The organism is Nocardioides pacificus (assembly GCF_054775955.1).
The window spans coordinates 416,853-532,195 of sequence record NZ_BAAHCI010000011.1 but is presented as its reverse complement, the minus strand read 5'-3'; the positions used below and the strand labels follow the sequence as shown (position 1 = coordinate 532,195).

101 protein-coding genes and 1 tRNA gene (1 of these 102 only partly in view) are annotated in these 115,343 nt (G+C 71.6%); 28 read left to right on the top strand and 74 right to left on the bottom strand.

The window, feature by feature from the left end:
- The 6 genes in view from ACYU7L_RS16125 to ACYU7L_RS16100 are tightly spaced (at most 51 nt apart) and all read right to left on the bottom strand, a layout consistent with a single transcriptional unit that may run on beyond the window.
- Positions 1-156, bottom strand: the start of a protein-coding gene (locus ACYU7L_RS16125) for a long-chain-fatty-acid--CoA ligase (protein ID WP_460798621.1). 1,353 nt of this gene lie to the left of the window's left edge; only the first 156 of its 1,509 coding nucleotides appear in the window; it begins with the start codon at positions 154-156; its stop codon lies beyond the left edge, outside the window.
- Between the two features lie 51 nt (positions 157-207).
- Complete coding sequence (locus tag ACYU7L_RS16120) at positions 208-1,560, bottom strand: ABC transporter substrate-binding protein (protein WP_460798619.1); 1,353 nt, start codon at positions 1,558-1,560, stop codon at positions 208-210.
- 36 nt (positions 1,561-1,596) lie between these two features.
- The gene (locus tag ACYU7L_RS16115) at positions 1,597-2,706 is read right to left on the bottom strand and encodes a branched-chain amino acid ABC transporter permease (protein ID WP_460798617.1); all 1,110 of its coding nucleotides are present in this window, start codon (positions 2,704-2,706) and stop codon (positions 1,597-1,599) included.
- Position 2,707: 1 nt separating this feature from the next.
- Positions 2,708-3,586 (bottom strand): branched-chain amino acid ABC transporter permease, encoded by an 879-nt coding sequence (locus tag ACYU7L_RS16110; protein ID WP_460798615.1) that lies wholly within the window; start codon positions 3,584-3,586, stop codon positions 2,708-2,710.
- A gap of 12 nt (positions 3,587-3,598) precedes the next feature.
- Entirely contained in the window at positions 3,599-4,309 is a 711-nt protein-coding gene (locus tag ACYU7L_RS16105) for an ABC transporter ATP-binding protein (protein ID WP_460798612.1), read from the bottom strand.
- On the bottom strand, positions 4,306-5,187 hold the full coding sequence (locus ACYU7L_RS16100; RefSeq protein ID WP_460798610.1) for an ABC transporter ATP-binding protein: 882 nt from the start codon (positions 5,185-5,187) through the stop codon (positions 4,306-4,308). The genes ACYU7L_RS16105 and ACYU7L_RS16100 overlap by 4 nt, the downstream gene beginning before the upstream one ends.
- 180 nt (positions 5,188-5,367) lie before the next feature.
- Between ACYU7L_RS16100 and ACYU7L_RS16095 the strand changes: the two genes are divergently transcribed.
- On the top strand, positions 5,368-6,609 hold the full coding sequence (locus tag ACYU7L_RS16095) for a PucR family transcriptional regulator (RefSeq protein WP_460798608.1): 1,242 nt from the start codon (positions 5,368-5,370) through the stop codon (positions 6,607-6,609).
- Between the two features lie 239 nt (positions 6,610-6,848).
- Here the strand turns inward: ACYU7L_RS16095 and rpsA are convergent, their stop codons facing one another.
- Positions 6,849-8,324 (bottom strand): 30S ribosomal protein S1, encoded by a 1,476-nt coding sequence (gene rpsA, locus ACYU7L_RS16090; RefSeq protein ID WP_460798606.1) that lies wholly within the window; start codon positions 8,322-8,324, stop codon positions 6,849-6,851.
- A 219-nt stretch (positions 8,325-8,543) separates the two neighbouring features.
- A complete protein-coding gene (locus ACYU7L_RS16085; RefSeq protein ID WP_460798604.1) occupies positions 8,544-9,491 on the bottom strand; it encodes a phosphotransferase family protein in 948 nt (315 codons plus the stop codon).
- A gap of 52 nt (positions 9,492-9,543) precedes the next feature.
- Here ACYU7L_RS16085 and ACYU7L_RS16080 point away from each other — a divergent pair, with 52 nt between their 5' ends.
- The 4 genes from ACYU7L_RS16080 to ACYU7L_RS16065 are packed head-to-tail and all read left to right on the top strand — an operon-like array spanning position 9,544 to position 12,925.
- Positions 9,544-10,338 (top strand): hypothetical protein, encoded by a 795-nt coding sequence (locus ACYU7L_RS16080; RefSeq protein ID WP_460798602.1) that lies wholly within the window; start codon positions 9,544-9,546, stop codon positions 10,336-10,338.
- Positions 10,339-10,386: 48 nt separating this feature from the next.
- Complete coding sequence (locus ACYU7L_RS16075; RefSeq protein WP_460798600.1) at positions 10,387-11,085, top strand: class I SAM-dependent methyltransferase; 699 nt, start codon at positions 10,387-10,389, stop codon at positions 11,083-11,085.
- Complete coding sequence (locus ACYU7L_RS16070) at positions 11,082-11,915, top strand: class I SAM-dependent methyltransferase (protein ID WP_460798598.1); 834 nt, start codon at positions 11,082-11,084, stop codon at positions 11,913-11,915. The genes ACYU7L_RS16075 and ACYU7L_RS16070 overlap by 4 nt, the downstream gene beginning before the upstream one ends.
- Complete coding sequence (locus ACYU7L_RS16065) at positions 11,912-12,925, top strand: hypothetical protein (protein WP_460798597.1); 1,014 nt, start codon at positions 11,912-11,914, stop codon at positions 12,923-12,925. The genes ACYU7L_RS16070 and ACYU7L_RS16065 overlap by 4 nt, the downstream gene beginning before the upstream one ends.
- Positions 12,926-12,980: 55 nt before the next feature.
- On the opposite strand, the gene ACYU7L_RS16060 is transcribed toward ACYU7L_RS16065, so the two are convergent.
- From ACYU7L_RS16060 to ACYU7L_RS16030, 7 genes are all read right to left on the bottom strand, one after another.
- A complete protein-coding gene (locus ACYU7L_RS16060) occupies positions 12,981-13,958 on the bottom strand; it encodes a PorA family protein (RefSeq protein WP_460798596.1) in 978 nt (325 codons plus the stop codon).
- A gap of 112 nt (positions 13,959-14,070) precedes the next feature.
- Positions 14,071-15,207 carry a glycosyltransferase family 4 protein gene (locus ACYU7L_RS16055; protein ID WP_460798594.1) on the bottom strand — a complete coding sequence of 379 codons (1,137 nt, stop codon included), beginning with the start codon at positions 15,205-15,207 and terminating at the stop codon, positions 14,071-14,073.
- Positions 15,208-15,233: 26 nt separating this feature from the next.
- Entirely contained in the window at positions 15,234-16,010 is a 777-nt protein-coding gene (locus ACYU7L_RS16050; RefSeq protein ID WP_460798591.1) for a glycosyltransferase, read from the bottom strand.
- 92 nt (positions 16,011-16,102) lie between these two features.
- Entirely contained in the window at positions 16,103-16,243 is a 141-nt protein-coding gene (locus ACYU7L_RS16045; RefSeq protein ID WP_460798588.1) for a hypothetical protein, read from the bottom strand.
- Positions 16,244-16,282: 39 nt separating this feature from the next.
- The gene (locus tag ACYU7L_RS16040; RefSeq protein WP_460798586.1) at positions 16,283-17,935 is read right to left on the bottom strand and encodes a hypothetical protein; all 1,653 of its coding nucleotides are present in this window, start codon (positions 17,933-17,935) and stop codon (positions 16,283-16,285) included.
- A 2-nt stretch (positions 17,936-17,937) separates the two neighbouring features.
- The gene (locus ACYU7L_RS16035) at positions 17,938-19,734 is read right to left on the bottom strand and encodes a hypothetical protein (RefSeq protein WP_460798584.1); all 1,797 of its coding nucleotides are present in this window, start codon (positions 19,732-19,734) and stop codon (positions 17,938-17,940) included.
- Positions 19,721-23,926 carry an alpha-(1->3)-arabinofuranosyltransferase domain-containing protein gene (locus ACYU7L_RS16030; RefSeq protein WP_460798581.1) on the bottom strand — a complete coding sequence of 1,402 codons (4,206 nt, stop codon included), beginning with the start codon at positions 23,924-23,926 and terminating at the stop codon, positions 19,721-19,723. The genes ACYU7L_RS16035 and ACYU7L_RS16030 overlap by 14 nt, the downstream gene beginning before the upstream one ends.
- 102 nt (positions 23,927-24,028) lie before the next feature.
- Here ACYU7L_RS16030 and ACYU7L_RS16025 point away from each other — a divergent pair, with 102 nt between their 5' ends.
- Positions 24,029-25,318, top strand: a complete 1,290-nt coding sequence (locus tag ACYU7L_RS16025) for a lipopolysaccharide biosynthesis protein (RefSeq protein ID WP_460798579.1) — start codon at positions 24,029-24,031, stop codon at positions 25,316-25,318.
- Here the strand turns inward: ACYU7L_RS16025 and polA are convergent.
- Entirely contained in the window at positions 25,312-28,026 is a 2,715-nt protein-coding gene (polA, locus tag ACYU7L_RS16020) for a DNA polymerase I (protein ID WP_460798577.1), read from the bottom strand. The genes ACYU7L_RS16025 and polA overlap by 7 nt on opposite strands.
- Before the next feature lie 65 nt (positions 28,027-28,091).
- Between polA and ACYU7L_RS16015 the strand changes: the two genes are divergently transcribed.
- Positions 28,092-28,589, top strand: a complete 498-nt coding sequence (locus ACYU7L_RS16015; protein WP_460798575.1) for a PaaI family thioesterase — start codon at positions 28,092-28,094, stop codon at positions 28,587-28,589.
- Positions 28,590-28,607: 18 nt separating this feature from the next.
- Here ACYU7L_RS16015 and ACYU7L_RS16010 read toward each other — a convergent pair whose 3' ends face one another.
- Positions 28,608-29,183, bottom strand: a complete 576-nt coding sequence (locus ACYU7L_RS16010; protein ID WP_460798572.1) for a GNAT family N-acetyltransferase — start codon at positions 29,181-29,183, stop codon at positions 28,608-28,610.
- A 136-nt stretch (positions 29,184-29,319) separates the two neighbouring features.
- Here ACYU7L_RS16010 and ACYU7L_RS16005 point away from each other — a divergent pair, with 136 nt between their 5' ends.
- The 5 genes from ACYU7L_RS16005 to ACYU7L_RS15985 all read left to right on the top strand — a co-directional run bounded on the left by ACYU7L_RS16005 (position 29,320) and on the right by ACYU7L_RS15985 (position 34,496).
- On the top strand, positions 29,320-30,066 hold the full coding sequence (locus tag ACYU7L_RS16005; protein ID WP_460798569.1) for a DUF554 domain-containing protein: 747 nt from the start codon (positions 29,320-29,322) through the stop codon (positions 30,064-30,066).
- A gap of 225 nt (positions 30,067-30,291) precedes the next feature.
- Positions 30,292-31,665, top strand: coding sequence for a branched-chain amino acid ABC transporter permease (locus tag ACYU7L_RS16000; RefSeq protein WP_460798566.1), 1,374 nt, complete (start codon positions 30,292-30,294; stop codon positions 31,663-31,665).
- A gap of 9 nt (positions 31,666-31,674) precedes the next feature.
- Positions 31,675-32,667 carry a branched-chain amino acid ABC transporter permease gene (locus ACYU7L_RS15995; RefSeq protein WP_460798564.1) on the top strand — a complete coding sequence of 331 codons (993 nt, stop codon included), beginning with the start codon at positions 31,675-31,677 and terminating at the stop codon, positions 32,665-32,667.
- Position 32,668: 1 nt separating this feature from the next.
- Positions 32,669-33,637 carry an ABC transporter ATP-binding protein gene (locus ACYU7L_RS15990; protein WP_460798562.1) on the top strand — a complete coding sequence of 323 codons (969 nt, stop codon included), beginning with the start codon at positions 32,669-32,671 and terminating at the stop codon, positions 33,635-33,637.
- Positions 33,630-34,496, top strand: a complete 867-nt coding sequence (locus ACYU7L_RS15985; RefSeq protein WP_460798559.1) for an ABC transporter ATP-binding protein — start codon at positions 33,630-33,632, stop codon at positions 34,494-34,496. Before ACYU7L_RS15990 ends, ACYU7L_RS15985 begins: the two co-directional genes overlap by 8 nt.
- Positions 34,497-35,076: 580 nt before the next feature.
- On the opposite strand, the gene ACYU7L_RS15980 is transcribed toward ACYU7L_RS15985, so the two are convergent.
- Positions 35,077-36,351 (bottom strand): ABC transporter substrate-binding protein, encoded by a 1,275-nt coding sequence (locus ACYU7L_RS15980; RefSeq protein WP_460798557.1) that lies wholly within the window; start codon positions 36,349-36,351, stop codon positions 35,077-35,079.
- 208 nt (positions 36,352-36,559) lie between these two features.
- The gene (locus ACYU7L_RS15975; RefSeq protein ID WP_460798555.1) at positions 36,560-37,198 is read right to left on the bottom strand and encodes an ANTAR domain-containing response regulator; all 639 of its coding nucleotides are present in this window, start codon (positions 37,196-37,198) and stop codon (positions 36,560-36,562) included.
- 87 nt (positions 37,199-37,285) lie between these two features.
- Here ACYU7L_RS15975 and ACYU7L_RS15970 point away from each other — a divergent pair.
- Positions 37,286-37,358 (top strand) — tRNA-Leu (locus ACYU7L_RS15970).
- A 45-nt stretch (positions 37,359-37,403) separates the two neighbouring features.
- Here the strand turns inward: ACYU7L_RS15970 and pyk are convergent.
- From pyk to trpC, 9 genes are all read right to left on the bottom strand, one after another.
- Positions 37,404-38,849 (bottom strand): pyruvate kinase, encoded by a 1,446-nt coding sequence (gene pyk / locus ACYU7L_RS15965; protein WP_460798553.1) that lies wholly within the window; start codon positions 38,847-38,849, stop codon positions 37,404-37,406.
- Between the two features lie 244 nt (positions 38,850-39,093).
- Positions 39,094-40,560, bottom strand: coding sequence for a glutamate synthase subunit beta (locus tag ACYU7L_RS15960; protein ID WP_460798551.1), 1,467 nt, complete (start codon positions 40,558-40,560; stop codon positions 39,094-39,096).
- Entirely contained in the window at positions 40,553-45,085 is a 4,533-nt protein-coding gene (gltB, locus tag ACYU7L_RS15955) for a glutamate synthase large subunit (protein WP_460798549.1), read from the bottom strand. Before gltB ends, ACYU7L_RS15960 begins: the two co-directional genes overlap by 8 nt.
- Before the next feature lie 189 nt (positions 45,086-45,274).
- Positions 45,275-45,994, bottom strand: a complete 720-nt coding sequence (locus ACYU7L_RS15950) for a VIT1/CCC1 transporter family protein (RefSeq protein ID WP_460798548.1) — start codon at positions 45,992-45,994, stop codon at positions 45,275-45,277.
- Positions 45,995-46,003: 9 nt separating this feature from the next.
- Positions 46,004-46,882, bottom strand: coding sequence for a prolipoprotein diacylglyceryl transferase (lgt, locus tag ACYU7L_RS15945; protein ID WP_460798545.1), 879 nt, complete (start codon positions 46,880-46,882; stop codon positions 46,004-46,006).
- A 14-nt stretch (positions 46,883-46,896) separates the two neighbouring features.
- On the bottom strand, positions 46,897-47,550 hold the full coding sequence (locus tag ACYU7L_RS15940; RefSeq protein ID WP_460798543.1) for an SCO family protein: 654 nt from the start codon (positions 47,548-47,550) through the stop codon (positions 46,897-46,899).
- The gene (trpA, locus tag ACYU7L_RS15935; protein ID WP_460798540.1) at positions 47,543-48,340 is read right to left on the bottom strand and encodes a tryptophan synthase subunit alpha; all 798 of its coding nucleotides are present in this window, start codon (positions 48,338-48,340) and stop codon (positions 47,543-47,545) included. The genes ACYU7L_RS15940 and trpA overlap by 8 nt, the downstream gene beginning before the upstream one ends.
- Positions 48,337-49,623 carry a tryptophan synthase subunit beta gene (trpB, locus tag ACYU7L_RS15930; protein WP_460798538.1) on the bottom strand — a complete coding sequence of 429 codons (1,287 nt, stop codon included), beginning with the start codon at positions 49,621-49,623 and terminating at the stop codon, positions 48,337-48,339. The genes trpA and trpB overlap by 4 nt, the downstream gene beginning before the upstream one ends.
- Entirely contained in the window at positions 49,620-50,447 is an 828-nt protein-coding gene (gene trpC / locus ACYU7L_RS15925; protein ID WP_460798536.1) for an indole-3-glycerol phosphate synthase TrpC, read from the bottom strand. The genes trpB and trpC overlap by 4 nt, the downstream gene beginning before the upstream one ends.
- 172 nt (positions 50,448-50,619) lie before the next feature.
- Here trpC and ACYU7L_RS15920 point away from each other — a divergent pair, with 172 nt between their 5' ends.
- The gene (locus ACYU7L_RS15920) at positions 50,620-50,964 is read left to right on the top strand and encodes a DUF4190 domain-containing protein (RefSeq protein ID WP_460798533.1); all 345 of its coding nucleotides are present in this window, start codon (positions 50,620-50,622) and stop codon (positions 50,962-50,964) included.
- Positions 50,965-51,016: 52 nt separating this feature from the next.
- Here the strand turns inward: ACYU7L_RS15920 and ACYU7L_RS15915 are convergent, their stop codons facing one another.
- The 12 genes from ACYU7L_RS15915 to hisD form a co-directional block, all read right to left on the bottom strand.
- Positions 51,017-51,484 (bottom strand): DUF2752 domain-containing protein, encoded by a 468-nt coding sequence (locus tag ACYU7L_RS15915; protein ID WP_460798531.1) that lies wholly within the window; start codon positions 51,482-51,484, stop codon positions 51,017-51,019.
- A gap of 7 nt (positions 51,485-51,491) precedes the next feature.
- The gene (locus tag ACYU7L_RS15910; protein WP_460798528.1) at positions 51,492-51,692 is read right to left on the bottom strand and encodes an HGxxPAAW family protein; all 201 of its coding nucleotides are present in this window, start codon (positions 51,690-51,692) and stop codon (positions 51,492-51,494) included.
- Between the two features lie 72 nt (positions 51,693-51,764).
- Positions 51,765-52,367, bottom strand: coding sequence for a Trp biosynthesis-associated membrane protein (locus ACYU7L_RS15905; RefSeq protein ID WP_460798525.1), 603 nt, complete (start codon positions 52,365-52,367; stop codon positions 51,765-51,767).
- Positions 52,367-52,714 carry a phosphoribosyl-AMP cyclohydrolase gene (gene hisI / locus ACYU7L_RS15900; RefSeq protein ID WP_460798523.1) on the bottom strand — a complete coding sequence of 116 codons (348 nt, stop codon included), beginning with the start codon at positions 52,712-52,714 and terminating at the stop codon, positions 52,367-52,369. Before hisI ends, ACYU7L_RS15905 begins: the two co-directional genes overlap by 1 nt.
- Positions 52,711-54,546: an ABC transporter ATP-binding protein gene (locus tag ACYU7L_RS15895; RefSeq protein ID WP_460798521.1), complete on the bottom strand. Its 1,836-nt coding sequence runs from the start codon at positions 54,544-54,546 to the stop codon at positions 52,711-52,713. Before ACYU7L_RS15895 ends, hisI begins: the two co-directional genes overlap by 4 nt.
- Positions 54,543-56,327, bottom strand: a complete 1,785-nt coding sequence (locus ACYU7L_RS15890) for an ABC transporter ATP-binding protein (RefSeq protein ID WP_460798518.1) — start codon at positions 56,325-56,327, stop codon at positions 54,543-54,545. Before ACYU7L_RS15890 ends, ACYU7L_RS15895 begins: the two co-directional genes overlap by 4 nt.
- Positions 56,328-56,455: 128 nt before the next feature.
- A complete protein-coding gene (gene hisF, locus ACYU7L_RS15885) occupies positions 56,456-57,217 on the bottom strand; it encodes an imidazole glycerol phosphate synthase subunit HisF (protein ID WP_460798515.1) in 762 nt (253 codons plus the stop codon).
- Complete coding sequence (gene priA / locus ACYU7L_RS15880) at positions 57,214-57,954, bottom strand: bifunctional 1-(5-phosphoribosyl)-5-((5-phosphoribosylamino)methylideneamino)imidazole-4-carboxamide isomerase/phosphoribosylanthranilate isomerase PriA (RefSeq protein ID WP_460798511.1); 741 nt, start codon at positions 57,952-57,954, stop codon at positions 57,214-57,216. The genes hisF and priA overlap by 4 nt, the downstream gene beginning before the upstream one ends.
- Before the next feature lie 61 nt (positions 57,955-58,015).
- On the bottom strand, positions 58,016-58,693 hold the full coding sequence (gene hisH / locus ACYU7L_RS15875; RefSeq protein ID WP_460798838.1) for an imidazole glycerol phosphate synthase subunit HisH: 678 nt from the start codon (positions 58,691-58,693) through the stop codon (positions 58,016-58,018).
- A 17-nt stretch (positions 58,694-58,710) separates the two neighbouring features.
- Positions 58,711-59,310, bottom strand: a complete 600-nt coding sequence (gene hisB / locus ACYU7L_RS15870; RefSeq protein ID WP_460798507.1) for an imidazoleglycerol-phosphate dehydratase HisB — start codon at positions 59,308-59,310, stop codon at positions 58,711-58,713.
- On the bottom strand, positions 59,307-60,413 hold the full coding sequence (locus ACYU7L_RS15865) for a histidinol-phosphate transaminase (protein ID WP_460798505.1): 1,107 nt from the start codon (positions 60,411-60,413) through the stop codon (positions 59,307-59,309). The genes hisB and ACYU7L_RS15865 overlap by 4 nt, the downstream gene beginning before the upstream one ends.
- Positions 60,410-61,720, bottom strand: coding sequence for a histidinol dehydrogenase (gene hisD / locus ACYU7L_RS15860; RefSeq protein WP_460798501.1), 1,311 nt, complete (start codon positions 61,718-61,720; stop codon positions 60,410-60,412). Before hisD ends, ACYU7L_RS15865 begins: the two co-directional genes overlap by 4 nt.
- A 103-nt stretch (positions 61,721-61,823) precedes the next feature.
- Here hisD and ACYU7L_RS15855 point away from each other — a divergent pair, with 103 nt between their 5' ends.
- Together ACYU7L_RS15855 and ybaK are read left to right on the top strand one after the other, a co-directional pair.
- Positions 61,824-62,489, top strand: a complete 666-nt coding sequence (locus tag ACYU7L_RS15855) for an LON peptidase substrate-binding domain-containing protein (protein ID WP_460798499.1) — start codon at positions 61,824-61,826, stop codon at positions 62,487-62,489.
- The gene (gene ybaK, locus ACYU7L_RS15850; protein WP_460798496.1) at positions 62,489-62,977 is read left to right on the top strand and encodes a Cys-tRNA(Pro) deacylase; all 489 of its coding nucleotides are present in this window, start codon (positions 62,489-62,491) and stop codon (positions 62,975-62,977) included. Before ACYU7L_RS15855 ends, ybaK begins: the two co-directional genes overlap by 1 nt.
- A 4-nt stretch (positions 62,978-62,981) precedes the next feature.
- On the opposite strand, the gene ACYU7L_RS15845 is transcribed toward ybaK, so the two are convergent.
- From ACYU7L_RS15845 to mraZ, 25 genes are all read right to left on the bottom strand, one after another.
- Complete coding sequence (locus tag ACYU7L_RS15845) at positions 62,982-63,563, bottom strand: hypothetical protein (RefSeq protein WP_460798493.1); 582 nt, start codon at positions 63,561-63,563, stop codon at positions 62,982-62,984.
- Positions 63,548-67,087 (bottom strand): DNA polymerase III subunit alpha, encoded by a 3,540-nt coding sequence (gene dnaE, locus ACYU7L_RS15840; RefSeq protein ID WP_460798491.1) that lies wholly within the window; start codon positions 67,085-67,087, stop codon positions 63,548-63,550. Before dnaE ends, ACYU7L_RS15845 begins: the two co-directional genes overlap by 16 nt.
- A 110-nt stretch (positions 67,088-67,197) precedes the next feature.
- Entirely contained in the window at positions 67,198-67,731 is a 534-nt protein-coding gene (locus tag ACYU7L_RS15835) for a GNAT family N-acetyltransferase (RefSeq protein ID WP_460798487.1), read from the bottom strand.
- Entirely contained in the window at positions 67,718-68,656 is a 939-nt protein-coding gene (locus ACYU7L_RS15830; RefSeq protein ID WP_460798482.1) for an RluA family pseudouridine synthase, read from the bottom strand. The genes ACYU7L_RS15835 and ACYU7L_RS15830 overlap by 14 nt, the downstream gene beginning before the upstream one ends.
- Complete coding sequence (gene lspA, locus ACYU7L_RS15825) at positions 68,653-69,285, bottom strand: signal peptidase II (protein ID WP_460798478.1); 633 nt, start codon at positions 69,283-69,285, stop codon at positions 68,653-68,655. The genes ACYU7L_RS15830 and lspA overlap by 4 nt, the downstream gene beginning before the upstream one ends.
- On the bottom strand, positions 69,258-69,704 hold the full coding sequence (locus ACYU7L_RS15820) for a TraR/DksA family transcriptional regulator (RefSeq protein ID WP_460798474.1): 447 nt from the start codon (positions 69,702-69,704) through the stop codon (positions 69,258-69,260). The genes lspA and ACYU7L_RS15820 overlap by 28 nt, the downstream gene beginning before the upstream one ends.
- A gap of 260 nt (positions 69,705-69,964) precedes the next feature.
- A complete protein-coding gene (locus ACYU7L_RS15815) occupies positions 69,965-70,729 on the bottom strand; it encodes a DivIVA domain-containing protein (protein ID WP_460798471.1) in 765 nt (254 codons plus the stop codon).
- A 104-nt stretch (positions 70,730-70,833) separates the two neighbouring features.
- Positions 70,834-71,127, bottom strand: a complete 294-nt coding sequence (locus ACYU7L_RS15810; RefSeq protein WP_460798467.1) for a YggT family protein — start codon at positions 71,125-71,127, stop codon at positions 70,834-70,836.
- An 8-nt stretch (positions 71,128-71,135) separates the two neighbouring features.
- Positions 71,136-71,636 (bottom strand): cell division protein SepF, encoded by a 501-nt coding sequence (locus ACYU7L_RS15805; RefSeq protein ID WP_460798463.1) that lies wholly within the window; start codon positions 71,634-71,636, stop codon positions 71,136-71,138.
- Between the two features lie 58 nt (positions 71,637-71,694).
- Entirely contained in the window at positions 71,695-72,393 is a 699-nt protein-coding gene (locus tag ACYU7L_RS15800) for a YggS family pyridoxal phosphate-dependent enzyme (RefSeq protein ID WP_460798461.1), read from the bottom strand.
- Positions 72,390-73,100: a polyphenol oxidase family protein gene (locus ACYU7L_RS15795; protein ID WP_460798459.1), complete on the bottom strand. Its 711-nt coding sequence runs from the start codon at positions 73,098-73,100 to the stop codon at positions 72,390-72,392. The genes ACYU7L_RS15800 and ACYU7L_RS15795 overlap by 4 nt, the downstream gene beginning before the upstream one ends.
- Before the next feature lie 3 nt (positions 73,101-73,103).
- Entirely contained in the window at positions 73,104-74,456 is a 1,353-nt protein-coding gene (gene ftsZ / locus ACYU7L_RS15790) for a cell division protein FtsZ (RefSeq protein ID WP_460798457.1), read from the bottom strand.
- 450 nt (positions 74,457-74,906) lie between these two features.
- Complete coding sequence (locus ACYU7L_RS15785; RefSeq protein WP_460798455.1) at positions 74,907-75,680, bottom strand: cell division protein FtsQ/DivIB; 774 nt, start codon at positions 75,678-75,680, stop codon at positions 74,907-74,909.
- Between the two features lie 13 nt (positions 75,681-75,693).
- On the bottom strand, positions 75,694-77,106 hold the full coding sequence (gene murC / locus ACYU7L_RS15780) for a UDP-N-acetylmuramate--L-alanine ligase (RefSeq protein ID WP_460798453.1): 1,413 nt from the start codon (positions 77,104-77,106) through the stop codon (positions 75,694-75,696).
- Positions 77,103-78,176, bottom strand: coding sequence for an undecaprenyldiphospho-muramoylpentapeptide beta-N-acetylglucosaminyltransferase (gene murG / locus ACYU7L_RS15775; RefSeq protein WP_460798451.1), 1,074 nt, complete (start codon positions 78,174-78,176; stop codon positions 77,103-77,105). Before murG ends, murC begins: the two co-directional genes overlap by 4 nt.
- Before the next feature lie 25 nt (positions 78,177-78,201).
- Positions 78,202-79,518, bottom strand: coding sequence for a putative lipid II flippase FtsW (gene ftsW / locus ACYU7L_RS15770; RefSeq protein ID WP_460798448.1), 1,317 nt, complete (start codon positions 79,516-79,518; stop codon positions 78,202-78,204).
- 121 nt (positions 79,519-79,639) lie between these two features.
- The gene (locus ACYU7L_RS15765; protein ID WP_460798446.1) at positions 79,640-80,635 is read right to left on the bottom strand and encodes a Mur ligase family protein; all 996 of its coding nucleotides are present in this window, start codon (positions 80,633-80,635) and stop codon (positions 79,640-79,642) included.
- Positions 80,632-81,714: a phospho-N-acetylmuramoyl-pentapeptide-transferase gene (mraY, locus tag ACYU7L_RS15760; protein ID WP_460798443.1), complete on the bottom strand. Its 1,083-nt coding sequence runs from the start codon at positions 81,712-81,714 to the stop codon at positions 80,632-80,634. The genes ACYU7L_RS15765 and mraY overlap by 4 nt, the downstream gene beginning before the upstream one ends.
- Positions 81,711-83,150, bottom strand: coding sequence for a UDP-N-acetylmuramoyl-tripeptide--D-alanyl-D-alanine ligase (locus ACYU7L_RS15755; protein WP_460798441.1), 1,440 nt, complete (start codon positions 83,148-83,150; stop codon positions 81,711-81,713). The genes mraY and ACYU7L_RS15755 overlap by 4 nt, the downstream gene beginning before the upstream one ends.
- Positions 83,147-84,745: a UDP-N-acetylmuramoyl-L-alanyl-D-glutamate--2,6-diaminopimelate ligase gene (locus ACYU7L_RS15750; RefSeq protein ID WP_460798439.1), complete on the bottom strand. Its 1,599-nt coding sequence runs from the start codon at positions 84,743-84,745 to the stop codon at positions 83,147-83,149. Before ACYU7L_RS15750 ends, ACYU7L_RS15755 begins: the two co-directional genes overlap by 4 nt.
- Positions 84,746-84,767: 22 nt before the next feature.
- Positions 84,768-86,579, bottom strand: a complete 1,812-nt coding sequence (locus ACYU7L_RS15745; RefSeq protein WP_460798437.1) for a peptidoglycan D,D-transpeptidase FtsI family protein — start codon at positions 86,577-86,579, stop codon at positions 84,768-84,770.
- 94 nt (positions 86,580-86,673) lie between these two features.
- Positions 86,674-87,318 (bottom strand): FtsB/FtsL family cell division protein, encoded by a 645-nt coding sequence (locus tag ACYU7L_RS15740; protein WP_460798435.1) that lies wholly within the window; start codon positions 87,316-87,318, stop codon positions 86,674-86,676.
- A complete protein-coding gene (gene rsmH, locus ACYU7L_RS15735; RefSeq protein ID WP_460798433.1) occupies positions 87,315-88,280 on the bottom strand; it encodes a 16S rRNA (cytosine(1402)-N(4))-methyltransferase RsmH in 966 nt (321 codons plus the stop codon). Before rsmH ends, ACYU7L_RS15740 begins: the two co-directional genes overlap by 4 nt.
- A 9-nt stretch (positions 88,281-88,289) precedes the next feature.
- The gene (locus ACYU7L_RS15730; protein WP_460798431.1) at positions 88,290-88,451 is read right to left on the bottom strand and encodes a hypothetical protein; all 162 of its coding nucleotides are present in this window, start codon (positions 88,449-88,451) and stop codon (positions 88,290-88,292) included.
- Positions 88,452-88,721: 270 nt separating this feature from the next.
- Entirely contained in the window at positions 88,722-89,150 is a 429-nt protein-coding gene (gene mraZ / locus ACYU7L_RS15725; RefSeq protein ID WP_460798429.1) for a division/cell wall cluster transcriptional repressor MraZ, read from the bottom strand.
- 450 nt (positions 89,151-89,600) lie between these two features.
- Here mraZ and ACYU7L_RS15720 point away from each other — a divergent pair, with 450 nt between their 5' ends.
- From ACYU7L_RS15720 to ACYU7L_RS15710, 3 genes are read left to right on the top strand one after another with little or no spacing between them, the layout of a single operon-like run.
- Entirely contained in the window at positions 89,601-90,551 is a 951-nt protein-coding gene (locus ACYU7L_RS15720) for an AAA family ATPase (RefSeq protein WP_460798836.1), read from the top strand.
- A gap of 16 nt (positions 90,552-90,567) precedes the next feature.
- Entirely contained in the window at positions 90,568-91,872 is a 1,305-nt protein-coding gene (locus ACYU7L_RS15715) for a DUF58 domain-containing protein (protein WP_460798427.1), read from the top strand.
- The gene (locus ACYU7L_RS15710) at positions 91,869-94,307 is read left to right on the top strand and encodes a transglutaminase family protein (RefSeq protein WP_460798425.1); all 2,439 of its coding nucleotides are present in this window, start codon (positions 91,869-91,871) and stop codon (positions 94,305-94,307) included. Before ACYU7L_RS15715 ends, ACYU7L_RS15710 begins: the two co-directional genes overlap by 4 nt.
- A 238-nt stretch (positions 94,308-94,545) precedes the next feature.
- Here ACYU7L_RS15710 and ACYU7L_RS15705 read toward each other — a convergent pair whose 3' ends face one another.
- The 7 genes from ACYU7L_RS15705 to ACYU7L_RS15675 all read right to left on the bottom strand — a co-directional run bounded on the left by ACYU7L_RS15705 (position 94,546) and on the right by ACYU7L_RS15675 (position 103,449).
- Positions 94,546-94,992 carry a DUF3040 domain-containing protein gene (locus ACYU7L_RS15705; RefSeq protein ID WP_460798423.1) on the bottom strand — a complete coding sequence of 149 codons (447 nt, stop codon included), beginning with the start codon at positions 94,990-94,992 and terminating at the stop codon, positions 94,546-94,548.
- Between the two features lie 106 nt (positions 94,993-95,098).
- Entirely contained in the window at positions 95,099-96,283 is a 1,185-nt protein-coding gene (dinB, locus tag ACYU7L_RS15700; protein ID WP_460798420.1) for a DNA polymerase IV, read from the bottom strand.
- Positions 96,284-96,415: 132 nt separating this feature from the next.
- Complete coding sequence (locus tag ACYU7L_RS15695) at positions 96,416-97,177, bottom strand: methyltransferase domain-containing protein (protein WP_460798418.1); 762 nt, start codon at positions 97,175-97,177, stop codon at positions 96,416-96,418.
- 19 nt (positions 97,178-97,196) lie between these two features.
- The gene (locus ACYU7L_RS15690) at positions 97,197-101,000 is read right to left on the bottom strand and encodes a DNA polymerase III subunit alpha (RefSeq protein WP_460798415.1); all 3,804 of its coding nucleotides are present in this window, start codon (positions 100,998-101,000) and stop codon (positions 97,197-97,199) included.
- 137 nt (positions 101,001-101,137) lie between these two features.
- Positions 101,138-102,388 (bottom strand): endonuclease, encoded by a 1,251-nt coding sequence (locus ACYU7L_RS15685; protein ID WP_460798413.1) that lies wholly within the window; start codon positions 102,386-102,388, stop codon positions 101,138-101,140.
- 174 nt (positions 102,389-102,562) lie between these two features.
- Complete coding sequence (locus ACYU7L_RS15680; protein ID WP_460798411.1) at positions 102,563-103,015, bottom strand: SAV_6107 family HEPN domain-containing protein; 453 nt, start codon at positions 103,013-103,015, stop codon at positions 102,563-102,565.
- Positions 103,016-103,026: 11 nt separating this feature from the next.
- Entirely contained in the window at positions 103,027-103,449 is a 423-nt protein-coding gene (locus tag ACYU7L_RS15675; protein ID WP_460798408.1) for a DUF6504 family protein, read from the bottom strand.
- A gap of 209 nt (positions 103,450-103,658) precedes the next feature.
- Between ACYU7L_RS15675 and ACYU7L_RS15670 the strand changes: the two genes are divergently transcribed.
- From ACYU7L_RS15670 to ACYU7L_RS15655, 4 genes are read left to right on the top strand one after another with little or no spacing between them, the layout of a single operon-like run.
- A complete protein-coding gene (locus ACYU7L_RS15670; RefSeq protein WP_460798406.1) occupies positions 103,659-104,132 on the top strand; it encodes a YbaK/EbsC family protein in 474 nt (157 codons plus the stop codon).
- Between the two features lie 31 nt (positions 104,133-104,163).
- Positions 104,164-104,577 (top strand): ArsC/Spx/MgsR family protein, encoded by a 414-nt coding sequence (locus ACYU7L_RS15665; RefSeq protein ID WP_460798404.1) that lies wholly within the window; start codon positions 104,164-104,166, stop codon positions 104,575-104,577.
- A gap of 3 nt (positions 104,578-104,580) precedes the next feature.
- A complete protein-coding gene (locus ACYU7L_RS15660; protein WP_460798402.1) occupies positions 104,581-105,174 on the top strand; it encodes a DUF4126 domain-containing protein in 594 nt (197 codons plus the stop codon).
- Positions 105,175-105,184: 10 nt separating this feature from the next.
- Positions 105,185-106,486 (top strand): phytoene desaturase family protein, encoded by a 1,302-nt coding sequence (locus tag ACYU7L_RS15655; protein WP_460798400.1) that lies wholly within the window; start codon positions 105,185-105,187, stop codon positions 106,484-106,486.
- Here ACYU7L_RS15655 and metF read toward each other — a convergent pair whose 3' ends face one another.
- Entirely contained in the window at positions 106,487-107,413 is a 927-nt protein-coding gene (metF, locus tag ACYU7L_RS15650; protein ID WP_460798397.1) for a methylenetetrahydrofolate reductase [NAD(P)H], read from the bottom strand.
- A 63-nt stretch (positions 107,414-107,476) separates the two neighbouring features.
- On the opposite strand from metF, the gene ACYU7L_RS15645 reads away from it, so the two are divergent.
- Positions 107,477-108,568, top strand: coding sequence for a polyprenyl synthetase family protein (locus ACYU7L_RS15645; protein WP_460798395.1), 1,092 nt, complete (start codon positions 107,477-107,479; stop codon positions 108,566-108,568).
- A gap of 29 nt (positions 108,569-108,597) precedes the next feature.
- Here the strand turns inward: ACYU7L_RS15645 and ACYU7L_RS15640 are convergent, their stop codons facing one another.
- Complete coding sequence (locus ACYU7L_RS15640; protein WP_460798393.1) at positions 108,598-108,963, bottom strand: Rv2175c family DNA-binding protein; 366 nt, start codon at positions 108,961-108,963, stop codon at positions 108,598-108,600.
- 173 nt (positions 108,964-109,136) lie between these two features.
- Between ACYU7L_RS15640 and pknB the strand changes: the two genes are divergently transcribed.
- From pknB to aroF, 4 genes are all read left to right on the top strand, one after another.
- Complete coding sequence (gene pknB / locus ACYU7L_RS15635; RefSeq protein WP_460798391.1) at positions 109,137-111,170, top strand: Stk1 family PASTA domain-containing Ser/Thr kinase; 2,034 nt, start codon at positions 109,137-109,139, stop codon at positions 111,168-111,170.
- A 103-nt stretch (positions 111,171-111,273) separates the two neighbouring features.
- Positions 111,274-112,254 (top strand): deoxyribonuclease IV, encoded by a 981-nt coding sequence (locus ACYU7L_RS15630; RefSeq protein WP_460798388.1) that lies wholly within the window; start codon positions 111,274-111,276, stop codon positions 112,252-112,254.
- Complete coding sequence (locus ACYU7L_RS15625; RefSeq protein ID WP_460798386.1) at positions 112,251-113,141, top strand: DMT family transporter; 891 nt, start codon at positions 112,251-112,253, stop codon at positions 113,139-113,141. The genes ACYU7L_RS15630 and ACYU7L_RS15625 overlap by 4 nt, the downstream gene beginning before the upstream one ends.
- 938 nt (positions 113,142-114,079) lie before the next feature.
- Positions 114,080-115,117 carry a 3-deoxy-7-phosphoheptulonate synthase gene (gene aroF / locus ACYU7L_RS15620; protein ID WP_460798384.1) on the top strand — a complete coding sequence of 346 codons (1,038 nt, stop codon included), beginning with the start codon at positions 114,080-114,082 and terminating at the stop codon, positions 115,115-115,117.
- Positions 115,118-115,343: the final 226 nt, after the last annotated feature.

The window sequence follows — 115,343 nt, the reverse complement described above, 5'->3', positions numbered from 1 at the left end:
TCCGACCCCCTGCTCCACCAGCGCAGTCCCGCAGCGCCTGGCCTCCGCCCACAGCGTCGCGTAGTCGACCCGCTGCTCACCTTCCACCACGGCGGTGTGGTGCGGCGTACGGCGGGCGGGCTCGGCGAGGACGGAGGCCAGGCTCAGCAGGGTCATGGTGAGATCCGATGATCGTGAGGGGGCGGGTCGGCTCTTGGTGCGGGTCGACTACTCGGGCAGACCGCTCTCCGGCGGCGCGTCCCCGGCGGCCGACTCGTCCTCGGTGATCTCGGCGTCGCCGATGTCGGTGATCATCACGGGCGTCAGCGGGTCGGCCTTGCCGCCCTTGAGCTCCACGACCGACATGCCGGAGATGCCCAGGTGGCTGTCCTCGGAGTAGCGGAAGGGGGCCAGCGCCGGCCCGACGAAGTCGCTGCCGCCCTCCTCGAGGGCCTCCACGATGCCCTCGCGGGTGAGGTCGTCGCCCGCCTCCTGGAGGGCCTGGACGAACGTGTAGGCCTGTGCCATCCCGTAGATCACGTAGTTGGTGAGCTCACCCTCGCCGTGCTCGTCCCAGACCTTCTGCCACAGCTGGACCCACGGGTCCTCCGGAGCGTCGACGCCGGGCATGTACTCGGTGGTCATCACGCCGTCGAGCAGGCTGGCGCTGTTCTCGACCGCGCCCTCGGAGAAACGCGCGAGCAGGGAGCCGACGAGCGCCGGGTCCGAGCCGACGTTGCTGTAGAACCACTGCGGGGTGAACCCGATCTTCATCGACACCAGCTGGCTCAGTGCGGTGTAGGAGGGGACGTTGAACCCGAGGACCAGGTCGACCCCCGCCGCCTTCAGCTTGGCGATCTGCGGGGCGACGTCGGTGTTGCCCGGGGTGTAGGACACGGTCTCGACGATCTGCTCGTCGATGTACTGGCGCACGCCGGCCTCGCCGTCCTCGCCGAAGTCGTCGTCCTGGAGGAAGAGCCCCACCTTCGCGTCGGGCATGTTCTCGGCGACGTACTGCCCGATGATCTTGCCCTCGCTCTCGTAGTCGGGCTGCCAGCCGAAGCTCCACGGGTACTTGGCCGGGTCGTCGCCCCAGGCCAGGGAGCCGCTCGAGACGAAGAGGTCGGGCACCTCCTCGGCGTTGAGGAAGTCCACCACCGCGCTATGCGTCGGCGTCCCCAGGCCGGCGACCATCCCGAAGATCTCCTCCTGCAGCACCAGCTCGTCGGTGACCGAGGAGGTGTTGGTGGGGTTGTAGGCGTCGTCCTTGACGAGGTACTCGATCTCGCGGCCGTTGATGCCACCGCTGGCGTTGACGAAGTCGTAGTAGGCCTGGTGCCCGGTCGGGATCTCGCTGTAGCCGGGTGCCGCGACGCCGGTCAGCGGGAAGTGCCCGCCGATCTTGATGCTGTCGTCGGTCACGCCGACCGACGAGCCCGCGTCGCTGCCTCCCTCCTCGTCGTCCTCACGTCCACCGGCACCACAGGCCGCGATCAGGGACGTGGCGGTGACCACGGCAGCGAGCTGGACACCGCGGCGGGCCGCGGCTCCACGGTTCCTCGGATTGGGACGACTCTTCATGGGATGGTGCCTTCCTTGGGGTGGTGGGTGCCGAGATCAGTTGCGACGGTGCTGACGGGTCAGCCACGCCATGCGTGCGGTGCCGACGATGCCGGCGGGGGCGAGCAGGATGACGGCGATCATGGTGAGGCCGTAGACCAGGGGCGAGAGCTCCGCGGCGCGGACGTCGGACAGTCCGGCGGCCAGGCCCAGGTCGGTGACGAGGGGCTGCAGGAACGTGATGAGTCCGGCCCCGATCAGGGCGCCCCCCAGGCTCCCCAGGCCACCGAGGACCACGGCGCTGAGCAGCGTGAGCGACAACGTCAGGGTGAACCCGCTCGGGGCGGCGATCCGGACCGCCATCGCCATCACCGCGCCGGCGAGTCCGGCGCATCCGGCACTCGCCAGGAAGGCGAGCACGCGGGCCCTGCCCAGGTGGATGCCGGCGAGCTCCGCCGCGACGTCGTCGTCGCGCACGGCGCGCCAGCTCCGGCCCAGGCGGCTGCGGCTCAGGTTGGCCAGCAGGACGAAGGAGACGATCAGGCTGCCCCAGGCGATGTAGGCGATGTAGCGGGTGCGGTCGACCTCGTGGCCCAGGACGAAGTACGACGCGTCCAGGACCCAGTCCGGGATGGGCGGCACGGCCACGCGCAGGCCCTGCTCACCGCCGAGGTCGTCGAAGTAGAGCGCTGTGGTCGGGACGGCAACGGCGAGGGCGAGCGTCGCCCCGGCCAGGTAGGGGCCGTGCAGCCGGGCCGCCGCCAGGCCGACCACCGCTCCCACGGCCAGCGCCACCACGGTGGCGATGAGGAGCACCCCCACCAGGGGCACGGGCGGCTCGCCGTCCTGGAGCATCAGCGCCGCGGTGTAGGCCCCGATCGCCATGAAGGCGCCGTGCCCCAGGGAGAGCTGACCGTTGAGGCCGGTCAGCACGGTCAGGCCCCCCGCGGCGATCGCGAGATAGGCCATCGAGGTCAGCTGCACGGCACGGAACGGGTCGACGCTCTCGAGGACCGCGATGACGACCAGCAGTCCCAGCCCCGCGATGACGAGGTGGCGGCCGAGCACCCAACGACTCCAGCGGGCGCGGAGCCGGTCGACCCGGCTCGTCTGGGTGGACGAGCGGCCGGAGGGCTTCTCCGTGGACTCCGGGATGGTGGCGGTCACGTCAGACCCTCCGCTCGACGGTGTGGGAGAAGATGCCGCCGGGGCGCACGAGCAGCACCCCGATCAGGATCAGCAGGGCGGCCAGCGGGACCAGCTCGGAGCCGGCGTACCCGCTCACGAAGCTCAGCGAGATCCCCAGCAGGACACCGCCCAGCACCGACCCGAGCGGGCTGTCGAGCCCCCCGAGGACGGCGGCGACGAAGCCGAAGACGACGACCGAGTCCATGTAGGCCGGGTGGACCAGGCTGCCGCCGGCGATGAGCAGGCCGGCCAGCGAGCCGACCACGGCTGCCAGGGCCCAGCCGAGCGTGAGCATCCGGCCGACCCGGACGCCGAGCAGCCGGGCCACCTCGGCGTTGAAGGCCGACGCACGCATCTTCAGCCCCAGGTCGGTGCCCCGGAAGAGCGCGACCAGCAGCCCCATCACGATCGCGACGGCGATGATCGTGAAGACCCCGAAGCCGGTGATGGCCAAGGTGGTGTCCCCGACCTCGAAGCCGCGGATGCCGAAGGGGGCGGGGAAGGAGCGGTAGCGCGAGCCGAAGATGAGGGCCGCCGCCGAGTGCAGCACGATGAAGAGGCCGAGGGTGAGGATGACCGCGTTGATCTCGCTCTTGCCCTCCACCGGCCGGATCAGCACCCGCTCGACGACCGCCCCGAGGACGAGGCCGCAGACCAGGGCCGCGGCGAAGCCCAGCCAGTAGGAGTAGCCGGCATCGATGATGACCAGCGCGACGTACGTCGTGAGCATCGCCATCGGGGCCTGAGCGAAGTTGATGATGCGCGTGGAGCGCCAGATGAGGCACAGGGCCAGGGCGAACGCGGCGTACACCGCGCCCAGCGTGAGGCCGGTGAGGGAGGTGGTGAGGAGCTGTTGCACGAGGTCTCCCGTTCAGAATCCGAGGTAGGCGTGACGCAGCTGCTCGTCACCGGACAGCACCGTCGCGTCGTCCTGGGCCACGACTCGGCCGAGGTTGAGGATGACGCCGCGGTCGGCGATGGACAGCGCGCTGCGCGCGTTCTGCTCGACGAGGACGACCGTGAGGCCCTGGCTCTCGACGAGTGAGCGGACGAGGTCGAAGATCTGGGCCACGATGCGGGGGGCGAGGCCCAGCGAGGGCTCGTCGAGCAGCAGCACGCGGGGGGTGGCCATCATCGCCCGGCCGATCACGAGCATCTGCCGCTCGCCCCCGGAGAGCACGTGTGCCACGGCGTTGCGCCGGTCCCCCAGCACGGGGAACAGCTCGTAGATCCGGTCCACGTCGACCGGCTCCGAGCCGGCTGATCGGTGCAGTCCCCCCAGACGCAGGTTCTCCGCGACGGTGAGCTCCGTGATCACCCCCCGCCCCTCCGGGACGTGGGCGACGCCGAGACCGGTCATCAGCTCGGCCGGCTTGCGGGTGACGTCCGCCCCGTCCACGAGCACCTGGCCGCGCTCGGCGCGCACCAGCCCCGTGACCGTGCGCAGCAGCGTCGTCTTCCCGGCGCCGTTTGCCCCCAGCACTGCGGTGACCTTGCCCGGCGGCGCCTCGAACGAGACGCCGTCGAGCGCGGTCACGGCTCCGTAGCGCGCGGTGAGGTCGCGCACCTCGAACGTGCTCATGCGTCGCCCTTCGTGAGGTTCGAGGTGTCGGGCAGGTCCGGGTCGTGCCCGACCTCGTCGCCCAGGTAGGCGGCCAACACGGCCGGGTCCCGCCGGACCTGCTCGGGGCTGCCCTGTGCGATGACCTTGCCGAAGTCCAGGACCGTGATGTCGTCGCAGACGCTCATCACCAGGTCCATGTGGTGCTCGACGAGCATCACGGACATCCGGTCGGTGAGACCGCGGATCAGCTCGCCCAGCTCGTGCATCTCGTCGTTGGAGAGCCCGCTCGCGGGCTCGTCCAGCAGCAGCAGACGGGGCTCCGCGACCAGGGCCCGGGCCAGGGCCACGCGCTTGCGCACGGGGTAGGGAAGGCTCGTCGGGTAGCGGCGAGCACAGTCCGCGATGCCCAGCTCGTCGAGGACGGCCATGGCTCGTGCCGCGAGCTCGGCGTCCTCACGCGGGCCGCGCCCCACCCCGGCCAGAGCCGACCAGAAGCCGCTGCGCGCGTGTCGCCCGGCTCCGACCATGACGTTCTCGATCACCGGCATCCGGTCGAAGAGGCCCAACCCCTGCAGGGTGCGGGCGATCCCGTGGCCGGCCAGCTGGTGCGGACGCAGGCCGGTGAGGTCCTGACCCTGCCAGGTCAGCCGCCCGGTGTCGGGGCGCACGAAGCCGCACGCCACGTTGAACAGGGTGGTCTTCCCGGCTCCGTTGGGTCCGATGACGCCGAGGACCTGGCGCTCGGCGACCTCGAGCGAGACGCCGGAGAGCGCCTGCACGCCCCCGAAGTTCACCGAGACGTCGCTCATCACGAAGACCGGGGACGTCGACCGGGGCGCGCCGGCCCCTGACGAGTCGATCGGGGCGGGCGTCGCGGGAGTGGGGTTCGCTCCCATCGGTGTGCCTCCTGGGGACATGGATGCACGCGTCGTGCGACGCGTCGAATGTGACGCCCCTCACCTTGGTCTCTGCGCCCATTCATCGAAATGGGCGCAGCGCACAAGATCACTCGTGCGCCTCGCCCCAATCCCCCCTTGGGGGTTGGCCGAATGTGCGCAGCGTGCAATCGTGACGGCATGTCCGTGACGCGTGCCACACCAAGGCCCGAGACGCCCGCGCGCCGCCAGCAGTCCGAGGACGACCTCAAGGCGCGGATCCAGGCCGCGTGGGCCACGCTGCTCGATCGCGCCGACGCCATCGCCGACGACATCACGCTCACCCTCCTGGACAAGGAGAAGGAGTGGTACGCCGACCAGCCCGAGCTGCGTGCCGACATCCGGGCCAACACCCGCGAGCACATCCGGCGCGGGATCCGGACCATGGCCGGACTCGCGGAGCCCGGTGAGGGCGCCGTCCACGTGTGGCGTGACACCGGCCGCCGCCGCGCGGCCCAAGGCGTGCCGATGGAGCACGTGCTGAACGCCTACACCCTCGGCACCCGGGTGCTGTGGGAGGCGCTCGTCGAACAGCGCGACCGTGGTGTCCTCCAGGCGGAGGACAGCGTGCTGCTCATCGCCGGTCAGCGGGTGTGGGCCGCCCTGGACCTCCAGGCCTCCACGCTGATCGACGCCTACAGACGCGAGAGCGCCCGGCTCGAGCGGCAGGACCGCCGCCGTCAGGAGCACCTGCTCGAGCGCCTCATCGAAGGGGGCAGCCACGACGCCGCCTTCCTCGTCGAGGTCCGCGAGGTGCTCGGCTTCGCCCCCGACGAGGCCGTGGCCTGCGTGGTGGGACACTTCGACGGCCAGCTCGACGGTCCTCTCCGGGCCGCCGACGATCGGCTCGAGCGCAGCGGCCTCACGTCGTACTGGCGGGTGCGCGGGGAGATCAACTTCGGTCTGGTCGCCCTCGGCACCCTCTCGATCGCCGATCTCATGGCGCTGCTCGCCCCCGGCGCCACCGGCCGGGTGGGGGTGGCCCAGAGCCCGGACGGGCTGGCCGGCATCCACATCGCCTACCGACTCGCGGAGAAGGCTGCCGGCACCCTCCCCCGCGGCACGAGCCGCGTCGTCTCGGTCACCGAGCGGCTCCCCGAGGTGCTGCTGGGGGCCAGCCCCGACGTCGCCCAACTGCTGGTGGCCGAGACCGTGGGCCCCATCCTGGCCCTCCCCGCGCAGCAGGAGCAGGTGCTGGTGGAGACGCTGGCCGCCCTGCTCGCCCACCACGGCTCCCCCACTCACGCCGCGGAGACGCTCTTCTGCCATCGCAACACCGTGATCTACCGGATGCGCCAGATCGAGGGCCTCACCGGCCGCAGCCTGGGTGACGCCCGTGACCGGCTCCTGCTCGGCCTGGCCCTCACCGCGCTCGGCCGCTGAGCGGGGCCTGGGCCGGGGAACTGCGCCAACCCTGTCGCCGTTTGGTCCCCAACGGCGCAGATTTCGGGCCGAGACATGTCGCCTCTGACCAATCGGCGCCCCCTCCGAAGGCCCTCGGTACGACGCGACCGCGGGCGCGCTGGCCCCGACGACCGAGGGCCCCGCCCACCCGGAGGTGGACGGGGCCCTCGGCCTCGTGCTCAGGTTCGCGTCGTCACGACGCGGACGGTGTCAGCCGATCAGGCCTGACCGCCGGTGAGCTTCTCGCGCAGTGCCTGCAGCGCCTCGTCGGACGCCAGCGAGCCACCGGTCTCGGCCTCGGCGACCTCCTCGGAACCGCTGGAGTACGACGTCGCCTCGCCGGCCTCGGCCTCGGCAACCTTCGCCTCGGCCTGCTGCTTGACGTGCGCCTCCCAGCGGGCGTGAGCCTTGGCGTACTGCTCTTCCCATGCGGCGCGCTGCTCGTCGTAGCCCTCGAGCCACTCGCCGGTCTCCGGGTCGAACCCGTCGGGGTAGATGTAGTTGCCCTGCTCGTCGTACGACGCCGTCATGCCGTAGAGCGTCGGGTCGAAGTCGTCGGAGTCGGCCGCAGCAGCGGTCTCGTTGGCCTGCTTGAGCGACAGCGAGATCCGGCGACGCTCGAGGTCGATGTCGATGATCTTGACCATGACCGAGTCGTTGACCTGCACGACCTGCTCGGGGATCTCGACGTGACGCTCGGCGAGCTCGGAGATGTGCACCAGACCCTCGATGCCCTCCTCGACACGGACGAACGAACCGAAGGGCACCAGCTTGGTGACCTTGCCCGGCACGATCTGGCCGATCTGGTGGGTCCGGGCGAAGTGCTGCCACGGGTCTTCCTGCGTCGCCTTGAGCGACAGGGACACGCGCTCGCGGTCCATGTCGACGTCGAGCACCTCGACGGTGACCTCGTCGCCCACGGCCACGACCTCGGAGGGGTGGTCGATGTGCTTCCAGGACAGCTCGGAGACGTGCACCAGACCGTCGACGCCGCCGAGGTCCACGAACGCACCGAAGTTGACGATCGAGGAGACGACACCCTTGCGGATCTGACCCTTCTGGAGCTGGGTCAGGAAGCCCTGGCGAACCTCGGACTGGGTCTGCTCGAGCCACGCACGACGCGAGAGCACGACGTTGTTGCGGTTCTTGTCGAGCTCGATGATCTTCGCCTCGAGCGTCTGGCCCACGTAGGGCTGCAGGTCGCGGACGCGGCGCATCTCCACCAGCGACGCGGGCAGGAAGCCGCGCAGGCCGATGTCCAGGATGAGGCCGCCCTTGACGACCTCGATGACGGTGCCCTCGACGACGCCGTCCTCCTCCTTGACCTGCTCGATGGTGCCCCAGGCGCGCTCGTACTGGGCGCGCTTCTTGGACAGGATCAGCCGGCCTTCCTTGTCCTCCTTCTGGAGAACGAGAGCCTCGACCTTGTCGCCCACGGAAACGACCTCGGAGGGGTCGACGTCGTGCTTGATCGAGAGCTCACGGGAGGGGATGACACCTTCGGTCTTGTAACCGATGTCGAGGAGGACCTCGTCACGGTCGACCTTAACGATGGTGCCCTCGACGATGTCACCGTCGTTGAAGTACTTGATGGTCGCGTCGATCGCCGCGAGGAAGTCTTCTTCCGACCCGATGTCGTTGATGGCCACCTGGGGCGCATCGTAGTCAGGAAGAATGGAGATGCTGCTCGTCATAAGGGAAGGATTTCCTTGGATGGATGGGGTCGTGCGGGAGCGCGGATGAGGTCCGATTTCACTACCGTGTTGACGCGTCGGGCGCCCCCTCGGGGGCGGCGACGCAGATAGCGAGCGAGGGTCCGCTCCGTCTGGAACCCAGGCAGACCTCGGCGCAGGCTAGAGACTACGCGTGTCGCGGGACCTGCGTCCAACCCGGACGGGCCTGTCGGGGCGGGCTCACGCCTGCTCCGGGCCGGCGTCCAGGTCCCCCGTGCGGGCGATGGCCCGCAGCAGCCCCGAGGCCGCCACCGTCGGGGGCGTCGGCTCACTCGAGGTCGCGAGGCGAAGCAGAGCCGCGAGATCCGCGGCGCGGGCCAGCTCCAGCGTCTCGCGCCGCGCGCCCCCGTGCCGATCGGTCCAGGCCGCCAGCGCCGCGTCGACGTACGACGGGTGGCGGTCGTGGCGCAGCAGGCTGCCCAGGTCGGTGAAGGGATGCCCGGCGTGGGCCAGCTCCCAGTCGATCAGGCCGAGGACCTCTCCGGTGCCCGGATCGACGAGCACGTTGGCCGGCGTCAGGTCGCCGTGCACCAGGCAGGCGCGCTCGGCGGTGTCGAGGAGGGCCTGCGCGTCCTCCGCGACGGCCCGCAGCCCGGCCAGCTCAGCGGCGGTCCAGGCGGCCGACTCCCCGTAGGGCCGCCCGACCAGCGCCTCCTCGCTCGCGTCGACGAGCGAGCCGAGGTCGGCGGGGTGGGATCCCCGCGGACCGATCCGCAGCTCGGCGTCGAGGAACGCGCCCCGGCGCAGCAGCGGCATCGCCGCGAGGGAGGCCGCCAAGCCGCCCAGGGCACGCCCCCGCGTCGCGAGCCCCTCGGCGTCGCCGGCTGCGGCGAGGTCGGCGAGCACCTGCTCACCGCTCTCCCCCGGCAGGTACGTCGTGACGAGCAGCGCGGGCAGCCCCGTGGCGGCATCCGCGCGACGTACCTCCAGCACACGCGGGACCGGCAGCAGCCCACGCACCAGGCCCAGCACCGCGGCGTCGACCTCGTGCGCCACCGCACCGCGCTCGCCGGGTCGCGCATAGATCCGCACGACGCTCCGCTCACCGCCCGCGTCGGCGAGGAACGTCTGACCCGACCAGCCGCCGGGCAGCGGCGCCAGCGAGGCGAAGCTCGACAGAGGGTCCACGGCAACGATGCTGTCATGTTCCTCGACGCGGCCGCGCGGTTAGAGTCCCCGCATGGGACTCCTGGACCTGGCCATCCTCCCCTTCCGGGTCGCGGCATCCGCCACCCACGTGACGCTCGCTCTCGGCACGCTGGTGTCCCCCGACGGCCCGATCCGGCGTCAGGGCGGCTACGCCGATCTGCTGCTCGGCGTCATCGGCGAGCAGGGCTATGCCAAGCAGCTCGTCCTGCTGCTCTCCGACGACACCGGCCCGCTGCGCCTCGCCTCCATGATCGCCGAGCTCACCTCCCCCGACCGGCCGCTGGGTCGGCTGCTGGAGCGCGACGGCGCACTCGACCGGCTCCTGGCCGAGGACGGTCCCCTGCTGCGCCTCGCCCAGCCGGGGGGTGTGCTCGACCGGCTGCTCTCCGAGGAGGGCGCGATCGACCGGCTGCTCGCCGAGGAGGGGGCACTCGAGCGGCTGCTCGCCCCGGGAGGTCCCCTGGACCAGCTCGTCGCGCCGGACGGGGTGCTCGACAGGCTGATGCGCGCGGGTGGGGCCCTTGACCGGTTGACCACTCCCGGTGGCGTCCTGGACCGGCTGCTGATGCCCGAGGGGCTCGTGGACCGCGCCCTGACCGAGGACGGGTTCCTCGAGAAGCTCGTCGCGGACGGAGGCACCCTCGACCAGCTCGTCGCGCTCGGCGACACCCTCGAGTCCCTGCAGCCACGCCTCGGCGATCTCGCCGCCCTGGTGCCGGACCTCTCGCGCAGCGCGGAGGCGTTGGGCCGTGCCGTGGGACCGCTCGGCGAGCTCGCCGGACGGATTCCCCTCAACCGCCGTCGGCCTCCCCTGCCCGGCCAGTAAGGTCTGCGCCAGGACGTCCGCCGCCTGCGGACGCGGCGAAGGAGCACGGTGGACGAGCAGGAGATCAGGAAGTCGGCGTCGCTGGAGGAGCGACACTGGTGGTACGCCGAGCGGCGCGCGCTGGTTCGTCGCCTCGTGGCCCCCCTGTCCCCCGGCCGGGCCCTGGACGTCGGCTGCGGGTCCGGCGGCAACACCGCCGTGCTGCGCGACCTCGGCTGGCAGGTCAGCGGGCTCGAGTACTCCCCCGTCGCAGCCTCCCTGGCCGCTGCGCGCGGTCTGCCCATCGTCCGCGCGGACGCGCGGCGCTTCCCCTTCGCCGACGCGTCGATGGACCTCGTCATGTCGACCGACATGTGGGAGCACGTCGACGACCACGAGGCGGTCGCCCGAGAGACCTTCCGGGTGCTGCGCCCCAGGGGCCGCGCCCTGGTCGCGGTCCCGTGCAGCATGAAGCTGTGGAGCGGTCACGACGTCGCCCTGGGGCACCTGCGCCGCTATGAGAAGGACGACCTCACCGCGCTGATGGAGAGCGTCGGCTTCGACGTGCGCGACGTGATGTCGTGGAACGTCCTGCTGCGACCCGTCGCCCAGCTGCGACGACGCAGCAACACCGGGGACAGCGAGATGGAGGAGGTCCACCCGCTGGTCAACGCCGGACTCCGACTCGCGGTGGCCACGGAGCGCTTCCTCCCCGTGCGCGACCTTCCCGGCATCAGCATCGTGGCCCGCGCCGTGAAGCCGCGATGAGCGACCGCCCGGTGCCCTGGGCCCCTCATCCGCCGGTCCGCGTGGAGCGGGAGCCGGTCAGCGAGGCCGACTCGGTCCGCGCCAACCGGCGCGACTGGGACGCCTATGCCGACGAGTACCAGTCGACCCACGGCGAGTTCCTCGGTGACGTCGGGTTCGTGTGGGGGCCCGAGGGGCTCACCGAGGACGAGGCCGGCTTCCTCGGCCCGCTCGCGGGCAAGGACGTGCTGGAGGTCGGCTCGGGGGCCGGCCAGTGCTCGCGCTGGACGATCGCCCAGGGCGCCTGGGCCGTCGGGCTCGACCTCTCCTTCCGACAGCTGCAGCACGCGCGCCGCATCGACGAGGCCAGCGGGGTCCCGGTCGCGAACATCCACGGCACCGCCACCACGTTGCCGTTCCGCGACGGCTCGTTCGACGTGGTGTTCTCCTCCTTCGGGGCCCTGCAGTTCGTGGCCGAGGCCGACACGGCCGTCAGCGAGGTCGCCCGTGTCCTGCGCCCCGGGGGCCGGTTCAGCTTCTCGATCACCCACCCGACCCGCTGGATGTTCCCCGACGACCCCACCGAGGCGGGGCTGACCGCTGCGCAGTCCTACTGGGACCGCCGCCCCTACGTCGAGGTCGACGCGGAGACCGAGCGGGTGTCGTACGTCGAGCACCACCGCACGATCGGGGACTGGGTCCGCATCCTGCACCGACACGGCTTCGTCCTCGTCGACATCGCCGAGCCCGAGTGGCCCGAGGGCCACGACCGGGTCTGGGGCGGGTGGTCGGGTGTCCGCGGCCGGCTCACGCCAGGCACGGCCGTCTACGTGGCGGACCTCAGGCGATGACGGCGTCCGCCCCCCAGTGGGTCGCGGACCCCACCGTCGTCTGGAACATCGTCCTCGCGGCCCGGCTGACCCGGGCACCGGACCAGGCGCGGCTCAGCGCCCGACTCGCCGACGTGGCCCGAGAGCACGGCTGGTCCGCCCCTGCGCTCACGACTGCCTCCGACCCCGATGACCTGGTGACGCGCTTCAGCGTCGCCCCGGCCGAGCCGCTGCTGGTCGGGACCAGCGGGGACACTGTCGTCGTCGCAGCCCATCACCAGTACGTCGACGGGCTCGGCCTCCTCGGCCTGCTCGGCCGCCTGTGCGACCTCGAGATCACCAGCAGCGCGCGGGGACTCGGCGAGCGCGAGGTCGCCTCCGGCGGGCTCCGCGCGCTGCTGCGCCGGCTCGGCGAGGTCGCGCTCCGGCCTCCGGCCCGGGTGGCCGCCGCTGCCGGCCGTGCGCGAGCGGAGACCGATACCTGCGTGGCCCGCCGCTGCCACAGCACGCCGCGGGTCGCCGACCTCGTCGTCGGCGCCGCCGCCGGAGTCGCGACGTACAACCTGGCCCACGGGAGGCCGGCCCGTCGCGTCGTCGTGGCGGTCGGTGCCTCTCGCCGCGCCGGCGACGACCTCGTTCTCGCCGACCGCAGTGCGCTGCTGCGCCTGCACGAGGTCGAGCGGCTCTCGCTCGACGACGTACGCCGTCAGCTGCGCGAGCTTCCTCCCGAGGCCGAGCCCGGCGGGGGCGGCCACCCGCTCCTGGCGCGGGTCATGCGCGTGGGCCTGCGTCTGCTCTCCGCGCGGCTGGGCTCGACCGTGCTGGTCTCGCACCTCGGTGAGGTCCACGCCGACGGCGTGGAGGACGTGGCGTTCTATCCCGTCACCGGCGGCGGTTCGGGTGTCTCCCTCGGATGTGCCTCGCTGATCGGCGGACCCACGACGGTGACGCTGCGAAGCCGGGGAACGACACACGGCGCCGACGCGCTCGAGGATCTCCTCGAGCGCATCGACGCCGCGCTGCCCAATTGAGAGGGCTCAATCGAGAGGCTGACTGAGAGGTCCCGATGGACCGGTCAGCCCGCCATCACTTGTTGAGCGTGACCGACTCGCCGCGGTGGGCGCTGCTCTCGGCAGCGCCTTCGTCACGACGACGCGCGAGCAGCACGCCGGCGACGATCAGGATCAGGCCCAGCAGCAGGGCGACGATCGGGAAGGTGCCGCGCATGCCGCTCAGCAGGAACGCCTTGCCGCTGTACTCGTCCACGTTCTCCTGAACCTGCTCGTCGGTGTACTCCAGGACGGCCTCGGTCGTCGTCAGGAGCTCACCCTCGTACTCGAGCTGGCTGTGCTGGTCCTCTGTGCGGTCGATGATCGCGCCGGTGACCGGGTCGACCCACATGGTGCGGGTGTTGCGGTAGAGGACGTTGGCCTCGACGGTGGACTCCTCCGAGCCCAGGATCGAGCCCGGGACCCAGCGCGTGCCGACCTCGGTCTCGGGGATCGTCTGCACGAACTTGTAGGTGTCGAGGCCCTTGACCTCCTCCTCACCCTCGTACTTCGCGGGGGCGGAGTCCTTCAGGTCGCCGTCCCAGAAGTCGTAGTCCTCCTTCTGGGTGTTGAAGGGGAACTTGAGGATCTGCCCCTTGCGGGTGACGACCTCAGCCTTGCCCTCCTCGGTCTCCTCGAAGGTGTCGCAGCAGTCGACGCCGGCACCCGAGACCTCGTCGAACGCGATGCGCTCCGCGCTGCGCGTGCGGACGACGCCATCTGCGTCGGTGACCGAGGTGGTCCCGGTGTAGATCAGGACGCCGTCCGGCGCGTCCTTGGTGGCCTCGACGTCACTGACGGTCCGGCTCACGGCAGTCAGGTCGGTGGTGAAGGTCTCCAGGACCTCGGGGTCGCTGTCGAAGACAGTCGCGCCCTCTGCAGCGAGCTTCGTGACGGAGTTCTGGTCGTCCGGGGCCACGGCGAGCGCCGGGTATGCGTAGAACCGCATCAGGGCGGCAGCCACCAGGAGGAAGACACCCAGTCCTACAAGGATGGGGCCGATTTTTCGACGCATGGGGGTGGTTCCCTCTCAGTCATGCGGCACGCGAACCACTCGCGAGCCGTGTGATGTTTCGTTAGTAGTGGTGGAAGTCTGGTGAGGCGGGACGCCGCCGGTGAGTCGATCCTCAGCGGCGGAGGCCGACCTCCTCGTCGACGAGCTGGCGGATCTCGCCGCGCATGCGCTGCCAACTGAAGGTGGAGGCCCACTCCCGGCACGCCTTGAACGTCTGGGCGCGGACCTCGAACTGCTCGAGCTCAGCGAGGGTCGCCCGCAGCTGCTCGGTGAGTCGGGTGGAGACCGAGTCGAGGTCTCCGGGGACGTCGGGGACCAGCCAGCCGGTCTCACCGTCCCTGATGGAGTCACGCAGGCCGGGGACGTCGCGTGCCACGGTCGGCACGCCGTATCCGGCGGCCTCCACAACCACCTGGCCCCATCCCTCGAGGTCGGAGGCGCACACGTGCAGCACGCTGCGGCGCAGCAGAGCCTCCTTCTCCTCCTCGGGGAGGAAGCCATGCAGCGTGACGCGGTCCTCGAGACCGAGCTCGGCGATCAGCGATCGCAGGGACGCCTCCTCGGGGCCACGACCGCAGATGTCGAGGTGCAGCCCCGGCCGCTCCTGGGCCAGTTCGTGGATGGCGCGCACGACCAGTCCGACCCGCTTGTGGGGCACCAGCCGACCAAGCACCAGGACCCGGTCGATGTCCTTGTCCTCGACGCGGACGCCCTCGTCGTCGGGGACCGAGGCGCCGTTGGCGAGGATGCCGATCTCGCCGCGGAAGCCGAGCAGGTCCTGCATCTCGTGTCGCGTCGAGTCCGACACCGCCACCGTGCGTGTGCCTCGATAGACGCGCGGCATCAGCCAGCCCTCGAGGAACTTGCCCAGCAGGGCCAGTGGGCGGGGAAAGTAGGCGTCGAACTGACGTAGGTGCACGTGGTGCACCACCAGCACGACCGCGGTGCGGCGCTGCAGGAAGAGCGGGGAGAATGACGGTATGCCGCACTCGGGGTCGATCACGACGTCGAGGCGCCGTCTGCGGGTGAGGAGGTACCAGACCACCCAGAAGTAGTAGGTGAACTGGCCGCCGCGTCGACGGACCGTGATGCCCTCGACCCGCTCCACCGGACGGTCACCCGGCTCACGTGCGGTGACGAACTCCACCTGGGCGCCCGCCTCGCGCAGAGCGCGGGCAGCCTCCCAGGCGTAGCGCTCGGAGCCCCCGGCGAGGGAGTGTCCGAGATCGCGCCAGTTCAGCACCGCCACGCGTGCGCCTGTGACCACCGCGGGCCTCAGCCTTCGGCCGCCGCCGCCGGGACGGCGACTGCGGGCACGAGCGAGGCCACCCGGGAGCCGGCGCGCACGCTACGCAGCCGCCACGCGATCAGCGCCAGGTCGCGGAAGGACCCGGCTCCGTCGCGGGCCGGTTCGAACGTCGAGCCGGGAACGTCGGTCCAGACGACGGGGAACTCGGTGATGCTGGCGCCGTGGGCCCGGGCCCGGGCGAGCATCTCGACGTCGAAGGAGAAGCCGGTGGTGCGCAGCTCGGCGAAGACCGAACGGGCAAGCTCTCCGTGCATCAGCTTGAAGCCGCACTGCGTGTCGTTGACTCCCGGCACGATCTGCGAGGCGACCCGGCGATAGGCGACGGCGCCCTGCTCGCGCAGCCAGGAGTGCCGCGCCTGCGTCACCGAGCCGGCGACGGCCCGGGAGCCGATCGCGACATCGGCACCCACGGCCAGCAGTCGCCAGGCCTCGTCCAGCGCCTCGAGGGACGTCGCTCCGTCCGCGTCCATGAAGCCGACGAGCTCGGCCTCCGTCGCCGCGACGCCGGCACGCACTGCCGCCCCCTTGCCCGGGATCGGGCAGGAGAGCACGCGCACCGGCAGGGCGAGGCTGTCCGCCTGACGGGCGACCTCAGCGGTCGCGTCCGTGCTGGCGTTGTCGACGACGATGACCTCGATGCGTCCGGGCAGCCTGCTGCGACCCACCACGTAGTGGCGAAGGTCGCGCAGCGTGCGCGGAAGCCGATGTTCCTCGTTGAACGCCGGAATGATCAGCTGCAGCAAGTGACGGCCCTCCCATCTGTTGCAGCGGGTGGACGCGACCGGAGCCGCGTCATGATGCTGACAGGGCCGCAGCCCTCGCCTGATGGGAGCTGTTACTCGTCCGCGTAGGTGTAGAGATCGGACGACGAGACCGGCTCGGTCTCGCTGCTGGACTGGTAGAGGTTGACTCCACCGACCAGCGTGACACTGGCCAGGACGCTGCCGACGACGGCAGCGATGAGGCTGTTGATCACGGGGTTCCTCCCTAGAACATATTTCAGGTGTGGCGCACACTACATCGTGTGACGCACTCGTGTGACCCAAGCCGCACCGACGACCAGACCAGTGAGTAACATAGCGGTCGCGATGCCCGTCCGACCAGTGATTGGGCGATCGGGAGCCACGGTCGCCCCGAGATCCAGCAGCCTGAGCCCCTGCCCCTCGTGGATGATGTCGCCCTCGGGGATGCGGCCGGTGCGATGCCCCTTCTCGACCAGCACCCAGCGGACCCCCTCAGCGCGCAGCGCGGCCGCCTGATCGGGGGCGGCCAGAGCCGCGGTGACCCGCTCCAAGGCCGGGTCCTCGGACGCGATGACGTCCTCGCCCAGGAGCACCCGGTCGTCGATGAGCACCTCGCCGGGGAAGAACCGCGGCGCAGGGTCGAGCACGGCGCGGTGGTCGTTCCACTCGAACCCGCGATAGCTGCCCGTCCAGGGCAGGACCACCGTCCGTGCCGGCCCCTCCTGCTCGAGCAGCGACGCCACGTCGAACCACTCCTGCGGGTAGTCGACCGGCTCCAGCCGGCCGGCCGCTCCCCACGCCAGGCTGGGGAGCAGCAGCACGGGGAGCACGACCACCAGCCCCACGACCGCGAGCAGCGCCTCGCGCCCGGACCCCGCCCGCTCGCGCAGCCAGACGAGGGCGCCGGCCAGCCCGGGGAGCATCACCAGCACGGCCGGAGCGAGGAAGCGGTGCGAATCACGCAGCATCGCCATTCCCGGCAGCACGTCGGCGATCCGGGCCAGCAGGTCCGCTCCCCCGGGTGCCGCGGGGAGCAGCGCCACGGCGAAGGAGACAACGGCCACCACCCCCAGAGCGCGCGTGGTCCCTTGCTGACCGGGCCGATGCGCGGCGGAGCGCAGACCGAGCAGCGCGACGAGCGTGAGGACGCACGAGGCGAGCACGAGCAGGGCGCTGGTCCGCTCATCCGGGTGGATCGAGGACTTCCAGATGCCGCCCAGCGAGAGCAGGCTCGCCACCACCCCGGCCAGGGACTCGCCGCGTGCGGCGAACTCGTCGAACCCGTCCGCGCCCCCCGAGGCCGCGGACACGGCGAGGAGCCCTGGCACGACCCAGGGGAGGTTCGTGAGGATCCACAGAGCCACGGTCAGACCGAGGGCACGCCGGCGACCAGCCACCACGCACACGGCGACCAGCCCCGCCATCAGTCCGGACGACGGGCTGGCGACCGCGCTCAGGGCGAGGATCAGCGTCAGGCCGGTCCACCCACGCCGTACGTCGTCGCGCATGGCCGCCGCCGCCAGGACCACCCACGGGAGGAGGCAGTAGCCCACGACGGTGGCCCACTGCCCGATCAGCAGGCGCTCGGCCACCCACGGGTTCCACACCCAGAGCACGCTGGCACCGAGTCGGGCGAACCAGGGGTACGCCGCCAGCATCCGCTCGACCCCCAGCACCCCTGCCACCAGAGCGCCCCCGAGCAACACACGCTGGACCACCCACCCCGGGACCACCTGGGTGGCTAGAGAGACCAGCGCATCCATCGGGACCGCCCGGGGGACGGACCCGTCGAGCCCGAGCCAGGCGTCCTTCCACGGCTGCTGGGGAGTGAACACCATGTCGCCGCGCAGCGTGTAGCCCGGCAGCAGCAGCACGGGCCCGAGGACGGCCACCGCTAGTCCCAGAGCCGTCAGCCACCTGCGCACGATCAGGACCCCTCGGGATAACCCGCTCGCAGGCCGGTCACGCACACCGTGGCATCCGAGTCGACGAGGCGCATCCGCAAGGAGCGCACCGGCTCCTCGAAGTCGGGAAGCACGAACCACATCTCGCTCGGACCGGGCACCGTCTGGAAGCGCGCCGACCAGTCGCCGGTCGTCACCTCGACCGTGGACTCGCGGTCGGTGAAGTAGCCGACCTCCACGGCCAGGCGTCCACTCACGGGCACCTCCATCGGGATGCTCGTTCCGGGCTCGCGTACGGCGTGCCCACAGCCCTCGGTCCGGCCGGGGCGAGCGTTGATCCAGCCGTCCAGGGTGATCGGCACGAGGTTGCCCGAGTCGGTCAGCCTCCTCAGGCGAGCGGAGGGCCGGTCGAAGAACGGCCGCTCGGGGAGCGGACCGAGCACCTGGGAGGCCAGCGCCTCCCGCCCGAGCAGCGGCAGCAGGATCTCCTCCGGCACGAGCTCGTCGAAGACGACCTGGTCACCGTCGGCGGCGAGGTCTGCCCGCAGGTTCGTCAGCCACTCCCGGTCGTCCTGGTTCTGGAAGTGCGGCACGAGCACGGCGGTGCCCAGCACCGACCCGACGAGGTAGGCGGTCCCCAGGCCCAGCAGGATGGCCGCTCTCCGGTCCGCCCACGGGAGCCCCTGCCCGAGTCTGAGGCGATCCGGCACCCGGTGTCCCCGGATCGCCACGGCCACGCTCAGGACGGCCACGTGGAGGATGTCGGAGGAGTAGCGGGGGTCGAGCGCGATGACCCTCCCGAAGCCGCCTCGGCCCGCCAGGAGCAGCGTGAGGTCCGCGGCGATGTACCCGACGAGCAGCACCAGGGCCCACCAACCGCCGGGTCCCCCGACCCTCAGCAGCAGGACGACAGCGATCACGGTGAGCGCCACCGCCACCCACGGGACCCACACCGCGGGCACCACGGCGCCCCCGTCCACCCCACCGGCCCAGGGCCCGGCGAGCAGACCGGGCAGCACGTTCTCGGCGATGAAGGCCCAGGTGATCGAGAAGGACTCGCGCACCGAGCTGCCACCGCCCTCCACGGTGGTGAGCCGGGAGTGGGCGAACAGGAAGCCGCCCAGCACGAGGGCGTGCCCCAGCCAGAGCGGCCAGTCACGGCGCAGCGCCCGTGGGAGCCGGCGCCACCCGGAGGCGTCGTCGGCCATCGCGACGGCCACGCCGAACACCACCGCGGGGATCAGCACGGCCCGCTCGTGCCACAGCAGCCCTCCGCACAGGGCCAGCAGGCAACCGACCCGGTTGAGCCACCGGGGTCCGGCCCCCTGGCTGCTGCGCAGCCACATCAGCACCGCGAGCACCGAGAAGAAGACGTGCGGCCACAGCGCCATGGCCGCGCTCCACCACAGGGTCGTCGCCAACGTCAGCGGCGACCAGGAGAACACGGCGAGTAGCAGCACCCGCACCCAGCTGCCCGGAAGCATCCTGGTCAGCACGTGCCACAGAGCGACCGTGGTGAGCAGCTGCATCGCGAGCACGAACAGCGCCACCGAGCCCCAGTCGAACGCCGCGACCCGGCTGAGCGTCCAGAAGGCGATCTGCTGGCCGGGGTTGACGTGCCCGGCGGTGTCGCGCAGGAGGTAGTCCCAGCCGAGCTCGCTGGCAGCTCCGCGCGCGGCGAGGTAGTAGTCGTCCTGGTTGAAGAAGGAGTCGCGCAGCAGCACCCCGCGCCAGATCGCGGTCGCCGCCAGCACCGCCAGGGCAGCCATCCCCTGGCGCCCGCCCCACACGGCGCGGCGGGGCCCATCAGCGGCGGTCATGGTTGCTCCTCCTGCCCGGTGCGGCGGTCACGCCGAGGACGAGTCCGGCGACCAGCCCCGTCGCGGAGACGGCGAGCGCATCGGCCACGTCCTTGACCAGACGCGTGTCAGCGACGACGTCCAGGGCGGTGGCGCCCACGACCAGCACGGCGGCGAGCACCAGCACACGAGGCACCAGGTGCGGACGCATCGCGGTCAGCGCGGCGGCGACCAGGAACGCCGTCGCCCCGACCGGACCTGCCAGCGCCAGCATGAGGACGAGGACGACGAGCGTGCGCCCCCAGCCCGCGGCGACCGGGGGCGGCCAAGCCCGCGACCACGCAACGTCGGTGGCCGCGCCGACGGCGGGACGACGAAGCGGCCGCCACACGAGCACCATCAGCCCGGCGAGCAGCAGGAGCCCGCTGACGGCGAGGCTCACCGGGAGCAGCACCGCGTGCAGCGCCTGGGGCTCGTACTCCAGCAGCACCTCGCCCCCGGCCCCGGCCGGCACCACCCACGCCTGCTGCCACCCGTCGACACGCAGCGAGTCCAGAGGACGGCCGTCGAGGGTGGCCACCCAGCCGCGGTTGTAGTTCTCCGGGACGTGGAGGACCGCCTCGGGGCCGGTGGCCACCTGCAGACGTCGTTCGCTGTCGCCCCAGTCCTGCACCTGCACCGACCGGGAGCCCAGGGCGCCCGCGTCGGTCCCGTGCGGCCGGGCGTTGACCCGGACGACCTGGAACTCCTCGGTGGAGGGCGCCCGGAGCCGGTGGTCGCCCGCAGCGAGACTGAGGTCCGCTTCCTCCCCGCGATCGGCGCCCTCGTCTGCGTCGCCTGCAGGCTCACGCTGCGCCTCACGCTCGGGGTCGCACGCCTCGATCCGCAACGGACTGCCGTTGACGAGGTCGGCCATGGTGCCGATCACCCGCGTCGGGAGAAGCTCGCCGTCCATCTCGAGGTTGGGCCCGAGCCCGCAGATGGCGCCGGTGGGGTCGTCGGGGGCGAAGGGACGCGTGATGTCCGCGCCGAGCAGCTCGACCTCCGGCACGCGCACGTGCCGGACCCCCTCGCGGGGCACGAACGTGACCTCGAGACGGCGGGTGCGGATGCGATCGAGCGGCACGGTGACGTCAGCGCCCACCTCGACGGTCTGCGAGCTGTCGCGGGTGGAGACGACGGCCTGGGCCGGCCCGTCGAACGACGACCCGGACGCGATGGAGATGCCGGTGACAGTCCGCTGCCGTTCCCACTCGAAGATCAGAGTGGGCCGGGCGTCCTCGTCGGCCGAGAGCCACACCGTCGACTCGTCCCCGTCGTAGGCGAACCGGCTGGCGACCTTCGGGTCCGAGCCGTACACGGAGGTGGCCCCCACCACCTGCTCGCTGCCCAGCGGCTCGAGGAGACGTGCCGTGGCTGCCGTGCTGCGGGCGACGGCCAGCCCGTCGACGTCGAGGCTCTCGGCCCCGGACATCTGGAAGGTGCGGTCGATCCCGCCGTACTCCTCGCTGCGGCGGATCCGGCGTACGTCGCAGTCGGGCACGCCGGTCGTCGCGCGGCAGGCCCGCTGCTCGGCCTGGCTCCCGAACGACCAGGAGGCACCGGGGTCGACCTGTGCCGGCACCTGGAAGGTCCGGACCGGCTCGAGGTCGTCGACCTGCACCTCACGCAGGCCGACGGAGCCGCGGGTCTGGGCGCTGCGCACCCCGGTGATCCGGACCTCGAGCGAGGACACCTCCTCGCCGGACAGGCGGAACTCGACCGGGGTGCCGGACGGCCCGATCTCCTGCTCCACCCGCTGGTCGCCGGCCACCACCTCGAGCGTGCGGATGGGCAGCATCCCGCGATCCTCGACGACCGGGAGCACCGTCACCTCGCGCACCGAGCGTGGCGACTCGAAGTTCATACGGAGGCTCTGCTCGCGTGGGTTGCTCGCCGGCGAGGTCACCCAGCGCGACTCGCGGTCGCCGTCGACGGCGGCATAGGGACCGGCCTGCGGAGTGACCACCCCGAACGTGTCGGCGTAGCCCTGGGACGACGTGGCGCTCAGCCCGGACAGCCCGTCGTAGACCGCCACGACCTGGGAGGCGTCGGGCACCGTCGGGTAGTCGTGCACGGCACGGCCGGTGCGGTAGGGCTCGTCCTTCGTCATCACCACGGCCAGCGCCTCGTTGACCGCGCCGAAGGCACGCTCGCGCCGTTGGTCGGAGTCCGTGACCACGTCGGGCTGCGCGTCCCAGCCCGGCTCGCCGGCGAGCACGGTCGCTTGACCAGGCTCCACCAGGCCGGCGCTCTGCAGGTCCAGGACACTCTCGGGCGCCCCCGCGACCGTCCGCACGGAGGTCACCGGGGTGGCCCGCACCTGGGACAGCCGGGTGTCGACCTCGAAGATCTCCACTTCATCACCGCCGTCGCGCTCCCCGCCGTACGACGCGACGGAGCGCAGGCCCGCCGTCTGGAGGGAGACCGCGGCGCCCCCGGGGTGGGGGGATGCGGTCAGGGACCGGCTGAGGTCGCGACGGATCACGACGTGCCCGATCCCCGCGCGGGCGAGCTGGTCGCCCAGGTCCTCGGTGGCGCGTCCCGAGGTGACGAGCTGGTCGAGGGCGGAGAGGAACCGGATGGACTCACCCGGGATCAGCGGCACCTGGCTGCGGCTCACGAAGTCGGCCTCGCCGAGCACCAGCAGCGGCTCGTCGAGGGTCCAGCCCCAGTCGTGCATGGCGAACCCGCTCCCGGGGAGGACCAGCGTCGTGCGGCCGTCCTGGTGTGCGGTGAGGTAGCGCTCCGCCTGCACCCAGTGGTCGGCGATCCGGGTCCAGCCCGGCGTGCGGACGTCGTTGGCGAGGTAGGGAGCGCCCAGGACGAGCACCAGGGCGGCCGGCAGGGCCAGGATCAGCCCGGCGCTGCGACGCACCTCGTCGGCCCGCGCCGGCCACCTCTCACGCAGCGATCGCAGCAGCGCACTCGACGCCTCCTGCGCCGCCCAGCCGAAGCCGATCGCCAGGGGCAGGCGCGCCACCGGGTCGATCTTGTGCACGTTGCGGAAGATCTGCAGGGTGCCGTCGAGAGCCTCGCGGAAGCCCGCGGCCAGCGGGGAGCCCTCCCAGCCGCCGTGCGCAACAGTCAGGAGCGAGAGCCCCAGCAGCGCGGCCAGCATCAACGGGACACGCAGGTCGGAGCGGAGGCGGACCAGACCGACCAGCCCGGCCGCTGACACGACGGCCGCCACCAGCACCATCACGCGGTCCGTCACCAGGAAGAAGGCGCCCGGCCACCACGCCCGGTCGCCGGCCAGCAGATAGGCGTTCCACTGCGAGCTGCCGCGCACGGCCTCCGACCAGCCCACGACGGAGGTGGTGTCGGCCGCGCTCTCGACGTAGGCATAGAAGGGCGGCGCATAGCCGGCCAGGACGAGCAGCGGCACCGCCCACCACAGGGCCGCGACCAGGATGCTGGCTCCCCACTGGGCGGCGAAGCGCCAGCCGACCATCCCACGACGCACGCCCCACAGGACGAGGATGGCCGGCAGCGGGAGGCACGCCGCCACCTCGACGGCGTTGACGCCGCCCATGCACACGACCGCGGCGCCGCTCAGCACGGCTGCCGGAAGGGGGCGCAGCCGACCGCTCAGGGCCAGCAGCACCGGCAGCGTGGCCCAGGGCAGGACCGCCCCCGGCAGGGACTCCGCCGAGATCACCGACACCGTGCCCAGCAGGCGGGGGGTGAATGCGAACGCGAGCCCGGCCAGCAGCGCTGCCCCCGGCGCCAGGCCCATGACACGCGCCACCCGGCGGGCCCCCTCGAGCGCCAGGATCAGCACCAGGGCGGACCAGAGCCGCTGGCTCACCCAGCCCGGCATGCCGGCGAGCTCGGTCAGCGCGAACCAGCTGCCCTGCGGGAAGAGATAGCCGTAGGCCTGGTTGCGCATCTCCCCGAAGTTGGTGTCGGGGTGCCACAGCACGAAGGCCTCGGCCAGGAACGACAGCGGCCGCTCCGTGAGCTCGGCACGGGTGTCGTACGTCGTTCGCCCGGCGTCCTGGGCGAGCGACATCAGCACGATCACGGCATAGAGACCCGCAGCGACCAGCCCCGCCGAGGAGGTGCTGGAGCCGACCGCGGGGCCGGCCAAAGATCTGGTGGAGGAGCTGGTGGTGGAGCTGGTGATGGCCGTTCGGGGTGCGCGCAGCAGACGTCGTACGTCCTTGCCCATGCGCTCCACTCCTCCTGGTCTCCCCAACGGCGGGCCAAGGCTAGCCGCTGGCTGGGGTGGGGACGCGGCTACGGTCGGATTGGCTGTGGCAAACTCCGCCTCGTGGCGAACACCAGGCTCGCGGTTCCGGGGTTCCTGAGAAGCGGTGGCTTCATCGCTGTCGCGATGGCGGTCATGAATGTCGCCACCTACGGGTTCACGATGATCGCCGCACGCATCCTCGGTCCGCGCTCGTACGGCGCCCTGGCCGGGCTGATGGCGACCTTGCTCGTCGTCAGCGTGGTCCAGCTCGGCCTGCAGGCCACCGCCGCCCGCCGGATCTCCTCGGACCCCGAGCACGTCGGTCAGATCGAGGACGTGATCCTGCGGGTCGCCGTGCGCGGCTCCATCGTGCTCGGTCTCGTGATGCTCGCGCTCTCCCCCGTGGTCAACCGGGTGCTGCGTCTCGACGACCTGCCGACCGCGATGCTCGTCGCCGTCGCGGCCGTGCCGATCACCCTGATGGGTGGCCAGGCCGGCATCCTCCAGGGCGAGCGCCGTTGGTATCCCCTCGCCGTGATGTACATCGCGAGCGGCGTGCCGCGGCTGGCCATCGGGACCGCCCTCCTCCTCTGGCGGCCCAGCGAGACCAGCGCCATCGCGGGTGTCGCGCTCGGGGCCGTGGCACCGGTCATCGTGGGGTGGTACGTCCTGCGCGGACGTCACCCCGGCGAGCGCAGCAGCACCCACGCCGCCGGGGCCGTGGTGCGCGAGACGATCCACAACTCCCAGGCCCTGCTGGCGTTCTTCGCCCTCTCCAACCTCGACATCGTCGTCGCGCGCAACGTCCTCGACGACCACAGCGCCGGCCTCTACGCCGGCGGGCTGATCCTCACCAAGGCCGTGCTCTTCCTGCCCCAGTTCGTCGTCGTGGTCGCCTTCCCTGCGATGTCCTCCGTCGAACAGCGCCGCCGCGCGCTCACCCGCAGCCTGCTCCTGGTCGCCGGACTGGGCTCCCTGTGCACCCTGGCGGTCGCGGTGCTTCCCGGCCTGGCGATGGTCTTCGTCGGCGGAGCGAAGTTCGCCGACGTCGAATCGCGGCTGTGGCTGTTCTCCGTGCTCGGCACGCTGTTGGCGATGCTCCAGCTGCTGGTCTATGCCGTGCTCGCCCGGCAGGGACAGCGCTCGGTCTACCTCATCTGGGGGACACTGGGCGTGATGGTGGTCGCGGGCATCGCGATGTCGACCCTCGACACCCTGCTCGCCGTCGTGGCGAGCGCCGACGCCGTCCTGCTGGCCGTGCTCCTGGCCGTGAGCCTCCGGCATACCTCGTCCGCCGCCCCCTCGACGGGAGAGGCGACGGAACCCGCGACGGGCCCCGCGACAGGAGAGGCGTCAGCCCCGGCTCAGTGAGCCGCCTCGTGCCAGCTGCGACCGGTGCCGACCGACACGTCGAGCGGCACCGTCAGCTCCGCGGCTCGTCCCATCTGCTCGCGCACCAGCGCCTCCAGCGTCTCCCGCTCGCCGGGCGCCACCTCCAGCACCAGCTCGTCGTGGACCTGCAGCAGCATCCGTGAGCGCAGTCCCTGCTCCGCGATCGCGGCGTCGACATAGAGCATCGCGACCTTGATCAGGTCGGCCGCCGAACCCTGGATCGGTGCGTTCAGCGCCATCCGCTCGGCCATCTCCCGGCGCTGGCGGTTGTCGCTGGTCAGGTCGGGGAGGTAGCGGCGCCGTCCCATGATCGTCTCGGTGAAGCCCGAGCGGCGGGCCTCGTCGACGATGCCGCCCAGGTAGTCGCGGACCCCGCCGAAGGTCTCGAAGTACTCGTCCATCAGACCCTGGGCCTCGCCCGGCTTGATCCGCAGCTGCTGGCCGAGACCGTAGGCCGAGAGCCCGTAGGCGAGGCCGTAGTTCATCGCCTTGATCTTGGCCCGCATCTCCGGACCGACCGCGTCAGGCTCGACGTCGAAGACCCGGGCCGCAGTGATGGAGTGGAAGTCCTGCCCGGAGCGGAACGCCTCGATCAGCAGCGCGTCCTCCGACAGGTGGGCCATGATCCGCATCTCGATCTGGCTGTAGTCGGCCGTCATCAGGCAGTCGTAGCCCTCCCCCACGACGAACGCCTCGCGGATGCGGCGTCCCTCCTCGGTGCGCACCGGGATGTTCTGCAGGTTGGGGTCGGTGCTGGAGAGCCGGCCGGTCGCCGCGATCATCTGGTTGAAGGTCGTGTGGATGCGGCCGTCGGAGGCGACGGTCTTGAGCAGCCCCTCCACGGTCTGGCGCAGCCGGATCACGTCGCGGTGGCGCAGCAGGTGCTGCAGGAACGGGTGCTCGGTCTTCTCGAAGAGCTGCTGCAGCGCGTCGGCGTCGGTGGTGTAGCCGGTCTTGGTGCGCTTGGTCTTCGGCATGCCGAGCTCGTCGAAGAGCACCACCTGCAGCTGCTTGGGCGAGCCGAGGTTGATCTCCTTGCCGATCACGGCGTAGGCGTCGTCCGCGGCCGTCCTCACCTCGTCGCCGAAGTGCGACTCCAGGCTCTCCAGGTGCTCGATGTCGACGGCGATCCCGACCTGCTCCATCGCGGCGAGCCGGTCGACGAGGGGCAGCTCCACCTCGGCGAGCAGCCGGGTGCCGCCGTGCTCCTCGACGGCCTCGTCCAGCGCCTCGGCCAGGTCGAGCACCGCCCGGGCGTGCAGCATCGCGGTGTCGGAGGCCCCGGAGTCGTCGATGCTGTCGAAGCTGAGCTGCCCACTGTCGGCCGACTCCTGACGCAGCTCGCGGCGCAGGTAGCGCAGGGTGAGGTCGGCAAGGTCGTAGGAGCGCTGGTCGGGACGGACGAGGTACGCCGCGAGCGCGGTGTCGCTGACCAGGCCACGCAGCTGCCAGCCCCGGGCGGCGAGAGCCAGCTGTGGCCCCTTCGCATCGTGGAGGACCTTGGCCACGTCCGCGTCGCCGAACCAGGCGGCCAGCGCGGTGTCGTCCTCGGGCGTGACCGTGCTGGCATCCAGCCACGCGGCGGTGCCGTCGGCCGCGGCCAGTGCGACCGACCAGACCTCTCCGCTCCCCGCCCGCCAGCTGCCCTGGACGGCAACGCCGACGCGAGTCCCCTCCTCGACGGTGCGCCCGTGCTCCGCCAGCCACGCCGCCGCCTCGCCGGGCGCCAACCGGGCGCCCTCGAGCTCGAAGCCACCCTCCTCGACCAGCTCCTCGGACTCCAGGGTCTCGAAGAGGCGGTCGCGCAGCACCCGGAACTCGAGGCCGTCGAAGAGCGTGTGCACCTCCTGGCGGTCCCAGGGACGACGCAGCAGGTCGGTGGGCGAGGCGGGCAGTGCCAGGTCGGTGACCAGGCGGTTGAGATGACGGTTGCGGATCACGTCGCCGAGGTGCGCGCGCAGGCTCTCCCCCGCCTTGCCCTTGACCTCGTCGGCGCGCGCGATGACGTTGTCGAGCCCGTCGTAGGTGTTGATCCACTTCGCGGCCGTCTTGGGTCCCACCCCGGGGATGCCGGGGAGGTTGTCGGAGTCCTCGCCGACGAGCGCCGCGAGCTCGGGGTAGCGGTGCGGCGGCAGGCCGTACTTGTCCTGGACCGCCTCCGGTGTCATCCGGGCCAGCTCGCTGACGCCTCGCATCGGGTAGAGCACGGTCGACGTGTCACTCACCAGCTGCAGGGAGTCGCGGTCGCCGGTGAGGATCAGCACCTCGAAGCCCTGCGCGACGGCCTGGGTCGTGAGCGTCGCGATGATGTCGTCGGCCTCGAAGCCGTCCATCATCAGGTGCGGGATGTGGAGTGCGTCCAGCACCTCCTGGATCAGCGGGAGCTGGCTCTTGAACTCGTCGGGGGTCTTGTTGCGCTTGGCCTTGTACTCCGGGTACTCCTCCAGGCGGAACGTCTGGCGCGACTTGTCGAAGGCGACGCCCACGTGCGTGGGCTCCTCGTCGCGCAGCACGTTGATGAGCATCGAGGTGAAGCCGTAGACGGCGTTGGTGTGCTGCCCGGTGCTGGTGGAGAAGTTCTCCACCGGCAGGGCGAAGAACGCACGGTAGGCCAGCGAGTGTCCATCGAGCAGCAACAGCCGAGGGCGGACGGAGGAGACATCGGGCGACGGGGCGATCTCAGGCACCCGTCGACTCTATCGGGGCGCACCCCCTGCCCTCCGCGCCACGGGGTCCCGCCACAATGACGGGCATGAGCGACACGACCCCCACCGCGCCCAGCACCCCCGCAAGCCCCAGCACCGGCACCGGCACCGGCACCGACGCCTCCCTCGATGTCCAGGCCTACCTGGCCTCGATGCCGCACGGGATGGGAGGGCTCAACGACAAGATGGGCATCGAGCTGCAGGAGGTCTCCCCCGAGCGGCTGGTCGCGACCATGCCGGTGGAGGGCAACACCCAGCCCTACGGCCTGCTGCACGGCGGCGCCTCGGTCGTGCTGGCCGAGACCCTGGGCTCCATCGGGTCCGCCATCCACGCCCACCCGGACCGGCTCGCGGTCGGCGTCGACATCAACGCCACCCACCACCGCTCCGCGACGTCCGGGACGGTGACCGCCGTCGCTACGGCGATCCACCTCGGACGGACCAGCACCGCCTACGAGATCGTGATCACCGACGAGCGCGGCAAGCGGATCTGCACCTCGCGCATCACCTGCGCCCTGATCCCGACCGAGCGGCTCAACGGCTGAGCCTGCTGGGGGTGACCCTCAGCTGGGTGTGACCTGAGAGCGCCGCATCGACCGTCGGGCGGCCAGCAGCTGGCCCAGCGGCCGGTTGGTCGTGGTGCGGGCGAAGGCCGGACGCTGGGCGGTGAGCTTCGCACGGACGGCGGACGTCGGCGCCAGCCGGAGGACCGCCTGGGGGGCGAAGGCGAGGCGCGCCATGAAGCGGTTGGCGTCGCGCGAGCTGCTGGTCGACGCCGTCGCGATGTGCGGGATGCTCTTCTCCTCGGCGAACACGACGGCAGCCTCCATCAGCGCCCGCCCCAGGCCCTTGCGACGGAACTCGGGGAAGACCTGCGGAGACAGTGCCTGGACGACGGGCTCCAGGTTCAGCGCCGAGAGCGTGGTCGCCTGCAGGTGAACGGCGCCCGCGACCTGCCCGTCGTACTCCGCGACGACGATGCGCATGTCCGGGTCCATGTCGGCGCGCAGGATGAGCACGTCGAGGTCCGCCACCCGCTCGACGTGGTCGCCACGTCGCACGATGTCGGCCCACAGTTCGGCGAGCTTGGCGGCATCCGCGGGGGACGCGTCACGCAGGGTCACGGTCGACCGACTCATCGCATGCCTCCGGTTCCGTCCGCGGGGGCACCGCGAACTGCAGTCCAAGGGAAGATCCAGACTACGACGACTCCCCCCGAGTGCAGTCCGTTCCTCCACACTACGCTCAGGCCACCGTCGCTGACAGAGGAGTCCCGTGTTCGTCGGAATCGGCACCGTGGTCAATGTGCTCGCCGTCGCGGGGGGCACCCTGATCGGCGTCCTGCTGGGCAATCGGCTGCCCGTGCGCACCCGCGACGTGGTCACCGACGCGCTCGGCCTCGTCACCCTGCTCATCGCCGGCACGACGGCGATCGCGGTCCTCGACCCGGCGCTCGGGGCCGCCGTCGGCGACAGCGCCCCCATGCTGATCGTGCTCGCCGCACTTCTCCTGGGCGGGATCGTGGGGTCCACCCTGCGCCTGGAGCAGCGTGTGGAGCAGCTCGGCGGATGGCTGCAGAGCCGGCTGCGCGGCAGCGACGACTCGCGCGAGCGGCAGCGCTTCATCGAGGGATTCGTCGCAGCGTCCCTGTTGTTCTGCACCGGACCGCTCACCATCCTGGGATCGCTGAACGACGGTTTGGGCAACGGCGCCGACCAGCTCTTCCTCAAGTCCGCGCTGGACGGTTTCGCAGCCATCGCGTTCGCGGCGTCGTTCGGCTGGGGGGTGGGCGCCAGCATCGTCACGATCGTCACCGTGCAAGGTGGACTGACGCTGGCCGGCGTGGGGATCGGCGGTGTCCTCCCGGACGCACACCTCGCCGCCGTGACCGCGGCCGGCGGGCTGCTGCTGGTGGGCGTCGCGCTGCGACTGCTGCGGGTGCGGGAGATCCCGGTCGCCGATCTGCTTCCTGCCCTGATCCTGGCGCCGGCGATCACCCATCTGGTCGTGCTCGCGCGCTGACCTCGTGGCCGGATCGTGCCCGCCCGGCAGCACATCCGTGACCCCATTGTTGTCGAGAGTGTCCCCAAGACGGGCCTTACGGCCCTACTGTGTTCCCCCAAACCCCGGCCACCTGGCCGTGCGGTGAGTTGGTTGAGCCAGCGGCGCTGTCGCTTGGGTCCACCGCACCACGTTCGAGTCTGTCCTTGCGACAGGAGGCCCATGCACCCCCGCTCACCACTCCCCATGGCCGCGCCCCGCGCCCCGTGGGTGGCCGTGCTCGGCGCCCTGGCGATCGCCATGCTGGCGATCCTGGGCCCCGGCGCAGGCTCGGCCCACGCCGCGGACACCCCCACGTGCGTCCAGCCCGAGCCGCGCAACGACGACACGATCCATATCAAGGGCTGTCTCACCGACACCCGCGACAAGCCCGCCTCCCCGGTCCCCGACGTCTCGATCACGGTCGAGGACAGCGAGGGCAACCCGATCGGGGAGGACACGACCGACGAGACCGGGTTCTTCGACATCGCACTGCCCGGCACCGCGATCACCAACCTCGGTCAGACCTTCGTCATCAAGATCGACACCGACTCGCTCCCTGACGGCTCCGACCTGCGCAACCCCGACCAGGTGGAGCTCGAGCAGCGGATCCAGCTCGACTCGGACGTCTTCGTGACCTTCCCGGTCGGTGACGCCCTTCCGGGCAGCTCGGGCAAGCTCACGCAGGGGCTGCAGCTGGCCGTCGGCGGCATCGTCTTCTCGGTGCTGCTCGCGATGGCGGCGCTCGGCCTCTCGATGATCTTCGGGACGACCGGGCTGACGAACTTCGCCCACGGCGAGCTGATCACCTTCGGGGCGCTGGTCGCCTACGCGGTGGACCAGCTGCCGGGGAAGATCGCCGTGTTCGGCAACGACGTCACTGTGATCGTCGCGGTGATCGCGGCGTTCCTGGTCGGTGGTGCCTTCGGCCTCGTCAACGACAAGGCGCTCTGGAAGCCGCTGCGCATGCGGGGCACCGGCGTCATCGCGATGATGATCGTGAGCATCGGTCTCTCGATCTTCCTGCGCAACATCTACCAGTACTTCGCGGGCGGGCAGAACCACAACTACTCGCAGTACTCCGCGGTCCAGCCCTGGGAGATCGGCCCGGTGCTGCTCACGCCGAAGGACGCGATCGTCGTGGTCGTCGGCGTCGCCGTACTGATCATCGTCTCCCTGCTGCTGCAGTACACCCGCACCGGCAAGGCCACGCGCGCCGTCGCCGACAACCCGGCCCTGTCCGCCTCCTCCGGCATCAACGTGCAGCGGGTCATCGCGGTGGTCTGGACCGTCGGCGCGGCTCTCGCGGCCCTGTCGGGTGCCCTGCTGGGACTGACTCAGGGCTTCGACTACCAGATCGGCTTCAAGATCCTGCTGCTCGTCTTCGCCGCCACCGTCCTGGGTGGTCTCGGGACGATCTGGGGAGCGATGGTCGGTGCCTTCATCATCGGCATCTTCATCGAGGTCTCGACGCTCTTCATCCCCGCGGAGCTGAAGTTCGTCGGCGCCCTGGCCGTCCTCATCATCGTCCTGATGTTCCGTCCCCAAGGCCTGCTCGGCCGGGCACAGCGAATCGGCTAGGAGACCACCATGGACGTACTGGACATGATCAGCCGGTCGCTGCAGCAGGGCCTCGGCCCCTCGGCGATCATCTACTGCCTGGCCGCGATCGGCCTCAACGTGCACTTCGGCTACACCGGACTGCTCAACTTCGGACAGGCCGGCTTCATGGCGGTCGGCGGCTACGGCATGGCCTCGATCGTGTCGACGTGGGGCCTGCCGTTCTGGCTCGGCATCATCGTCGGGCTGCTGCTCACGGTCCTGCTGGCCCTCCTGCTCGGCATCCCGACCCTGCGCCTGCGCGCCGACTACCTCGCGATCGTCACGATCGCAGCAGCCGAGATGATCCGGCAGACCGTCGGGTCGGTCACCCTCGTGGACTACTTCGGCGGCCAGGACGGACTCACCGGGTTCAGCAGCGAGTTCCGCTCGATCAACCCGTTCTCCGACTCGGTCGGGATACCCGGACTCGTCACGTGGCGGCCCAACGACGCCTGGGTGATGCTGGTCGGATGGACGCTCGTCATCCTGTCCTGCCTCATCGTGTGGCTGCTGATGCGCAGCCCCTGGGGTCGCGTCCTCAAGTCGGTGCGCGAGGACGAGGACGCCGTGCGCAGCCTCGGCAAGAACGTCTATGCCTACAAGATGCAGGCACTGGTCATCGGTGGCCTCTTCGGGGCCCTGGCCGGCTTCATCACCGCCCTGCGCAGCGCCGCGATCAACCCATCCTTCTTCGCCACCGACATCACGTTCTTCGCCTACACCGTGCTGCTGCTCGGTGGGGCGGCACGCGTGCTGGGACCGGTGGTCGGGTCGATCATCTTCTGGTTCATGCTGACGTTCCTGGACGTGTTCTTCGAGCAGGCCACCCGCAACGACCTGATCCCCGACTGGATCATGACCGAGAACCAGGCCAGCCTGATGCGCTTCATCTTCATGGGACTGGCGCTGATGCTGCTGATGATCTACAGGCCCCAGGGGATCTTCGGGGACCGAAGGGAGCTGGCGATCGATGGGCGCTGACATGACCAAGGACACCGGGAGGCACACCGGGGACTCCTCCGCCTCCCCCGGCACCAAGCTCACGACGCGCGAGATGTTCGCGAACGTCGAGCACGAGCCCGGCGCCGCCAAGCTCGACCCGATCCTGAAGGCCAGCCGGGTGGTGCGCAGCTTCGGTGGTCTCACCGCCGTGGAGGTGGACCACGTCGAGATCCAGCGGGGCGCGATCACGGCCCTGATCGGGCCCAACGGAGCGGGCAAGACGACGTTCTTCAACCTGCTGACCGGCTTCGACAAGCCCGACTCCGGTGAGTGGTCCTTCAACGGCCGCAGCCTGGCGAAGGTGCCCGCCTACCGAGTCGCCCGGATGGGCATGGTGCGCACCTTCCAGCTCACCAAGGTGCTGTCCAAGCTCACGGTCATCGAGAACATGCGCGTGGGCGCCACCGGGCAGGCCGGGGAGAACCTCTTCAAGGCGATGTTCGCGCCGTTGTGGAGGGGCCAGGAGGCCGCCAACACCGAGCGCGCGGACGCGCTGCTCGAGCGGTTCTTGCTGATCAAGAAGCGCGAGGACTTCGCCGGGTCCCTCTCGGGTGGACAGCGCAAGCTCCTGGAGATGGCCCGGGCGCTGATGGCCGACCCCGAGCTTGTCATGCTCGACGAGCCGATGGCCGGGGTGAACCCTGCGCTCAAGCAGTCGCTGCTGGGACACGTCAAGGCTCTGCGTGACGAGGGCCGCACGGTGCTGTTCGTCGAGCACGACATGGACATGGTGCGCGACATCTCCGACTGGGTGATCGTGATGGCTCAGGGCCGGATCATCGCGGAGGGCCCGCCCGACTCGGTGATGAGCGACCCGCGCGTCATCGACGCCTACCTCGGCGCCCACCACGACACCGTCCTCGACTTCGAGGAGGAGGAGCGCATCCTCGCCGCCGCGGAGACCGAGCTCGACCACGCCAAGGAGAGCAGGGAGAACCCCCATGACTGACCCCTTCGCGAAGCCCTCCGCCGAGCAAACGACCGGAGGGCAGCTCCCTGCTCAGCCCGGCGCGGAGGAGCCGACGGACGTCACCACGCGCGGCGCCGACTTCGACGAGGTGCGCCGCGTGCACCTGGCCGCAGCCGAGGGAGCGGTGCTGCGCGCCGACAACCTGATCGCCGGCTACCTGCCCGGCGTCAACATCCTCAACGGCGCCGACCTCTACTGCCGCGAGAACGAGCTGGTCGGGATCATCGGTCCCAACGGGGCCGGCAAGTCGACGCTGCTCAAGGCGCTCTTCGGCCTCGTCAAGGTGGGCACCGGCTCGATCACCCTCAAGGGCGAGGAGATCACGAACCTGCGGGCCGACGCGCTGGTCGCCAAGGGCATCGGCTTCGTGCCCCAGACCAACAACGTCTTCCCGTCGTTGACGATCCAGGAGAACCTCGAGATGGGCGTCTATCAGCGTCCCTCCACGTTCCGCAAGCGCTTCGAGTTCGTCGGCGACCTGTTCCCCGCCCTGATCGACCGCCGCGCCCAGCGTGCCGGCAGCCTGTCGGGCGGCGAGCGCCAGATGGTCGCCATGGGGCGCGCGCTGATGATGGAGCCCTCGGTGCTGCTGCTCGACGAGCCGTCGGCCGGCCTCTCCCCCGTCATGCAGGACGAGGTCTTCGTGCAGACGCGACGCATCAACCGCGCCGGTGTCTCGGTGATCATGGTGGAGCAGAACGCGCGTCGCTGCCTGCAGATCTGCGACCGCGGCTACGTCCTCGACCAGGGACGCAACGCCTACACGGGCACGGGCAAGGAGCTCGGCAACGACCCCAAGGTCATCGAGCTCTACCTCGGGACGCTCGCCAAGGCCTGAGCCCTCCCTGCCTCGCGCACGTTCCGCTGTCCCCCGGTCGCTCCCTCAGGGCCGGGGGACGGGCGTTTCGGGGGCCGGTGGGGCGAGCGCCGAGGCCCATGGCGAGCGGGCGCGTGGCCTGCATCGCCGTACGGCTGGGCTGGCTGGCTGGCTGGCTGGATGACTTGCGGGTCGGGGAGAGCCCAGGACCATGCCGATTGGTCACAGACGACATGCCCCGGCGCGAAATCCACGCCGTTGGGGACCAAACGGCAGCCCCGCTCCCGCCGCCCGAACCAGCGCCCACTCAGCTTCAGTCCTCCGACCGGCGCCAGCGACCGCCAGCCGGGACAGCAGCAGCCCCCGCGGAGCACGAGCCCCAGCAGCATCGCGCCACAGCGCGCCGTACGACGCGCCCTCGGCACCGACCCCACCGTTTGGTCAGAGACGACATGCCCCGGCGCGAAATCCACGCCGTTGGGGACCAAACGGCAAGCTGTCGCGCCGCCCCACCAGCCTCGCCGCGCCACCCGTGTACGACGAAGGGCCCGGCCTCCTCGCGGAGACCGGGCCCTTCATCTTGTCGTGCTGGTGACCTCTGTCAGTCGAGGACGCCGGAGATCGAGTCGATCTGCTTGTACGTGTTGCCCTTGTCGTACTTCTGGATGCCGATCGTGGCCGTGCTCGGGCTGCCACTGTCGTTCATGTCGGACGGGCCGGAGACGCCGTCGTAGTCGATGTCCTCGCCGTCCTCGAGGAGCTTGGAGCACTCCTCGAAGGTGGTGCACTTGGTGCCACCCTTGGAGACGTTGACGATCTCGCCCGCGATGGCCTCGCCGTTGTCGCTGTCAGCCGCGATCGCCGCCAGGGCGGTGAGCATCACGGCGTCGTAGGACTGCGGACCGTAGGTGAAGTCCTTCAGGCCGGGGTCGATCTCCAGCAGCTGGTTGTTGAAGTCCTCGTTGACCTCACCCGGGGCCGGGAAGGTGCCCTTGACGCCGGTCAGGTCGAAGCTCTCCGAGGAGTAGTCCGCCATGTTGCCGTCGACGAAGTAGAGCTGGACGTCCTGGGGACCGACGCCCTTCGAGATCAGCTGCGGGATGATCTTGGTGGTCTCGTTGAAGGCGATCAGGACGATCGCGTCGGGCTTCGACGCAGCAACCTTGTTGACCTCGGCGGTGAAGTTCTGAGCGTCGGCGGCGTAGAGGATGTGCTCCGCGACCGTGGCGCCCTTCTCCTCGAGGGTCTCGACGACCTGCTCGGCCAGACCCTCGCCGTAGGCGTCCTGGCGAGCCAGGACGGCCACGTTGCTGAAGCCGTCCTCGACGGCCATGTTGCCCAGCACCTGGCCCTGGAGGCGGTCCGAGGGAGCGGTACGGAAGTAGAGACCGTTGTCCTCGTAGGTGTCGAAGGCGGCAGCGGTGTTGGCCGGGGAGAAGTGGACGACACCCGCTCCGGTGATCTTGTCGATGACGCTCAGCGAGACGCCCGAGGCGGCCGCACCGATGATGGCGTCGGCATTCTTGCCGAGCAGGCCGTCGACCGAGGCCCCGGCGATGTCGGGGGTGCCGTCGCCCGAGTCGGCCTTGAAGCTCGCGACGTCCTTGCCCAGGACGCCACCGGCCGCGTTGATCTCCTGGACCGCGAGGTCCACGCCCGCGAACTCAGGCGGGCCGAGGTAGGCGAGGTCGCCGGTCTGGGGCAGCAGCGAGCCCAGCGTCAGGGTTCCGTCCCCCTTGGGGGCAGAGGCCTCGGACGAGGTGTCCTCCGAGGCGGTCGTGTCGTCGTCGTTGTCCTCGCTGCCACAGGCGCTGAGGAAGAGCGCTGCCGCGGCCAGTGCCGCTGCGGTGCGCATGGCACGGTTCTGGCGGATCATGGGGCCTCCGTGGAGAGATGTAGCACCTACCGGCGTTCGGGACCGCCGGAGCATCGACTTTCGATGGAGGTGAACCTAGCCCCTGAAGGGTGTCAAGAGGCGCAGGACCGCAGGAAAAAGTGCGTTCTCGTTGCCGTTTCGTGACCTGGGTCGCATTTGCGGGCTCTCCAGACGCGCTTCGCCACCTCTCGGCAGCCCGTCGGGCGACTCAGTCCGTAGGCTCGACCGGAGCGTCGGTCGGCGATGACGAGGCGACCCCCGGACCATGGGTGACGACGCCCTCGGCGACCTGGCGCATGGACAGCCGCAGGTCCATGGCCGTCTTCTGGATCCACCTGAAGGCGTCCGACTCCGAGAGTCCCAGCTGCTGCTGGAGGACCCCCTTGGCCCGGTCGACCGACTTGCGGGTCTCCAGCCTGTCGGAGAGGTCATGGACCTCCCTCTCGAGCAGCTGGACCTCCGCGAAGCGGCTGACGGCCATCTCGATCGCCGGCACCAGGTCGTTGCGGGAGAACGGCTTGACCAGATAGGCCATGGCGCCTGCGTCTCGCGCTCGCTCCACCAGGTCGCGCTGGGAGAAGGCGGTCAGGATGACCACCGGCGCGATGCGTTGAGCGGCGATCCGCTCCGCGGCGGTGATTCCGTCGAGGACCGGCATCTTCACGTCGAGGATCACCAGGTCGGGCCGGAGCTCCTCAGCCAGCGCCACGGCCCGGGCGCCGTCCCCGGCCTGGCCGACCACGTCGTACCCCTCCTCGCCGAGCATCTCGGCGAGGTCCATCCGGATCAGCGCCTCGTCCTCGGCGATCACGACGCGGCGGGTGCTGGGGGTGGCGGACTGACTCACGAAGGACAGGCTAGCGGCACAGAGCCGTCGGGGCGCGAGCGGCCCGGGTCGGGACTGCGCACACGATCCGGTACCTTTGGCCGGCCGGCCCCGGTAGCCCAACGGCAGAGGCGATGGTCTCAAACACCATTCAGTGTGGGTTCGAATCCCACCCGGGGCACAGCGATGCGTCCGGACGCGAGGCGTCCGGACGCACAGCTCGCGCTCAGTCGGTGGAGCGGCTCTGCTTCGCCTCGATGGTGGCGGCGCCCATCTTGTGGATGCGTAGCGCGTTGGTCGTGCCGGGGATGCCCGGAGGCGCGCCCGCGATGATGACCACCAGGTCACCCTCCTGGACGCGACCGATGCGCAGCAGCGCCTCGTCGACCTGATAGACCATCTCGTCGGTGTGCCGGACCGGGTCGGTGCGGAAGGTCTCCACCCCCCAGCTCAGCGACAGCTGCGAACGCGTGGAGTCCTCGGGGGTGAAGGCCAGGATCGGGATCTCCCCGCGCAGGCGCGACATCCGGCGGGCGGAGTCACCGCTCTGCGTGAACGCGACGACATACTTGGCGCCGACCCGCTCGGCGACCTCCTCGGCCGCCTTCGCGATCACGCCGCCGGGGGTGCGCGGCTGCCAGTCGATGTGGGAGATGCTCTTCAGGCTCTGGGTCTCGGTCGCGGCGATGATGCGCGCCATGGTCTCGACGGTCTCGATGGGGAACTCCCCCACGCTGGTCTCGCCGGAGAGCATGACCGCGTCGGCGCCGTCGAGCACCGCGTTGGCGACGTCGGAGGCCTCGGCCCGGGTCGGGGCCGGCGACGAGATCATCGACTCGAGCATCTGGGTGGCCACGATGACCGGCTTGGCGTTGCGACGCGCCTTCTGGACGATGCGCTTCTGCAGGAAGGGCACGTCCTCCAGGGGGCACTCGACCCCGAGGTCGCCACGCGCGACCATGAAGCCGTCGAACGCCTTGATGATCTCGTCGAGGTTGTCGATCGCCTGGGGCTTCTCGATCTTGGCGATGACGGGGACATGGATGCCCTCCTCGTCCATGACCTTGTGGACGTCGGCCGCGTCGGCGGCGCTGCGCACGAAGCTCAGCGCGATGAAGTCGACGCCCAGGTGCAGGGCGAAGCGGAGGTCCGCGATGTCCTTCTCCGACAGCGCGGGGACCGAGACCGCCACACCGGGGAGGTTGATGCCCTTGTTGTTGCTGACCTCACCGGCCACGATGACCTCGGTGTGGACATCGGTGCCCTCGACGCTGACCACACGCAGGCGGACCCGACCGTCGTTGATGAGGATCGGGTCGCCGGGGTTCACGTCGCCCGGAAGACCCTTGTACGTCGTACCGCAGATCGTCGCGTCGCCGGGCACGTCGCGCGTGGTGATCGTCCACGCCTGGCCACGCTCCAGCATGACCGGGCCATCGGGGAAGGTCTCCAGCCGGATCTTGGGCCCCTGGAGGTCCGCGAAGATGCCGACACCCTGGCCTATCTCGTCGGCCGCCTCCCGCACGAGTCGGTAGGACTCCGCGTGGTCCTCCTGGGCGCCGTGGCTCATGTTCAGGCGGGCGACGTTCATTCCCGCTCGAACGAGCGCACGGATCCGCTCGGGTCCAGCGACGGCAGGGCCAAGTGTGCAGACGATCTTCGCGTTTCTCACACCACGACCATACTGGCCGCAGCGGCGCCTGGGAGCCTCGCTGTGGAACGATCCAAAAGAATTCACCGGAATGTGTCCGAAATGCGGAAACTGATGACTTTCGGCCCGCTCGGCCCGGACCTTACTGTTCGGTATCCGTAGCAATCGGCGTCCCGAGCCCGGTCCGCCGAGCCCAGCCCCCTGTGCGACGCACAACGGCCCCGCCACCCTCAGCGGGGGTGGCGGGGCCGTTCGCAGTCGACGCTCAGACGACCAGCGGACGCTCCGTGGGCGAGATCGGCACCGGCAGGGCGGTCGTCCCTGTGAGGTAGGAGTCGACCGCGGCCGCGGCAGCACGCCCCTCGGCGATGGCCCACACGATCAGCGACTGGCCGCGTCCGGCGTCACCGGCGACGAACACGCCGTCGACCGACGACTTGTAGTCCTTGTCGCGCTGGACGTTGCCCCGCTCGTCGAGCTCCACGCCGAGCTGCTCGATGAGTCCCGGCTTCTCGGGACCGGTGAAGCCCATCGCGAAGAGCACCAGATCGGCGGGGATCTCGCGCTCGGTGCCCTCGAGCTCCACCAGCTTGCCGCCCTCGAACCGGACGTCGACCAGGCGCAGCGCCCGGACGTTGCCGTCCTCATCGCCGAGGAACTCCTGGGTGGACACGGCGTAGACCCGCTCGCCGCCCTCCTCGTGGGCCGAGGAGACCCGGAAGAGCATCGGGTAGGTCGGCCACGGCTGGCCGGCGGGCCGGGACTCGTCGGGCTGCGGCATGATCTCGAGCTGCGTGACACTCGCCGCACCCTGGCGGGTCGAGGTGCCGAGGCAGTCCGCCCCGGTGTCGCCACCGCCGATGATCACGACGTGCTTGTCGGTGGCCAGGATCTGGCCCTCGACCTCCTCGCCGAGCGCGACCCGGTTGGCCTGCGGCAGGAACTCCATCGCCTGGTGGATGCCGGCGAGCTCGCGGCCGGGGACGGACAGGTCCCGCGGCACGGTGGAGCCGACGGCCAGCACGACGGCGTCGTAGCGCCCGCGCAGCTGGTCACCGGTGATCTGCTCGCCGACGTCGACGCCGGCGCGGAAGACCGTGCCCTCGCGACGCATCTGCTCCAGGCGCCGGTCGACGTGCTGCTTCTCCATCTTGAACTCGGGGATGCCGTAGCGCAGCAGGCCACCGAGCTTGTCGGCCCGCTCGTAGACGGCCACCGTGTGGCCGGCCCGGGTGAGCTGCTGGGCAGCGGCGAGGCCCGCGGGGCCCGAGCCGATGACCGCGACGGTGCGACCCGAGAGCCACTCCGGCGGCTGGGGCCGGACGTAGCCCGACTCCCACGCGCGGTCGGCGATCGCGACCTCGACGTTCTTGATCGTGACCGGGTCCTGGTTGATGCCCAGGACGCAGGCGGTCTCGCAGGGCGCCGGGCAGAGACGGCCCGTGAACTCCGGGAAGTTGTTCGTCGCGTGCAGCCGCTCGATGGCCCCCTCCCAGTCGTCGCGCCAGACCAGGTCGTTCCACTCGGGGATCAGGTTGCCCAGCGGGCAGCCCTGGTGACAGAACGGGATGCCACAGTCCATGCAGCGGCTGGCCTGGGTGTTGATGATCGGGAGCAGCGCCCGGCCGATCCCGCCCGGGTAGACCTCGTTCCAGTCCTGCACGCGCTCCGGGACGGGGCGACGCTCGGCGGCCTCGCGGCCGTGCTTCAAGAAACCCTTCGGGTCAGCCATGGAGAGCCTCCATCATCGCGGCCGCGGTGTCGCTCTCGCTCAGCCCGGCCGCCTCGGCGGCGACCTTGGCTTCGAGCACCTTGCGGTAGTCGGTGGGCATGATCTCGGTGAAGCGGTCCAGGGCGGCCGGCCAGTCGGCCAGCAGCTCCTCGGCCACGGTCGAGCCGGTCTCCTCGAGATGACGGCGGACCAGATGCTCGAGATCGAGCGCCGCCTGTCCCTCGACGGGGCCCATCTCGACCAGTTCGGTGTTGACGCGGTGCGCCTTGAGGTCCAGGACCCAGGCGACGCCACCGGACATGCCGGCGCCGAAGTTGCGGCCGGTCTTGCCCAGCACGACCACCCGGCCCCCGGTCATGTACTCGCAGGCGTGGTCGCCCACGCCCTCGGTCACGGCGTGGACGCCCGAGTTGCGGACGGCGAAGCGCTCGCCGACCCCGCCGCGCAGGTAGATCTCCCCGGACGTGGCGCCGTAGGCGATGGTGTTGCCCGCGATGATCTGCTCGTGCGGCGTGAACGTCGCCGCCCGGTCGGGACGGACCACGATCCGACCCCCCGAGAGGCCCTTGCCGACGTAGTCGTTGGCGTCGCCCTCGAGGCGCAGCGTGACCCCCGGCGGGACGAACGCGCCGAACGACTGCCCCGCCGAGCCCGTGAACGTGAGGTCGATGGTGCCGTCGGGCAGGCCGGCTGCGCGGTAGCGCTTGGTGACCTCGTGACCGAGGATCGTGCCGACCGTGCGGTTGACGTTGCGGATCGCGAGCTGCGCACGCACCGGCTCCCCGCTCTCGAGCGCGGGCGCGCAGATCCGCACCAGCTCGTTGTCGAGGGCCTTGTCGAGCGCGTGGTACTGCTCGGTGGTGTTGCGCAGCGAGGCGCCCTCCGGCAGCTCGGGCATGTGCAGGATCGGCGTGAGGTCGAGGCCCTCGGCCTTCCAGTGGTGCACCGCCTTGCGCGTGTCCAGGGCCTCGACGTGGCCGATGGCCTCGTCCAGGGTCCGGAAACCGAGCTGGGCGAGCAGCTCGCGCACCTCCTCGGCGATGTACTCGAAGAAGTTCACGACGAACTCGGGACGCCCGGTGAACCGCTCGCGCAGGACCGGGTTCTGCGTCGCGACGCCCACGGGGCAGGTGTCGAGGTGGCAGACCCGCATCATGATGCAGCCCGAGACCACCAGCGGAGCGGTGGCGAAGCCGAACTCCTCCGCCCCCAGCAGCGCGGCGACGAGCACGTCGCGGCCCGTCTTGAGCTGGCCGTCGGCCTGGACCACGATCCGGTCGCGCAGGCCGTTGAGGAGCAGCGTCTGCTGCGCCTCGGCGAGGCCGAGCTCCCAGGGACCGCCGGCGTGCTTGAGCGACGTCAGCGGGGACGCACCGGTGCCGCCGTCGTGCCCGGAGATCAGCACCACGTCGGCGTGCGCCTTGGAGACACCCGCCGCGACCGTGCCGACGCCGACCTCGGAGACCAGCTTCACGTGGATGCGGGCCGCAGGGTTGGCGTTCTTGAGGTCGTGGATCAGCTGCGCCAGGTCCTCGATCGAGTAGATGTCGTGGTGCGGGGGCGGCGAGATGAGGCCCACGCCGGGCGTGGAGTGCCGGGTCTTGGCCACCCAGGGGTAGACCTTGTGACCGGGCAGCTGGCCGCCCTCGCCGGGCTTGGCGCCCTGCGCCATCTTGATCTGGATGTCGTCGGCGTTGGTGAGGTACTCCGCCGTGACGCCGAACCGGCCAGACGCGACCTGCTTGATGGAGCTGCGACGCTCGGGATCGTAGAGACGCTCGGCGTCCTCGCCGCCCTCACCGGTGTTGGACTTGCCGCCCAGCCGGTTCATGGCGATCGCCAGCGTCTCGTGGGCCTCCATGCTGATGGAGCCGTAGGACATCGCACCGGTCGAGAAGCGCTTGACGATCTCCGAGACCGGCTCGACCTCGTCGATCGACAGGGCCGTGCGCCCCAGTGCCTCGGCGTCCTTGAGCTCGAAGAGACCGCGCAGCGTCATCAGCCGCTCGGACTGCTCGTCGACGCGCGAGGTGTACTGCTTGAACACGTCGTAGCGCCCGTTGCGGGTCGCGTGCTGCAGGCGGAAGACCGTCTCGGGGTCGAACAGGTGCGGCTCGCCGTCGCGGCGCCACTGGTACTCGCCGCCCGTCGCCAGCTCGCGGTGGGCCGGGGCGATGCCGCCGCGGGGGTACGCCGTGGCGTGACGCAGCGCGACCTCCTCGGCGATCGTGTCGAGCTCGATCCCGCCGAGCTTGGACGTCGTCCCGGTGAAGTACTTGTCGACGACCGACTGCGAGAGCCCGACCGCCTCGAAGATCTGGGCACCGGTGTAGGAGGCCACCGTGGAGACGCCCATCTTGGACATCACCTTCAAGACGCCCTTGCCGAGCGCCTTGACGAGGTTCTTGACGGCCTGCTCGGGCTCGGCCTTGACGTAGTGCCCCTCGCGCGCGAGGTCCTCGACGGACTCCATGGCGAGGTAGGGGTTGACCGCTGCCGCGCCGTAGCCGACGAGGAGGGCCACGTGGTGGACCTCGCGGACGTCCCCGGCCTCGATGAGGAGCCCGACCTGGGTGCGGGTCTTCTCACGCACCAGGTGGTGGTGCACTGCGCCGGTCAGCAGCAGCGACGGGATCGGGGCCAGCTCGGCGGTGGAGTGCCGGTCCGAGAGCACGATGATGCGCGCACCGTCGGCGATCGCGGCCGAGACCTCCTGGCAGATCTCGTCGATACGACGCGCCAGCGCCGCTCCCCCGCCCTCGACCTCGTAGAGGCCGCGCGACACGTGGGTGACGAAGCCCGGCATGTCACCGTCACGGTTGATGTGACGGATCTTGGCCAGGTCGTCGTTGTCGATGACCGGGAACGGCAGCACGACCTGCCGGCACGAGGCCGGCGTGGGCTCGAGCAGGTTGGCCTCGGGACCGATCGAGCCGTTGAGTGAGGTGACGAGCTCCTCGCGGATCGCGTCCAGCGGGGGGTTCGTGACCTGGGCGAACAGCTGGCTGAAGTAGTCGAAGAGCATCCGCGGCTTGTCCGAGAGCGCGGCGATGGGCGTGTCGGTGCCCATCGAGCCGATCGGCTCTCCCCCGCTGTTGGCCATCGGGGTGAGCAGGACCCGCAGCTCCTCGGTCGTGTAGCCGAAGACCTGCTGGCGGCGGGTCACCGAGGCATGGGTGTGCACGATGTGCTCGCGCTGCGGCACGTCGTCCAGGTGGATCATCCCGGCGTGCAGCCACTCGTCGTACGGGTGCTCGGCGGCGAGCTCGGACTTGATCTCCTCGTCCTCGATGATGCGGTGCTCCTCGGTGTCGACGAGGAACATCCGGCCCGGCTGGAGCCGGCCCTTGCGCACGATCGTGGCGGGGTCGATGTCGAGCACGCCGACCTCGGAGGCCAGCACGACCAGACCGTCGTCGGTGACCCAGTAGCGCGAGGGGCGCAGGCCGTTGCGGTCGAGGACCGCTCCGATCTGGGAGCCGTCGGTGAACACGACGCACGCGGGTCCGTCCCAGGGCTCCATCACCGTGGAGTGGAACTGGTAGAAGGCCCGGCGCTTCTCATCCATCTCGGTGTGGTTCTCCCACGCCTCGGGGATCATCATCAGCACCGAGTGCGGCAGCGACCGGCCGCCGAGGTGGAGCACCTCGAGGACCTCGTCGAACGACGCGGAGTCGGAGGCGCCCGTCGTGCAGATCGGGAAGAGCCGCTCCAGGTCGCCCGGGATGACGTCGGAGGCCAGGAGCGCCTCACGCGCCCGCATCCAGTTGCGGTTGCCCATCACGGTGTTGATCTCGCCGTTGTGGGCGATGAACCGGAACGGGTGCGCCAGCGGCCAGCTCGGGAAGGTGTTGGTCGAGAAGCGCGAGTGCACGACCGCGACAGCCGAGGCGACCCGCTCGTCGAGAAGGTCGGGGAAGAACTCGTCGAGCTGCTCGGTGGTGAGCATGCCCTTGTAGGCGATGGTCCGCGAGGACAGCGACGGGAAGTAGACGTCGGTCTCGCGCTCGGCCCGCTTGCGCAGGCAGAAGGCCAGGCGCTCCAGGGCCATGCCGGTCACCCGGCCGCCCGCGCCGGCCACGAAGAGCTGGCTGAACGACGGCATGACGCCGCGCGCCAGGGTGCCGACGTTGGAGGCGTCGATCGGGACCTCTCGCCAGCCGAGGACCGCGAGGCCCTCCTCGGCCGCGATCTCCTCGATCCGGGTCTTGGTCTTGGCGATGTTCTCGTCGTCCCCGGGCAGGAAGGCCGTGCCCACGGCGTAGGCCTGCGAGGTCGGCAGCTCGAAGTCGACCACCTCACGCAGGAACGCGTCCGGGACCTGGAGCAGGATGCCTGCACCGTCCCCGGAGTTCTGCTCCGCGCCGGCAGCGCCGCGGTGGTCGAGGTTGCGCAGGGCCGTGAGGGCCTTGGCGACGATGTCGTGACTGGCAACGCCGGTCAGGGTCGCGACGAAGGCCACACCACACGCGTCGTGCTCGTGGCGGGGATCGTAGAGGCCCTGGGGCGCCGGGAATGCGTGCATGATGAGCATTCTCCCGTCGTCTTCTGCGTCTGCGGGTCCCGGGTGGCTCGAGGCCGACCGGGGCCGGAGACGGGATGGCAGTGCATGGGATCGAGCAGGGGACGACATTGGCCCAAGCAGAGAGAGGTTATCACCCGATGGCCCTCGCACCGATGTCGCAGATCACACATCCGCGTGGTGGCCGCCGGCTCACACCTGGGTGCCGACCGCTGCTCCGACGAAGTACGTCGCGGCGAAGGCGGCTCCGCCCAGGGCGACCTGGCGCAGCCCGCCGAACCACCACGCCCGGCTGGTCATCCGGGTGACCACCGCCCCGCAGACGAAGAGAGCCAGCAGGGTGAGCACCAGCGACGCCAGCAGGCCACCCGCACCCACCAGGAAGGGCAGCAGGGGCACCATCGCCCCCACCGAGAAGGCGAGGAACGACGAGCCGGCCGCGAGCATCGGCGACGCCAGGTCGTCGGGGTCCACGCCCAGTTCCTCGTGCGCGTGGGCCGACACGGCGGCGTCCACGTCGCGGTGGATCTCACGGGCGACCTGGGTGGCGAGCTCCGGGCTCACCCCGCGCGCGACGTAGGTCCTGGCCAGCTCGGCGATCTCGGCCTCGGGGTTCTCCAGGATCTCCGCGCGCTCCTTGTCCACCTCGCGCTCGGCCGCCTCCGACTGGGAGGCCACGGAGGCGTACTCGCCTGCGGCCATCGAGAAGGCCCCGGCCGCCAGCCCGGCCAGACCGGCGAGGACCACGGCCGCGGAGCTGTCGGACCCGGCGGTGCCGCCCGCCACGCCGGCGATGAGGGCGGAGTTCGAGACCAGGCCGTCCATCATCCCGAACACGGCCGGGCGCAGCCACCCGCCGTTGACGTCGGGGTGCTCGTGGCCGATGTCGTCGAGGACACGGTCTGCGCTCATGGGTGGAGCCTACTCAGCCCGCTCGGTCACCGTCTGCGCGTTGCGCGCGTCGGTGTAGACGCTGTCCTCGCGCTCGGGGTGCCGGCGCGAGGCCCACCAGAAGTAGCCGGCCGCGAGCAGGAACAGCACGATCGAGGTCCACACGTTCAGCCGCAGTCCGAGGACGTCCTGCATCTGCACGTCGTCGATGCGCAGCATCTCGATCCAGCCACGGCCCAGCGTGTAGGTCATCACGTAGAGCGCCACCACGCGCCCGTGGCCCAGCCGCAGGCGGCGGTCCAGCCAGATGACCACGGCGAACGCCGCGAGGTTCCAGAGGAACTCGTAGAGGAACGTGGGGTGGAAGGTCGCCTGCTCGAGGTACTCCATCGGCCGGTGCGCCACGTCGATCTCGACGCCCCACGGCAGATCGGTCGGCTTGCCGTAGAGCTCCTGGTTGAACCAGTTGCCCCACCGGCCGATCGCCTGCGCCACCAGGACGCCGGGCGCGAGCGCGTCGAGCACCGGCAGCAGCCGGATGCCCTTGAGCCGGGCGCCGATCATCACGCCGACGGCGCCGAGCGCGATCGCGCCCCAGATCCCGAGCCCGCCCTTCCAGATGTAGAGCGCGGTGACCGGGTTCTCGCCCTCGCCGAAGTAGAGCCTCCAGTCCGTGACGACGTGGTAGAGCCGGCCCCCGACGAGGCCGAACGGCACCGCCCAGACGGCGAGGTCGGTGATCTCGCCGGACGTCCCGCCGCGGGCCGCCCAGCGGCGCTCGCCGATCCAGACGGCGGCGATCACGCCCAGGATGATGGCCAGGGCATAGCCGCGCAGCGGCAGCGGGCCGAGGTACCAGATCGACTCCGAGGGGCTCGGGATGGACCAGAGGGAGACGGGCAGCGTCACAGGTAGGGGTCTCCTCAGCTCGCGAGCATCTGGGTGATGTCCTCGGCGAACTGCTCCGAGGTGGTGTCCTGGCTCCAGAACACCGGGGCCACGTCCTCCTCGGTCACCGCGAAGACCTGGGTGCCGTGAGTGATGTCGTAGCCACCGGACGGCAGCTTCTCGCCCTGCTCCACGGCGACGTGCATGCCGGCCGCGACGTCGAGGATCGTGTCGAGCTCGCCGGTCAGGCCGACGATCCCGTCTCCGAAGTTGTCGAGGTAGCGCCGCAGCGTCTCCTCGTCGTCACGAGCCGGGTCGGTCGTCACGAAGACCACGTCGACCTGGTCGCGCTGCGCGTCGTCGAGCCGGGTCAGCGCCGAGGAGATCGAGGCCATCACCATCTGGCAGATATCGGGACAGCTCGTGTAGCCGAAGAAGACCAGCGTGAGCGGCTTCTCGGTGTCCGCCACCAGGGAGTACGGCGCTTCGTCGGTGTCGCGCAGCTCGTCGGCGGGGACGACGTAGGGGTCGTCGAGCACGGTGCCGTGCATGCCGTCCGAGTCCTCGCCCCCGGCCACCCGGGCGACCTGGTCGTCGGGGGTGCCGACCGAGCACGCCGCCAGGCCCAGCCCGAGAGCGGCGCTCAGCACTGCGGCGGCCAGCCCACGTCCGCGTCGGCGCTCAGCCACGTCGTACTCCCGCCGCGAGGTCCTCGGTGAGGGCGCCGAGGGCCTTGAGCCCGGCAGCGCGGTCGTGCGGGTGGTCGAGCAGCGTCCGGACGAAGGCCGAGCCGACGATGACGCCGTCGGCGTAGCCGGCCACCTCGGCCGCCTGGTCGCCGGTGGAGACGCCGAGGCCCACGCCGATCGGCAGGTCGGTGGTCGCACGGGTCCGGGCCACCAGCGGACCGGCCAGGTCGCTGGTCGTGGCCCGTGCTCCGGTCACCCCCATCACGGCCGTCGCGTAGACGAAGCCGCGGCAGGCCGCGGTGGTCATCGCGATCCGCGCGTCGGTCGACGACGGCGCGACCAGGAAGATCTTGTCGAGGTCGTGGGCGTCGGCGGCGGCGATCCACTCGGCTCCGCTGTCGGGCGTCAGGTCGGGGGTGATCAGCCCCGCTCCCCCGGCGGCCGCGAGGTCGGCGGCGAACCGCTCGACGCCGTACCGCTCGACGGGGTTCCAGTAGGTCATCACGACGGTCGGCACGCCGGTCGCCGCCACCGCCTCCACGGTGCGCAGCACGTCGCTGGTGCGGATGCCGCCCTCGAGCGCCTGCTGGGCGGCCGCCTGGATCGTGGGGCCGTCCATCACCGGGTCGCTGTAGGGAAGACCGATCTCGACCACGTCGACCCCCGCGTCGACCATCGCCTTGATCGCGTCGATCGAGCCCGGCACGTCGGGGAAGCCGGCCGGCAGGTAGCCGACCAGCGCGGCCCGGCCCTCCGCGCGGGTCACGTCGAAGGCACGCTTGACGCTCATCGCGCCGCCTCCTCGTCGTCCTGGGCCCGCGGGTCGGTGTCCGGGTCGCCGGCCGGTGCTGCCGTCACGCGGTCGGGGTCGCCGAGGCCGAACCACTCGATGGCGGTCTCCATGTCCTTGTCGCCGCGACCGGACAGGTTGATCAGCACGAGCGCCTCGGGCCCCTTCTCGGCCGCCAGCTCCTCGGCGACGCGCAGCGCGCCGGCGATGGCGTGGGCGGACTCGACGGCCGGGATGATCCCCTCGGTGCGGCTCAGCAGCGCCAGCGCGTCCATCGCCTCGGCGTCGGTGACGGGGAGGTACGTCGCGCGGCCGGTCGCCGCGAGGTGGGCGTGCTGGGGCCCGACCCCGGGATAGTCGAGGCCGGCCGAGATCGAGTGGGACTCGACGGTCTGGCCGTCCTCGTCCTGCAGCACGTAGGTCCGCGCACCGTGGAGCACACCGCTCTCGCCGGCGCCGATGGTCGCGGCGTGGCGGCCGCTGGCGATGCCCTCGCCCCCGGCCTCGAAGCCGTAGAGGGCGACATCCGCGTCGTCGAGGAACGCGGCGAACAGGCCGATCGCGTTGGAGCCCCCACCCACGCACGCCGCGGCCACGTCCGGCAGCCGGCCGTAGCGGTCCAGACACTGCTGACGCGCCTCGTCGCCGATGCCGCGGGTGAAGTCGCGGACCATGCTCGGGAAGGGGTGCGGACCAGCGGCGGTGCCGAAGAGGTAGGCGGTGTGGTCGACGCTGGCGACCCAGTCGCGCAGCGCCTCGTTGATGGCGTCCTTCAGCGTCGCGCTGCCCGACTCGACCGGGACGACCTTGGCGCCCAGCAGGTGCATGCGGGCGACGTTCAGCGCCTGGCGACGGGTGTCGACCGCGCCCATGTAGACGGTGCAGTCGAGGCCGAAGTAGGCGGCGGCCGTCGCGCTGGCCACGCCGTGCTGGCCGGCGCCGGTCTCGGCGATCACGCGGGTCTTGCCCATCCGCTTGGTGAGCAGCGCCTGGCCCATCACGTTGCGGATCTTGTGGGCGCCGGTGTGGTTGAGGTCCTCGCGCTTGAGCAGGACCCGGCAGCCGACCTTCTCCGAGAGGCGCGTCGCCTCGTAGAGCGGGCTCGGGATGCCGGCGTACTCGCGCAGGATCGTCTCGAAGTCGTCGACGAAGCCGGGATCGGCCATCGCCTCCTCCCACGCCTGCGTCAGCTCGTCGAGCGCTGCCACCAGCGCCTCGGGCATGAACCGGCCACCGAAGTCGCCGAAGAAGCCGCGCTCGTCGGCTCCGTGGTCCACCGTCATCGCTCCTGTGCTCCTGCCTGTGTGTGCCCCGACTGTTGGTGCTCCGGGTGGATCCCGGACATCGCGCGGACCGCGCGCTCGGGGTCGCCGTCCCGGACCAGTGCCTCGCCCACGAGGACGGCGCGCGCCCCCTCTGCCACGAACCGGGCGACGTCGGTGGGGCCGAAGATCCCAGACTCCGCGACCTTGACCCGGTCGTCCGGGATCAACGGGGCGAGCCGGCCGAAGACGTCTGCATCGATGGCCAGCGTCTTGAGGTTGCGGGCGTTGACGCCGATCAGCTCGGCTCCCAGGGCCACGGCGCGCTCGGTCTCGGCCTCGTCGTGCACCTCCACCAGCGGGGTCAGCCCCAGCTCGCGCGCCTCGTCGTACAGACGGCGCAGCTCGGCGTCGTCGAGGGCCGCCACGATCAGCAGGGCCAGGTCGGCGCCGGCCGCCCGTGCCTCGACGAGCTGATAGCTGGTGACGATGAAGTCCTTGCGCAGCACCGGCGTCTCGACCGCGGCGCGGACCGCCCGCAGGTCGGCCAGGCTGCCGCCGAAGCGGCGCTCCTCGGTGAGCACGCTGATCGCCGCCGCACCACCGCGGGCGTACGCCGAGGCGAGCACTGCCGGGTCGGGGATGTCGGCGAGGGCCCCCTTGCTGGGGCTGGCGCGCTTGACCTCCGCGATGACGCTCGAGCCCGCCGCGCGGAAGGCGGGCATCGGGTCACGAGGCGGATCGACGTCTGCCAGAGCCGCGCGCAGGTCGGCCAGGCTCACCTCCGCCTCGCGGCGGGCGAGATCGAGCCTCGCTCCGGCAACGATGTCGGCGAGCACGGACATGGGACCTCCGGGTCAGGATCTGGGGATGCCCAAGCCTCTCACGGCACCCCAGGAAGTCAGGTCCCGCGTCCTGGGCGTGGAAGCGTGCACACCACGGGCGCGTCGGTAGTTTGAGGGCCGCCCGCGTGGATAGGTTCCCTCGCGACGTATCAACCGACGAGCAGGGGACCACATGAGCTACAACGCACCGCCGCCTCCGTCCGGCTACGGGCAGCAGTCCTACGGGGGCGGCCAGCCGCAGGGCGACCACCCCAAGGCCCAGCTGTCGATGATCCTCGGGATCGTCGGACTCGTGTGCTGCGCCCCGGTGGGCATCGCGGCCTACATCATCGGCAACAAGACCCTCAAGGAGATCGAGGCGTCCGGCGGCACGATGGGCGGCGCCGGAATGGCGAAGGCAGGCAAGATCTGTGGACTGATCGCGATCGTCCTGACGGTGCTGAGCCTGCTCGCCTTCATCCTGCTGTTCGCTACGGGTGCGGCCGTGTTCGAGACCGAGACCAGCACCAACTACTGACCGGCACGATGCAGCCTGCGGGGCCCGGACCACGGTCCGGGCCTCGCGCGCGTCAGGAGGCGAGCCACTCCAGGCCTGGCAGGTTGCGCAGGAGCGCGAACACCAGCAAGGCGACCATCACGACCACGCCGATGCGCAGCCGGGTCTGCGATCCGACCAGCCGGTCGGTGGTGCCGCGCCACTGTTGGCGCGCCCAGCCCGCCCAGAGAGCGACCAGCAACGGTGCGCACACGACGAGCACCAGGTTGCTCGACGCCGCCGCGACCAGGTCGAGGTCGGTCAGCGCGTGGACTGCCCGCAGCGCGCCGCACCCCGGGCAGTCCAGCCCGGTGCCCCAGGAGAAGGGGCACACGCCCCAGCTGCCCTGCTGATTGGGGTCACGCAGGTGCAGCGCGAAGGTGAGCGCACCCACCACGGCGGCGGTCGCGACGGGCGCGACCATCCGGCGCGAGCGCCGGGGCAGCGGGGGCTCCGTCCGGAGGTTGCCCCCCGGCTCAGGACGCACGCCCGCGGTGGTCATCGTGGGCTCAGTGCCCCGAGTCGTGCAGACCCATCTTCACCATCACGGCGAAGACGAGAAGGGAGCCCAGACCGAGGCCGATGCCGACCCAGAGCAGGGGCAGGCTGACCGGGTCGAGCATGAGCGCGATGCTGCCGACCAGGAATCCCAGGAATGCCACCGTCACACCGGTCCAGGCCGCGGGGGTGTTGCCGTGGTTGTCAGCCATCTGCTGAATGCTCCTCGTCAGGTCGGGCGGATGCGTCGGGCGGATCCGTCGGAGCACAGTCTAGGGCCCGACTCAGTCCGTCGGGTCCTGCCCCTCGTCCATGGCCTTCCACAGGTCCAGGCTGGAGCGCTCCTGCGGCGGAGCCAGCGCCGGCTCGGCTTGTGACGCGCCCCGCGATGAACCGGGGGCGTCGTAGCGGCTGCCCATCTCGGGCCAGCCTCCGAGCCATCGCAGGGCGAGCAGGGTCGCGAGCGTCGAGAGGACGGCCGCGACCGCAGCGGCGGCGTACCAGCCGGTGAAGGAGACGTCGACCTGCGTGATGCCGACCTCGGCATAGCTCTTCCTCAGCGAGTCCGGGACCTGCCACCACCCGGCGACGACGGTCGCCAGGACACCGACGGAGGCCAACAGGGCGATCACCGCCACCACGCGGCGGGTCCGACGCCGGGTCACGAGGAGCACGCCCCAGGCCGCCAGCACGACGAGGCTCAGCGCAGAGGCCAGGGGCATCTGCCCGCCCTCCTGCAACAGCCCGGTGCCCACCATGCCCGCACGCTGGCTGTCGGTGACCTCGGCCCAGGTCTTGCCCGAGGCGACGGCCGCCAGCGTGCCGGTCGCGAGTCCGAGGAGGACGACGGGGCCGAACGTCCTGCGGGAGGGCGAGGCCTCGCCCATCAGGCGTCCTGGACCAGCACGACGGCGTCGAAGCAGGTGCGGTCGCCGGTGTGGCAGGCCGCGCCCTCCTGGTCGACCTTGACCAGGACCGTGTCGCCGTCGCAGTCGAGACGCACGTCCTTGACCCACTGCCGGTGCCCGGAGGTCTCGCCCTTGACCCAGTACTCCCGGCGGCTGCGGCTCCAGTAGGTCGCTCGGCCGGTGGTGAGGGTGCGGGCCAGGGCCTCCTCGTCCATCCACCCCAGCATCAGCACCTCACTGGTGTCGTGCTGCTGGACCACGGCCGGCAGGAGGCCCTCCGCGTTGAGCTTGAGGCGGGCGGCGATGGCAGGGTCGAGAGTGGTCACGACTCCATCTTCCCCTGTTGGGCGACCCACGACGAGTGCAGGCCCGCATAGACGCCCTCCTGCCTGACGAGGTCCTGGTGCGGACCGCGCTGGACCACCTGTCCGCGGTCGACGACGATGACCTCGTCGGCCTTCTCCGCGGTCGAGAGCCGGTGGGCGATGGTGACCGAGGTCCGCCCACTCATCAGCCGCTCGAGGGCTCGCCCGATGCGCATCTCGAGCGACGGGTCAACCGCGCTGGTCGCCTCGTCGAGCACGAGCAGATCGGGGTCGGCGAGGTGGGCGCGCAACAGCGCGACGAGCTGGCGCTCGCCGGCCGACAGCGACTCGCCGCGCTGCCCGACGCGGGTGTCGAGACCTCGCGGCAGCCCGGCCACCCAGTCCGCGAGGCCGAGCTCCTGGGCGGAGGCGAGGATCTCGGCCTCTGTCGCGTTGAGCTTGCCGTAGCGCACGTTGGCCGTGATCGTGTCGTCGAAGAGGAACCCCTCCTGCGGCACCAGCACGACGCTGCGCCGCAGGGAGACCTGGGCGATGTCGCGCACGTCGATGCCGTCGAGCAGCACGGCCCCCTCTGACGGGTCCATCAGCCGGGTGAGGAGCTTCGCGAACGTGGACTTGCCCGAGCCGGTCTCCCCCACGATCGCCACCCGAGTGCCCGCCGCGAGGTCGAGGGTCACGTCACGCAGCACCGGAGGGCCGCCGGGGTAGGCGAAGCTGACCCGGTCGAAGGCCACGTCGATGGGGCCGTCGGGGAGCGTGTGGCCGCCCGCGCCCGGGTCGACCAGATCGGCCGGCGTGTCCAGGATCCCGATCACGCGGCGCCAGCCCGCGATGGCGCTCTGGGCGTCGGTGAGGATCTGGGTGCCCATCTGCACCGGCCCCACGAACAGCGTCACGATGAACGCGAAGGCCAGCACCTCTCCCGCGGTGATGTCCCCGGCGAAGCCCAGCCAGACGCCCACGATGAGCACCCCGGCGTTGGCCAGCCCCGCCGACACCCCGCCCAGGGAGAAGGAGAACGCCGTGAACCCCTGGGCCTTGGTGCTGGCGGCCTGGTGGCGGGCGATGGCCTCGTCGATCCGGGCCTGGGTGCGTCCCTCCACGGCGTACGCGCGGACCACCGCCGCGCCGACGACGGGCTCGGAGATCGCGGACAGCAGCGCGCCGACCTGGCGGCGGACGACCCCGTAGGCGTCGGACAGCTTGCGCTGGAAGAACCGCAACGAGAGGAACAGCGGAGCGAAGCAGATCCAGACGACCAGCGCCAGCTGCCAGCTGTAGGCGATCATCACCGCAGTCGCCACCAGCACCTGACCGACGCTGACGATGAACAGGATGCCGCCGAAGACCAGGAACTGGCTGACCTGGTCGACGTCGCTGGTCACCCGGGAGACCAGGGCCCCGCGGCGCTCGGTGTTCTGGGTGAGCAGCGGCAGGTCGTGGACGTGGCGGAACGCCTTGGTGCGCAGCGTGGCCAGGCCCCGCTCAGCGCTGGCATAGAGCCGCGCCGTCATCGCGAACGTCGCCAGACCGGTCACGATCACCGCCAGACCGGCCAGCAGGCCCATCCGCACGGTGAAGTCGACGTCAGGGCCGCCGGGGCCGTTGATCCCCTTGTCGAGGGTCTGCTGGACCGCGATCGGCACCACCACCTGACCCAGGGTGGACAGCAGCGCCAGCAGCATGGTGCCGACGATGCCCTCCTTGAGCTCCGGGGAGTGGTGGATGCCACGTCGCAGCGTGGCCATCATCGAGATGTCCTCGCCGGTCTCCATGCGGGTGCCGGAGACGCCTGCGGCGCGGACCTGCTGCGGGTCTGTCGTGGTGCTCATCGCTGCTCCCCCTCGAGCTCGTGCTCATAGGCGTTCACGAGTCGTGAGTACGACGCGCTCCGGGCCAGGAGCTCGGCATGGCTGCCCCGGTCTGCGACGCGGCCGTCCTCCAGGTGGACGACCTCGTCGGCGAGGGCGATGGTCGCCTTGCGGTAGGCGACGACGACCAGCGTCGTGCCCTGGCCCGAACTGCGCAGGGCTTCGAGGATGCGTGCCTCCACCTCGGGGTCGACCGCCGACGTGGCGTCGTCGAGGATCAGCAGCCGCGGCCGGCGGACCAGGGCCCGGGCCAGGGAGATCCGCTGGCGCTGCCCGCCCGAGAGAGACGTGCCCCGCTCCCCCAATTGGGCGTCGAGCCCACCGGGCAGCGCGGCGACGAAGCCGTCGGCCTGTGCGGCGCGCAGGGCCGACCAGATCTCGTCGTCGGTGACGTCCGCGCCCAGGGCGATGTTGCCGCGCACGGTGTCGTCGAAGAGGAAGGCGGTCTGGGCCACGACCGAGACGACGTCGGCGAGCCGGCCGGGGGCGAGCTCGCGCACGTCCTCCCCGTCGATGAGGATCCGGCCGCCGTCGGGGTCGACCAGTCGGGTGAGCAGGGTGGTGATGGTGCTCTTGCCCGACGCGGTGGCGCCGACGATCGCGACCGTGCGGCCGGGCTCGACCGAGAAGTCCACGTCGCGCAGCAGCGGCTCGTCGGGGGCGTAGGAGTAGGCCAGGTGCTCGACGTCCAGGCGCGCGCCTGCGCCCTCGCCGTGCGGCACCGCACGCTCGCCGTACTGCATCTCGCCGGTGGCCTCCAGCACCGAGGTGACCCGGCGGAAGCCCACCACGCTGCGCGGGAACTCGCCGAGCAGCCAGCCGATCGAGCGGATCGGGAAGGAGACGATCGTGAGCAGGTAGGCCACGGTGACGACCGCGCCGGGGTCGGTCTGGCCGGCGAGCACCCGCGACACTCCGACCGAGAGCACCACCAGGACACCGATGTTGGGCAGCGCGGCCAGCGCCGGGTCGAAGGCGGCCCGGATGCGTCCGGCCTTGATGATCACGTCACGCAGCTCGAGGGCGACGGCGCCGAAGCGCTCGGTCTCCTCGCCCTCGCGACCCAGGGTCTTGACGACCAGAGCCCCGTCGAAGGACTCGTGGGCGATCTCGCTGAGCTCGGCGCGCAGCGCCTGGGCCCGGGTCATCAGCGGAGAGGCGAAGCGCTGGTAGGCCAGGTTGGCGACGATCACGGCCGGGAAGACCAGCAGCCCGACGAGCGCGAGGACGAGGTCCGCGAGCAGCATCTGGGCGACGGCGATCACCATCATCGCCACGGTGCCCACGGCCATCGGCAGGGGGGCGATCGGGCCCCAGGCCGCCTCGACGTCGGCGTTGGCGTTGGAGAGCAGCTGGCCGGTGGGGTGACGCTGGTGCCACTCCATGGGCAGGGTCAGGTACTGACGGGTGACCGCGCGACGGTAGTGCGCCTGCATGCGGTACTGCATGATGCCCGCCCCGAGGCGGCGAGCGACGATGCCCACGGCCCGCAGGATCGCGACGCCGAGGAAGAGCGCCAGCACCGTCCACAGCAGTCCGTCGCCGATCTCGCCGTTCTCGAAGGCCGGCAGCACCACGTTGTCGGTGGACCATCCGAGCACCCAGGCGTCGGCCACGGTCAGCGCGCCGAACAGCACGCTGCCCAGCGTCGAGAGCGTGAAGATCCAGGGCTCGCGCTTGATCGCCACCCCGAGGACCGCGAAGCCCTCACGCATGGTCGACCCGCGGTCGGTCCTCGTCACCTGTGTGCCACCTGCTCCCACTCGCTGCCTCGCAGCGGTGCCCGGACGGGCGCGGCTGCTTGGGTCCAACCCGACCCGCCGGTCAGGCTATTCCCGACCACCGACAGCGCAGCCGTCGAGACCGGCTCTCAGCGCACCGGGTGGCCTGCCGCGGCCAGGGTCTGCTTGACGTCGCCCACCCGCAGCGTGCCGAAGTGGAAGACGGTGGCGGCCAGCACCGCGTCGGCACCCGCTTCGACGGCGGGCGGGAAGTGCTCCAACGCGCCGGCCCCTCCCGAGGCGATCACCGGGATGCTCACCTCACGGCGTACGGCGCGGATCAGCTCGAGGTCGAACCCGTCCTGGGTCCCGTCGGCGTCCATCGCGTTGAGCAGGATCTCGCCCGCGCCCAGCTCGGCCGCACGCACCGCCCACGCGATGGCGTCGAGCCCGGCCGACTGACGTCCGCCGTGCGTGGTCACCTCGAAGCCGGAGTCGGTGCCGGCGGCGCGGCGCGCGTCGACGGAGAGCACCAGCACCTGGTTGCCGAACCGGTCGGCGATCTCGGCGACCAGCTCGGGGCGACGGAGGGCCGCGGTGTTGACCGCGATCTTGTCCGCTCCCGCGCGCAGCAGCCGGTCCACGTCGGCGACCGACGAGACCCCACCTCCGACCGTGAGCGGGATGAACACCTCCTCGGCCGTGCGCGAGACGATCTCCATCGTCGTCGCGCGGCCCTCGTGGGAGGCGGAGATGTCGAGGAAGGTGAGCTCGTCGGCGCCCTCGGCGTCATAGGTGCGCGCCAGCTCGACCGGGTCGCCGGCGTCGCGGAGCTCCTGGAAGTTGATCCCCTTGACGACGCGACCGGCGTCGACGTCCAGGCACGGGATCACCCGGACGGCGAGGCTCATGCGCCGGCCTTGGGGAGGGTCAGCGCGAGGGCGTCCTCGAGGGTGAAGCGGCCCTCGTAGAGCGCGGTGCCGATGATCGCGCCCTCGACGCCCTCGCCGACAAGGCCCTGCAGCGCCTCGAGGTCGGCGAGCTCGGTGACGCCGCCCGAGGCGACGACGGGGCGGTCGGTGGCCGCGCACACGTCGCGCAGCAGGTCGAGGTTGGGGCCCTGGAGCATCCCGTCCTTGTTGACGTCGGTGACGACGTAGCGCGCGCAACCCTCGGAGTCGAGGCGGGACAGCACCTCGTAGAGGTCGCCGCCCTCGCGGGTCCAGCCGCGGGCAGCCAGCGTGCGGCCACGCACGTCGAGACCCACGGCCACCCGGTCGCCGTACGTCGCGATCGCGCGGGCGCACCACTCGGGGTGCTCCAGCGCGGCGGTGCCGATGTTGACGCGGCGGCAGCCGGTGGCCATCGCGGCCTCCAGCGACTCGTCGTCGCGGATGCCGCCGCTCATCTCCACCTTGATGTCCAGGGCCCCGACGATCCGGGCCTGGAGCTCACGGTTCTCACCGCGGCCGAAGGCGGCGTCGAGGTCGACGAGGTGCAGCCACTCGGCGCCAGCCTCCTGCCAGCGCAGGGCCGCCTCGACGGGGTCGCCGAAGCGCTTCTCGGAGCCGGCGACGCCCTGGACCAGCTGGACGGCCTGGCCCCCGGCGATGTCGACGGCGGGAAGGAGCTCGAGGTAGGACGACATGACTGCCTTTCGCGGGGGCAGAGCGCGAGCTTCTGCCGGGTCAGCGTGATTTTCTGCCGGGTCAGCGTGGGGTGGTGGGCAGGGTCTGCACCCAGTTGCGGAGCAGGGCCGCGCCGGCGTCGCCGGACTTCTCGGGGTGGAACTGGGTGGCGGTGAGGGGGCCGTTCTCCACCGCGGCGACGAACCGGTCGCCGCCGTGCTCGGCCCAGGTGACCAGGGGCGCCCGGGTCCGGTCGTTGGTGACCAGGCTCCAGTCGCGCACGCCGTAGGAGTGCACGAAGTAGAACCGCTCGTCCTCGATGCCGGCGAAGAGCGTCGAGCCCTCGGGCACCTCGACGGTGTTCCAGCCCATGTGCGGCACGACCGGCGCCTGGAGACGCTCGACGACGCCGGGCCACTCGTCGCAGCCCTCGCTCTCGACGCCGTGCTCGACGCCGCGGGAGAACAGGATCTGCATGCCCACGCAGATGCCGAGGACCGGCCGGCCACCGGCCAGGCGACGACCGATGATCTCGTGCCCCTTGACCGCGCGGAGCCCGTCCATGCACGCCGCGAAGGCGCCGACGCCGGGGACCAGCAGACCGTCGGCCTCTTCGGCCGCCCGCCGGTCGGCGGTCAGCTCCACCTCGGCACCGGCGCGCTCGACGGCGCGGACCGCTGAGCGCAGGTTGCCGGAGCCGTAGTCGAGGACGACGACGTGGGGCTTGGCGCGCGACTCCCCCGCGGCGCCGCCCGTCAGGTCGTCCGCCGGGGTGCTCAGAGCGTGCCCTTGGTGGAGGGCACACCGGTCTCGCGCGGGTCGAACGCGACCGCGTCACGGAAGGCCCGGGCGAAGGCCTTGAACTGCGCCTCCACCAGGTGGTGGGGGTCGCGGCTCGAGATCACGCGCACGTGCAGCGCCAGCTGGGCGTGGAAGGAGATGGTCTCGAAGACGTGACGCGTCAGCGAGCCCTGGTAGTCACCACCGATCGCAACGAAGATCTGCCCCTCGGGCTCGCCCACGTGCACGCAGTAGGGCCGACCGGACACGTCGACGGCGCACTGCACGAGGGCCTCGTCGAGGGGGACGAGGGCGTCGCCGAAGCGGCGGATCCCCTTCTTGTCCCCCAGCGCCTGGCCCAGGGCCTGGCCGAGCACGATCGCGGTGTCCTCGACGGTGTGGTGGGCGTCGATGTGCGTGTCACCCTCGGTGCGGACGACGAGGTCGACCAGCGAGTGGCGCGAGAAGGCCGACAGCATGTGGTCGTAGAACCCCACCCCCGTGGACACCTCGTGACGACCGGTGCCGTCGAGGTCCACCTCGACGTGGACCGTCGACTCCTTGGTCGCGCGATCGATCGTGGCCCTACGGCTCATGCCTGTCCCTCTTCCATGACCTCGGTCAGTGCGTTCTTGAATGCTGTCATCTCGTCCGGGGTCCCGATCGAGACCCGCAGCCAGCCCTCGGGGCCGGTCTCGCGGATCAGGACCCCTCGGTCGACCAGTGCCTGCCAGGTCGCGTGCCGGTCGGCGAACCGCCCGAAGAGCACGAAGTTGGCGTCGCTCTCGGCCACCCGCAGCCCCTGCCCGACCAGCCAGTCCACCGTACGGTCCCGCTCCGCGCGCAGCTCGTCGACCTTGCCCAGGAGCTCGGGGGCATGGCGCAGCGCGGCCAGCGCGACGGCCTGGGTGACCGCCGACAGGTGGTAGGGAAGACGCACGACGCGCACGGCGTCGCAGATCTCAGGTGCGGCGGCGAAGTAGCCGAGCCGGGCCCCGGCGAGCGCGAAGGCCTTGCTCATCGTCCGCGAGACGACGAGGTTGCGGTGTCGGTCGAGCAGCTCGAGCGCGCTCGGGGTGCCCTCGCGGCGAAACTCGCCGTAGGCCTCGTCGACCACCACGATGCCGCTCGGCTGATAGCTGGCCGCCGCCTCGCACAGCACTGACACCGCCTCCGGCGGCAGCGCCGTGCCGGTGGGGTTGTTCGGCGAGGGCAGCAGCACGACGGTCGGCTGCTGGTCGAGCACCATCAGCCGTGCGGAGTCGAGGTCGAGGGAGAAGTCGCTCTCCCGGCGGCCCACCACCCACTCGGTGACCGAGTCGCGGGCGTACTCCGGATACATCGAGTACGTCGGGGCGAAGGACAGCGCACGACGCCCCGGGCCGCCGAAGGCTTGGAGCAGCTGGAGCATCACCTCGTTGGAGCCGTTGGCCGCCCACACCTGCTCCGGACGCACGCCGTGGCCGAGGTAGTCCGCCAGCGCCCCGCGCAGCTCGGCGAACTCGCGGTCGGGATAGCGATTGAGCGAGCCGGCGACCGCCGCGACCGAGGCGGCCACGTCGGCCACGACCGTCTCGGACGGGCCGTAGGGATTCTCGTTGACGTTGAGCTGGACCGGTACGTCGAGCTGCGGCGCGCCGTACGGCTCGATGCCGTGCAGGGCCTCGCGCAGCGGAGGCCAGGTCGAGGGCGCGCTCACAGCTGCTCGAACCGGGCACGCACCGCGGCGCCGTGGCCGGGCAGGTCCTCCGCCTCGGCCAGCGTCACCACGTGGTCGGCGACCTCGGCCAGCGCGGAGCGGTCGTAGGCCACCACGTGGATCGACTTGGTGAAGGCACGCACCGACAGCCCGGAGGAGTGGCACGCGCAGCCCGCCGTGGGCAGCACGTGGTTTGAGCCGGCGCAGTAGTCGCCCAGGGAGACCGGTGCGAAGGCGCCCACGAAGATGGCGCCGGCGTTGTTGACCCGGGCAGCCACCGCGTCGGCGTCCTCGGTCTGGATCTCGAGGTGCTCGGCGGCATAGGCGTCGACGACCGCGATGCCCTGCTCGACGTCGTCGACGAGGACGATCGCGGACTGGCGACCGGACAGGGCGGTGCGGACCCGCTCGATGTGGCGGGTGACGCCGACCTGCTTGTCGAGCTCGGCCTCCACCTCGTCGGCGAGGCGCTCGGACGGCGTGACGAGCACCGACGCGGCGAGCGGGTCGTGCTCGGCCTGGCTGATCAGGTCGGCCGCCACGTGGGAGGCGACCGCGGTGTCGTCGGCCAGGATCGCGATCTCGGTCGGCCCGGCCTCGGAGTCGATGCCCACGACGCCCTTGAGCAGCCGCTTGGCGGAGACGACGTAGATGTTGCCGGGGCCGGTGACGAGGTCGACCGGACGGCACGGGCCGGCGCCGTAGGCGAACATCGCGATCGCCTGGGCGCCACCCACGGCGTACACCTCGTCGACGCCGAGCAGCGCACACGCCGCCAGGATCGTGGGGTGCGGCAGGCCGCCGTGCTCCTTCTGCGGGCTGGAGGTCAGCGCGATCGAGCGCACACCGGCCACCTGGGCAGGGACGACGTTCATGATCACGCTGGAGACCAGCGGCGCGAGGCCGCCGGGCACGTAGAGACCGACGCGCCCGACCGGCACCTTGCGGTGCGTGACGCGGGCACCGGGCCCGAGGTCGGTGACGACATCGTGCTCGAGCTCGGCCTCGCAGGTGGCGCGCAGGCGGCGGATCGACTCCTCGAGCCCTGCCCGCACCTGGGGGTCGAGTCGCTCGAGGGCCTCGGTCAGGCGCTCGGTGGGCACCGCGATGTCGTCGTGCTCGACGCCGTCGAACTTCGCGGAGAACTCGGTGATCGCCTCGACGCCGCGCTCGCGCACCGCCTCGCAGATCGGATGCACGACGGGGATCGCAGCCTCGATGTCGAAGTCGGCCCGCGGCACGGCGGTCCGGTAGTCGAGGGGGGCGGCGGAGGTCGCGGCGCCCCGGAGGTCGATCCGACGAATCATGCGTCCGATTCTAGTGCGCCCCACCGACGCGCGAGAATCGCCGCGACCGCGTGGACGCAGCGGTACGGCGCCGTGTCGCGTGGGCGGCACTACAGTCGGGGGCGTGACCGACTCGCTGCCGATGTTCCCGCTGAACACCGTGCTGTTCCCCGGTGTCTCGGTGCCGCTGCGGGTCTTCGAGGACCGCTACCGCGCGCTCGTCCACCATCTGATGCGCGAACCGGACCCGACCCGACGGATGTTCGCCACGGTGGCGATCCGCGAGGGCTACGAGGTGGGCGACCACGGGGCGCAGTCGCTCTACCGCGTCGGGTGCCGGCTGCAGCTGACCGACGTCGCGCCGCACCCCGACGGCACGTTCGACATCGTGGCGGTGGCCCGCGATCGGGTCCGACTCGAGGAGCTCGAGGTCAGCGGCCCCTTCCCGCGCGGCGAGGTGGAGCTGCTCAGTGACGACGACGTGCCGGTGCCCACTGAGATCGTCGAGCGGGCCCGCGCCACGTTCACCGCCTATCGCGCCTCCCTGGTCGGGATCCGCACCGATCCCCACCCGGGAGCACTGCCCAAGGATCCCGAGTGGCTCGCGTGGACCCTGGCCTCGGTGGCGCCGCTTCCGCTGCCCGACCGGCAGTCGCTGCTCGAGGCCGACGACACGGCCCTGCGGCTGACCATGGTCACCGACCTGTTCCGCGCCGAGCTGCGCGCGATGAACGTGATCCCCTCGCTTCCCGCCACCCAGGTGGCCCGCACCGGGTGGTCCCCCAACTGATGGGCAAGAAATCGTCCGGCGGCACGCCGGCGACCGTCGCGCTCGCCCGGGCCGGCATCGTCCACACGGTGCACGCCTACACCCACGACTCCCGCGCCGCGTCCTACGGCGAGGAGGCCGCGGACGCCCTGGGCGTCGGGGCCGAGCGGGTCTTCAAGACGCTGCTCGTGGCAGCCGACGGCAACCTGGCCGTCGGTGTGGTGCCGGTGTCCGGCCAGCTGGACCTCAAGGCGATCGCACGAGCCCTGGGGCGCGCCAAGGCCGTGATGGCCGACCCCGCACAGGCAGAGCGCTCGTCCGGCTACGTCACCGGCGGGATCTCCCCCATCGGGCAGCGCCGGGCCCTGCCCACGGTGGTCGACGCCTCTGCCCTCGAGCACCCGACCGTGTTCGTCTCGGCAGGGCGGCGCGGGCTGGAGGTCGAGCTCTCCCCCCAGGACCTGATCGCCGTGACCGAGGCGCGCACGGCCGCCATCGGCCGCAGCTGATCACTCAGGCTGACTGCTCAGGGGAACGGTGCGGCCGGGCGAACGCCGTCCACACGACCAGGACCCCGGTCAGCGAGCCCAGCGGGAAGGCGAGCCACGGGCTCTTCCCGGTCAGTCGCAGCTCCCCGGGGAGCATGGTCAGGTCCGGAGCCTCCCGGGCCAGCGTCGCCGGGTTGTCCGGCCCGAGGGCCTGTCCGACCGTGGCCATGAGGTAGGCCGCCAGGCACGACCCGACCAGCACGCCCACCAGCACGGCGAGCTCATGGTGGGCCAACGCCAGTGCCAGCACCATCCCGATCACCAGTCCCGCCACGACGGCCAGCAGCACGTAGCGCCCGGTGCCGTCGAACTCGCGGGGCAGCTCCACTCCGCGCAGCCCCCAGGTCCCCTCGAAGACGAGTCCCTCGGGCGGCGTCCACCACCGCTCCCACAGCCAGCCCGCGGCGGCGGCCACGAGGGCGTAGAGCGCGACGATCCCACCGACGGCCAATGCCGAGACCCCAGCCCGGCCACGGCCGGCGTGCCCCCCGGTCGGACGGCTGGCGATGCCCCCGGCGGCGAAGCGGTCGGTCAGCTGGTCAGGCATCCCGGTCCCAGCAGCTGCTTGAGATCGGCGAACAGCGCAGGGCTCGGCGTCACGCGCAGCCGGTCGTCGAGGCGCATCAGCGTCGTGGAGCTGCGCGTCAGCAGCCGCAGCTGCACCTCGGTCATCCCGGGGTGGGTGCCGAGGACGTCGCGCAGCTGCTCCACCACGGGCGCGGTGCACCGGGTGGAGGGCAGGCTGATCACGACCGGGCCGGCCGGGCCCTCCGAGAGGTCGGGCACCGACACCTCCTGGCCGTGCAGCTCCGGCTGGTCCTTGCTGCGCGACAGCCGGCCCTTCACCGTGATGATGGCGTCCTCGGTGAGGTAGGGGCTGGCGAGCTGGTAGGAGCTGGGGAACAGCAGCACGTCGATGGCGCCATCGAGGTCCTCGAGGGTGACCATCGCCCACGCGTCACCGCGCTTGGTGATCTTGCGCTGCACCGAGGTGACCAGGCCGCTGATCGTGATCGTCGAGCCGTCGGGACGGTCCTCGTCGAGCATCAGCTGGCCGATCGAGCAGTCGGTGCCGTTGGCCAGCACGTGCTCGAGGCCGAAGAGCGGGTGGTCGGAGACGTAGAGCCCGAGCATGTCGCGCTCGTGGCTGAGCAGGGTCATCTTGTCCCACTCGTCGATGTCGGGGATCGTCACCGAGATCCCGAAGCCGCCGCCGGCGTCCTCGTCGAGACCGCCGAACAGCGAGTCCTGGCCGATCGCCTCGTTGCGCTTGATGTCGACGTACTGGTCGACGGCCGACTCGTGGATCGCCACCAGCGCGCGGCGACGGTGCTTCATCTCGTCGAAGGCCCCGGCCTTGACCAGCGACTCGATGACCCGCTTGTTGCAGACGTGGGCGGGGACCTTCTCCATGAAGTCGTTGAAGTCGGTGTAGCCGCCCTTCTCGGTGCGCCCGGCGACGATCCCCTCGACGACGTTGGCGCCGACGTTGCGGATGGCGGTGAGGCCGAAGCGGATGTCGGTCCCCACCGGTGTGAAGGTGGCCTCGGACTCGTTGACGTCCGGGGGCAGCACCCGGATCTTCATCCGTCGGCACTCGTTGAGGTAGATCGCCATCTTGTCCTTGTCGTCCTTGACGGACGTCAGGAGCGCGGCCATGTACTCGGCCGGGTAGTTGGCCTTGAGGTAGGCGGTCCAGTAGGAGACGAGACCGTAGGCCGCCGAGTGGGCCTTGTTGAAGGCGTAGTCCGAGAACGGGAGCAGCGTGTCCCACAGGGCCTTGATGGCCGCTGCCGAGAACCCGCGCTCCTTCATCCCGGCGGAGAAGGTCTCGAACTGCTTGTCCAGCTCGGACTTCTTCTTCTTGCCCATCGCCCGCCGCAGCAGGTCGGCCTGGCCCAGCGTGTAGCCGGCCAGCTGCTGGGCGATCGCCATCACCTGCTCCTGGTAGACGATCAGTCCGTAGGTCTCCCCCAGGACCTCCTCCAGGGCCTCGGCGAGCTCCGGGTGCAGCGGCTCCACAGCTTCGCGCCCGGTCTTGCGCCGGGCGTACTTGTTGTGGGAGTCGGCGCCCATCGGGCCCGGGCGGTAGAGCGCGCCCACGGCCGAGATGTCCTCGAAGGTGTCGGGTCGCATCGAGCGCAGCAGGGCGCGCATCGGGCCGCCGTCGAGCTGGAAGACCCCCAGGGTGTCGCCGCGCTGCAGCAGCCGGTAGGTCGTCTCGTCGGTCAGCTCGAGGTCCTCGAGGACGACCTTCTCGTCGCGGTTGCGGGTGATGTTGATCAGCGCGTCGTCGAGCACCGTGAGGTTGCGGAGCCCGAGGAAGTCCATCTTGATCAGGCCCAGACGCTCGCACGTCGGGTAGTCGAACTGGGTGATGATCGCGCCGTCCTGCTCGCGCTTCATCAGCGGGATCACGTCGATGAGCGGCTCGCTCGACATGATCACGCCGGCCGCGTGCACCCCCCACTGGCGCTTGAGGCCCTCGATCCCGATCGCAGTGTCGACGACCTGCTTGACGTCGTTGTCGCCCTCGTAGAGGGAGCGGAACTCGCCGCCCTCGCCGTAGCGCTTGTGCTCGGGGTCGAAGAGCTCCTTGAGCGGGACGTCCTTGCCCATCACCGCGGCGGGCATCGCCTTGGTGATCCGGTCGCCCATCGCGAAGGGGTAGCCCAGGATCCGGCTGGAGTCCTTGACGGCCTGCTTGGCCTTGATGGTGCCGTAGGTGACGATGTAGGAGACGCGGTCGTCGCCGTACTTCTCGGACACGTAGCGGATGACCTCGCCGCGGCGGCGCTCGTCGAAGTCGATGTCGAAGTCGGGCATCGACACGCGGTCGGGGTTGAGGAAGCGCTCGAAGATCAGGCCGTGCTCGAGGGGGTCGAGGTCGGTGATCCGCATGGCGTAGGCGACCATCGAGCCCGCGCCGGAGCCACGACCCGGACCGACCCGGATGCCGTTGTTCTTGGCCCAGTTGATGAAGTCGGCGACGACGAGGAAGTAGCCCGGGAACCCCATCTGGGTGATCACGCCGACCTCGAAGTCGGCCTGCTTGCGGACCTTGTCGGGGATCCCCTGCGGGTAGCGCACGTGCAGGCCCCGCTCGACCTCCTTGACCAGCCAGGAGGTCTCGTCCTCCCCCTCGGGACAGGGGAAGCGCGGCATGAAGGTGCCGTTGCCCTCGGTGAACTCGACCTCGCAGCGCTCGGCGATCAGCAGGGTGTTGTCGCACGCCTCCTTGAGGCCGTACTTGTGCTGCCACAGGTCGCGCATCTCCGCGGGCGACTTGATGTAGTAGCTGTCCCCGTCGAACTTGAAGCGCTTCGGGTCGGCCATCGTGGACCCCGACGAGACGCAGAGCAGGTGCTCGTGGGCCTTCGCGTCGCCCGGCATCGTGTAGTGCGAGTCGTTGGTCGCGATCGGCGGGATGTTGAGGTCCTTCGAGAGCCGCAGCAGGTCGTCGCGGACCCGGTTCTCGATGGACAGGCCGTGGTCCATCAGCTCGAGGAAGAAGTTCTCCTGGCCGAAGATGTCCTGGAAGTCGCCCGCCGAGGCGCGGGCGTTCTCGTAGTTGCCCAGCCGCAGCCAGGTCTGAATCTCCCCCGACGGGCAGCCGGTGGTGCCGATCAGACCGGGGGCGTACTGCGCGAGGAGCTCGCGGTCGGCGCGCGGCTTGTAGAAGAAGCCCTCCAGTGACGAGCGGGTGGAGAGCCGGAACAGGTTGTGCATGCCCGCCGTGGAGCTCGCCAGCAGCGTCATGTGGGTGTAGGCGCCGCTCCCGGAGACGTCGTCCCCGCCGCCGTCGCCCCAGCGCACCCGCTTGCGCTCGCCGCGCGGCGTGTTGGGCGTGAGGTAGGCCTCCATGCCGATGATCGGCTTGACGCCGGCAGCCTTGGCCTTGGAGTAGAAGTCGAAGGCGCCGAAGACGTTGCCGTGGTCGGTCATCGCGATCGTGTCCATGCCGAGCTCGGCGGTGCGCGCGAACATCTCGCTCAACCGGGCCGCGCCGTCCAGCATGGAGTACTCGGTGTGGACGTGCAGGTGCGCGAAGCCGTCGGAACCAGTCGCCATCGTCGGGGATGCTCCTCAGGGATCGGGGTGGAACGGTGGTACGTCGTCACGCGGTGGTGGGCGCGAAACGGGCGTGCGTCAGCGACCTCGGTGCGAGCACCGGGCGTCGATCAGGGGAAGGACGCCAGCCTACGCGACCGCTGCGCTCCAGCATGGACGACACCACCGACACTCGCCCGACCCGGCCAGGCGACCCGGATGTCGGGCGCTCGCTCCTCGTTGTCGGCTCCGTCGGTGTGCTCGAGCTCGACCAGCCCATGGCGGGCGTAGAAGCGTCGTGCCGGCTGGTTGGACGCGAAGACCCACAGCTCGAAGCCGGCGGGGCGCAGCTGCTTGGCGAGCTCGAGCAGCGCCGTGCCGATGCCCTGGCCGGCCGCCTCGGGCGCGACGTACAGGGAGTCGAGCCAGTCGTCCTCCAGGACCGCGTAGGCCAGCAGCGCCCCGTCGTCGCGCTGCGCCAGCCAGGTCTCGCGCCGGGCGAGGTCCCAGCAGGCGAACCATGCGCGGACCTCGGCGATCGGCCGCACTTGCGCCGGCATCGCAGGGACGGCGGCGGCCCGGACGCGCAGGTAGAGGTCGCAGAGCTCGGGAAGGTCCTCGACGTCGGCCGGGCGAAGGGTCAGCTCACCCTCATCGCTCGTCACGGATGGTCTCCAGCGCCGCCGCCAGGTCGTCGGGATAGGCCGACTCGTACTCGACGTACTCCCCCGAGTCCGGGTGCTCGAACCCCAGGCGTACGGCGTGCAGCCACTGGCGCTCGAGGCCGACCCGCTTGGCGAGCGTCGGGTCCGCCCCGTAGGTGATGTCGCCGACGCACGGGTGCTTGAGCGCCGACATGTGGACCCGGATCTGATGGGTGCGGCCGGTCTCGAGGTGGACCTCGAGCAGGCTCGCGAACCGGTGCGCCTCGAGCGTCGTGTAGTGCGTGATGCTGTGCTTGCCGTCGGCCATGACCGCGAACTTCCAGTCCGCCTTGGGGTGGCGTCCGATGGGGGCGTCGATCGTGCCCTCGAGCGGGTCCGGGTGTCCCTGCACGAGCGCGTGGTAGGTCTTGTCGACCGTGCGGTGGCGGAAGGCGTTCTTGAGCACCGAGTAGGCGCGCTCGGACTTGCAGATCACCATCACGCCGGACGTGCCGACGTCGAGACGCTGGACGATGCCCTGACGCTCCGAGGCACCGCTCGTCGAGATCCGGTAGCCCGCACCCGCCAGGTGACCCACCACGGTCGGTCCAGACCAACCGGGCGAGGGGTGGACGGCGACGCCCACGGGCTTGTCGATCACCACGATGGCGTCGTCGTCGTGGATGATCTTGATGCCCTCGACGACCTCCGCCTTGATGGCCAGCGGGTCCGCGACCACCGGGATGGTCACGTCGAGCATGGCGCCCGGGCTGACCCGGTCGGACTTGCCGACCGGAGCGCCGTCCACCTGAACGTGGCCCTGGCCGATGAGCTCGGCGGCCCGGGTGCGCGAGAAGCCGAACATGCGCGCCATCGCCGCGTCGACGCGCTCGCCGGCGAGGCCGTCGGGCACCCAGACGACCCGATGATCTGCGGGGACACTCACTGCTGCTCCTCGCCGGGGGCCGGCTGGTCGGGACCTGCGTCGGGGGTGGAGGCGACGCCCGCCTCGTCATCGTCGTCGCTGATGCGTCCGCCGTCGAGCCTGATGCCGCGGATCGCCTGGAGGATGATCACGCCGGCGGCCACGTTGATGAAGATGTCCGCGAAGTTGAAGATCGGCCAGTTGGGCAGCCGGAAGAAGTCGATGACGTGGCCCCGCAGCGGCCCCGGCGCACGCAGCAGCCGGTCGGTGAGGTTGCCCAGGATGCCCGCCAGCAGCAGCCCGAGCCCGACCGACCACAGGAGACTGCCCAGCCGACGGCTGAGCACGAGCACCACGCAGGCGGCGGCGATCGCGATGCAGCTGAGGATCACGGTGTACTCGGTGCCGGCGCTGAACGCGGCTCCGGGGTTGCGGATCAGGTGCAGGCGGAACCAGCTGCCGACAAGCTCGACATCGGGGCGTCCGGTCAGCCGCTCGACGGCGACGACCTTGGATACCACGTCCACGCCGTAGGCGACGAGCGCGACGACGGCGAAGACCGCCTGGATGCGGCGACGGGCCGGGGGGCGTGGGTGGACGGGACCAGTGGAGCCGCTGGAGCTCAGCGGCGTTCCTCGCGCTGCTTGCATGACATGCACAGTGTCGCACGCGGAAATGCCATCAGCCGCATCTTGCCGATCGCCTGACCGCACGTCTCGCACACCCCGTAGGAGCTGTCGTCGATGTGGGCCAGCGCCCGGTCGATCTGGGCCAGCATCTCGCGCTCGTGGTTGACCACCGCCAGCTCGTGGTCGCGTTCGAAGCTCGTGGCCCCCATGTCCGCCTGGTCGTGACCGGCTCCGTCGCCGGCGTCCTTCATCAACCCGGCGAGCTCAGCCTCCTGGTCGTGCAGGTGCTGGACGAGGCGGTCCCGGTGCTCGTGCAGCTCGGTGAGGACCTCGTCGAGCTCCGCCTGGGTCCAGGGGTCCTCGCCGTCCTTGACCGCGAGATCGCCGACGGACGCGCTGCGTCCAGCCTGCTGAGGAGCGGACTTGGTGCTCTTCTTCACGGGGCCCTCTTCGCCTTCGTCGGGGCCACCGGCGTCGTTGCCGGGGCCTTTCTTCTCTGCTGCGTCACTCAACGAGCCTGCACCGCGTGGGTCGGAGATCCACATCAGGTGCCCGGAGAGTAGCGGCTTATCCGGCCCTACTCAATCGTCCACGCCACGACGGTCTAGAGCCCCGAGTCGCATAAACAGACACGGCCGGACCCTGGAGGGTCCGGCCGTGTGCGCGATCGTCCGGCAACGCCGTCGGATCAGGGTCCTGCTCAGTCCTGCTCGTCACCCAGGATCGAGCGCAGCCGCTTGGGAGCGGGCGCACTGTCTCCGGACGGCGCAGCGGTCTCCGGCGAGCCGTTGAGCGCCTCCAGCTGCTGGCTGAAGTAGCTCTTGAGGCGCGCGCGGTACTCACGCTCGAACGACCTCAGCGTCTCGACCTCGGCGCTGAGCTTGTCGCGCTCCTTCTCCAGGTCGCCGAACATCTGACGACGACGCTCAGCCGTCTCGGAGTCCAGCATCTGCGAGCGCGTGCGGGCGTCGGCCTCGAGCCGGTCGGCCTTGGTCTTGGCCTCGGACTCGAGCCGCTCGGCCTTGGTCCGGGCCTCGCCGACGATCTTGTCGGCGTCGTTCTTGGCCTCGTCCACCAGCTCGTCGGCGTTGCGCGTGGCGATCTCGAGCAGGCGGGCCGCAGCGTTGGAGGCCTGCGGAACCGTCTCGACCCGGATGGTCTCCGCAGGTGCGGAGACCGGCGCGGGAGCCGCGGCAACCGGCGCGGGGGCCGGGGGCTGGGGCTTCTCTTCGACCGGCGCGGGCGCCGGAGCACGCTTCTCGAAGGTCGGCGCCGGAGCACCGGACTGGCCACCCGCCTGGGCGGCGGAGAGCTTGGAGCGCAGCTCCTCGTTCTCCTTCGTGAGGCGTGCGAGCTCGGCCTCGACCTCATCGAGGAACTGGTCGACCTCCCCCATGTCGTAACCCTCGCGCAGGCGGACGGGAGTGAAGCGCTTGTTACTCACATCCTCAGGCGTCAGCGGCATGACCTCACCCATTCGTTAGTCGGCAAACTTCTCGGCTTTCGGTCGAACTGTAGCGCCTGGGACCTGACTCGGGTTAGCGGCCACCGAACCGGCGCTCTCACTGTCTAGCTCAGGAGCAGAACAGCATTGAGGTACTTCAGCAGATAGGCGATCAGCAGGACCAGGATGAAGCTCAGGTCCAGAGCCACGGAGCCCAGCCGGATCGGCGGAATGACCCGACGCAGCGCCTTGATCGGCGGGTCGGTGATGGAGTACACGATCTCGAGCACGACGAGCAGCGGACCGCTCGGCGTCCAGGAGCGGGCGAAGACCTGCACCCAGTCCACGACGAAGCGCACCCACAGGAGCGCGATGAAGGCCCACAGCAGGCCCTCGATGATCTGTCCGACGATATGCATCTCAGGTATCAGCTCTGATTGAAGAAACCACCCTCGACGATGCGCTGTTTGTCCTCTGCTGCGACCGTGACGTTGGCCGGCGACAGCAGGAACACCTTGCTGGTCACCCGCTCGATGGTGCCTCGGGTGGCGAAGACGAGCCCGGCGGCGAAGTCGACCAGGCGCTTGGCGTCGGCGTCGTCCATCTCGGACAGGTTCATGATGACCGGGACTCCCTCACGGAAGTTCTCACCGATCGTGCGCGCTTCGTTGTAGGTGCGCGGGTGCAGGGTCGTGATGCGGGACAACTCAGCCACCGAACTGGTCGGAACGGGTGCGGGACGACGCCGCTCGGACAGGTCGGAGACGGGCCGGGGCTCCGCGGGAGCCACGCGGGCGGCCCGCGCAGGGGTCCGCTCGGCAGGCGCCACATCGGGGTCGGCGTCGTAGTCGCCCTCGTACTCGTCGTACCGGCCGGTGTCCTCGAGCAGGCCGAGGTACTCGCCGATCCTGCGCATCGCGCCGCTCATGACTGTCGTCCTCCGGAACTTCTGCGCCCCTGAAGGGACGCTGTGTTGTTGGTTGACACTACTTGATCACTGGCCTCTCACCGAGGATCGCGCTGCCGACGCGCACGTGTGTCGCGCCGGCGGCCACCGCATGCTCCAGGTCTGCGCTCATCCCGGCCGAGAGCCAGGTGGCGTTCGGATGGACCGACAGCACCTCGCGTCGCTGATCCGCGAGCCGCGCGAACGCCGCCGCAGGATCCTCCCCCAGGGGAGCCACCGCCATCAGGCCCCGCAATCGCAGCTCGGGGCGGAGGTCGATCTCGGCCGCCAGGTCGAGCACCTCCTCCCGCGCCGCGCCCGAGCGCCCCTCGGCCCCCGGTCCGTCGAGGCTGACCTGCACCAGGCAGTCGAGGACGCGGCCTCGCTGCTCGGCCCCCTTGGCGAGGCCCGGGACGAGCCGGGAGCGGTCCACCGACTGCACCACGTCGGCGTACGACGCGACCGCGGCCGCCTTGTTGCTCTGCAGACCGCCGATGAAGTGCCAGCGCAGGTCGAGGTCGGCGCATTGCGCCGCCTTCTCCTGAGCCTCCTGATGTCGATTCTCACCGACGTCGCGGACCCCGAGCTCGGCGAGCAGGCGAACGTCGGAGGCGGGGAAGAACTTGGTGACGACCACGATCGTGACCTCATCGGCGTGCCGTCCTGCGTCGCGGCACGCGGCGTCCACCCGGACGCGCACCGCGTCGAGGTTGGCGGCCAGCTGCTCGCGCCTGCTCATGCCACCCTCATCACGAGGGCGCCGAGCCGACCGGCGGCGACACCCTCGCGACGGTGGGACCACAGGTCGGCGTCCTCACGCGTGCACCGAGCGACGTCGTGGCTCGTCACGCCCAGCGCGTCGAGCTGGGCGCGTACCCCCGCACCGATGTCCAGCGCGGGGGTCCCCCACGACGTCTCGGCCCACGCCGCCGGGACGGCCGTGGAGACCTCTGCGCGCATCTCGGCGGGCACCTCGTAGCAGCGGCCACACACGTGCGGGCCGACCCAGGCGTGCAGCTGGGTGGCCCCGAGCGCGCGCATCTGCTCCACGACGTGGGGCACCACCTCGGCCACGAGACCCGGACGTCCGGCGTGCGCCGCCCCGACCACGCCGGCACCCGCCAGCAGCACCGGGACGCAGTCGGCGGAACGGATCAGGAGCGGGACACCGGGGGCAGCTGTGACCAGGCCGTCTGCCACGATCTCGCCCCCCTCCCACTCCTCGTCGACCACCTGCACCGCACCTCCGTGCACCTGGGTGAGCCCGACCGGGGTACGGCCGGGACAGAAGGCCTCCGCGACGTCCGGCAGCCCCGGCGTACCGGCCGGGCCGGTCGTCGGGCTGCCGTCCCGGACCAGGCTGAGGTTCAGCGGGCGGCCGTCCGGTGCGAGCCTGTCGGTGAAGGCGACCTCGACCGCCCCCCTCCGCTCACGGAACGCGAACACGACTCACTTCAAGAAGTCGGGAACGTCGAGCTCGTCGTCGTCGAACTCGACCTGACGCGGCGCCCGGGCCGGCGCTGGGGCCGCCTGACGCTGCTCGGGACGGCGGTCCTGGCCGCCCTGGCCCTGGTTGCCCTGACCCTGGTTGCCCTGACCCTGGTTGCCCTGGCCCTGGTTGCCCTGCGACTGGCCCTGCTGGGGCTGGTCCTGGCGGGACCGGCTCTGGTCGCCGTACAGGTTGCCCTGTCCCTGGCTTGACGTGCCCTGGCTCGCGCTCTGGCCGACCGGCGCCGGCTGCTGCTGGGGCGGGCGCTGCTGGGAGAGCTGCTGTGCTGCCGCTCGCGTCTCCTCCTGGCTCTGCTGAGGGGCCACCTGGCGCCGCAGCACAGTGCCCTCGTCGCGCTTCTTCGGCATCCCGCCGTCGAAGCCGGCGGCGATCACGGTCACCCGGACCTCGTCGCCGAGGGCGTCGTCGATGGTGGCACCGAAGATGATGTTGGCCTCCGGGTGGGCGGCCTGGGCCACCAGCGCCGCAGCCTCGTTGATCTCGAACAGGCCGAGGTCGGAGCCGCCTGCGATCGAGAGCAGTACGCCGTGAGCGCCGTCGATCGATGCCTCGAGGAGCGGGCTGGAGACCGCCATCTCCGAGGCGGCGACGGCGCGGTCCTCGCCCCGAGCCGAGCCGATGCCCATCAGGGCCGAGCCTGCGTTGGCCATGACCGACTTGACGTCGGCGAAGTCGAGGTTGATCAGACCGGGCGTGGTGATCAGGTCGGTGATGCCCGAGACACCCTGGAGCAGCACCTGGTCGGCCTGCTTGAAGGCGTCGAGGATCGACACGTTGCGGTCACTGATCGAGAGCAGGCGGTCGTTGGGGATCACGATGAGGGTGTCGACCTCGTCGCGCAGCTGAGCGATGCCCTCCTCGGCCTGGTTGGCACGACGGCGTCCCTCGAAGGCGAACGGGCGGGTCACGACGCCGATCGTCAGCGCTCCGAGCGAGCGCGCGATGCGGGCCACGACCGGAGCGCCGCCGGTGCCGGTGCCGCCCCCCTCGCCCGCCGTCACGAAGACCATGTCGGCGCCCTTGAGCACCTCCTCGATCTCGTCGGCGTGGTCCTCGGCCGCCTGGCCGCCGACACTGGGGTCGGCGCCGGCGCCGAGGCCTCGCGTCAGGTCGCGACCGATGTCGAGCTTGACGTCGGCGTCACTCATCAGGAGGGCCTGGGCGTCGGTGTTGATCGCGATGAACTCGACACCCTTGAGCCCCACCTCGATCATGCGGTTGACGGCGTTGACGCCGCCGCCGCCGATGCCGACGACCTTGATGATGGCCAGGTAGTTCTGCGCTGCTGCCACGGCTGCTCAAGCCCTTCGCTGATCAAGTCCGGCCGACACTCGACCGGACATGCGGGTGCTGCTTCGTATGGGATGGAACGGGGTGGAGAGTCCTCCTACGAGGATCACGAGGCGACATCCGGGCCGGGACCCTAACCCTCCACCTGAGGGTTATAGTTATGTCAACCTCGCGTTGCACATGAAGGTAGGCAACGCCTGCACTGAGGTCCAACCGACACGCCCACCGGGCAGGTACCGATCGAGAAATCTGGCGGGCCTGGGCGCCGTACCGTCGCCGTTTGGTCCCCAACGGCAGCGAAATCGAGAAATCCCCTGTCGTCTCTGCCCAATCGGGGCCCTCTCCCCCAGGAGGGCGGAGCAGCACGCCGTTTGGTCCCCAACGGCAGGAAGAACCGCCCACCCGCCGCAACCTGTGACCAATCGACGACCCGGATCCCTGCCGGACCCGGCTCACTCCCCGCTGGTCGTCGGCTGGCCCGGGACGGACACGTCGTAGTGACGCGCCTCGCGCGCCTCGAGCAGGGCGTCGAGGACGCGGGCCTTGTCGACCGACTGCTCCGCACTCCCCCAGTCGACGGTGCGCCCGTCGCGCAACTGGAGCACGATCTGGTCCACGGTGGCGACCTCCACGTGGTCGACGTCGGCGACCAGGTCGACGGGAAGGGCCGAGATGACGAGCGCCGCCTCGAGCATCGCCTCACTGCGGATGCCGGCCTCGAGCTGGACCCGGGGCAGGTCGCCGGGCGCGCGAGCGAAGTCGCGGAACAGCACGCCCTCCTCGTCCATGCCGCGCAGCCCGTTGCCGGTGGGCACGACCGCGATCGCCTCACGCTCGACCACCCGCACCAGCACGCCGTCGGGCCACTCACGGGAGACATCGACGGAGCGCACCGCGGCGAGCGCCGCCACGCGGGAGCGGATGGCATCGACGTCGAGGCGGGCCAGCGGCTCCCCGTCCGGCACGGCCGCGGCGCGTCGTACGACGTCGTCGTCGAGCAGGTCGTTGCCCTCGACCCGCACACCCTGCACAGCCAGGACCGAGGAGTACAGGACGAGCCAGAGCGTCAGGGCGACGAGCGTGAGCACTCCGACGACGGCCACGACCACCCGCCACAGACGCCAGCGACGGGCCCGCTGCCGGCGCTCGAAGCGTCGACGGCTGCGAGCCGTGCCCGGATCGACGCCCCCCTTCGTGCGCGGAGCGTCCGTGGTCTGACGCACCATCAGCGCTGGCCCATCAGCGCCGGTCCAGCAGCTCGAGGACGCGTGGTCCCAGCACGGTCACGTCGCCGGCGCCGAGGGTGAGGACGACGTCGCCGGGACGGGCGCGTGCCACCAGCTCAGCCGGCACGTCGTCGAAGGACGGGACGAAGGCCACCTGCTGAGGACCCAGCGGAACGGAGTCGGCGACCAGGCGTCCCGTGATCGCCGGGTCAGGATCCTCGCGGGCCAGGTAGACGTCGAGCACCACGACCTCGTCGGCGGCACCCAGCGCCCGACCCATCGCCTCACCGAAGATGCGGGTGCGAGAGACGAGGTGCGGCTGGAAGGCGACGATGAGCCGCCCGTCGGCCGCCACCGCGCGGGCGGCCTGGAGGTCGCCGTCGATCTCCTTGGGATGGTGCGCATAGCTGTCGTAGACGCGGACCCCGGCGACCTCGCCCTTGAGCTCCATCCGCCGACGGGTGCCGGTGAACGAGCCGAGCCCGTCGGCCAGCGCCGCGAAGGGGAAGCCCAGCCGAAGCCCGACGGCGAGTGCCGCCAGCGCGTCCAGCACGTAGTGCCGACCGGGGATCTGCAACCGCACCTGTCCCAGCTCACGCTCCCCGTCGTGGACCGTGAACGTCGAGGTGGTGCCGACGAAGGTCAGGTCGCTGGCCCGCAGGTCAGCCGCGGCCGCCTCCCCGACGCCCACCACCGCCATCCCCCGCTCGCGCGCGACTCCGGCGAGCTCGGCGGCCCCCGGATCGTCCAGGCAGCAGACGAGGAACCCGTCCGGCTCGATCCGGTCGAGGAACTCCACGAAGGCGGCCCGGTAGGCCTCCTCGGTCCCCCAGACGTCGAGGTGGTCGGCCTCGACGTTGGTGACGATGGCGGCATGGGGCCGGTAGACGAGGAAGGCCCCGTCGCTCTCGTCGGCCTCGGCCACGAACAGGTCTCCCCCGCCGTCGTGCGCGTTGGTCCCGGTGTTGCTCAGCGTGCCGCCGATGGCGTACGTCGGGTCGGCGCCGGCGTGCTGGAGGGCGACCGTGAGCAGCGAGGTGGTGGTGGTCTTGCCGTGTGTCCCGGCGACCGCGAGGGTACGACGCCCCTGCATCACCGCGGCCAGGGCGGCCGAGCGCGGCAGCAGCCGAAGCCCCTGGGCGAGCGCCTCCACCACCTCGGGGTTGGACTCGCGCACTGCAGTGGACACCACGAGCGTGTCGACGTCGTGGACGTGCTCGGCCGCGTGCCCCAGGTGCACCCGGGCGCCCAGCTCGCGCAGCACCTCGAGGACCGGGGAGTCGGCGCCGTCCGAGCCGCTGACCGCGATGCCGCGCTCGAGCATGATCCGGGCGATGCCGGACAGCCCGGCGCCGCCGATCCCGACGAAGTGGACGCGGCCCAGCTGGTCGGCAGGCAGCAGGACCTCGGGCACGGGCACCCTCATCGGGCGGCCCCCAGCACGATGCGGGCGAGCTGCTCGTCCGCGTCCCGCGGGATCAGGGCCGCGGCGGCCGCGCCCATCGCCACGAGCCGCTCGGGGTCGGCGAGGAGGCCGGGCACGGTGGCCGCGACCCACTCCGGGCTGAGCGCCTGGTCGGAGACGAGGAGCGCTCCCCCGGCGTCGACGACAGGGCGCGCGTTGTGCTCCTGCTCGCCGTTGCCGATGGGCAGCGGCACGAACACCGCCGGCAGGCCGACGGCGGCGGCCTCGGTGACGCTGGACGCGCCGGCCCGGCAGACCACCAGGTCGGCGGCGGCGTAGGCGAGGTCCATCCGGTCGACGTAGTTCACGACGACGTAGGGCACCTCGGACGTCAGCCGCGGCGGCAGCTCGTTCTTGGGTCCGACGACGTGCAGCACCTGTACGCCCCCCTCGGCCAGCGCCTTGGCGGCCCCGGTGACCGCCTCGTTGATCCGGCGTGCCCCCTGGGAGCCACCGGTCACCAGCAGCGTGGGACGGTCCGGGTCGAGGCCGAAGAAGGCGCGCCCCTCCGCCCGCGACGCCGCGCGGTCCAGGGTCGAGATCATCGGCCGCACGGGCAGCCCGATGTAGCGCGCCTTCGGCAGCGGCGTGTCGGGGAAGCTCACCGCGACGTGCTGGGCGATGCGTGCGCCCACCTTGTTGGCCAGCCCGGGCAGCGCGTTCTGCTCGTGCACGACCAGCGGCAGCCGGCGCTTGCGGGCCGCCAGGTAGGCGGGCATCGAGACGTACCCGCCGTACCCCACGACGACGTCGGGCCGGACCCGGTCGAAGACGGCCAGGGTCTCGCGCACGGCGGCCGCGAGCCGGCCGGGCACCTTCAGCAGGTCGCCGGAGGGCCGCCGCGGGAGCGGGACCGGCGGGATCAGCTCGAGGCGGTAGCCGGCCTCCGGCACCACTCGGGTCTCGAGCCCCCGGGCCGTGCCGAGGCAGGTGATCTCGGTGTCGGGGGCGAGCCGACGCAGGGCGTCGGCGGTCGCGAGCAGGGGGGAGGTGTGTCCGGCGGTGCCACCGCCGGCGAGGAGAACGCGCATGAAGGACCTTTCCGAGGGACCGAATCTACCGGCCCCGACGCGACGGCAGCTGGACGGAGAGTCCGGCCGTCCGGGTACGACGCCGCGCGGCGAGGGCACGCGCGGCCTCCGGCTCACGCCGGGCGAAGCCGATCAGCAGACCCAGCGCCACCAGCGAGGGCAGCAGCGCCGATCCGCCGTACGACACCAGCGGGAGCGGGATGCCGATGACAGGGAGCAGAGCCAGCACCATACCGATGTTGATGATCGCCTGACCCAGCAGCCACACGATGATGCCGAATGTCGCGTAGCGCACGAACGGGTCGCTGGTGGTCATCGCCACCCGCAGCGCGGCGAAGGCGATCGTGAAGAACAGCCCGAGCACCAGCAGCGTGCCCACGAGGCCGAGCTCCTCGCCGAGCACGGCGAAGATGAAGTCGGTGTGCGCCTCGGGCAGGTCGCCCCACTTCTGCTGGCTGGCCCCGATGCCGCGGCCGAACACCTTGCCCGAGGAGAGCGCGAAGAGTCCGTGGGCCGGCTGCCAGCCCGCGTCCTGGTAGTCCTTGAACGGGTCGACGAAGTTCGTGATGCGGTCGAGACGCTCCTTGCTCGTGGAGGCCAGGGCAGCGGCCGCCACCCCCGCCGCGACCAGCCCCACCACGAAGATCCGGGCCGGGGCTCCCACCACCCACAGCAGCGCCATCAGGATCGCGGCGAGCACGAGCGCCGTTCCGAGGTCGCCCTGCCAGAGCACCAGCACGATCACCGCGAGCAGACCGGGCAGGACGGGCACGAACACGTGGCTCATCCGGTGCAGCAGGTGCTCCTTGTGGGCATAGATGCCGGACGCCCACAAGACGATCGCGAGCTTGGCGAGCTCGGAGGGCTGGATCTGAACCGGCCCGATGGCGAGCCAGTTGGTGTTGCCGCTGACCTCGACGCCCAGGGACGTCTTGGTGAGCGCGAGCAGCACGATCGACAGCAGCATCGCGGGCCAGCTGATCACCCACAGGAGGCGGTGCGAGAGACGGGAGGCCACCCAGGCACAGGGCAGCCCGATCAGCACCCACATCAGCTGGCGCTCGACGATCCCGTAGGAGTTGCCCAGCCGCTCGTAGGCGTAGACGCTCGACGAGCTGAGCACCATGATCAGCCCGATGGTCAGCAGCAGCGCCGAGGCGCCCAGCAGCAGGTAGTAGGACGTGAGCGGCCGATCGAGGGCGTGGCGCACGGCCGCCAGTGTGTGGCGCACCGAGCCCCGCGCCTCGCTCACCGCGCCGCGCAGGCCGGACGGCGGCTCCGGCTCCGGCTCAGGTGCACGACCGGCGGGCCGTCGGCGGGTCTCGGGGGGCACGGTCGTCATCGCGGTGTCACCCTCCTCCAGCCGTGCGCGTCCACGGCCGGACGCTGTCGGGACGAGTCTCCCCGGCCGTCGAGCCGTTGACCGGGACATCCGGCGCGTGTCGCCGCAAGGGCGAGCCGGGTCACCCGTCGGAGTGGTCGGCGGCGTATCCCCGCAGCCCGTCGCGTACGGCGCTGCGCGCGACGCCGTGCGCCCGGGCCAGGGCGGCAGCGGCCAGCGCCGACGCCACGGTGCGGGGCTCGTCGTCGGGGAGGTCCGGGACCGTGCACAGCTCCGCCGCGCTCGAGTGACGCGCCTCGATGAAGGCGCGGTCGGCGAGGATGTCCTCGACGAGGCCGAGCATGCCGACCGCGGGCATCCCCAGCGTGCAGCCGATGGCGCGCGCCCCCTCGACGACATCGGCCTCGCGGACCAGCAGCTCCACGTCCGGGTCCGCGGCGTCGTAGACGCAGGCCACCTGGACGTGCTCGTAGGCCCGGGCCAGGTCGGCGGCGGGTCCGCCCGCCTCGAGGGCGTCGCCCAGCACGATCGCCGCCTGGGCGCTCATCGACCCACAGTGGCGCAGGCGGGAGGCGTCCAGGCGCACCACGAGCGCGTCGTACGGCTCCGGGTCCATGACGGCCTCGACGACTGGCAGGCCGGAGGCGCCGACGATCTCGTTGCGACCTGTGGACGCCCGCAGGATCGACGCCAGCATGTCGACGACGACGGCCGACGCCTCGCCACCGGCCACCACCAGCCAGGGTGTGTCGTGGGCGGGGTCGCGCAGCCGCCAGGCCAGGTCCACCTCGCCCCAGACCGGCACCTGCCGCTCGCGGGCCTGCTCCAGGAGCGGTCCGTCGTGCCAGCCGGGGGTGACGACCAGCAGGTCGGCGTCCTCGGGCAGCTCGTCAGCAGCGCCCGGGCCCAGCCGGACCTGGGCCCCCAGCACCTCGAGGAGCTCGGCCTCCTCCGCGCGGTCCGCCCTGGCGGTCTCGTCGAGCGCGACCACGGTGGCGCCCAGGTGGTTGAGGTTGTCGGCGCAGGCGAACCCGTCGCGGCCGAAGCCGGCCACGACGACCTGCACGCCGGTCCAGTCGCTGCCGCGCCCGAGCGCGTCGATCTCGAGGGGGGTCACGCGCTCGCCACCCACTGGGCGTAGAAGATGCCGAGCCCGGCCGCGACGCAGATGCCGGTGACGATCCAGAAGCGGATGACGACCGTGACCTGCTCCCAGCCGACCATCTCGAAGTGGTGGTGCAGCGGCGCCATCCGGAAGATCCGCTTGCCCTTGGTCACCTTGAAGAAGCCGACCTGCAGCATCACCGAGAGCGTCTCGATGATGAAGAGGCCGCCCAGGATCACCAGCAGCAGCTCGGTGCGGGTGAGGATCGCCAGGCCCGCCAGGGCGCCGCCCAGGGACAGCGACCCGGTGTCGCCCATGAAGATCTGCGCCGGCGAGGCGTTCCACCACAGGAACCCGAAGCAGGCGCCGGTGATCGCAGCCGCGATCACGGCCAGGTCGAGCGGGTCGCGCACCTCGTAGCAGGTGGGGCCGGGCTCGAGGCCGCAGGACTGGTTGAACTGCCAGATGTTCACGAGTGTGTAGGCGGCGAAGACCATCATGCAGGCGCCGGTGGCGAGCCCGTCGAGACCGTCGGTGAGGTTCACCGCGTTGCTGGTGCCGGCGATGATCAGCCAGATCAGCAGCACCGCGAGGATCGTGGGGAGCACCAGCCAGTCGATGTCGCGGATGAACGAGATGTGGTTCGAGGCGGGGGTCCGCCCGCGCTCGTCCTCCAGCCACGGGGAGAGCGCCAGCACGCCGAAGACGACGGCGATCAGGGTCTGCCCGATCATCTTGGCCTTGCTCCGCAGCCCCAGGCTGCGCTGCTTGTAGATCTTGATGAAGTCGTCGAGGAAGCCGACCAGGCCCAGTCCCACGAACAGGAACAGCAGCAGCAGCGCGGAGGCCGAGGGCAGATCGTGGTTGGTGGGGTAGGTGATCAGCTTGGCGAGGAAGTAGCTCACCACGGTCGCGAGGATGATCACGATGCCGCCCATCGTGGGCGTGCCTCGCTTGGTGTGGTGGCTGGTGGGTCCGTCGTCGCGGATCTCCTGGCCGTAGCCCTTGCGCGACAGCACGGTGATCGCCACCCGCGTGCCGAGAAGAGAGATGATCAGCGCCAGGCCGCCGCCGAGCAGGATCGCTCTCATCGTGGGTTGCTCCCTTGTTCCGAAAGTGCGTCTGCGACGTGTTCGAGACCCACGCCGCGCGAGGCCTTCACCAGCACCACGTCGCCCGGCGTGACATTCTCGCCCACCCATCGCACGGCAGCCTCACGCGACGCGGTGACGATCGCCACGCCATCCCATCCGGGCTCGCCCTGTGCCCCGTCGGCGAGGGCTCGCGCCTCCTCGCCGACGACGACGAGCACGTCGACCCCCATCTGGGCCGCATGGGCGCCGACCTCGCGGTGCGCCTCCCGGGAGCCGGGCCCCAGCTCGCGCATCTCCCCCAGCACCGCGACCGTACGGCGCGAGCGGCGTCGGCCGATCGACGTGAGGGAGGTGAGCGCCGCGGCCATCGCGGCCGGGTTGGCGTTGTAGGCGTCGTTGAGGACCAGCGTGGAGTCGGGGAGCTCGTGGACCTCCATCCGCCAGCGCGACGTGGCGACGACGTCGCCCAGCGCAGCCACCACGTCGGAGAAGGCCATGCCGGCCGCCACCGCCATCGTCGCGGCCGCCGCGGCGTTGTGGAGCTGGAAGAGCCCCGACTGCTGCAGCTGCTGGCGGACCCGCTGCTCCCGCTCCCCCGCCGCAGCGCCGGTGCGCAGGACGAAGTCGGCGCTGGGGCGGTCGAGGTCGTCGAGCTGCTCGTCGCGCCAGCTCACGTCGGCGCCGTCGGAGCGCCCGAAGCGCAGCACCCGGGCCTCGGTCCGGGGGCCCATCGCCGCGGTGAAGGCGTCGTCGGCGTTGATCACCGCCACCCCGTCGGCCGGCAGCGCCTCCAGGATCTCGCCCTTGGCCTGCGCGATCGCCTCGCGGCTCCCGAACTCGCCCAGGTGGGCCGAGCCGACGTTGAGCACGGCGGCGATGGAGGGCCGGGCGATCTGGCACAGGTAGGCGATGTGACCGACGCCGCGGGCGCCCATCTCGAGGACCAGGTAGTCCGTGTCGGGGGTGGCGCGCAGGATCGTGAGCGGCACGCCGATCTCGTTGTTGAAGTTGCCGGCCGTGGCCACGGTCGTGCCCGCGGTGGCGAGCACCTGGGCGAGGTGGTCCTTGGTGCCGGTCTTGCCCTGGCTCCCGGTGAGCGCCAGGACGGTGGTGTCGGTGAGCCGGTCGCGCACGTGACGCGCCAGCCGTCCCAGGGCGAGGACGGCGTCGTCGACGACGACCGTCGGCACCCCGGTCGGCCGGGTGCCGAGCACCGCCGCGGCCCCGGCGGCCACCGCCCGCTCGGCGTAGTCGTGGCCGTCGACCTGCTCGCCGACCACCGCCACGAAGAGCCCGCCGGGCTCGACCTGACGACTGTCCACGAACGCCGGGCCGCTGACCACCAGGTCCGCGTCTGCGGAGGTCTCGTCCCGGGCGTCGTGGACGATGCCGCCCACCGCGTCGGCCAGCTCGGCCAGCGTCATCGCGATCATCGGGCGACCAGCTCCTCGTGCACGACCACGCGGTCGTCGAAGTCGTGGATTACGCCCGCGACCTCCTGACCGGTCTCGTGCCCCTTGCCGGCGACCAGCACGATGTCCCCCGCTCCCGCCCGCTGCAGCGCCTCGCGGATGGCGCCGCGTCGGTCGCCGATCTCCACCACCTCGCAGGAGTCACCGTGCGACCGCGCTCCCGTGAGCACGGCCGCGCGGATCGAAGCGGGGTCCTCGCTGCGGGGGTTGTCGTCGGTGACCACGAGCACGTCGGCCAGGCGAGCGGCGCTCTCCCCCATCAGGGGCCGCTTGCCGGGGTCCCGGTCGCCCCCGGCGCCGAGGACGACGATCAGCCGGCCCTCGGTGAGCGGCCGCAGCGTGCGCAGCGTCGCCTCCACCGCGTCGGGCTTGTGGGCATAGTCCACGACGACCTCGAAGTCCTGCCCCGCCTCGATCCGCTCGAGCCGGCCCGGCACTCCCTCTCCCCCGGCGATCCCGGCAGCCACGGCGGCCGGGTCGAACCCGGCCTCGGCGCAGGCGGCCACGGCGGCGAGCGCGTTCGCGACGTTGAAGTCCCCGGGCAGCGGCACCCCGGCGGCGACCCGGACGCCTCCGGGGCCCTCGATCGTGAACCTCGAGCCGTGGGCGGCCAGGTCGACGTCGACGGCGCGCCAGTCGGCCGCCGGATCGCTCATCGAGAAGGTGCGCACCGGGATCGTCGCCTCGCGCGCCAGGCGTCGCCCGTGGGCGTCGTCTAGGCTGACCAGGGCGAGCCGGGCCCGCTGCGGGGTGAACAGCGACGCCTTCGCCTGGTAGTAGTCCTCCACGTCGGCGTGGAAGTCGAGGTGGTCGCGGCCCAGGTTCGTGAACACCGCGACGTCGAAGACGATGCCGTCCACGCGCCCCATCACCAGCGCGTGGCTGGACACCTCCATCGCGCAGGCCACGACGTCGCGCTCGAGCATCATCGCGAAGAGGCCGTGCAGGTCGGGGGCCTCGGGTGTCGTCAGCGTCGTGGGCACGTCCTCGCCGGCCACCCGGGTGCCGACGGTGCCGACCGCGGCCGCGCGCACGCCCGCCCGCTGCAGGCCCGACTCGGCGAGCCGGGTGGTGGTGGTCTTGCCCTGGGTCCCGGTGACCGCGATCATCCGCAGCCGACCGGTGGGCTCGCCGTACAGGTGGGAGGCCAGCGCCCCGAGGACCGCGCGCGGGTCGGCCACGACGAGGAGCGGCACACCCTCGGGCACGTGGGAGGCGCCCTCCTCGTCGGTCAGCACCGCGACCGCGCCCGCCTCGAGGGCGGCGGCGGTGAACGACGCCCCGTGCACGCGGGACCCGGCCAGCGCGGCGTACAGGTCTCCGGGGCGCACCCGCTGGGAGCCCAGGCAGATGCCGGTGACCTCCGCCTCGCCGACGCCCTCGTCCCTCACCTCGATGCCTCGGCCACGCAGCCATCCGGGCAGGTCGACGACCGGGATCGGGCGTACGACGCGCGGCCGGCTGTCGGGAGCCGCAGCGGAGCTCGGGCCGGCGCCGGCAGCAGGACTGGGGCCGGGAGCCGGCGCGGACGGGGGGTCGGAGGCTGGGTTCACCACGGCGCGAGGTTACCCGTAGGGCTCACCACTCGACCGGGAGGCTGGAGGGCCGCGTGCCGGTCGGGGGGACGCCGTAGCGACGCAGCACGTGCGACATGATCTTCGAGAACGCGGGCCCGGCCACCGAGCCGCCGCCGCCGCCGTTGCTGGGGCTCTGGACCATGACATAGACGGTGAAGCGCGGGTCGTCGGCCGGTGCGAAGCCGGCGAACGACACGGTGTTGTAGCCGGGTCGGTAGCAGCCGCACTCCTCGTCGACGCGCTGGGCCGTGCCGGTCTTGCCCGCCACGCGGTAGCCGTCGACCGCCGCCCCGGGGGCCACGCCGTCCTCGGGGTCCAGGACCAGCTCCATCATCCGCGCGGTCTGGGTCGCCGCCCGCGCGCTGATGACGCGCTCGGTGCGGGCGGTGTCCGTGCCGACCTGCACCCCGTCCTCGGTGGTGGCCGTGCCCTGGATCAGGCTGGGCGAGACCAGGACACCGCCGTTGGCGACGGCGTTGACCGCCGCGGTCATCTGCAGCGCGTTGACCGACATCGACTGCCCGAAGGCGATCCGGTCCTTGGTCATCTCGTCCCACTGGCTCCCGTCCGGGAGGATCCCCGCGGACTCACCGCGGACGCCGACGTTGGTGAGGCGGCCGAGGCCGAAGCCCTCGAGGTAGTCGTGCAGCTCCTGGGCGCGCAGCTTGTCGGCGGCCAGCACGGTGCCGATGTTGGACGACTTGGCCAGCGTGCCGGTCAGTGTCAGGCGCAGCGGGCCGTGGTCCCAGTAGTCGCCGATGGTGCGGTCGCCACTCTGGATCTCGCTCGGGACGGCGATCCGGGTGCGCGGCGTGACGCGCTCCGCGTCGAGGAGACCGGCCACGGTCAGCACCTTCTCGACCGAGCCGGGCTCGTAGACGTCGCTGAGGGCCCGGGAGCCGAGGTCCTCCTTGCCCACCACCAGCGGCGAGTTCGCGTCGAAGGTCGGGTGGTCGGCCAGCGCGAGGATCTCGCCGGTCCGGGTGTCCATCACGATGGCCACCCCGGACTCGCCGCCGGAGTCCTCCACGGTCTGACGGAGCACGCGCTGCACGTCCCACTGCACGTCGCGGTCGATGGTGAGCGCGAGGTCGGTGCCGTCGACCGGCTCGACCGTGCTGCTCTCCCCCAGCGGCAGCCGGTTGACGCCGGATCCCTCGAAGACGGTGGAGCCGTCGGTGCCGGCCAGCATCGCGTCGAAGGTCCGCTCGAAGCCCGCGAGGGGCTCGTCGGTGCCCATGAAGCCGATCAGGTTGGCGGCCACGTCGTCGTTGGGATAGCTGCGCAGCGGGTCCCGCTCGGTGCTCAGCCCCAGGTAGCCCTCCCCCTTGGCCTCGTCGAGGAGCTCCTCGGCGATCGCGGAGGGGATGCGGCGCGCGAGGTACTCATAGCGACGGTCCTCGGCGCGCAGCTTCTCGAGCACCTCGAAGTAGTCGACGTCGTAGCGGGCATCGAGGCGGGAGGAGAGCAGCTTGGCCAGCTCGGGTGCGTTCTCGGCGGTCAGCTTGGGGTCGGCGATGAGCATCACGCCGTCGACCGAGCTGGCCAGCGCGTCGCCGTTGCGGTCGAGGATCTCGCCGCGCTCGGCGGGCAGCGTGACCTCCTTGGTGTTGGCCTGCGCCGCCATCTCGGCGTACGACTTCGGGTCGATGCCCTGCAGCTGGACCAGGCGGGCCCCGAAGAGCGAGAGCACCATCGCGATCAGCACGAAGCCGATCCGCAGCCGGAACAGCGCCGAGCCCCGCCGCATCCTGCCGCGCGGGGCGCGGACGGGCGCCGGTCGGCCGGTCGGTCGTGGGCGAGGTGCGGGCAACGGGATCTCCGGTGTCTGGTGCTGTCGTCAGGGGCGGCGGTCCGGGTCAGGTCGCCGTCGTCCCATTCCTACCGGGCGCGAGCGCCCGGAGGCGTCAACGCGGGCCCGTGTCCGACCGGAACTTCTGCTTCTTGCGGTCCCGCTCGCCGCGGACCGGGTCGTCGTCCGTGGGCAGCTCCTCGGCCGACCCGGCGGCTGCAGCGTCGCCGGCCGCGGCACCGCTCGTCGGGACGTCGGTCGCCGGCACCTCGATCACCGTAGGCGGCGGGTTGTACACCGACGGCTTCTGGGGCGGCCGGGCCTCGATCCGGACGTCGGAGTCGGCCGTGGCCGGCTTCGGCGCCGCTCCGACCACCGCTCCGTCGCTCAGCCGCAGGAACGTCGGCGCGGCCGCCCGCACCATGCCGAGCTCGCGTGCCTCGCGCGCCACCCGCTGGGAGTTGCGCAGCTCCTCGAGCTCCATCTGCAGCGTCTGCTGACGCGCGCTCAGCGACTTGGCCTGGGCCTCGAGAGCGGCGGTGGTGAAGGAGTTCTGCTGGAGCGAGGTGTTGAAGAGCAGCAGACCGACCACCCCGCCGAGCAGCAGCAGCGTGACCAGGGCCGCGAACGGGGCGCGGGTGATCTGGGGACGAGTCCCCGGGACGACGGTGAGCCGTGCCCGCTCCAGGCCGGCACCGGCCAGGCGGGGCAGCGCGCCCTGGGTCGGGCGGGGACGGGGCTGCGGTGCCGGGCTGCTCATCGGTGGACCCCTTGGATGGGACGGACGCGTTCGAGGGCGCGGAGGCGGACACTGGCTGCTCGGGGGTTCTCGTCGATCTCGTGCTCGTCGGCCTTCTCCGCACCCCGGGTGACCAGGCGCAGGGCCGGCTCCATCCCCTCCGGGACGAAGGGCATGTCGTGCGGCACGGTGCTGCGGGTGGCCTCGGTGAAGGCCTGCTTGACCATCCGGTCCTCCAGGGAGTGGTAGCTCTCCACCACGACCCGTCCGCCCACGCCGATGGCCGCGATCGCCGCCGGCAGCGCCCGCCGCAGGACGGCCAGCTCGTCGTTGACCTCCATCCGCAGCGCCTGGAAGGTCCGCTTCGCCGGGTGCCCACCGGTACGGCGAGCGGGGGCCGGGATCTCGGCGTAGAGCAGCTCGACGAGCCGCCCCGAGGTGGAGAACGGCTCCTTCTCCCGCTCGCGCACCACGGCACGCGCGATCTTCGAGGCGAACTTCTCCTCGCCGAAGTCGCGCAGGACCCGGGTCAGGCCGGCTGCGTCATAGGTGTTGAGCACGTCGGCCGCGGTCGGGCCGGTGGTGCCGTCCATCCGCATGTCGAGCGGAGCGTCCTCGCGGTAGGCGAAGCCGCGCTCAGTGACGTCGAGCTGCATGGAGGAGACGCCGAGGTCGAAGAGCACCGCGTCGACGCTGGGCAGCCCCAGCCGCTCGAGGACGTCCGGGATCTCGTCGTACACCGCGTGCACGCCGGTGAACCGGTCCCGAAAGGGCGAGAGCCGCTCGCCGGCGAGGGCCAGCGCCTGGGTGTCGCGGTCGATCCCGATCACCCGGGCGCCGGGGATCCGGGTCAGCACTGCCTCGCTGTGGCCGCCGAGGCCCAGGGTGCAGTCGACGAGGACGGCGCCGTCGCGCTCGAGAGCGGGGGCCAGCAGGGCGACGACCCGGTCGAGCATGACCGGGACGTGTCGGGGGTTGCTCATCAGCCGGACCTAGCGCCCCAGGCTCAGGGCGAGCATCAAGACGACCGCGAGGACCAGCGACATCGAGGCGGAGAACGCCATCACGGCGAGCACCTCGCGCGCCTGGTGGCGCACCCGGCGTGAGCCGGGGGTCACCTGCACCGGTGTCATGCCCATGGTCTCGACCCCCACGACGTATCGCCTGTCCCTGCCCCTCGGTGGGCACTGCTGGTGTGCTGGTGAAGCTGCTGTGCTGGTGGTGCTGAAGAAATGGCGAACTCGCCTGACCAGGTCCCTGCCCGCTCCCCGGATTGATGGGAAGTGGCCCTCTGGAGCCGGGGAAGTTGCCCCAGATGGCGCCGTCGGAGCGGGCGCGAGACCTCGTCCTGCGAGTTGCCTTCTTCACTTGTGCTGCTGTCCCGATCTGCTGCTGGTCCTGCTCTGCTGCCGTGCTGGTGGGGATCAGATCCCCGGGAAGACCTCGTCACTGAGCTCCGCGAACCGCTGCTCCTGCTCCTCCGAGTAGGTGGCCCACGACTCCGGGTCCCAGATCTCGATCCGGTTCATCGCCCCGATGACCATCACGTCCTTGGTCAGCGACGCGTAGTCCCGCAGGACCGACGGGATGGAGATCCGACCCTGTTTGTCCGGCACCTCCTGCGAGGCGGCGGCGAACAGCATCCGGACGTAGTCCCTCGTGCCCTTGTTGGTGACCGGCGCCTCGCGGAGCCGCTCCGTCAGCCGGCCGAAGTCCTGCATCGACCAGACCGTCAGACACCGCTCCTGACCACGAGTCACCACGAGTCCCTCCGCCAGCTCCTCCCTGAACTTCGCCGGGAGGAAGAGACGTCCCTTGTCGTCGAGCTTCGGTGTGTAGGTGCCGAAGAACATCGGCCACCTCCACAGGTCAGCACTTCTTCCTCCACTGCGCTCCACCATACTCCACACTTCCCCACCGTCAACCATTGTTCGCGTGTTTCCGGCGCGAGATCGGCTCCACCGACGCCGGCGACGGCCCCCGAGGGTCCGGTGGGACAGACCAGGGTGCGAGCAGGGTGCGAGCAGGGCGCCGCGGTGGCAGACTGTGCATCTGCGCAGGTCAGAGGCGTCTTGACGGCGGCCCACCCCACCCGCCGTACGGCGATCCGGCTCTCGGGTGGAGCGTGGGTGGGGCGGATCGCCTCGGGGTGGTGGAGCGAAGTGGGGAAGTTGGTGGGGAACGGCAGGTAGGTTGCCGCCACCGCCTACCGTGGGCGCAGGCGCGGGAACAGGCCCCGAGCCGCAGACGGGGAGGGACCGCACGTGGTTGCAGCGACACCGGAGAGCGCCGACCTGGAGACCCTGGCGAGGGTGACCGGCCGGATCCGGACCAACGTCGAGCGCGTCATCGAGGGCAAGCCGGAGGTGGTGACCGCCGCCCTCGTGGTGCTCCTGGCGGAGGGACACCTGCTCATCGAGGACGTCCCCGGCGTGGGCAAGACCATGCTGAGCAAGGCGCTGGCCCGCAGCATCGACTGCACGGTGCGGCGCATCCAGTTCACGCCCGACCTGCTGCCCTCGGACGTGACCGGTGTGTCGATCTTCAACCAGGACACCCGCGAGTTCGAGTTCCGCCCCGGCGGGATCTTCGCCAACGTGGTGGTCGGCGACGAGATCAACCGTGCCTCTCCCAAGACGCAGTCGGCGCTGCTCGAGTGCATGGAGGAGCGCCAGGTCAGCGTCGACGGCACGACGTTCCAGCTCGAGACGCCGTTCATGGTGATCGCCACCCAGAACCCGATCGAGATGGAGGGGACCTACGCCCTGCCCGAGGCGCAGCGCGACCGGTTCATGGCCCGGCTGTCGGTGGGCTACCCCCTGGAGAGCGCGGAGATCGCGATGCTCTCCACGCACACCGGGCGCAACGCCCTCGACGACCTGGAGCCGGTCACCGACGCGGCCGAGGTGCGCAAGCTGATCAGCATCGTCACCCAGGTGTACGTCGCGGAGCCGGTGCAGCGCTATGCCGTCGCCCTCTCCACCGCGACCCGACGCTCGCGTGAGCTCACCCTCGGCGCCTCGCCGCGCGCGACGCTGCACCTGGTCCGGGCGGCCAAGGCCCGTGCCGCGATGCACGGGCGCGACTACGTCGTGCCCGACGACCTCACCGCACTCGCCTCCCCCGTGCTGGCCCACCGCCTCATGCCGAGCGTCGAGGCGGCCATGAGCGGGCGCTCGGCCTCGACGATCCTCGACACCATCGTGGCCTCGGTCCCCGTGCCCGTCGGGGCGTCACCTGCCGGCACGGCCTGAGCAGGGAGCGCCCGGCATGCAGACCTCGTGGCTCACCTCGATCCGCACCGCGCTCGCGGGCCTGACGGTGCGGGGCCGGGCGTTCCTCGCCGCGGGGGCCACGGCCGTCGGGTGCGCGATCGTGCTGGGCCAGCCGGCCCTGACGCGGGTCGGCGTGCTGGTGATGGCGCTGCCGCTGGTCACCTGCCTGGTCCTCGCCCGGGGCCACTACCAGCTCTCGCTGCGGCGCTCGGTCCAGCCGCAGCTCGTGCCCGCCGGCCAGCCGGCCGTGGTTCGGCTCGCGCTGCGCAACGACGGCCGCACTCCCCAGGGGGCACTGCTGCTCGAGGACCAGGTGCCCTACGTGCTGGGGTCGCGTCCCCGCTTCGTCCTCGAGGGCGTGGCCCACGGCTGGCACCGCGAGGTGACCTACCAGGTCCGCTCCGACGTCCGCGGGCACTATGAGATCGGCCCGATGTCGGTGCGCGTCAGCGACCCCTTCGGCCTCGTCGAGCTCGGCCGGTCCTTCCGCTCCACCTCGGAGCTGACCGTGACCCCCCGCACCGTGGCTCTGCCCGCGATCGCGCTGGGCGGCACCTGGACCGGCTCGGGCGACAACCGACCCCGCGCGTTCAACACCGGCAGCTCCGAGGACGTCACCGTGCGGGAGTACCGCATGGGAGACGACCTGCGGCGCGTGCACTGGCGCAGCTCGGCGCGGGTCGGCGAGCTGATGGTGCGCCGTGAGGAGCAGCCCTGGCAGTCGCGGGCCACGATCTTCCTCGACAACCGGCGCCGCGCCCACCGGGGCCAGGGCATCGCCAGCTCCTTCGAGGCCGCGGTGTCGGCCGCGGCGTCGATCGCCGTGCACATGACCCGCCGCGGCTTCGCCGTACGCCTGGTCACCGCGGCGGGCGAGGAGCCCGGCACCGGCTGGCACGCCCACGACGTCAACCTCGACACCGGGCCGCTGCTGCAGGCACTGGCCGTGGCGCCACTGGTCCCCCTGGAGCGCATCGACAGCAGCTGGCTGCTCGAGACGTCGCAGCACGGCATGGTGATGGCCGTCCTGGGAGCGATCGACGGCACGGACCTGCCGGTGCTGCGACGGATGCGACACCACGGCAGCTCCGCCATGGCCCTCACCCTCGACGTCGATGCGTGGGACCCCCGCCGCCAACCGTCCTCGGAGCGGGTCGACGGCTCGCCGTCACCGGCCGACGTGCTCACCACCCACGGGTGGCGCGCGGCGACCCTGGGGCCGCGCGACCAGCTGGCCACGGTCTGGGAGGAGCTGGGCCGGCGCCTGGACTCCCCGGCCGGGGCAGGGACCCAGCGATGAGCACCCGGCGGCCGCGTCCCTCGGCGCCCATCATGGCGCTCATCGCGCTCGTCACGACCTGGCTCACCCTGTTCTCGTGGCGCGGTCTCACCGAGCAGCCCGAGGAGTTCCTCCTGCCCGTGCTCGTCGCGGGTCTGGTCGTCACCCTCACCGGGGTCCTGGCACGCCGGCTGCGCCTCCCCGCCGTGCTGGTGCTGCTGACCCAGCTCGTGGTGGGGACGCTGCTGATCCTGGGCGAGGTCACCGGCTCGGTGATCCCCACCCCCACCACTCTCGCCGACGTGGAGGTGGCCCTGCGTGCCGCGGTCGACTCGGCCGGTCGCTACTCCGCACCCGTGCCGGCGACGGTCGCCCCGGTCCACCCTCTGCTGATGGTGGGGGGCCTGGCCTGCCTGGTGCTGGTGGACTTCCTCGCCTGCACCCTGCGGCGGGTGCCCCTCGCGGGCCTTCCCCTGCTGACCGTCTACTCCCTGCCGCTCAACATCCTCGGCGGCTCGGTCGACTGGTGGATCTTCGTCGCCGCCGCCGCCGGCTTCCTGGGGCTGCTCTATGTCCAGGGCAGCGAGCAGATCGGCCGTTGGGGACGACCGGTCGCCCACGGCGGCAGTGGGGACGTCAGTGTCACCCAGACCCGTCCGACGGTCGTCGACAGCCCTCCGCTGCGGAGCAGCGCGACGCTGATCGGGGTGGTCGCGACCGCCCTGGCGCTCGCCGTACCCCTCGCCGTCCCCACGCTCTCGCTGGCGGTGCTCGGCAACGGTCCGGGGGGCGGCGGCGGGGACGAGATCAAGCTCGAGAACCCGACGACCGATCTGCGCCGCAACCTGCTGCGCGGTGAGGACGACCCGCTGATCACGTTCGAGACGTCCGACCCGTCGCCCGGCTACCTCCGGGTCTCGGTGCTCACCAACTTCGGCAACGATGCCTGGACCTCCGGCAACCGGAGCCTCCCCGAGGAGCAGCGCGCGAACGGGAGGCTCCCGGACCTCGAGGGCGTCGACGCGTCGGTCCCCCGAGAGGAGGTCGACTACGACTTCCTGGTCGAGGATCAGTTCCGCTCGACGTGGCTGCCGACCCCCGCGCTGGCCAGCGAGGTCCGCGCCGACGGGGCCTGGAAGTACGACACCGACACCATGGACTTCCTCGCCAGCGAGAAGGGGCTGGATACCGCGGGGATCAGCTACACCGCCACCGAGGTGGAGCTCGGGCTGGAGGCCGCCGACCTCGCCGCCGCCCCGGGTGGCGCGGACGAGGTGGACGACACCTTCACCGACCTGCCCTCCAACCTGCCGGACGTGGTCCGGAACCTGGCCGAGTCCGTCGCCGGCGACGCGGAGACCCGGTTCGAGAAGGCGGTCGCCCTGCAGACCTGGTTCCGCACCGACGGTGGCTTCACCTACTCCATCGAGCGGGCCGAGCCGGGCAACGGGAGCAGCGCCCTGGAGCAGTTCCTCGCCGAGGACGGGGGCCGGGTCGGCTACTGCGAGCAGTTCGCCTCGGCCATGGCCGTGATGGCTCGCACCCTCGACATCCCCGCCCGGGTCGCCGTCGGCTTCCTGCGCCCCGATCGGCTCTCCCCCGACATCTGGGAGTACAGCGCCTGGGACATGCACGCCTGGCCCGAGCTCTTCTTCCCGGGCGCCGGCTGGGTGCGCTTCGAGCCCACGCCGCCCACCCGCGCCAACAGCGTCCCCCCCTACACCCGCCAGCAGGTCGCGCCGGCTCCTGAGCCGTCTGCTCAGCCGTCGCAGTCCCAGCGCCAGGCCCCCAGCCAGGCGCCCTCCGCCCGGGTCGCGCCGAGCGACGCCCCGGTCCCCGAGACCGCCGCCGGCTCCGACGGCGACGAGGGTCTTCCCTGGGGGACCATCATGGCCGTCGGACTCGCTCTGGTCCTGCTCACGATCCTGGCGCTGCTCCCCCGCGGGCTGCGTCGGGCACACCGCACGCGCCGCTGGACGGCGGGCGACCCCGACTCCGCCTGGACGGAGTTGCGCGCCAGTGTGCTCGACCTGGGGCTGGGCTGGCCTGAGGGCCTGTCTCCACGGGCCACGCGAGACGTGGTCGCGCGGTGGCTGGCCCCGGTCGCCGCGAGGGCGACCGAGCAAGGAGCCGACGAGGTGCCGCTCGAGCGTCCGCGCCGAGGGCCGGAGACGGCCCCCGAGGCCGCGGAGGCGCTGGACCGGCTCACGGCCGCGGTGGAGCGGCAGCGCTACGCCCGCTCCGGATCCACCGTCGACGCCGCCTCCCTGCATCGCGACGTCGACCACTGCGTCGCGTCACTCACCGCCGGTGTGAGCCGGTCCAGCCGAACCCGGGCCGCCTGGTGGCCGCGCTCGGTCTTCGAGCGCAACCGGGACCGCGCCGGCTCACCCGGGGGCCAGACCGGCAGCCACGAGCGTGACGAGGAGACGCCGATGGCGGGGAGCTACCGGTGAGACCGGCCACCCAGCCGAGTCGGCGCAACTTCACCGCCGAGTCGGCGCATCTTCACCGTCATAGGGCGTGAGTCGGGTGGGAGCTCTCCCCGCAGTGGCCGAATCGGGGCAATGAGCTTGTGGAGACTCGAGCCGACTCGGATCCGTGCGTGTGAAATTGCGCCGACTGGCCTGTGAAGATGCGCCGACTCGGCTGACAACTTGTGCCGACTCGGCGCTGGGGGTGGAAGCTCCTAGGTCAGAAGCCGCGCTCGCGGCGCTGACGCCACCGCTCCTCCATGCGCTCCATGAAGGAGCCGGAGCTGCGTGCGGTGTTGCGCGACGAGGTGCGGCCGCGGCGACGCGAGCGGCCACCGTCGATGACCGTGAAGCCGTGACGCTCCTCATGGCCGGGCATGCCCAGCGGTGATGCGGCGGGGCGTTGCCGAAGCGCGGAGACCCCGAGGGTGGCCGTGCCGAGCATGATCACGAAGCCGACGATGCCCAGCGGGGTGACTTGGAGGATGGCCCCAGCCATCAGCACTGCGACGCCGACTGCGAAGCCGACGCCCGCGATGATCGCGCGACGGCGCGCCGCATGGCGCATGGAGCTGCCTCGCAGTGTCGAGGCGAACTTGGGGTCCTCCTCGACGAGGGCGCGCTCCATCTGCTCGAGCAGTCGAAGCTCCTCTTCCGAGAGCGGCACGATTCCTCCCCGGATTCAATCTCGCGCTGTGGGTCCGATCGACGCCACGGCGTCTGGCAACAGTCTAGGCAGGGGGTGGTCACGGCGGTAGCGCAGTGTCGGAAATTCATGACAACAGACTTGCCGGCCGGACCGCGGCCGGCCCGAATCGACGCGTGGCCCGGTCCACCGCCCGGTCCGCGTCGGACCATCCGTGCTCACGTTCGCCCAGGACGAGCTGCCGCTGGACCTCGCTGCGGGGCACCAGCCCCTCCACCCGGACCCCGACCAGCCGGATCCTGGCCCGCTGCAGCCCGAGCGCGTCGTACAGCCGAGTGGCCGTGCGGTAGATCTCCTGGGTGACGTCGGTGTGCTCCGGCAGCGTGCGGGAGCGGGTGATCGTGGTGAAGTCGGCGAACCGGACCCGCAGGGTCACCGTCCGGCCGGCCACGCCGGCGCCACGCATCCGGCCCGCCACCTTGGCCGACAGCCGGAGCACCTCGCGCACGATCACCTCCCGGTCGTCGATGTCGCGCGCGAAGGTCTCGTCGGCCCCCATGCTCCGGTCGGGATCCTCGTCACCCCGCCGGGGCGTGATCACCCGCCGGTCGGTGCCCCAGGCGAGCTCGTGCAGGTGGCTGCCGGCAGCCGCGCCGATCGCCCGCTGCAGCGTGCGCACCGGGGTGTGGGCGATGTCCCCGACCGTGAAGAGCCCCAGGCGGTGGAGCTGGGCTCGGGTCTTCTCCCCCACCCCCCACAGCTCGCCGACGTCGAGAGGGTGCAGGAACGGCGTGACGGTCCCGGGCGGGACCACCACGACCCCGTCCGGCTTGGCGCGACGGCTCGCGATCTTGGCCACCGCGGGCGAGGCGGCCACCCCGACCGAGCAGGTGATGCCCTGCTCGTCGTGGATCGTGGCCCGCAGCCTCTCGGCGATCTGCAGGGGCGAGCCAAGTCGTCGGGTGCTCCCCCGCACGTCGAGGAACCCCTCGTCGAGGGAGAGCACCTCCACCAGCGGCGTGACCCGCCGGAAGTTCTCCATCACCGACGACGACACCCGCCCGAACAGCTCGAAGTCCGGCGCGATCACCACCGCGTCCGGGCACATCCGCCGGGCCCGCGTCATCGGCAGCGCCGAGCGCACGCCGTACTCCCGGGCGAGGTAGTTGGCCGACAGCACCACCCCCCGCTGCCCGCCTCCCACGATGACCGGCACATCGGCCAGGTCAGGCCGCTCCCGCGTCGCCACCGAGGCATAGAAGGCGTCCATGTCGACGTGCAGCACCGGGCAGTCGACCGAGGCGTCGCTCACGGGGCACCTCCGGGGGCGCGCCGAGGCACGCCGTTGGGGACCAAACGGCGACGAAAACGCGCCGAGGCATGCCGTCTCTGACCAATCGGCGCCCTCCGGACGCGGACGATCGGCGCCCTCCGGACGCGGGACTCAGCGGCGGGCGAGCAGGTGCAGCTGGGCGGCGAGGGGGAAGAACTCGGGGCGGTTGGCGACGGCCTGCTCGAGGTCGACCAGCGACTGGGCGGCGCCGGGCTCGAGGTCGAGCAGGGAGCCGGGGACGAGGTCGGCGAAGACGCGTACGCCGTGCACGCTGGCCACGTCGAAGCCGGCGCCGACGAGCAGCGGAACGATCTCCTCGCGGGTGAAGCGACGCCCCGAGCGGCCGGTCGCGCCGGTCTCGTCGAGCAGCGCGTGGGCCTGCTGGAAGTGGCCGGCCATCGCCCGGGCCACGACGGCGGCGTGACGCTGGGCCACGAGCAGGCTGAGCACCCCTCCGGGGCGCAGCACGGTCGCGATGATGCCGAGGGCCGCAGCCGGGTCGGCGACGTGCTCGAGCACCCCGTGGCACAGCACGACGTCGGCGCTGGCGGGCTCGCGTACGTCGAGCAGCGCCGAGAGGTCTCCCTGCTGACCGGTGACCCGGTCGGCGACGCCGCTCTCGTCGGCCCGGCGGGTGAGGGCGGCCAGGGCGTCGGGGCTGGGGTCGACGACCGCCACCCGGTGGCCGAGGCCGGCGACGCCGACCGCGAACCCGCCGGTGCCGCCACCGATGTCGAGGACGTCGAGCGCCCCCTGCCCATCGCCGTCACGGAGATCGGGGAGCACGTCCCCCAGTGCCTCCCACACGACCGCCGTGCGTGCGGCGCTGCGTCGTTCGCTGGCTGATCCCATCGCGGGCCCGCTGACTGGCATGGGCACCACCCTAGTGTGCTCATCCGGGACTCCCGGGGCTGCGGTGCCACAGCTTGCGGGCGACGTTCCTGGTCTCCTCGCCGGCAGGCTTGATGTCGGCGTAGGGAGACATCGCGAAGCCACTGGAGTGGACCAGCACCCGGCGCGGGCCGGCGGGCTCCCCGACATCCGCCCCTCCGGGGGTGACCGCCATCGCCGCGCGCACCGCCGCGACCCCCTCCTCGGCGGTCGGCGCCGCCTGCCACCGCCCGAACAGCTCGGGCAGCTCCCAGCAGCCGGTGGCCCGCAGCGAGACGCCGCGCCGGCCGGTACGGCGCAGCTCACCGCGCACGACCAGCAGCCAGGAGTGGAAGACCGTCTGCGCATAGGGCCCTTGGGCGTCCTCGAAGAACGTCGCGTCGACCGGCCCCGTGGAGTCGTCGACGGTCAGGAAGACCACCCGCCGTCCGGAGCGGATCGGCGGGGTCTGGGTGGCGACCTTGACCCCGGCCACGAGCACCTCGCTGCGGCTGCGGCAGGTGAGCAGGTCCTTGCTGCGCACCACGCCGATCTCGTCGAGGAAGGCGGCGTAGGAGTCCATGACGTGGCGGCTCGCGTCGAGCCCGAGGACCTCCAGCTCGGCACGCATCCGCTCCTCGGGGCTCATCTCGGGCAGCCCGCTGAGCTCCCCCTCCCCCGGCCCGTCGCCCAGCTCGAGGGTGAGCTGCACCGAGGAGACGGGGTCGGGCGCTCGGGCCGCCCGGGACTGGGCCGCGGCCTGTGCGCGCACGCCCTCCGCGTGCTGATGCACCACCGGCGTACGGCGCCGCCCGCGCGAGGACCTGGCCAGTGCCCGGTCCTGGCGCTCGAGCTCGGCCACCTGCAGCAGCAGGTCGCGCCGGGTGGTCCGCCCACGGCGGTGCACCTCGCCCCCCACCGCTCCACCGCCCTCACGGGCACCGCCCTCACCGACCCCGATGCCGTAGACCGAGTCGAGCGCACCCGCGAGCACGAGCCGTTCGAGGACCGGCCGTGAGGGCCGCGCGCGGTGCCACAGGTCGGCGAGCGAGTGATAGGGACGGGCTGCGACGATCCGGTCGACCTCCGCCTCGCTGATCCCCTTCACCTCCGCGAGCGCCAGCCGGATCCCGTACCCGTCCGCGCCGCCCTCCTGGTCCGAGCAGTCCTCCCCCAGCCGCTCAACCGTGTAGGTCCGGTCGCTGGCCTGCACGTCGAGGCCGAGTACGGCGATGCCGAGCTGGCGCGCGTCGTCGAGGATCAGCCGCTTGGGGTACATCCCCGGGTCGTGGGTGAGCACCCCGGCGAGGAAGTGCGCCGGCCAGTGCGTCTTGAGCCAGGCCGACTGGAAGGTCGGCAGCGCGAACGCCGCCGCGTGCGCCTTGCAGAACCCGAACGACGCGAACGACGCGAGCACCTCCCAGACCCGCTCGACCACCGCCAGCGAGTAGCCGCGCGCCAGCGCCCGCGGGAAGAGCCAGAGCCGGGTGTCGGCCATCCCCTCGGGGTCGCCGAGGGCCCGGCGCCGCTCGTCGGCCTCGTCGTAGCCGATGCCGGCGAAGAGCGCGATCATCTCGATCACCTGCTCGTGGAAGACCACGACCCCACGGGTCTGGCCGAGGATCGGGCGCAGGTCGTCGTGGAGGTACGACGGCATCCGCCAGCCCTGCTTGGCCTCGAGGTAGGGCCGGATCATGTCGCTCTTGACCGGGCCCGGCCGGAACAGCGAGATGTCGGTGATGATGTCCTCGAAGCTCTCGATGCCGGACTTGCCGACGAGCTCGCGCTGGCCGGGCGACTCGATCTGGAAGATGCCGAGGGTCTTGGCCGAGCTGATCAGGTCATAGGTGACGGGGTCGTCGAAGGGCACCTGCTGCTCGTCGTCGAGGTCGACCTCGGTGTCGTCGACCCGCTTGATCTCGGCCACCGCGTGGGCCATCGCGGACTGCATCCGGATGCCGAGCACGTCGAGCTTGAGCAGACCGAGGTCCTCGACGTCGTCCTTGTCGAACTGACTCATCGGGAAGCCGGCGAAGCTCGCCTCCACCGGGGTCCGGTCGAGCAGGGTCGCATCCGAGAGCAGCACCCCGCACGGGTGGACCGCGACGTGGCGCGGCAGCCCGTCGAGGCGCTCGACGAGGCGGAAGAGCAGGTCCAGCCGCTCCTGGCCCAGCCCGCTGGCACGCAGCTCGGGCAGCTCGCGCAGCGCGTTCCGGGCGTCACGGGCACGGATGTGCGGGAACGCCTTGGCGATCGCGTCGGTCTCGCCGGGTGGCATGCCGAGAGCGGCGCCGACGTCGCGTACGGCGTGGCGCACGCGGTAGGTGTCCATCATCGAGACGCACACGCAGCGCTCCCCGCCGTACCGCGCCAGGATCGCCTCGTAGACCTCCAGCCGGCGTGCGGACTCGACGTCGACGTCGATGTCGGGCAGCGCCCGGCGCAGCGGGGAGAGGAAGCGCTCCATCAGCAGGCCGTGGCGGATCGGGTCGACCCCGGAGATGCCGAGCAGGTAGTTGACCAGGCTCCCGGCGCCCGACCCCCGCGCCGCGCAACGGACGCCCATCTCCCGGATCAGGTCGGTGACGTCTCCGACGGTCAGGAAGTACGACGCGTAGCCGAGCTTGCGGATGATCTCGAGCTCGTCGTCGAGCCGCTTCCAGATCCGCTGGCGCGGCCCCGAGCCGTAGCGGGCGCCGATCGCCCCCTCGCAGCGGGCCCGCAGCAGCCCGTCTGCGCTCGCCAGACCTGGACCGAGCGCCGGGTCGACCCCGGAGTCCGCCCCAGAGCCAGCCGCCAGCTGGAACTCCGGGAAGTGCACCTCACCCAGCCCGAGGTCGGTGCGCGGGTCGAGGGCGCAGCGGTCGGCGACCTGACGGGTGCGGGCGAGCAGAGCCCGCGCCTCGCGCACCGGGTCGCTGCCCAGGCCCGCGAGCCGCATCACCTCCTCGGCGACCTCCGCCATCTGCTTGCCGGACTTGAGGAACCCCTCGGCATTGGCCCGGTCGACGTGGCGGCGGTCCAGCGCGACCAGCCGCCGGGCGGCGTCCAGGACGTCGACGGTCGGGGCGTCGTGGCGGTCGGCGTAGCGCACCGCGTTGGACAGCACCGTGGCCACGCCGGCCCGACGCGCCACCCCGGCCATCCGTGCGGCGTGCGGCGAGCTGCCGGGCCCCCAGCCGGTCCGGCTCGAGGGGAGCCGGTGGGAGACCAGCTCGACGAGGAGGTTCTCGCGGGGCACCACCCCCTGCCACGCGGTGAGGGTCTCCAGCGCCAGGTCGTCGCGGCGACTGGTGACCGCCCGTCCCACCTCGGAGCCCGGACCGAGCAGGACGAGCACGTCGCCGGAGGGGAGGTGCTCGGCCAGCAGGTCGAGGGTCGCCACGGGCTTGCCCCGCTCCCCGGCCAGGTGGGTGGCCGAGACCAGCCGGCAGATCCGCGCCCAGCCGGGTCGGCCGACGGCGAGCAGGGTCACCCGGGGCAGTCGGGGGTCGCGGTGGGCACCGCCCCGCACCGGGGTGCGCAGGGACGCCGCGGCTCCCGGCCTGCCCACTCCCCCGACCCCTGTCCCGGCCCCGGCACCGACACCTGCCCAGCGAGGGTCCAGCGGGGCCACGGCGAGGTCCACCCCGAGGACGGGGCGGACCCCACCGGACAGGCAGGCCTTGGCGAACTTCACCGCGCCGTAGGTCCCGTCCCGGTCGGTCAGCGCGAGCGTGTCCATCTCGTGCTCCACCGCGCGCTCGACGAGCGTGTGCGGGTGGGACGCGCCGTACTGCAGGGAGTAGCCGGAGGCCACGTGCAGGTGCGGGAACGGGTCGGGCATGGTGGGGCCGCCTCCTGGACAGTCGGCTCGACCCCTGACTGACTCGAACAGATGTTCGAACAGATCAAACGGTAACCCGAGCCGGGTGGGAGGCGTCAAGCGGGCCGCGGTTTCGAGACGGCCGCTGCGCAACCTCCTCAACCACCGGGGCGGGTCACCAGATGGCGTCGGCCCACTCCGGGTGGTCGACGCGGGTTGCGGTTGTGCTGGTAGCTCTCGTAGATGACGTCGTTGCGGCGCTTCTCGAAGGCGTCCGGCGGGTCCTGGGCGTTCCACTGCAGCAGCACCGAGAGCTTGCCGTGCAGCGGAGCGCTGCCGTTGCTGACCAGGTTGTTGACCTCGAGATCGGGATAGCCGTCGCCACCCTCGTAGCGCACCGACATGAAGAAGATCATCCGGGCGACGTCACCCTTCACGGCGTTGCGGGGCTCCCAGGAGTTGGAGTCGGCGTAGTTGCCCGGCGCCTCGGAGTTCTGGCTGCCGCCCGCGTCGAAGTCGAGGTTGCCGCGCGCGGAGTTGACGGTGACGTCCTCGGGGCGCAGGTGGTGCAGGTCGGTGCCCGGACCGGTGGCGGTCCCGAAGTCGCCGTGGGACTTGGCCCAGACGTGCTCGCGGTTCCACTGGTCGACCCCGCCCCCGTTGTTGGACTTGGGCATCGAGAAGCCGCTGTAGAGCGTGCGGACGTTGTTGGAGTTGGCCGGGTCCTGGTCGGTGACCTTGAGCGCGTCCCACACCGCGCTGTAGGAGAGCTTGGTGACACCGCGCGAGGTGATCGTGTGCAGCGCCGACTCCAGCGCCGACCCACTCTTGCCGATCGCAGAGGCGTAGTAGGTGCTGTCGTAGTCGGTCGACCCACCGGTCGGCGGAGGCGTGGTGCCACCCCCGCCACCGTCCCCGCCACCGTCTCCTGAGCCGGTCGCGAAGGCGAACGCCGTGCTGCTGGTCAGGCCGGGACGCGAGAAGTACGCCGCGAGCGCGCCGGTCACGTCGATCTGGCGCCCCATCAGCGAGGGGTTGGACCTGAGCCCCCAGGCGGAGCGGAAGGCGCTCGGGACCTGGACGTAGAGCATCTTCGTGGTGTCGGTGACGCCCGCGGCGTCGGCGATCGCCAGCGCGTAGTCGCTGGGGAAGCCGCTGCGCACCACTGTCGACGAGGCGGTCGGCTGCCCGACGACGTAGCCGCGGACGGTGGCGACCGAGCCGTTCTGCGCAGCGCGGGCCGCGGCCACGGTGATCGGCGTGGCCGCCTGGGCGGACTGCCCCGTCGAGGCGCCCTGGAGAGGGGCGGTGAGCGGTGTGGCCGGCGCGAGCGCCAGCAGGGGGATGACGAGGAACAGGGAGAGCACCTGCGCCGCACGACGGCGGCGCAACCCGAGACTGAGGTGCATGAGGCTCCGATCAGGTGAGAACGGCGACATGCCCGGCGGAAGCGCCGGGCTCCCGCAGCCTGCCGTCCCGCGGGAGCCGCGCCCATACCGGGAAACCCTTGTTCTTCACGTCTTCTCGGGCCCGTAACAAAACGATGGGCCCCGCCACGCCGACGAATCAGGCCACGCCGATGATCAGGCGACTCCGGAGCGCCTGATCGGGACCACCACGCGCGCCGGCAGCGGCACGTGGGGCATCAGCCCCAGCGCCGACTCCACGACCGCGAGGAACCGGTCGGCGTCACGCACCAGATCGTCAGCCTCCCGCTCCGTCACCGCTCGCGTCGAGCCGGCCTCGGCGGCCGCCCGCTTGCCGGCGCCGGCGGCGAAGAAGGCCGCCCACTCCCGCAGCTCGGGAGCGACCTCGGCGAGCAGCACCCAGGCGTTCTTCTGGGGGCGCCTGCGGACCGGAACCGGCTGGGCCCGGGCGGCGAGCAGGGCCGCGGCCGCGCGCAGCGCCGAGACGTGCGCACAGGCGTAGCGCGTCGGCACGTCGGCGGCGACGATCGCCTCCTGCAGCGACTCGGCCGAGCGGGCGAGGTAGGAGTGGGTCGTCGCCGGCAGGGAGTAGGGGCTGACCTCGAGCATCGCGCGCCCCCTCAGTCCACGCAGCCGACGAGGCGCCAGCCACCGTCGGCCCAGTCGAAGGCCAGGTCGAAGACGCCTCGCCCGGCTCGGCCCGCACCGTCGGCGCGGTCGGCCACCGCCCCCCGGCCGGCCTCCACCCGCCAGAGCTCACGCTCGCAGAGCAGGTCGGGCGCGACGAGCACGTCCGCACCCTCACCACCCTCGCGCTCACCCTCGCGCTCCCCCTCGCGCAGGGCCAGGGACTCCTCGGAGCCGATCACCGCCCGCACTCCGGAGGACTGCCACCACGACCCGGTCTCCACCCAGTGCGCGAGAACGTCGCTGACCTTCCACAACCGTCCGTGCCACAGGAACTGCTCGGGCCCCTCGACGCTCGAGTCGGGCCCACCCACCAGGCCCTTGCGGACCTCCACCGGGTCGTCGTACCGCCGCATGTCTCGCTCCTTCGTCGCCGCTCCCGCACTGGTCCGGCCTGCACCGGTCCGACCCCGGAGGGCCCAGCGGGGACGGGGTCGAGGTCGCCCCCGCCGGGCCCGTTGCTCGAACACGTGTTCGAACAACCATCACGGTACACCGGACCACCGACAGCGCGTCAACCCCTCGACTCACCCCTCGACTCACCCGGTGTCGTTAGGGTCACGGCATGCCGACCGAGCACCCCTCGATCACCCGATTTCGCACCGAGCACCGTCGCCGCGGCGGGGCCGGCGAGATCGTGGTGCTCCCCGACGCCGTCCACACCGCCGCCCTGGCAGCCGAGGCCCTCGGCTGCGAGGTCGGAGCGATCGCCAACAGTCTGCTCTTCGACGCCGACAGCACGCCGGTGCTCGTGCTGACCTCCGGCGCCCACCGGGTCGACACCACCGCCACCGCGCACCGGCTCGGCCTCGACCGGCTGCGTCGCGCCTCCCCCGACTTCGTCCGCGAGCACACCGGGCAGGTCATCGGCGGGGTGTCCCCGGTCGCCCACCCGGCTCCGATCAGGACCGCCATCGACCCCTGGCTGCGCCGGTACGACGTGGTGTGGGCGGCCGCCGGTCACCCCTCCGCCGTCTTCTCCACCACCTTCGACGAGCTGGTCGCGATGACCGGAGCCGTCGAGACCGACGTCGACTAGAGCAGAGCCGAACAGAGCCACAGGAGCCCGCATGGAGATCTGGATCAACCCCGCCTGCTCGAAGTGCCGCACGGCGCAGGCGACGCTCGACGAGGCGGGGGTCGACTACACCGTCCGCCGCTACCTCGACGACCCGCCGAGCGCCGACGAGCTGGCCGCCGTGCTCGACCGGCTCGGCCTGGAGCCGTGGGACGTGGCTCGCGCCAAGGAGGCGCGCGAGGCCGGCATCGACCTGCCCCGCGACCCCGAGCACCGCGACCGGTGGCTCACCGCCCTGGCCGCGCACCCCCGTGCCCTGCAGCGCCCGATCGTCACCGCCACCGACGGGACCACGGTGGTCGGCCGGGACCCCGTCGCACTGGCGAGGGCGATCGACGCCGAGACCGCCGCACAGACCGGCACCCAGACCGGCCCCCAGCCTGGCACACAGTCCGGGCGCGGCTGAGCCGTGGACTCCCTGACCCTGGCGTTCTCCAGCGGCTGGGCGAGCGGCGTCAACGCCTATCTCGTGGTCCTCGTCCTCGGCATCGCCGACCGGGTCGGCGACCTGGGCCAGGTCCCCGACGTGCTCGCCCGCTGGGACGTGCTCGCGGTCGCACTGGTGCTCTACTCCCTGGAGTTCGTCGCCGACAAGGTCCCCTGGCTCGACTCCACCTGGGACGCCGTCTCCACGGCGATCCGGCCGACGGTCGGCGCCGTGATCGGGGTGCTCCTGGCAGGCGAGGCCGACTCCCTCGAGCAGGCCGTCGCCGGCACGGTCGGCGGCGGCACGGCGCTGCTCTCGCACCTGGTGAAGGCCGGGACCCGGCTGGCGATCAACTCCTCCCCCGAGCCGGCCAGCAACATCGTCGTCAGCATCCTCGAGGACTTCGCCGTGCTCGGCGTCGTGTGGTTCGCGATCGAGAACCCCCGCGCCGCCGCGGCGATCGCGGCGGTCCTCCTCGTCCTGGGACTGATCCTGACCTGGTTCCTCGCCAAGCTGGTGCGCCGAGGCTGGCGCCGGTGGCAGGATCGCCGCTCGGCCCGCGCGGGGTACGTCTAGGGTTCACGCCATGGCGCGCGTGGTGGTGATCGGTGGCGGCTTCGGTGGGCTCGCCTCGGCGGCGCGGCTGGCCAAGCTCGGGCACGACGTCACGCTCGTCGAGCGGGACGAGGCTCTCGGTGGCGCGCTGTCCGCGGTCACCGCCGAGGGCTACAGCTGGGACGCGGGTCCCACCTCCACGCTGCTGCCCGCGGTGATCCGCGACCTGTTCCGCAAGTCCGGGCGCCCGCTGGAGAGGGAGCTGGACCTCGTCAGCCGCGAGGTGGTCCGCGAGCACCGCTTCGAGGACGGCACCCGCGTGGTGCTCCCCGGCGGGTCCCGGGCGGCCCAGCTGCACGCCTTCGACGAGCTGGCGCCGGGTCTGGGCGAGCAGTGGTGCGCCTACGTCGCGTCGTACGCCCCGACCTGGGACCTGCTGCGCCGCGACTACCTGGAGCGGCCGTTCGACCCTCGGCTCGCGAGCCGGGAGGCGCGGACGCTGCTGGAGGGCCGCGAGATGCTGCACCGGCGCCTGAAGCGGACGTTCCGCGACGAGCGGTTGCGCCTGGTCGCCGGCCATGCGCTGCTCGCCGACGGCCACGACCTGCGCAACACCCCCGCCTGGCTGGGCCTCACGTCGTACGTCGAGCAGCGCTTCGGCGCCTGGACGCTGCCAGGCGGGATGGCCCGCCTGTCAGAGGTCCTCACCGGGCGACTCGCCACCCGCGGCGTCACCGTGCTCACCGGCACCGAGGTGCGCGACGTCGTCGTGCGCGAGGGCCGGGCGGTGGCGGTGTCGACGTCGGACGGCGAGCTCGACGCCGACATCGTGGTCTGTGCCGTCGACCCGCGCCGGATCCCCGCCCTCGCCGCCCACGTGCGCCGCACGATGCCCGCGATTCCCCCGGTGGTGTGCCACGTGGGGCTGAGCGGCGAGGTCCCCGACCTCGGCCCGGAGGTCGTCCTGCACGGCGAGGCCACCCTGGTCGTGCGCACCGGTGGGCAGGCGCCGGAGGGTGGCACTGCCTGGACCGTGCACGGGCGCGGCCGGCTCGCCGAGGATCTGCTGGACGCGCTCGCCCGCCACGACATCGACATCCGCCAGCAGGTCGTGGTCCGTGTCGACCGCTCGCCCCGCGACCTCGTCGAGCGCTGGGGCGGCTCGCCGCTCGGGCTGCTCTGGCAGGGGCGCAACACGGTGCGCGACAGGCTCGGGCCGACCACCCCGGTGGAGGGGGTGTACGCCGCGGGCGCGCACGCCACGCCGGGCTCGGGGCTCCCGTTCGTCGGGCTCTCGGCGGCGCTGGTCGCGCAGGCCGTCGGGCCCGCCTGACTAGGCCGTGATCCGCAGCGCCTCGAAGATCTCCAGCGTCGCACGGGAGCGGTTCAGGGTGTAGAAGTGCAGCCCCGGGGCGCCCCCGGCGAGGAGCTCCTCGCACAGCTCGGTGGCGATCTGCACGCCCACCTTGCGGACCTCCGCGGGATCAGCAGCAGCCGCCAGGCGCTGCGTGACCTCGTCGGGCAGCGCGGCGCCGGAGAGCTCGGCCATCCGCTTGACCTGGCCCGCGTTGGTGATCGGCATGATGCCCGGGAGGATCGGGATGTCGACGCCGTGGGCGCGCACCCGCTCGACGAGAGCGAAGTAGTCACTGGCGCGGAAGAACAGCTGCGACACCGCGAAGTCGGCGCCGGCGCGTGCCTTGGCCACCAGCACCTGGGCGTCGTGCTCGAGCGACTCCGCCGAGGGGTGCCCCTCCGGGAAGGCCGCCACGCCGACGCAGAAGTCGCCGAGCTCGTGGCACAGCTCGACCAGCTCGACCGCGTGCGTGAGTCCTCCCTCGGTCGGGGTCCACGGGGCGCTCGGCCCGTCAGAGGGGTCCCCCCGCAGGGCCAGGATGTTGCGGACGCCGGCGTCGGCGTAGGAGTGCACGATCTCCGCCAGCTCGGCGCGGGTGTGGCCGACGCAGGTCAGGTGCGCCATCGCACGCAGCGACGTCTCCCGGGCGATCCGGCCGGTGATCTGCACTGTCGTGTCGCGCGTGGTGCCGCCCGCGCCGTACGTCACCGAGACGAAGGTGGGCTGGTAGGGCTCCAGGTCGCGGATCGCCTGCCAGAGCTGCTCGACTCCCGCCTCGTCCTTGGGCGGGAAGAACTCGAACGAGATCGACCGCTCGCCCTCGCGGATCAGCTCCCCGATGCTGCGGGTGCCCCCGTGCTGGGCCCGATCGCCGTCGGGACCGCCTGCAACTCCATCGACCATGGCGTGATTCTAGGTTCGGCCCCTTGCGGCTCAGCGGGGCGTCCACTGGCTAGTCTCGTCCGGGTGACCTCCTCCTCCTCCGCCGTGCCCGCGACCGCCTGGGACGGCGAGCTGTTCCGCCGCCAGGTCCAGGAGACGCTCGACGAGTTCCTCGACGGGCAGGCCGACCGGCTGGCGCCGCTGGGCGACGACGCCGCACGGCTGGTGGCCGAGGCGCGGCAGTGCGTGGCCGGCGGCAAGCGGCTGCGTGCGGCGTTCTGCTGGTGGGGCTACCGGGCCGTGCGGCCGGACGTGTCCGACGAGCGGGCCCTGCTGCGGGCGTGCGCCGCACTCGAGCTGCTGCACGCGAGCGCGCTGGTCCACGACGACCTGATGGACGCTTCCGACACCCGGCGTGGCCGGCCGGCGACCCACCGCGCCTTCGAGACCGAGCACCGCGCGCAGGGCTGGACCGGCAACCCCGAGCAGTACGGCGCGGCCGCGGCGATCCTGCTCGGCGACCTGCTCCTCACCTGGGCCGACGAGCTGCTGCGCCGCTGCGGGCTGCCGCTGACCGACGTGGCCGCCGCCCTCGACGTCTTCGACCTCTGCCGCTCCGAGGTGGTCGCCGGTCAGTTCCTCGACGTGTCCGTCCAGGCGCGGGCGCGCGCCGACGTCGAGACCGCGATGACGGTGCTGCGCTACAAGTCCGCGAAGTACTCGATCGAGCGGCCCCTCCACATCGGTGCGGCACTGGCCGGCGCGGGTCCCGAGCGGCTCGACGAGCTGGGCGGCTTCGGCCTCCCGCTGGGCGAGGCCTTCCAGCTGCGCGACGACCTGCTCGGGGTCTTCGGCGACCCGGAGACCACCGGCAAGCCCGCCGGCGACGACCTGGTCGAGGGCAAGCGCACCGTCCTGGTGGCGCTGGCGCTCGACGCCGCCCCGGCCGACCGCGCCGCTCTCCTCGACCGCTGGCTCGGCACCGCCCTCGACGAGGCTCAGGTCCAGCAGCTGCGCGAGGTGATCGACGGCGCCGGCGCCCGGGCCCAGGTGGAGGAGGTCATCTCCGAGCTGGTGCGGCTCTCGATCGCCGCACTGGATCGTGCGGACGTCGAGGACCAGGCGCGTACGGCGCTGCGCGCGCTCGCCGCTGCGGCGACCGACCGGGCCGTCTGACTCGGTTGGGGGTGCTCAGCCGGGCTGGCTCAGAGCGCCATCGCCTGGGCGCGGCGCTTGACCTCCGAGCCCCGGTTCTCCCGCAGCGCGTCGATGGGGCGGCCCGGCAGCTCGAGGTCGGTGAAGAGCCACTCGATGCACTCGCGGTCGTCGTAGTGCCCGTCGTGCAGCATGGTCAGCAGCCCGGGCAGGCCCTTGACGACGAGGCCGTCCTGCAGGAAGTCGGCGGGGATCTTCTGACCCTCGCCCTCGACGGGGACGGCGGCGGCCAGCTCGTGGTCGCGGATCATCGTGCGGACCTTGCCGACGCTCACGCCGAGCTCGCGGGCAGCCTCGGCCCAGTCGATCCAGTCGGCGACGAGGGCGCCGAGGTCGGCTTCGTGGGGTGCGGTCATGCGCTCAGTGTCCCACCGGCGCGGGCCACCGGGAAATCTCGTGCGGCTGCCCGGCCGCCCCGGGCACTCGCCCCACGCCACGCCGGAGACGGCCGCGAACGAACCGGAAGTGGCGCTCGTCCGTACGATTGGCTGTCGGATCCTTCCCCATCCGGCAGACGGAGGACCTCCCCGTGGATCACGGTGCCGCCCAGCGCATGCACCCACCCCGCCCCGGCGGGGATGCTGGCGACCCACTGATCGGCCGGCTGCTGGACGGTCGCTACCGGATCGGCGGGCGCATCGCGCGCGGGGGCATGGCCAGCGTCTACGAGGCCACCGACACCCGGCTCGACCGCGTGGTGGCGGTCAAGGTCATGCACCCGGGGATGGGCGACGACCACGACTTCGTCGCCCGCTTCGTGCGGGAGGCCAGGGCTGCGGCCCGGCTCTCCCACGTCAACGTGGTGGGGGTGTACGACCAGGGCGAGGACGCCGGCTCGGTCTACCTGGTGATGGAGCTCGTCGCCGGCCACACCCTGCGCGACGTGATCCGCAAGGAGGCCCCCATGTCTCCCGCCCGGGCGCTGGCCCTGCTGGAGCCGGTCCTCTCCGCGCTCGCGGCGGCCCACCGAGCAGGGCTGATCCACCGCGACATCAAGCCCGAGAACGTGCTGATCGCCGATGACGGCCGGGTCAAGGTCGCGGACTTCGGTCTGGCCAAGGCCGTCAGCGCCGACACCCAGCACACCGCGACCGGCGGCGTGCTGATCGGCACGGTCTCCTATCTGGCCCCCGAGCTCGTGGTCGATGGACGATCCGATGCCCGCGCGGACGTCTACGCGGCGGGCGTCGTCCTCTACGAGCTCCTCACCGGCCGCAAGCCCCACGAGGGCGAGTCGCCGATCCAGGTCGCCTACAAGCACGTCCACGAGGACGTGCCGGTCCCCTCCGAGGAGATCCCCGGCCTGCCGGCGTACGTCGACGCGCTGGTCGCCCGCGCCACCGCACGCGACCGCGACCAGCGTCCCGCTGACGCCTCGGTGCTGCTCCACCAGGTCCACCGGGTCTCCCAGACCCTGGCCGACGGCGTCCTCGAGGACGACGAGCTCACCGCCGACCTGCTCCCCCGCCGGGTGCGGGTCTCCCCGGATGACCAGGCCTTCCACGACACCGCCCCCGACTCGTTCGACCGAGCGGCTGTGCCGGCCCCCACTCCCGCGGCCGACCGCACGGTCCAGGTGGAGCACGCAGTCGCCTCCGACGCCATGCGGCCGGCACCCGACGACGGCCGCGAGCACACGAGCGTGGTCGAGCTCGACCACCCCGCGCCGCGTCGTCGACGAGGACGCGGTCCGCTGGTGCTGCTGCTCGTCCTGCTCCTGGTCGCGGCGCTCGGCGGGGGTGCCTGGTGGTTCGGCTATGCGCGCTACACCCCGGTGCCCGGGGTCATCGGACTGACGGAGGCGAAGGCGGTCCAGCGTCTCGAGGCGGCCGGGCTCGAGGTCAAGGTGGGCGACGGCGCCTACTCCGAGACCGTCGCGGCCGACCTGGTCCTCTCCACGGACCCGGAGGCCGGCGACAAGGCGCTCGACGGTGACGTCGTCACCCTCACTCTCTCCCTGGGCAAGGAGCGCTACGAGGTGCCCAAGCTGCGCGGGAGGACCGAGCAGCAGGCCGAGCAGGCGCTCGAGGACACCAACCTGAGCGTGGGGCGCGCGGTCGAGCGCTACCACGAGACGATCCCCGCGGGCACCGTGCTCGGCAGCGATCCCAAGGCCGGCACCAGCCTCAGGCGCGGCATCGCCGTGAGCCTCGTGGTCAGCAAGGGCCCCAAGCCGATCAAGATCCGGGACTGGACGGGCAAGGACGCCGACGACGCCATCGCCTGGTTCGACGACAAGTCGCTGGTGGTGGAGCAGAGCGAGGAGAACTCCGACGACGTGGCCGAGGGCGACGTCATCTCGCAGTCCCCCGCCTCCGGCACGCTCTTCGGCGGCGACACCGTCACGATCGTGGTCTCCGAGGGCCCCGAGCTGGTCGAGGTCCCCGGCGGCCTGGTGGCCAGCGGGGTCGACGCCGCGACCGAGAAGCTCGAGGCCGCGGGGTTCGAGGTCGACATCAAGGACCACACGGACTATCTGGGTCTGGGCTATGTCTTCCGCGTCTCACCCGGGTCGGGCGACATGGTCCCCAAGGGCAGCACGATCACGCTCTACCTGATCTGAGCCGATCCGGCCGGGCCTATCCGAGCGGCCTGTCCGAGCGGCCTGTCCGAGCGGGCCTGATCCCGCGGCAGGTGGGCGGCGCAACCTCGCCTAACCTTCTGCCATGCCCGCCGCACCAACCGTGACCGCACCCGAGACGACCAGCACCGACCCAGCCTCGGCAGATCTGGTGGTCCGCAACCCGATCGGCACCCACGTCCAGGTCGGCAAGGGACTGGTGGCCGGCGCACTCGCCTCGACCGCGGAGATCGGCGCCGAGACCCTCCAGGTGTTCGTGGGCAACCCCCGCGGTTGGGCGCTGTCGGCGGGCAGCGCCGAGGAGGACGAGCGCTTCCGGGCGGCCTGCGCCGATCGCGGACTTCGCAGCTTCATCCACTCGCCGTACCTCGTGAACCTCGGCTCCCCCACCGCCGCGACCTACGAGAAGTCCGTCGCCGTCGTGGCCCACAACCTGCGACGGGCTGCACGGATGGGCGCCGAGGGCGTGGTCGTGCACACCGGCTCCTTCGTCGACCACTCCGACGACGCGGACGAGAGCGCCGCACGCTTCGCCGCCGCGATGCGCCAGGTCCGCGAGGGGCTGCTGCCCCTGCTCGAGGAGCTCGACGGGTGGCAGCTCGACTCGACCCCGTGGCTGCTCCTGGAGCCGACCGCCGGCCAGGGTCGCTCACTGTGTGCTGGGGTGGAGGACCTCACGACCTACCTCGGAGCGCTCGACCACCACCCGCGCGCGGGGATCTGCCTCGACACCTGCCACGTCTTCGCCGCCGGCGCACCGCTCGACGAGCCCGGCGGGGCCACCGCGACGGTCGACCGGATCGTCGAGATCGGCGGTCCCGGGCGGCTGCGACTGATCCACGCCAACGACTCCATGGACGTGCGCGGCGCCTTCAAGGACCGCCACCAGAAGATCGGCCAGGGACACATCGGGGTCGACGCGTTCCGCGAGCTCTTCGCCCACCCGGAGACGGTCGGCGTGCCCTTCGTCCTCGAGACGCCCGGCTCCCGCGACGCCGACGACCCGGACATCCCGCTGCTGCAGCAGCTGCGCCTCCAGGCGTCCACGACCGGCCTCACGGCGTGAGCCCGCGCCGTACCTCCCTGCTCGCCACTCTCGCCCTGCTGGCGATGACGGCGTCGTGGGGCTCGACGTTCTTCCTGATCGAGGACCTGCTCGACCGGATCCCGACTCTGGACTTCCTGGCCATCCGTTTCGCCATCGCCGCCGCCGCGATGCTGCTCGTCGCCCCCGGAGCGATCGCCCGGCTCTCCCCGGAGTCGCGGCGCAGCGCGATGGTGCTGGGTCTGGTCTACGGCGTCGCGCAGATCCTCCAGACCGCCGGACTCGCGCACACCTCGGCGAGCGTGTCGGGCTTCATCACCGGCATGTACGTCGTGTGCACGCCGCTGCTCGCCGCGTTGCTGCTGCGGACGCGGATCACCGCGCTCACCTGGGGCGCGGTCGCGCTGGCGGCGGCCGGGCTGGGGGTGCTGACGCTGGACGGCTTCGCGATCGGGTACGGCGAGACGATCACGCTGCTCTCGGCCGTCCTCTACGCGCTGCACATCGTCGGCCTCGGGGCGTGGTCCCGCCCGGGCGAGGCGCTCGGCATGTCGATCCTGCAGATCGTCGTGATCGCCGTCGTCTGCTTCGTCGCCACGGTGCCCGACGGCGTCGTACTGCCCGAGACCCGGGGCGACTGGGCCTCGATCGTCTACATGGCGCTGATCGCCGGCGCTCTGGCGCTGCTGGGGCAGACCTGGGCGCAGGGGCACCTCTCCCCCACCCGCGCCGCGATCATCATGAGCATGGAGCCGGTGTTCGCCGCCTTCTTTGCGATCCTGTTCGGCAACGACTCGCTGACGCTGCGGATGCTGCTCGGCGGCGGGCTGGTGCTGACCGCGATGCTCGTGACCGAGCTCGTGCCACGGCGACGGATCGAGGGCGAGGTCCCGCACATCGCGGTCTGAGGTACTCGTGGCCGCCTCCTGACAGCCGGCGGCGGCTCTCGGGATTCTGATGAGCATGGCCAGGCTCGGTCTTCTCCTCGTCACCGCACTGGCCCTCGTCGCCTGCTCGACGGGTGGGCGAGAGACGCAGCCGTCGCCCGGTCCGACCGTGCCGCGTCCTCGCCTGCTGGGGCAGACGTGACGCCGGAGGTGCCGCCGGCGGCAGAGCCGTCGCCCGAGCGGCCGACCTCGGCCGATCTCCCGGCGGAACGTCCACCCGTGGTGCCCTATGTCGCCGGCGACCGCTACGTCCTCCCGCAGGGTCGGCCCCAAGCGCTCGCCTTGGGGCGTCGGGGCGTCAGCGGGGTGGTGCCGTTCGCCGGCGGGCTCCTGATGTCGGATGAGCGCTACTTCGAAGGCTCGAACGGTCTGGAGCTGGTCAGGGACGGTGGACCTCGAGGGGGAGGTGCCCTGGCGCCTCGACACCGGGAGTCTGGTCGCCTTCCCTGCTCACGCTGAGGACGATCGCCGGCAGGGTGGCCATCGTGCGCGTGCGCTTCGACGGGCCACGCGGTCGGCGACACTGCGCGCCACGCGGCAGGCGACTCGAGCGGGTGAGCCACGCCGTGCCCGTCCAGGCGGGGCAGTCCCCTTACCGCCTGCTGCCTCCACCGCCACGCCCCTGAAGGACCCCTCGGTGAGCCAGCACGTCCCGCATATTGATCACGAGGACACTGCGCGTGCGGCTCGGCTACGGTCTGCCCCATGACGAGGAACGTGACCTATCTGTTCGCCAGCCTGCCGGGAGCTCCCGTGCAGGAGGGCTGCAGCGTGTCGCGCTAGGACCTCCAGCACTCGTCATACCAACGCCCCCGGCCATGTCGTGGGGCGTTTTGCATGTGGCCCCGACGACGTGGCTCCCACACCTTCCGAAAGCAGGTAGCACCATGGTCGTCGTCATGTCACCGGACGCCACCGACGAGGACATCGCCCACGTCGTCTCCCGGGTCGAGGGAGTGGGAGGCGAGGCCTTCGTCAGCAAGGGTGTCGTGCGCACCATCATCGGGCTGGTCGGGGACATCGAGTCCTTCCACCATCTCAACCTCCGCACGCTGCGCGGCGTCGCCGACGTGCACCGGATCTCCGACCCCTACAAGCTCGTCAGCCGTCAGCACCACCCCGACCGGTCGACGGTCTGGGTCGGGCCCGCCTGCAACCAGGTCCCGATCGGACCGGACAGCTTCACGTTCATCGCCGGCCCCTGCGCCGTCGAGACCCCCGAGCAGACCCTCGAGGCGGCGGTGATGGCGAAGTCGGCCGGCGCCACGATCCTGCGCGGAGGCGCCTACAAGCCGCGCACCTCGCCGTACGCCTTCCAGGGCCTCGGGGTCGCCGGCCTGAAGATCCTCGCGGACGTCCGCGAGGCCACCGGCCTCCCGATCGTCACCGAGATCGTCGACGCCCGTGACGTGGACGTCGTGGCCGAGCACGCCGATATGCTGCAGGTGGGCACCCGCAACATGGCCAACTTCGGTCTGCTGCAAGCGGTGGGCGCCTCGGGCAAGCCGGTGCTGCTCAAGCGCGGGATGAGCTCGACGGTCGAGGAGTGGCTGATGGCGGCGGAGTACATCGCCCAGCGCGGAAACCTCGACGTCGTCCTCTGTGAACGCGGCATCCGCACCTTCGAGCCCTCGACGCGCAACACGCTCGACATCTCCGCCGTGCCCGTGGTGCAGGCCACCAGCCACCTGCCCATCATCGTCGATCCCTCCCACGCCTCCGGACGCAAGGACCTGGTCGTGCCGCTGACCCGAGCCTCGATCGCGGTTGGCGCGGACGGCGTGATCGTCGACGTGCACCCGGAGCCCGAGGTAGCGCTGTGCGACGGACCGCAGGCACTCCTCGGTGCCGACCTGCGTCTGCTCGCCCAGGCGGTACGGCGGTTGCCGTCGGCCTTCGGCCGCGTCGATGCCTCGGAGCTGGCGCGACACGGCTGAGCGCCCCTCGCTGGTCGAACAGGTTGCGCACCTCTCGCTGGTCGAGCAGGTCGCGCAGCCGCCTCGTCGGTCGAGCAGGTCGCGCACACCCTCGTTGGTCGAGCAGGTCGCGCACACCCTCGTTGGTCGAGCAGGTTGCGCAGCAACCGACGTCGAGACCCCACCTGTAACCCGCCCCTGTGGACAGTTGATGGGCCGCCAGAAAAACTTTCGAATGTTGTCCACA

Bases quoted from the DNA above. Each gene is read 5' to 3' on its own strand.
- ACYU7L_RS15685 (WP_460798413.1), bottom strand. From the start codon at position 102,388: ATGCACCTCAGTCTCGGGTTGCGCCGCCGTCGTGCGGCGCAGGTGCTC.
- ACYU7L_RS15690 (WP_460798415.1), bottom strand. From the start codon at position 101,000: ATGCCCGACCCGTTCCCGCACCTGCACGTGGCCTCCGGCTACTCCCTG.
- ACYU7L_RS15980 (WP_460798557.1), bottom strand. From the start codon at position 36,351: ATGATCCGCCAGAACCGTGCCATGCGCACCGCAGCGGCACTGGCCGCG.
- mraZ (WP_460798429.1), bottom strand. From the start codon at position 89,150: ATGTTCTTCGGCACCTACACACCGAAGCTCGACGACAAGGGACGTCTC.
- ACYU7L_RS15695 (WP_460798418.1), bottom strand. From the start codon at position 97,177: ATGCCAGTCAGCGGGCCCGCGATGGGATCAGCCAGCGAACGACGCAGC.
- ACYU7L_RS16105 (WP_460798612.1), bottom strand. From the start codon at position 4,309: ATGAGCACGTTCGAGGTGCGCGACCTCACCGCGCGCTACGGAGCCGTG.
- ACYU7L_RS16035 (WP_460798584.1), bottom strand. From the start codon at position 19,734: ATGACCGCCGCTGATGGGCCCCGCCGCGCCGTGTGGGGCGGGCGCCAG.
- metF (WP_460798397.1), bottom strand. From the start codon at position 107,413: ATGGTCGATGGAGTTGCAGGCGGTCCCGACGGCGATCGGGCCCAGCAC.
- ACYU7L_RS15800 (WP_460798461.1), bottom strand. From the start codon at position 72,393: ATGAGCAGGCGCGAGCAGCTGGCCGCCAACCTCGACGCGGTGCGCGTC.
- ACYU7L_RS15655 (WP_460798400.1), top strand. From the start codon at position 105,185: ATGGCGCGCGTGGTGGTGATCGGTGGCGGCTTCGGTGGGCTCGCCTCG.
- priA (WP_460798511.1), bottom strand. From the start codon at position 57,954: ATGTCGTCCTACCTCGAGCTCCTTCCCGCCGTCGACATCGCCGGGGGC.
- trpB (WP_460798538.1), bottom strand. From the start codon at position 49,623: ATGACGGTGGACCACGGAGCCGACGAGCGCGGCTTCTTCGGCGACTTC.
- ACYU7L_RS15920 (WP_460798533.1), top strand. From the start codon at position 50,620: ATGAGCTACAACGCACCGCCGCCTCCGTCCGGCTACGGGCAGCAGTCC.
- ACYU7L_RS15995 (WP_460798564.1), top strand. From the start codon at position 31,675: ATGGACGTACTGGACATGATCAGCCGGTCGCTGCAGCAGGGCCTCGGC.
- murG (WP_460798451.1), bottom strand. From the start codon at position 78,176: ATGCGCGTTCTCCTCGCCGGCGGTGGCACCGCCGGACACACCTCCCCC.
- ACYU7L_RS15715 (WP_460798427.1), top strand. From the start codon at position 90,568: ATGCAGACCTCGTGGCTCACCTCGATCCGCACCGCGCTCGCGGGCCTG.
- ACYU7L_RS15740 (WP_460798435.1), bottom strand. From the start codon at position 87,318: ATGAGCAGCCCGGCACCGCAGCCCCGTCCCCGCCCGACCCAGGGCGCG.
- ybaK (WP_460798496.1), top strand. From the start codon at position 62,489: ATGGGCAAGAAATCGTCCGGCGGCACGCCGGCGACCGTCGCGCTCGCC.
- ACYU7L_RS16030 (WP_460798581.1), bottom strand. From the start codon at position 23,926: ATGGGCAAGGACGTACGACGTCTGCTGCGCGCACCCCGAACGGCCATC.
- ACYU7L_RS15950 (WP_460798548.1), bottom strand. From the start codon at position 45,994: ATGAGCGCAGACCGTGTCCTCGACGACATCGGCCACGAGCACCCCGAC.
- rpsA (WP_460798606.1), bottom strand. From the start codon at position 8,324: ATGACGAGCAGCATCTCCATTCTTCCTGACTACGATGCGCCCCAGGTG.
- ACYU7L_RS15755 (WP_460798441.1), bottom strand. From the start codon at position 83,150: ATGATCGCGATGACGCTGGCCGAGCTGGCCGACGCGGTGGGCGGCATC.
- murC (WP_460798453.1), bottom strand. From the start codon at position 77,106: ATGAGGGTGCCCGTGCCCGAGGTCCTGCTGCCTGCCGACCAGCTGGGC.
- ACYU7L_RS16070 (WP_460798598.1), top strand. From the start codon at position 11,082: ATGAGCGACCGCCCGGTGCCCTGGGCCCCTCATCCGCCGGTCCGCGTG.
- ACYU7L_RS15990 (WP_460798562.1), top strand. From the start codon at position 32,669: ATGACCAAGGACACCGGGAGGCACACCGGGGACTCCTCCGCCTCCCCC.
- ACYU7L_RS16080 (WP_460798602.1), top strand. From the start codon at position 9,544: ATGGGACTCCTGGACCTGGCCATCCTCCCCTTCCGGGTCGCGGCATCC.
- ACYU7L_RS16120 (WP_460798619.1), bottom strand. From the start codon at position 1,560: ATGAAGAGTCGTCCCAATCCGAGGAACCGTGGAGCCGCGGCCCGCCGC.
- ACYU7L_RS15680 (WP_460798411.1), bottom strand. From the start codon at position 103,015: ATGCTCGAGGTCAGCCCCTACTCCCTGCCGGCGACGACCCACTCCTAC.
- ACYU7L_RS16065 (WP_460798597.1), top strand. From the start codon at position 11,912: ATGACGGCGTCCGCCCCCCAGTGGGTCGCGGACCCCACCGTCGTCTGG.
- ACYU7L_RS15915 (WP_460798531.1), bottom strand. From the start codon at position 51,484: ATGACCACCGCGGGCGTGCGTCCTGAGCCGGGGGGCAACCTCCGGACG.
- ACYU7L_RS15905 (WP_460798525.1), bottom strand. From the start codon at position 52,367: ATGGGCGAGGCCTCGCCCTCCCGCAGGACGTTCGGCCCCGTCGTCCTC.
- ACYU7L_RS15805 (WP_460798463.1), bottom strand. From the start codon at position 71,636: ATGAGCGGCGCGATGCGCAGGATCGGCGAGTACCTCGGCCTGCTCGAG.
- aroF (WP_460798384.1), top strand. From the start codon at position 114,080: ATGTCACCGGACGCCACCGACGAGGACATCGCCCACGTCGTCTCCCGG.
- lspA (WP_460798478.1), bottom strand. From the start codon at position 69,285: ATGCAAGCAGCGCGAGGAACGCCGCTGAGCTCCAGCGGCTCCACTGGT.
- hisD (WP_460798501.1), bottom strand. From the start codon at position 61,720: ATGATTCGTCGGATCGACCTCCGGGGCGCCGCGACCTCCGCCGCCCCC.
- ACYU7L_RS16000 (WP_460798566.1), top strand. From the start codon at position 30,292: ATGGCCGCGCCCCGCGCCCCGTGGGTGGCCGTGCTCGGCGCCCTGGCG.
- trpC (WP_460798536.1), bottom strand. From the start codon at position 50,447: ATGTCCGTGCTCGCCGACATCGTTGCCGGAGCGAGGCTCGATCTCGCC.
- ACYU7L_RS16010 (WP_460798572.1), bottom strand. From the start codon at position 29,183: ATGAGTCGGTCGACCGTGACCCTGCGTGACGCGTCCCCCGCGGATGCC.
- ACYU7L_RS15960 (WP_460798551.1), bottom strand. From the start codon at position 40,560: ATGGCTGACCCGAAGGGTTTCTTGAAGCACGGCCGCGAGGCCGCCGAG.
- ACYU7L_RS15665 (WP_460798404.1), top strand. From the start codon at position 104,164: ATGGAGATCTGGATCAACCCCGCCTGCTCGAAGTGCCGCACGGCGCAG.
- ACYU7L_RS15985 (WP_460798559.1), top strand. From the start codon at position 33,630: ATGACTGACCCCTTCGCGAAGCCCTCCGCCGAGCAAACGACCGGAGGG.
- ACYU7L_RS15815 (WP_460798471.1), bottom strand. From the start codon at position 70,729: ATGCCGCTGACGCCTGAGGATGTGAGTAACAAGCGCTTCACTCCCGTC.
- mraY (WP_460798443.1), bottom strand. From the start codon at position 81,714: ATGAGAGCGATCCTGCTCGGCGGCGGCCTGGCGCTGATCATCTCTCTT.
- ACYU7L_RS16015 (WP_460798575.1), top strand. From the start codon at position 28,092: ATGAGCGACACGACCCCCACCGCGCCCAGCACCCCCGCAAGCCCCAGC.
- ACYU7L_RS15710 (WP_460798425.1), top strand. From the start codon at position 91,869: ATGAGCACCCGGCGGCCGCGTCCCTCGGCGCCCATCATGGCGCTCATC.
- gltB (WP_460798549.1), bottom strand. From the start codon at position 45,085: ATGCACGCATTCCCGGCGCCCCAGGGCCTCTACGATCCCCGCCACGAG.
- hisB (WP_460798507.1), bottom strand. From the start codon at position 59,310: ATGAGCCGTAGGGCCACGATCGATCGCGCGACCAAGGAGTCGACGGTC.
- ACYU7L_RS15640 (WP_460798393.1), bottom strand. From the start codon at position 108,963: ATGACCGCACCCCACGAAGCCGACCTCGGCGCCCTCGTCGCCGACTGG.
- rsmH (WP_460798433.1), bottom strand. From the start codon at position 88,280: ATGAGCAACCCCCGACACGTCCCGGTCATGCTCGACCGGGTCGTCGCC.
- ACYU7L_RS16095 (WP_460798608.1), top strand. From the start codon at position 5,368: ATGTCCGTGACGCGTGCCACACCAAGGCCCGAGACGCCCGCGCGCCGC.
- ACYU7L_RS15670 (WP_460798406.1), top strand. From the start codon at position 103,659: ATGCCGACCGAGCACCCCTCGATCACCCGATTTCGCACCGAGCACCGT.
- dnaE (WP_460798491.1), bottom strand. From the start codon at position 67,087: ATGGCGACTGGTTCCGACGGCTTCGCGCACCTGCACGTCCACACCGAG.
- ACYU7L_RS15910 (WP_460798528.1), bottom strand. From the start codon at position 51,692: ATGGCTGACAACCACGGCAACACCCCCGCGGCCTGGACCGGTGTGACG.
- ACYU7L_RS15675 (WP_460798408.1), bottom strand. From the start codon at position 103,449: ATGCGGCGGTACGACGACCCGGTGGAGGTCCGCAAGGGCCTGGTGGGT.
- trpA (WP_460798540.1), bottom strand. From the start codon at position 48,340: ATGAGCGTCAAGCGTGCCTTCGACGTGACCCGCGCGGAGGGCCGGGCC.
- hisF (WP_460798515.1), bottom strand. From the start codon at position 57,217: ATGAGCCTCGCCGTCCGGGTGATCCCGTGCCTGGACGTCGACGCCGGT.
- ACYU7L_RS15785 (WP_460798455.1), bottom strand. From the start codon at position 75,680: ATGGTGCGTCAGACCACGGACGCTCCGCGCACGAAGGGGGGCGTCGAT.
- ACYU7L_RS15895 (WP_460798521.1), bottom strand. From the start codon at position 54,546: ATGAGCACCACGACAGACCCGCAGCAGGTCCGCGCCGCAGGCGTCTCC.
- ACYU7L_RS15810 (WP_460798467.1), bottom strand. From the start codon at position 71,127: ATGCATATCGTCGGACAGATCATCGAGGGCCTGCTGTGGGCCTTCATC.
- ACYU7L_RS16060 (WP_460798596.1), bottom strand. From the start codon at position 13,958: ATGCGTCGAAAAATCGGCCCCATCCTTGTAGGACTGGGTGTCTTCCTC.
- ACYU7L_RS15630 (WP_460798388.1), top strand. From the start codon at position 111,274: ATGCCCGCCGCACCAACCGTGACCGCACCCGAGACGACCAGCACCGAC.
- ACYU7L_RS15845 (WP_460798493.1), bottom strand. From the start codon at position 63,563: ATGCCTGACCAGCTGACCGACCGCTTCGCCGCCGGGGGCATCGCCAGC.
- ACYU7L_RS16100 (WP_460798610.1), bottom strand. From the start codon at position 5,187: ATGGGAGCGAACCCCACTCCCGCGACGCCCGCCCCGATCGACTCGTCA.
- ftsW (WP_460798448.1), bottom strand. From the start codon at position 79,518: ATGACGACCGTGCCCCCCGAGACCCGCCGACGGCCCGCCGGTCGTGCA.